The organism is Demequina mangrovi, from assembly GCF_000759715.1.
Taxonomy (GTDB): domain Bacteria; phylum Actinomycetota; class Actinomycetes; order Actinomycetales; family Demequinaceae; genus Demequina; species Demequina mangrovi.
Map to the genome: position 1 here is coordinate 1 of NZ_BBLU01000006.1, position 114,517 is coordinate 114,517.

General features: G+C 72.4%; 105 protein-coding genes and 1 pseudogene (1 of these 106 cut by a window edge). 76 read left to right on the forward strand and 30 right to left on the reverse strand.

What is annotated here, in order from left to right; all coding sequences use genetic code 11:
- From infB to TR42_RS06755, 18 genes are all read left to right on the forward strand, one after another.
- The coding region (infB, locus tag TR42_RS06670) for a translation initiation factor IF-2 (protein WP_042214274.1) at nt 1–2,002 on the forward strand (2,002 nt) is incomplete at its 5' end.
- Nucleotides 2,002–2,448: a 30S ribosome-binding factor RbfA gene (rbfA, locus tag TR42_RS06675; protein ID WP_042214275.1), complete on the forward strand. Its 447-nt coding sequence runs from the start codon at nt 2,002–2,004 to the stop codon at nt 2,446–2,448. The genes infB and rbfA, both read left to right, overlap by 1 nt.
- 3 nt (nt 2,449–2,451) lie before the next feature.
- A complete protein-coding gene (gene truB / locus TR42_RS06680) occupies nt 2,452–3,378 on the forward strand; it encodes a tRNA pseudouridine(55) synthase TruB (RefSeq protein WP_042214277.1) in 927 nt (308 codons plus the stop codon).
- A gap of 35 nt (nt 3,379–3,413) precedes the next feature.
- Nucleotides 3,414–4,388, forward strand: a complete 975-nt coding sequence (locus TR42_RS06685) for a bifunctional riboflavin kinase/FAD synthetase (RefSeq protein ID WP_042214279.1) — start codon at nt 3,414–3,416, stop codon at nt 4,386–4,388.
- Between the two features lie 93 nt (nt 4,389–4,481).
- Nucleotides 4,482–5,231: an amino acid ABC transporter ATP-binding protein gene (locus tag TR42_RS06690; protein WP_174435464.1), complete on the forward strand. Its 750-nt coding sequence runs from the start codon at nt 4,482–4,484 to the stop codon at nt 5,229–5,231.
- A gap of 62 nt (nt 5,232–5,293) precedes the next feature.
- Entirely contained in the window at nt 5,294–6,184 is an 891-nt protein-coding gene (locus TR42_RS06695; RefSeq protein ID WP_425305732.1) for a glutamate ABC transporter substrate-binding protein, read from the forward strand.
- Between the two features lie 57 nt (nt 6,185–6,241).
- Nucleotides 6,242–6,892, forward strand: coding sequence for an amino acid ABC transporter permease (locus TR42_RS06700; protein ID WP_042214284.1), 651 nt, complete (start codon nt 6,242–6,244; stop codon nt 6,890–6,892).
- A complete protein-coding gene (locus TR42_RS06705) occupies nt 6,889–7,959 on the forward strand; it encodes an amino acid ABC transporter permease (protein ID WP_074789394.1) in 1,071 nt (356 codons plus the stop codon). Before TR42_RS06700 ends, TR42_RS06705 begins: the two co-directional genes overlap by 4 nt.
- Nucleotides 7,960–8,081: 122 nt before the next feature.
- Entirely contained in the window at nt 8,082–8,351 is a 270-nt protein-coding gene (rpsO, locus tag TR42_RS06710) for a 30S ribosomal protein S15 (RefSeq protein WP_042214286.1), read from the forward strand.
- 417 nt (nt 8,352–8,768) lie between these two features.
- Nucleotides 8,769–10,982, forward strand: a complete 2,214-nt coding sequence (locus TR42_RS06715; RefSeq protein ID WP_042214287.1) for a polyribonucleotide nucleotidyltransferase — start codon at nt 8,769–8,771, stop codon at nt 10,980–10,982.
- 192 nt (nt 10,983–11,174) lie between these two features.
- On the forward strand, nt 11,175–12,494 hold the full coding sequence (locus tag TR42_RS06720) for a M16 family metallopeptidase (RefSeq protein ID WP_042214289.1): 1,320 nt from the start codon (nt 11,175–11,177) through the stop codon (nt 12,492–12,494).
- A 131-nt stretch (nt 12,495–12,625) separates the two neighbouring features.
- Nucleotides 12,626–13,861, forward strand: a complete 1,236-nt coding sequence (locus tag TR42_RS06725) for an efflux RND transporter periplasmic adaptor subunit (protein ID WP_081953227.1) — start codon at nt 12,626–12,628, stop codon at nt 13,859–13,861.
- A 40-nt stretch (nt 13,862–13,901) separates the two neighbouring features.
- Nucleotides 13,902–14,627 carry an ABC transporter ATP-binding protein gene (locus TR42_RS06730; RefSeq protein ID WP_042214291.1) on the forward strand — a complete coding sequence of 242 codons (726 nt, stop codon included), beginning with the start codon at nt 13,902–13,904 and terminating at the stop codon, nt 14,625–14,627.
- On the forward strand, nt 14,624–15,856 hold the full coding sequence (locus TR42_RS06735) for an ABC transporter permease (protein WP_042214293.1): 1,233 nt from the start codon (nt 14,624–14,626) through the stop codon (nt 15,854–15,856). The genes TR42_RS06730 and TR42_RS06735 overlap by 4 nt, the downstream gene beginning before the upstream one ends.
- A 35-nt stretch (nt 15,857–15,891) precedes the next feature.
- Entirely contained in the window at nt 15,892–16,851 is a 960-nt protein-coding gene (locus tag TR42_RS15015) for a hypothetical protein (RefSeq protein ID WP_161786629.1), read from the forward strand.
- Nucleotides 16,851–18,869: an efflux RND transporter periplasmic adaptor subunit gene (locus TR42_RS14235; protein ID WP_052405737.1), complete on the forward strand. Its 2,019-nt coding sequence runs from the start codon at nt 16,851–16,853 to the stop codon at nt 18,867–18,869. Before TR42_RS15015 ends, TR42_RS14235 begins: the two co-directional genes overlap by 1 nt.
- A 46-nt stretch (nt 18,870–18,915) precedes the next feature.
- Entirely contained in the window at nt 18,916–19,659 is a 744-nt protein-coding gene (dapB, locus tag TR42_RS06750; protein ID WP_042214296.1) for a 4-hydroxy-tetrahydrodipicolinate reductase, read from the forward strand.
- The gene (locus tag TR42_RS06755; protein ID WP_081953228.1) at nt 19,656–20,114 is read left to right on the forward strand and encodes a hypothetical protein; all 459 of its coding nucleotides are present in this window, start codon (nt 19,656–19,658) and stop codon (nt 20,112–20,114) included. Before dapB ends, TR42_RS06755 begins: the two co-directional genes overlap by 4 nt.
- A gap of 9 nt (nt 20,115–20,123) precedes the next feature.
- Here the strand turns inward: TR42_RS06755 and TR42_RS06760 are convergent, their stop codons facing one another.
- Nucleotides 20,124–20,606 (reverse strand): GNAT family N-acetyltransferase, encoded by a 483-nt coding sequence (locus TR42_RS06760; RefSeq protein ID WP_042214298.1) that lies wholly within the window; start codon nt 20,604–20,606, stop codon nt 20,124–20,126.
- Between the two features lie 37 nt (nt 20,607–20,643).
- On the opposite strand from TR42_RS06760, the gene TR42_RS06765 reads away from it, so the two are divergent.
- Nucleotides 20,644–21,405 (forward strand): ZIP family metal transporter, encoded by a 762-nt coding sequence (locus TR42_RS06765; protein ID WP_042214300.1) that lies wholly within the window; start codon nt 20,644–20,646, stop codon nt 21,403–21,405.
- Nucleotides 21,406–21,410: 5 nt separating this feature from the next.
- Here TR42_RS06765 and TR42_RS06770 read toward each other — a convergent pair whose 3' ends face one another.
- From TR42_RS06770 to TR42_RS06800, 7 genes are all read right to left on the reverse strand, one after another.
- The gene (locus tag TR42_RS06770) at nt 21,411–21,734 is read right to left on the reverse strand and encodes an AzlD domain-containing protein (protein ID WP_042214302.1); all 324 of its coding nucleotides are present in this window, start codon (nt 21,732–21,734) and stop codon (nt 21,411–21,413) included.
- Entirely contained in the window at nt 21,731–22,423 is a 693-nt protein-coding gene (locus tag TR42_RS06775; RefSeq protein WP_042214548.1) for an AzlC family ABC transporter permease, read from the reverse strand. Before TR42_RS06775 ends, TR42_RS06770 begins: the two co-directional genes overlap by 4 nt.
- Nucleotides 22,411–23,037 (reverse strand): GNAT family N-acetyltransferase, encoded by a 627-nt coding sequence (locus TR42_RS06780; RefSeq protein WP_052405738.1) that lies wholly within the window; start codon nt 23,035–23,037, stop codon nt 22,411–22,413. The genes TR42_RS06775 and TR42_RS06780 overlap by 13 nt, the downstream gene beginning before the upstream one ends.
- A gap of 52 nt (nt 23,038–23,089) precedes the next feature.
- Nucleotides 23,090–23,614, reverse strand: coding sequence for a dihydrofolate reductase (locus TR42_RS06785; protein WP_042214304.1), 525 nt, complete (start codon nt 23,612–23,614; stop codon nt 23,090–23,092).
- 8 nt (nt 23,615–23,622) lie between these two features.
- A complete protein-coding gene (locus tag TR42_RS06790) occupies nt 23,623–24,381 on the reverse strand; it encodes a thymidylate synthase (protein ID WP_236623393.1) in 759 nt (252 codons plus the stop codon).
- Nucleotides 24,382–24,488: 107 nt separating this feature from the next.
- On the reverse strand, nt 24,489–25,166 hold the full coding sequence (locus TR42_RS06795) for a GAP family protein (protein WP_042214306.1): 678 nt from the start codon (nt 25,164–25,166) through the stop codon (nt 24,489–24,491).
- Between the two features lies 1 nt (nt 25,167).
- A complete protein-coding gene (locus TR42_RS06800) occupies nt 25,168–26,799 on the reverse strand; it encodes a SulP family inorganic anion transporter (protein ID WP_201770786.1) in 1,632 nt (543 codons plus the stop codon).
- A gap of 178 nt (nt 26,800–26,977) precedes the next feature.
- Here TR42_RS06800 and TR42_RS06805 point away from each other — a divergent pair, with 178 nt between their 5' ends.
- The 6 genes from TR42_RS06805 to TR42_RS06830 all read left to right on the forward strand — a co-directional run bounded on the left by TR42_RS06805 (nt 26,978) and on the right by TR42_RS06830 (nt 36,987).
- Complete coding sequence (locus TR42_RS06805) at nt 26,978–28,846, forward strand: alkyl/aryl-sulfatase (protein ID WP_042214310.1); 1,869 nt, start codon at nt 26,978–26,980, stop codon at nt 28,844–28,846.
- A gap of 85 nt (nt 28,847–28,931) precedes the next feature.
- A complete protein-coding gene (locus TR42_RS06810; RefSeq protein ID WP_042214312.1) occupies nt 28,932–29,264 on the forward strand; it encodes a cupin domain-containing protein in 333 nt (110 codons plus the stop codon).
- A gap of 73 nt (nt 29,265–29,337) precedes the next feature.
- A complete protein-coding gene (gene dapA / locus TR42_RS06815; protein ID WP_042214314.1) occupies nt 29,338–30,231 on the forward strand; it encodes a 4-hydroxy-tetrahydrodipicolinate synthase in 894 nt (297 codons plus the stop codon).
- A 10-nt stretch (nt 30,232–30,241) separates the two neighbouring features.
- The gene (locus TR42_RS06820) at nt 30,242–31,924 is read left to right on the forward strand and encodes a ribonuclease J (protein WP_042214316.1); all 1,683 of its coding nucleotides are present in this window, start codon (nt 30,242–30,244) and stop codon (nt 31,922–31,924) included.
- A 123-nt stretch (nt 31,925–32,047) separates the two neighbouring features.
- Nucleotides 32,048–34,744, forward strand: coding sequence for an FtsK/SpoIIIE family DNA translocase (locus TR42_RS06825; RefSeq protein WP_081953231.1), 2,697 nt, complete (start codon nt 32,048–32,050; stop codon nt 34,742–34,744).
- Nucleotides 34,729–36,987 (forward strand): bifunctional diguanylate cyclase/phosphodiesterase, encoded by a 2,259-nt coding sequence (locus tag TR42_RS06830; RefSeq protein WP_042214318.1) that lies wholly within the window; start codon nt 34,729–34,731, stop codon nt 36,985–36,987. The genes TR42_RS06825 and TR42_RS06830 overlap by 16 nt, the downstream gene beginning before the upstream one ends.
- Nucleotides 36,988–37,020: 33 nt before the next feature.
- On the opposite strand, the gene TR42_RS06835 is transcribed toward TR42_RS06830, so the two are convergent.
- The 8 genes and pseudogenes from TR42_RS06835 to TR42_RS06865 all read right to left on the reverse strand — a co-directional run bounded on the left by TR42_RS06835 (nt 37,021) and on the right by TR42_RS06865 (nt 43,291).
- On the reverse strand, nt 37,021–37,809 hold the full coding sequence (locus TR42_RS06835) for an IclR family transcriptional regulator domain-containing protein (protein WP_042214319.1): 789 nt from the start codon (nt 37,807–37,809) through the stop codon (nt 37,021–37,023).
- 1 nt (nt 37,810) lies between these two features.
- Nucleotides 37,811–38,278: a hypothetical protein gene (locus tag TR42_RS06840; RefSeq protein WP_425305731.1), complete on the reverse strand. Its 468-nt coding sequence runs from the start codon at nt 38,276–38,278 to the stop codon at nt 37,811–37,813.
- Between the two features lie 9 nt (nt 38,279–38,287).
- Nucleotides 38,288–38,467: pseudogene (locus TR42_RS15430) on the reverse strand (TetR/AcrR family transcriptional regulator); the annotation flags it as partial.
- 46 nt (nt 38,468–38,513) lie between these two features.
- Nucleotides 38,514–39,482, reverse strand: a complete 969-nt coding sequence (locus TR42_RS06845; protein ID WP_042214323.1) for a phosphotriesterase family protein — start codon at nt 39,480–39,482, stop codon at nt 38,514–38,516.
- A gap of 17 nt (nt 39,483–39,499) precedes the next feature.
- The gene (locus tag TR42_RS06850; RefSeq protein ID WP_042214324.1) at nt 39,500–40,552 is read right to left on the reverse strand and encodes a DctP family TRAP transporter solute-binding subunit; all 1,053 of its coding nucleotides are present in this window, start codon (nt 40,550–40,552) and stop codon (nt 39,500–39,502) included.
- Nucleotides 40,553–40,590: 38 nt separating this feature from the next.
- Complete coding sequence (locus TR42_RS06855; RefSeq protein WP_042214326.1) at nt 40,591–41,454, reverse strand: shikimate dehydrogenase; 864 nt, start codon at nt 41,452–41,454, stop codon at nt 40,591–40,593.
- A complete protein-coding gene (locus TR42_RS06860; RefSeq protein ID WP_042214328.1) occupies nt 41,451–42,725 on the reverse strand; it encodes a TRAP transporter large permease in 1,275 nt (424 codons plus the stop codon). Before TR42_RS06860 ends, TR42_RS06855 begins: the two co-directional genes overlap by 4 nt.
- Nucleotides 42,722–43,291: a TRAP transporter small permease gene (locus TR42_RS06865; protein ID WP_052405742.1), complete on the reverse strand. Its 570-nt coding sequence runs from the start codon at nt 43,289–43,291 to the stop codon at nt 42,722–42,724. Before TR42_RS06865 ends, TR42_RS06860 begins: the two co-directional genes overlap by 4 nt.
- Nucleotides 43,292–43,422: 131 nt before the next feature.
- Between TR42_RS06865 and TR42_RS06870 the strand changes: the two genes are divergently transcribed.
- Nucleotides 43,423–45,210 carry a sugar phosphate isomerase/epimerase and 4-hydroxyphenylpyruvate domain-containing protein gene (locus tag TR42_RS06870; RefSeq protein ID WP_042214330.1) on the forward strand — a complete coding sequence of 596 codons (1,788 nt, stop codon included), beginning with the start codon at nt 43,423–43,425 and terminating at the stop codon, nt 45,208–45,210.
- A gap of 31 nt (nt 45,211–45,241) precedes the next feature.
- Here TR42_RS06870 and TR42_RS06875 read toward each other — a convergent pair whose 3' ends face one another.
- A complete protein-coding gene (locus TR42_RS06875; RefSeq protein ID WP_081953233.1) occupies nt 45,242–46,597 on the reverse strand; it encodes a CapA family protein in 1,356 nt (451 codons plus the stop codon).
- 83 nt (nt 46,598–46,680) lie between these two features.
- Between TR42_RS06875 and pgsA the strand changes: the two genes are divergently transcribed.
- The 11 genes from pgsA (at nt 46,681) to TR42_RS06930 (ending at nt 55,776) form a co-directional block, all read left to right on the forward strand.
- Nucleotides 46,681–47,250, forward strand: a complete 570-nt coding sequence (pgsA, locus tag TR42_RS06880; protein ID WP_201770787.1) for a CDP-diacylglycerol--glycerol-3-phosphate 3-phosphatidyltransferase — start codon at nt 46,681–46,683, stop codon at nt 47,248–47,250.
- The gene (locus TR42_RS06885) at nt 47,237–47,719 is read left to right on the forward strand and encodes a CinA family protein (protein WP_042214332.1); all 483 of its coding nucleotides are present in this window, start codon (nt 47,237–47,239) and stop codon (nt 47,717–47,719) included. The genes pgsA and TR42_RS06885 overlap by 14 nt, the downstream gene beginning before the upstream one ends.
- Nucleotides 47,720–47,807: 88 nt before the next feature.
- A complete protein-coding gene (locus TR42_RS06890; RefSeq protein ID WP_052405798.1) occupies nt 47,808–48,119 on the forward strand; it encodes a helix-turn-helix domain-containing protein in 312 nt (103 codons plus the stop codon).
- Nucleotides 48,120–48,123: 4 nt separating this feature from the next.
- Nucleotides 48,124–48,360, forward strand: coding sequence for a DUF3046 domain-containing protein (locus TR42_RS06895; RefSeq protein WP_042214335.1), 237 nt, complete (start codon nt 48,124–48,126; stop codon nt 48,358–48,360).
- 244 nt (nt 48,361–48,604) lie between these two features.
- Nucleotides 48,605–49,678: a recombinase RecA gene (gene recA, locus TR42_RS06900; RefSeq protein ID WP_042214337.1), complete on the forward strand. Its 1,074-nt coding sequence runs from the start codon at nt 48,605–48,607 to the stop codon at nt 49,676–49,678.
- Between the two features lie 3 nt (nt 49,679–49,681).
- Nucleotides 49,682–50,242 carry a regulatory protein RecX gene (locus TR42_RS06905; RefSeq protein ID WP_042214338.1) on the forward strand — a complete coding sequence of 187 codons (561 nt, stop codon included), beginning with the start codon at nt 49,682–49,684 and terminating at the stop codon, nt 50,240–50,242.
- Nucleotides 50,243–50,269: 27 nt separating this feature from the next.
- Nucleotides 50,270–51,730 carry a ribonuclease Y gene (rny, locus tag TR42_RS06910; RefSeq protein WP_042214340.1) on the forward strand — a complete coding sequence of 487 codons (1,461 nt, stop codon included), beginning with the start codon at nt 50,270–50,272 and terminating at the stop codon, nt 51,728–51,730.
- A gap of 3 nt (nt 51,731–51,733) precedes the next feature.
- On the forward strand, nt 51,734–53,242 hold the full coding sequence (gene miaB / locus TR42_RS06915) for a tRNA (N6-isopentenyl adenosine(37)-C2)-methylthiotransferase MiaB (RefSeq protein ID WP_042214342.1): 1,509 nt from the start codon (nt 51,734–51,736) through the stop codon (nt 53,240–53,242).
- Entirely contained in the window at nt 53,239–54,189 is a 951-nt protein-coding gene (gene miaA, locus TR42_RS06920) for a tRNA (adenosine(37)-N6)-dimethylallyltransferase MiaA (RefSeq protein ID WP_236623385.1), read from the forward strand. The genes miaB and miaA overlap by 4 nt, the downstream gene beginning before the upstream one ends.
- Nucleotides 54,190–54,309: 120 nt before the next feature.
- Complete coding sequence (gene dapF / locus TR42_RS06925; RefSeq protein ID WP_042214344.1) at nt 54,310–55,185, forward strand: diaminopimelate epimerase; 876 nt, start codon at nt 54,310–54,312, stop codon at nt 55,183–55,185.
- Entirely contained in the window at nt 55,186–55,776 is a 591-nt protein-coding gene (locus TR42_RS06930; RefSeq protein ID WP_042214346.1) for a YdeI/OmpD-associated family protein, read from the forward strand. It begins immediately after the preceding gene.
- A 7-nt stretch (nt 55,777–55,783) separates the two neighbouring features.
- Here TR42_RS06930 and TR42_RS06935 read toward each other — a convergent pair whose 3' ends face one another.
- Nucleotides 55,784–56,371, reverse strand: coding sequence for a class I SAM-dependent methyltransferase (locus TR42_RS06935; RefSeq protein WP_042214559.1), 588 nt, complete (start codon nt 56,369–56,371; stop codon nt 55,784–55,786).
- Nucleotides 56,372–56,446: 75 nt separating this feature from the next.
- Between TR42_RS06935 and hflX the strand changes: the two genes are divergently transcribed.
- A complete protein-coding gene (hflX, locus tag TR42_RS06940) occupies nt 56,447–57,973 on the forward strand; it encodes a GTPase HflX (RefSeq protein ID WP_042214348.1) in 1,527 nt (508 codons plus the stop codon).
- The gene (locus TR42_RS06945) at nt 57,970–59,883 is read left to right on the forward strand and encodes an ATP-dependent DNA helicase (protein WP_042214349.1); all 1,914 of its coding nucleotides are present in this window, start codon (nt 57,970–57,972) and stop codon (nt 59,881–59,883) included. The genes hflX and TR42_RS06945 overlap by 4 nt, the downstream gene beginning before the upstream one ends.
- 38 nt (nt 59,884–59,921) lie before the next feature.
- Here the strand turns inward: TR42_RS06945 and lexA are convergent, their stop codons facing one another.
- On the reverse strand, nt 59,922–60,659 hold the full coding sequence (gene lexA, locus TR42_RS06950; protein ID WP_052405744.1) for a transcriptional repressor LexA: 738 nt from the start codon (nt 60,657–60,659) through the stop codon (nt 59,922–59,924).
- A 177-nt stretch (nt 60,660–60,836) separates the two neighbouring features.
- On the opposite strand from lexA, the gene TR42_RS06955 reads away from it, so the two are divergent.
- Together TR42_RS06955 and nrdR are read left to right on the forward strand one after the other, a co-directional pair.
- A complete protein-coding gene (locus TR42_RS06955) occupies nt 60,837–61,151 on the forward strand; it encodes a LysM peptidoglycan-binding domain-containing protein (protein WP_052405746.1) in 315 nt (104 codons plus the stop codon).
- 79 nt (nt 61,152–61,230) lie between these two features.
- Complete coding sequence (gene nrdR, locus TR42_RS06960) at nt 61,231–61,716, forward strand: transcriptional regulator NrdR (RefSeq protein WP_042214351.1); 486 nt, start codon at nt 61,231–61,233, stop codon at nt 61,714–61,716.
- Here the strand turns inward: nrdR and TR42_RS14795 are convergent.
- On the reverse strand, nt 61,679–63,463 hold the full coding sequence (locus TR42_RS14795; protein ID WP_081953241.1) for a DEAD/DEAH box helicase: 1,785 nt from the start codon (nt 63,461–63,463) through the stop codon (nt 61,679–61,681). The genes nrdR and TR42_RS14795 overlap by 38 nt on opposite strands.
- Complete coding sequence (serA, locus tag TR42_RS15300) at nt 63,460–64,665, reverse strand: phosphoglycerate dehydrogenase (RefSeq protein WP_042214567.1); 1,206 nt, start codon at nt 64,663–64,665, stop codon at nt 63,460–63,462. The genes TR42_RS14795 and serA overlap by 4 nt, the downstream gene beginning before the upstream one ends.
- A gap of 96 nt (nt 64,666–64,761) precedes the next feature.
- On the opposite strand from serA, the gene TR42_RS15305 reads away from it, so the two are divergent.
- Complete coding sequence (locus TR42_RS15305) at nt 64,762–65,571, forward strand: zinc metalloprotease (protein ID WP_052405751.1); 810 nt, start codon at nt 64,762–64,764, stop codon at nt 65,569–65,571.
- Between the two features lie 16 nt (nt 65,572–65,587).
- Here the strand turns inward: TR42_RS15305 and TR42_RS06980 are convergent, their stop codons facing one another.
- Entirely contained in the window at nt 65,588–67,777 is a 2,190-nt protein-coding gene (locus TR42_RS06980) for a HelD family protein (protein ID WP_042214353.1), read from the reverse strand.
- Between the two features lie 155 nt (nt 67,778–67,932).
- On the opposite strand from TR42_RS06980, the gene TR42_RS06985 reads away from it, so the two are divergent.
- Nucleotides 67,933–68,856 carry a PAC2 family protein gene (locus TR42_RS06985; protein WP_052405800.1) on the forward strand — a complete coding sequence of 308 codons (924 nt, stop codon included), beginning with the start codon at nt 67,933–67,935 and terminating at the stop codon, nt 68,854–68,856.
- 144 nt (nt 68,857–69,000) lie between these two features.
- A complete protein-coding gene (locus TR42_RS06990; protein WP_042214354.1) occupies nt 69,001–69,204 on the forward strand; it encodes a cold-shock protein in 204 nt (67 codons plus the stop codon).
- A gap of 101 nt (nt 69,205–69,305) precedes the next feature.
- On the opposite strand, the gene TR42_RS06995 is transcribed toward TR42_RS06990, so the two are convergent.
- Nucleotides 69,306–70,085: a spermidine synthase gene (locus tag TR42_RS06995; protein ID WP_042214356.1), complete on the reverse strand. Its 780-nt coding sequence runs from the start codon at nt 70,083–70,085 to the stop codon at nt 69,306–69,308.
- An 83-nt stretch (nt 70,086–70,168) separates the two neighbouring features.
- On the opposite strand from TR42_RS06995, the gene TR42_RS07000 reads away from it, so the two are divergent.
- Nucleotides 70,169–70,546 carry an SCO2097 family morphological protein gene (locus tag TR42_RS07000; protein ID WP_042214571.1) on the forward strand — a complete coding sequence of 126 codons (378 nt, stop codon included), beginning with the start codon at nt 70,169–70,171 and terminating at the stop codon, nt 70,544–70,546.
- Between the two features lie 150 nt (nt 70,547–70,696).
- Here TR42_RS07000 and TR42_RS07005 read toward each other — a convergent pair whose 3' ends face one another.
- From TR42_RS07005 to TR42_RS07015, 3 genes are read right to left on the reverse strand one after another with little or no spacing between them, the layout of a single operon-like run.
- Nucleotides 70,697–72,859, reverse strand: coding sequence for a transglutaminase TgpA family protein (locus TR42_RS07005; RefSeq protein WP_042214357.1), 2,163 nt, complete (start codon nt 72,857–72,859; stop codon nt 70,697–70,699).
- A complete protein-coding gene (locus tag TR42_RS07010) occupies nt 72,856–74,112 on the reverse strand; it encodes a DUF58 domain-containing protein (RefSeq protein ID WP_042214359.1) in 1,257 nt (418 codons plus the stop codon). Before TR42_RS07010 ends, TR42_RS07005 begins: the two co-directional genes overlap by 4 nt.
- Nucleotides 74,109–75,104, reverse strand: coding sequence for an AAA family ATPase (locus TR42_RS07015; protein ID WP_042214361.1), 996 nt, complete (start codon nt 75,102–75,104; stop codon nt 74,109–74,111). Before TR42_RS07015 ends, TR42_RS07010 begins: the two co-directional genes overlap by 4 nt.
- A 243-nt stretch (nt 75,105–75,347) precedes the next feature.
- Between TR42_RS07015 and mraZ the strand changes: the two genes are divergently transcribed.
- The 21 genes from mraZ (at nt 75,348) to TR42_RS07120 (ending at nt 95,486) form a co-directional block, all read left to right on the forward strand.
- Nucleotides 75,348–75,776, forward strand: a complete 429-nt coding sequence (mraZ, locus tag TR42_RS07020) for a division/cell wall cluster transcriptional repressor MraZ (RefSeq protein WP_042214573.1) — start codon at nt 75,348–75,350, stop codon at nt 75,774–75,776.
- Between the two features lie 111 nt (nt 75,777–75,887).
- Nucleotides 75,888–76,883, forward strand: a complete 996-nt coding sequence (rsmH, locus tag TR42_RS07025) for a 16S rRNA (cytosine(1402)-N(4))-methyltransferase RsmH (protein WP_042214364.1) — start codon at nt 75,888–75,890, stop codon at nt 76,881–76,883.
- Nucleotides 76,880–77,269, forward strand: coding sequence for a cell division protein FtsL (gene ftsL, locus TR42_RS07030; protein ID WP_052405755.1), 390 nt, complete (start codon nt 76,880–76,882; stop codon nt 77,267–77,269). Before rsmH ends, ftsL begins: the two co-directional genes overlap by 4 nt.
- A 4-nt stretch (nt 77,270–77,273) precedes the next feature.
- A complete protein-coding gene (locus tag TR42_RS07035) occupies nt 77,274–79,064 on the forward strand; it encodes a peptidoglycan D,D-transpeptidase FtsI family protein (protein WP_042214366.1) in 1,791 nt (596 codons plus the stop codon).
- 2 nt (nt 79,065–79,066) lie between these two features.
- Nucleotides 79,067–80,605, forward strand: a complete 1,539-nt coding sequence (locus TR42_RS07040; protein WP_042214368.1) for a UDP-N-acetylmuramoyl-L-alanyl-D-glutamate--2,6-diaminopimelate ligase — start codon at nt 79,067–79,069, stop codon at nt 80,603–80,605.
- On the forward strand, nt 80,602–81,981 hold the full coding sequence (locus TR42_RS07045; protein WP_042214369.1) for a UDP-N-acetylmuramoyl-tripeptide--D-alanyl-D-alanine ligase: 1,380 nt from the start codon (nt 80,602–80,604) through the stop codon (nt 81,979–81,981). Before TR42_RS07040 ends, TR42_RS07045 begins: the two co-directional genes overlap by 4 nt.
- On the forward strand, nt 81,978–83,063 hold the full coding sequence (gene mraY, locus TR42_RS07050; RefSeq protein ID WP_042214371.1) for a phospho-N-acetylmuramoyl-pentapeptide-transferase: 1,086 nt from the start codon (nt 81,978–81,980) through the stop codon (nt 83,061–83,063). Before TR42_RS07045 ends, mraY begins: the two co-directional genes overlap by 4 nt.
- Nucleotides 83,060–84,436, forward strand: a complete 1,377-nt coding sequence (gene murD / locus TR42_RS07055; RefSeq protein ID WP_236623386.1) for a UDP-N-acetylmuramoyl-L-alanine--D-glutamate ligase — start codon at nt 83,060–83,062, stop codon at nt 84,434–84,436. Before mraY ends, murD begins: the two co-directional genes overlap by 4 nt.
- Nucleotides 84,437–84,444: 8 nt before the next feature.
- Nucleotides 84,445–85,641: an FtsW/RodA/SpoVE family cell cycle protein gene (locus TR42_RS07060; RefSeq protein ID WP_042214374.1), complete on the forward strand. Its 1,197-nt coding sequence runs from the start codon at nt 84,445–84,447 to the stop codon at nt 85,639–85,641.
- Complete coding sequence (locus TR42_RS07065) at nt 85,634–86,746, forward strand: UDP-N-acetylglucosamine--N-acetylmuramyl-(pentapeptide) pyrophosphoryl-undecaprenol N-acetylglucosamine transferase (RefSeq protein ID WP_042214376.1); 1,113 nt, start codon at nt 85,634–85,636, stop codon at nt 86,744–86,746. Before TR42_RS07060 ends, TR42_RS07065 begins: the two co-directional genes overlap by 8 nt.
- Nucleotides 86,743–88,101, forward strand: coding sequence for a UDP-N-acetylmuramate--L-alanine ligase (gene murC, locus TR42_RS07070; protein ID WP_042214377.1), 1,359 nt, complete (start codon nt 86,743–86,745; stop codon nt 88,099–88,101). The genes TR42_RS07065 and murC overlap by 4 nt, the downstream gene beginning before the upstream one ends.
- On the forward strand, nt 88,094–89,140 hold the full coding sequence (locus TR42_RS07075) for a cell division protein FtsQ/DivIB (protein ID WP_052405757.1): 1,047 nt from the start codon (nt 88,094–88,096) through the stop codon (nt 89,138–89,140). The genes murC and TR42_RS07075 overlap by 8 nt, the downstream gene beginning before the upstream one ends.
- A 157-nt stretch (nt 89,141–89,297) precedes the next feature.
- Entirely contained in the window at nt 89,298–90,461 is a 1,164-nt protein-coding gene (gene ftsZ, locus TR42_RS07080) for a cell division protein FtsZ (RefSeq protein WP_042214379.1), read from the forward strand.
- Nucleotides 90,462–90,467: 6 nt separating this feature from the next.
- Nucleotides 90,468–91,199 (forward strand): purine nucleoside phosphorylase YfiH/LACC1 family protein, encoded by a 732-nt coding sequence (locus tag TR42_RS07085; protein ID WP_042214381.1) that lies wholly within the window; start codon nt 90,468–90,470, stop codon nt 91,197–91,199.
- Between the two features lie 60 nt (nt 91,200–91,259).
- Complete coding sequence (locus TR42_RS07090) at nt 91,260–91,739, forward strand: cell division protein SepF (RefSeq protein ID WP_042214383.1); 480 nt, start codon at nt 91,260–91,262, stop codon at nt 91,737–91,739.
- Nucleotides 91,740–91,760: 21 nt separating this feature from the next.
- Complete coding sequence (locus TR42_RS07095) at nt 91,761–92,057, forward strand: YggT family protein (protein ID WP_042214385.1); 297 nt, start codon at nt 91,761–91,763, stop codon at nt 92,055–92,057.
- Between the two features lie 100 nt (nt 92,058–92,157).
- Complete coding sequence (locus tag TR42_RS15200) at nt 92,158–92,991, forward strand: DivIVA domain-containing protein (RefSeq protein ID WP_176564287.1); 834 nt, start codon at nt 92,158–92,160, stop codon at nt 92,989–92,991.
- 102 nt (nt 92,992–93,093) lie between these two features.
- Nucleotides 93,094–93,546 (forward strand): TraR/DksA family transcriptional regulator, encoded by a 453-nt coding sequence (locus tag TR42_RS07105; protein WP_042214388.1) that lies wholly within the window; start codon nt 93,094–93,096, stop codon nt 93,544–93,546.
- A complete protein-coding gene (lspA, locus tag TR42_RS07110) occupies nt 93,543–94,085 on the forward strand; it encodes a signal peptidase II (protein WP_042214389.1) in 543 nt (180 codons plus the stop codon). Before TR42_RS07105 ends, lspA begins: the two co-directional genes overlap by 4 nt.
- Entirely contained in the window at nt 94,078–94,995 is a 918-nt protein-coding gene (locus TR42_RS07115) for an RluA family pseudouridine synthase (protein WP_042214391.1), read from the forward strand. The genes lspA and TR42_RS07115 overlap by 8 nt, the downstream gene beginning before the upstream one ends.
- Entirely contained in the window at nt 94,995–95,486 is a 492-nt protein-coding gene (locus TR42_RS07120) for a GNAT family N-acetyltransferase (RefSeq protein ID WP_042214393.1), read from the forward strand. Before TR42_RS07115 ends, TR42_RS07120 begins: the two co-directional genes overlap by 1 nt.
- A gap of 125 nt (nt 95,487–95,611) precedes the next feature.
- Here TR42_RS07120 and TR42_RS07125 read toward each other — a convergent pair whose 3' ends face one another.
- Both TR42_RS07125 and hrpA read right to left on the reverse strand, forming a co-directional pair.
- Nucleotides 95,612–96,583: an alpha/beta hydrolase gene (locus tag TR42_RS07125; protein ID WP_052405759.1), complete on the reverse strand. Its 972-nt coding sequence runs from the start codon at nt 96,581–96,583 to the stop codon at nt 95,612–95,614.
- A gap of 10 nt (nt 96,584–96,593) precedes the next feature.
- Complete coding sequence (gene hrpA, locus TR42_RS07130) at nt 96,594–101,027, reverse strand: ATP-dependent RNA helicase HrpA (RefSeq protein WP_081953235.1); 4,434 nt, start codon at nt 101,025–101,027, stop codon at nt 96,594–96,596.
- Here hrpA and TR42_RS07135 point away from each other — a divergent pair.
- The 4 genes from TR42_RS07135 (at nt 101,026) to TR42_RS07150 (ending at nt 106,270) form a co-directional block, all read left to right on the forward strand.
- Nucleotides 101,026–101,700: a hypothetical protein gene (locus TR42_RS07135; protein WP_152570562.1), complete on the forward strand. Its 675-nt coding sequence runs from the start codon at nt 101,026–101,028 to the stop codon at nt 101,698–101,700. The genes hrpA and TR42_RS07135 overlap by 2 nt on opposite strands.
- 60 nt (nt 101,701–101,760) lie before the next feature.
- Nucleotides 101,761–105,303, forward strand: coding sequence for a DNA polymerase III subunit alpha (gene dnaE, locus TR42_RS07140; protein ID WP_042214396.1), 3,543 nt, complete (start codon nt 101,761–101,763; stop codon nt 105,301–105,303).
- Between the two features lie 197 nt (nt 105,304–105,500).
- Nucleotides 105,501–105,896, forward strand: coding sequence for a DUF4260 family protein (locus TR42_RS07145; protein ID WP_042214398.1), 396 nt, complete (start codon nt 105,501–105,503; stop codon nt 105,894–105,896).
- Entirely contained in the window at nt 105,893–106,270 is a 378-nt protein-coding gene (locus TR42_RS07150) for a VOC family protein (RefSeq protein ID WP_042214400.1), read from the forward strand. The genes TR42_RS07145 and TR42_RS07150 overlap by 4 nt, the downstream gene beginning before the upstream one ends.
- A 23-nt stretch (nt 106,271–106,293) precedes the next feature.
- Here the strand turns inward: TR42_RS07150 and TR42_RS07155 are convergent, their stop codons facing one another.
- Complete coding sequence (locus tag TR42_RS07155) at nt 106,294–106,854, reverse strand: hypothetical protein (RefSeq protein ID WP_042214402.1); 561 nt, start codon at nt 106,852–106,854, stop codon at nt 106,294–106,296.
- Between the two features lie 119 nt (nt 106,855–106,973).
- Here TR42_RS07155 and hisD point away from each other — a divergent pair, with 119 nt between their 5' ends.
- A complete protein-coding gene (gene hisD / locus TR42_RS07160) occupies nt 106,974–108,278 on the forward strand; it encodes a histidinol dehydrogenase (protein ID WP_042214404.1) in 1,305 nt (434 codons plus the stop codon).
- A gap of 12 nt (nt 108,279–108,290) precedes the next feature.
- On the opposite strand, the gene TR42_RS07165 is transcribed toward hisD, so the two are convergent.
- The gene (locus tag TR42_RS07165; RefSeq protein ID WP_042214406.1) at nt 108,291–110,519 is read right to left on the reverse strand and encodes a RecQ family ATP-dependent DNA helicase; all 2,229 of its coding nucleotides are present in this window, start codon (nt 110,517–110,519) and stop codon (nt 108,291–108,293) included.
- A 163-nt stretch (nt 110,520–110,682) separates the two neighbouring features.
- Between TR42_RS07165 and TR42_RS07170 the strand changes: the two genes are divergently transcribed.
- The 5 genes in view from TR42_RS07170 to hisH are tightly spaced (at most 49 nt apart) and all read left to right on the forward strand, a layout consistent with a single transcriptional unit that may run on beyond the window.
- The gene (locus tag TR42_RS07170; RefSeq protein ID WP_268871162.1) at nt 110,683–111,948 is read left to right on the forward strand and encodes an Nramp family divalent metal transporter; all 1,266 of its coding nucleotides are present in this window, start codon (nt 110,683–110,685) and stop codon (nt 111,946–111,948) included.
- Between the two features lie 49 nt (nt 111,949–111,997).
- A complete protein-coding gene (locus TR42_RS07175; protein ID WP_042214408.1) occupies nt 111,998–113,092 on the forward strand; it encodes a histidinol-phosphate transaminase in 1,095 nt (364 codons plus the stop codon).
- Nucleotides 113,089–113,688, forward strand: coding sequence for an imidazoleglycerol-phosphate dehydratase HisB (hisB, locus tag TR42_RS07180; RefSeq protein WP_042214409.1), 600 nt, complete (start codon nt 113,089–113,091; stop codon nt 113,686–113,688). The genes TR42_RS07175 and hisB overlap by 4 nt, the downstream gene beginning before the upstream one ends.
- The gene (locus TR42_RS07185; RefSeq protein WP_042214412.1) at nt 113,685–114,167 is read left to right on the forward strand and encodes a hypothetical protein; all 483 of its coding nucleotides are present in this window, start codon (nt 113,685–113,687) and stop codon (nt 114,165–114,167) included. The genes hisB and TR42_RS07185 overlap by 4 nt, the downstream gene beginning before the upstream one ends.
- A 30-nt stretch (nt 114,168–114,197) precedes the next feature.
- Nucleotides 114,198–114,517: the start of an imidazole glycerol phosphate synthase subunit HisH gene (gene hisH / locus TR42_RS07190; RefSeq protein WP_042214414.1), read on the forward strand. 337 nt of this gene lie beyond the right edge of the window; 320 of the gene's 657 nt are visible here — the first part of the coding sequence; the start codon lies at nt 114,198–114,200; the stop codon falls past the right edge of the window.

The following is a 114,517-nucleotide window of genomic DNA, read 5'->3' on the forward strand; positions in this document are numbered from 1 at the left end:
GGGTCGCCCCGGCGGCTTCGGCGGCCCCGGCGGCCGTCCGGCTCCCGGTGGCCGCGGCCGCGGTGGCGGCACCGCAGGTGCGTTCGGTCGTGCGGGTGGCAAGCCCGTGCGCGGCCGGAAGTCGAAGCGGGCGAAGCGGGCAGAGTACGAGCAGCAGCAGGCCCCCGCGATCGGCGGCGTGCAGATCCCTCGCGGTGACGGCTCGACCCCGATCCGCCTGCGCCGCGGCGCGACGCTGACGGACTTCGCCGAGAAGATCGACGTCAACCCCGCGTCGCTCGTCACCGTCCTGTTCCACCTGGGCGAGATGGCGACCGCGACGCAGTCGCTCGACGAGGACACCTTCGAGGCCCTCGGCTCCGAGCTGGGCTACGTCATCCAGATCGTGTCGCCCGAGGACGAGGACAAGGAGCTCCTCGAGGACTTCGGGCTCGACCTGGACGCCGAGCTCGCCGCGGAGACCGACGAGGACCTCGAGGCGCGCGCCCCGATCGTCACCGTCATGGGTCACGTCGACCACGGAAAGACCCGCCTGCTGGACTCGATCCGCAAGGCGGACGTCATCTCCGGCGAGGCCGGCGGCATCACCCAGCACATCGGTGCGTACCAGGTGCACACCACGCACGAGGGCAACGACCGCGCCATCACGTTCATCGACACCCCGGGTCACGAGGCGTTCACCGCCATGCGTGCCCGTGGTGCGCAGGTCACCGACATCGCGATCCTCGTGGTCGCGGCGGACGACGGCGTGATGCCCCAGACCATCGAGGCGCTCAACCACGCCCAGGCCGCCAACGTGCCGATCGTGGTCGCGGTGAACAAGGTGGACAAGGAGGGGGCCAACCCCGCCAAGATCCGCCAGCAGCTCACCGAGTACAACCTCGTGGCCGAGGAGTACGGCGGCGACACGATGTTCGTCGATGTCTCCGCGCTCCAGGGCAAGGGCATCGACAACCTCCTCGAGGCTGTGCTGCTCACCGCCGACGCGGGCCTCGACCTGCGTGCGAACCCGAACAAGGACGCCCGCGGTGTGGCCGTCGAGGCGCACCTCGACAAGGGCCGCGGCGCCGTGGCGACCGTCCTGGTCAACTCGGGCACCCTGCGCGTCGGCGACGCGATCGTCGCCGGCACCGCCTACGGCCGTGTCCGTGCGATGTTCGACGAGCACGACCAGCAGGTCGCCGAGGCGACCCCGGGTCGCCCGGTGCTGGTCATCGGCCTCACCTCGGTGCCCGGCGCCGGCGACACCTTCCTGGTGGCCGACGACGACCGCACCGCGCGTCAGATCGCGGAGAAGCGCGAGGCCGCGGAGCGTGCCGCTCAGCTCGCCAAGCGTCGCAAGCGCATCTCGCTCGAGGACTTCAACAAGGCCCTCGAGGAGGGCAAGGTCGAGACCCTCAACCTCATCATCAAGGGTGACGTCTCCGGTGCCGTCGAGGCGCTCGAGGACGCGCTGCTCCAGATCGACGTGGGCGACGAGGTCGACCTGCGCATCATCCACCGCGGTGTCGGTGCGGTGACGCAGAACGACGTCAACCTCGCGACGGTCGACAACGCGATCATCCTCGGCTTCAACGTGCGTCCTGCGGAGCGCGTCCAGGAGCTCGCGGACCGCGAGGGCGTGGACATGCGCTTCTACTCGGTCATCTACCGCGCGCTCGAGGATGTCGAGGCCTCGCTCAAGGGCATGCTCAAGCCCGAGTTCGAGGAGCGTCAGGTCGGCGGCGCCGAGATCATGGAGATCTTCCGCTCGTCGAAGTTCGGCAACATCGCGGGCTGCCTCGTGCGCAACGGTGTCATCCGCCGCAACGCCAAGGCCAAGGTCGTGCGCAACGGCGTGGTCATCGGCGAGCCGACCATCGAGACGCTGCGCCGCTTCAAGGACGACGCCACCGAGGTGCGCGACGGCTACGAGTGCGGTATCGGCCTCGGCAAGTTCAACGACATCCAGGTCGGCGACATCATCGAGACCTTCGAGATGGTCGAGATCCCGAGGGACTGATGGCTGACAAGGCGAGGGCTCTGAAGCTCGCGGGCACGATCAAGAAGATCGTCGCCCGCGCGCTCCAGACCGAGATCAAGGACCCCCGGCTGGAGTTCGTCACCATCACGGATGTGCGTGTGACGGGCGACCTCCAGCAGGCCTCGGTGTTCTACACCGTGCTGGGTGACGAGGCAGCACGCGAGGACGCAGCGAAGGGTTTGGCGAAGGCCAAGGGCCGTCTGCGCTCCCTCGTGGGCGCCGGCCTCGGCATCCGCCTCACGCCGACGCTCGAGTTCCACCTCGACGCGGTCCCCGAGACCGCGGCGTCGCTCGACCGTGCCCTCCACGAGGCGCACGTGCGGGACGAGGAGCTCAGGCGTCTGCGCGAGAACGCCCAGTACGCCGGCGAGGCGGACCCGTACCGCAAGCCGGAGGACGAGGCGTCCGACGAGGACGAGAGCTAGCTCATGGCACGGCGCGGCGGCCCCGAGCCGACGCCCGGCATCGTGGTGGTGGACAAGCCCCAGGGCTGGACGTCCCACGATGTGGTCGCGCGTGTCCGGCGTCTGGCCCACACCTCCAAGGTGGGCCACGCCGGCACGCTCGACCCCATGGCCACGGGTGTCTTAATTCTGGGAATCGGGCGCGCCACGAAGCTCCTGACGTACATCGTCGGGCACGATAAGGAGTATGAGGCGACCATTCGTCTCGGTCAGTCGACCGTGACCGACGATGCGGAGGGAGAGGTCACCGCGACCGTGGATGCGTCCACGATCGCGGACGGGGCCATCCGATCCGCCATCGCCGATCTCACGGGAGACATCCTCCAGCGGCCTAGCGCGGTGAGCGCGATCAAGGTCGACGGGAAGCGTGCATACGCACGCGTTCGTGGGGGAGAGGACGTCGAGCTCCCGGCGCGTCCCGTCACGGTGGCGGCCTTCGAGCTGCTCGCCGTACGGGGCGCCGCCGGGCTCGTCGACCTGGATGTGCGGGTCGAGGTCTCGTCCGGCACGTACGTCCGCGCTTTGGCACGCGACCTCGGCGCCGCGCTCGGCGTCGGCGGCCATCTCACCGCGCTGCGTCGCACCCGCGTGGGGCGCATCGGCCTCGACAGGGCCCGCACGCTCGAGGACCTCGGCGCGATCGTCGAGGGAGGCGAGGAGCTGCCGCGCGTGAGCCTCGCGGAGTCCGCGGCGGCGACCCTCCCGGTGCTGGACATCACGGACGCGCAGTCCGTCGCGCTCGGGCACGGGCAGTTCATCGACGCGCGTGTGGAAGGCCCCACGGTCGCGATCGCCCCCGGACCCCGCGCCGTCGCGATCGTCGAGCCCAAGGGCGGGCGCGCCAAGCCGACGGTGGTGTTCGAGCCCGCCGGCGCATCGTCCGGCTCCTGACGCCCGGCCCGCCCGGGTCGGGCACAATGTCCGTCATGCATGTGTGGCGCTCGCTCGCGGAGATCCCGGACCTCGGCCCCGCCGTGGTCACGCTCGGCAACTTCGACGGCGTGCACCGGGGGCACCAGGCGGTGCTGCGTGCGATGGTGGCCGATGCGCGCGAGCGCGGCCATGTCGCCCTCGCGATGACCTTCGACCCGCACCCCAAGGCGGTCCACGACCCCGCGCATCAGCCCGAGCTCATCACGGGGCTCGACGACCGCCTCGAGCGGCTCGCGGCGACGGGCCTCGACGGCGTGCTGGTCGTGCGTTACACGCTCGACTTCGCGCGCCAGACCCCCGAGGAGTTCGTGCGAGACTACCTGGTGGACGGCATGCGCGCCTCGTGCGTGGTGGTCGGACGCGACACGCGCTTCGGTCGCGGGAACGCCGGCGACGTCGAGACGATGCGGGCGCTCGGCCGCGAGCTGAGCTTCGAGGTCGACATCATCGACGACGCGTGCGCGGTGTCCGAGTCGGGCCGGCGCTGGTCCTCGACGTGGGTGCGCGAGCTGCTCGACGCGGGCGACCTGCCGGGCGCGAACGACGTGCTGGGCTGCGCGCATCGGCTCCGAGGCACGGTCATCCACGGCGACGCGCTCGGCCGCGAGATCGGCTTCCCGACGGCGAACCTGGACCACTCCGCGGGCATGATCCCGCGCCACGGGGTCTACGCCGCGTGGCTCACGGTGCTCGACGGCCGGGGAAACCCGCGCGCGCAGGCCCTCGCGGGGGAGCGCATGGCGGCGGCGGTGAGCCTCGGCATGAACTACACGGTCGGCGGCACGGACCTGCGTGTCGAGGCCTTCTGCATCGACCGCGACGGGCTCGACCTCTACGACGCGGAGGTGGCGCTCGATCTGGTCGAGTGGCGCCGGCCGATGCTCGACTTCGGCTCGCTCGACGCGCTCGTCGCGGCGCTCGGCGAGGACGTCGACTGGTGCCGCGAGGTGCTGACGGTTCGCACCTGATGTCCCGCGAGAGCGTGTTACCAGGCGATTAAGTCTCGGTCACGATCTCGTCGCTGCCGCGCCATGTCCGGAATCGCGGGCTATGGTCGGAAGATGCCAGCCTCAGACGACGCGCTCGTGGTGCTCGACAAGGTCAACAAGCACTTCGGCGAGCTGCACGTGCTCCAGGACATCGACCTCTCCGTCACGCGCGGCGAGGTGGTCATCGTCATCGGTCCCTCCGGGTCCGGCAAGTCCACGTTGTGCCGCGCGATCAACCGTCTCGAGACCATCGACACCGGCACCATCACCGTCGACGGCGAGGTGCTGCCGCAGGAGGGCAAGGCGCTCGCGCGGCTGCGCGCCGACGTCGGCATGGTGTTCCAGTCCTTCAACCTCTTCGCCCACAAGACCATCCTCGAGAACGTCACGCTCGGCCCCGTCAAGGTGAAGAAGGAGCCGAAGAAGCAGGCGGAGACCGAGGCGATGGCCCTGCTCGAGCGCGTCGGCGTCGCCAACCAGGCGCAGAAGTACCCCGCGCAGCTCTCGGGCGGTCAGCAGCAGCGCGTGGCCATCGCGCGCTCGCTCGCGATGAAGCCCAAGGTGATGCTCTTCGACGAGCCCACCAGCGCGCTCGACCCCGAGATGATCAACGAGGTCCTCGACGTCATGACCGACCTCGCGCACGAGGGCATGACCATGATCGTCGTCACCCACGAGATGGGCTTCGCGCGCAAGGCCGCGAACCGCGTGGTGTTCATGGCGGACGGACGCATCCAGGAGCAGGCCGAGCCGGAGCAGTTCTTCACCAACCCGCAGTCCGAGCGGGCGAAGGACTTCCTGTCGAAGATCCTGACGCACTAGAGGTTCCCCGAGGTTCCACAGTCAACGCCCTGGCAGGGGCGAGGGAGAGGAGAAGGACCATGATGATCCGGAGGAAGGCGGCGGCTGCCGCCCTCGGCGTGGCCGCGGCCGCGATGCTCGCGGCGTGCTCGTCCGATGAGGGCTCGGACACCGAGGACTCGATGGCGGGCGACGATGCGATGAGCGCAGGCGACTTCGCGGAGGGCTCGACCATGGCCGCGCTCGCCGAGGCGGGCAGCATCACCATCGGCACCAAGTTCGACCAGCCGCTGTTCGGGCTCAAGGGCCCTGACGGCAACCCGGAGGGCTTCGACGTCGAGATCGGCAAGATCATCGCCGCGGAGCTCGGCATCGACGAGGACGCGATCACGTGGACCGAGACGGTGTCCGCCAACCGCGAGGCCTACATCGAGGACGGCACCGTCGACATCGTCGTGGCGACCTACACGATCAACGACGACCGCAAGGAGCTCATCTCCTTCGCGGGCCCGTACTACAACGCGGGCCAGGCGCTCATGGTGCTGTCGGGCAACACCGACATCTCGAGCCCCGACGACCTCGCCGGCAAGACCGTCTGCTCGGTCACCGGCTCGACGCCGGCCGCCAACATCGAGGAGAACTACCCCGATGCGGAGCTCGCGCTGTTCGACGCGTACACCGACTGCCTCGACCCGCTGCGCAACGGCCAGGTCGACGTGGTGACCACGGACAACGTGATCCTCGCCGGCTACGTCGCCGAGTCCGACGGCGAGTTCGAGGTGGTGGGTGAGCCGTTCACCGAGGAGCCCTACGGCATCGGCCTGCTGCACGACGACGACGAGTTCCGCGACTGGATCAACGACGTGCTCGAGGAGATCTTCGAGGACGGCCGCTGGCTCGAGGCCTGGAACGCGACCGCGGGCACGGTCCTGCCGGAGCCCGAGGCCCCGGCCGTCGACCGCTACGAGAACTAGCGACACCGCCGTGCGGCCCGTCATCCGACGGGCCGCACGGCTCGTCCGGAGGAGAGCATGACCACGTTCATCGAGGAGTTCGGCGCCATCTGGGGCGGCTTCCTCGCGACGCTGTCGCTGACCGCGCTGTCAGGCGTCCTGTCGCTGGCCATCGGGACGCTGCTCGCGACGATGCGCGTGTCGCCCGTCGGACCGCTGCGGACCGTCGGCACGGCGTACGTGGAGATCGTCCGCAACACCCCGCTCACGCTCATCTTCTTCGGCTTCGTGTTCGTGCTGCCGACCCTCGGCATCGTCCCCGGGCTCGGCTTCCAGACGGCGCTGCTCGCCCTGACGCTCTACACGAGCGCCTTCGTGTGCGAGGCGCTGCGCTCGGGCGTCAACTCGGTGGGCATCGGGCAGGCGGAGGCGGCCCGCAGCATCGGCCTCACCTTCGGTCAGACGCTGTCGCAGGTGGTGCTGCCGCAGGCGTGGCGCACGGCCATCCCGCCGCTCATCTCGGTGCTGATCGCGCTCACCAAGAACACCTCCGTCGCCGCAGGATTCGCGTACATGGAGCTCGTCGCGGTCCAGCGCACGCTCATGACCAAGCATCCCCAGGACGGCCTGTTCATCTTCTTCGGGATCGCCGTCATGTACCTGGCCATCACCATCCCGCTCGGCATCCTCGCCTCGCGGGTCGAGAAGAAGGTGGCCTTCGCACGATGAGCGCATCGGTCCTCTACGACGCCCCCGGCCCCCGCGCGAAGCGGCTCGACCGGACCCTCAACTGGGTCTTCTCGCTCGCGCTGCTCGCCGTCGCGGGCTACATCGCCTACGCCTTCGCGCAGCGGGGGGTCTTCGACGACCGCTGGAAGATCCTCACCGACCCGCCCAAGAACCAGGAGGCGATCACCGTCTGGCGGGCGCTGGGGCGCGGTCTCGGCGCGACGCTGACCGCCGCGGCGATCGCGGCGCCCATCGCGATCGCGGCGGGCTCGGCGGTGGCCATCGTGCGCCGCGGCGTCACCAGCACGCTGACGCGCCGGGCGGGCACCGTGCTCGTCGAGTTCTCGCGCGGGCTGCCGGTCCTCATGCTGATGTTCCTCGCGAAACTCGTGTTCGGATGGTCGCCGCTGTGGTCGGTCGTCTTCGGCCTCGTGGTCTACAACGCGGCGGTGGTCGCGGAGATCCTGCGCGCCGGCCTGGCCGCGCTTCCCAAGGGACAGCGCGAGGCAGGGCTCAGCATCGGCCTGTCGACCATGCGCACCACGCTCCTCATCGAGCTCCCGCAGGCCGTGCGGATCATGCTGCCGGCGCTCATCAGCCAGATGGTGGTGCTCCTCAAGGACACCGCGCTGGGCTACATCGTCGCGTACGAGGAGCTGCTGCGCGTCATCAAGCTCAACCGCGACTACTTCGGCGAGAACGGGCGCTACACCATCCCGCTCTTCGTGGTCGGCGCGTCGATCTACATCCTCATCAACCTGCTCGTGTCGCGGCTGGCGACCTTCATCGAGCGGCGTCTGCGCGAGGGCGGCAGCCGCGGCAAGGGGATCGAGCCGCCCGAGATCGGGCCCACGGGCCCCATCCCGCAGTCGGGCGTCGGCGGGCCCGCCCGCGAAGAGGGCGCCGCGGCCGGCGACCCGGTGTTCGCGGCGGGCCGCCGTCCCGAGTCGCACCCGATCCCGCAGCGCCGCCCGGGCGACGCCGAGGAGGAGCGCCGCAGGGACGCGCTCAACTCCCGCGCGGAGATCGAGGCGAACAGGGGCCGCCGCGGCGGCGAGCGCTGGTAGCGGTCGCGGGAGGTCCGTCGCGTCCTGTATGCTTGATCGTCGCCGTAAGAACGGCCGCGGATCCCAGTGCACCGGAGAACAAGCCCGGTTGCGCCGCGCAACGAGACGAAAGAGAGATCACAGTGGCGCTCGACGCAGCAGTGAAGCAGTCCATCATGACCGAGTACGCGACCCACGAGGGCGACACCGGTTCCCCCGAGGTCCAGGTCGCTGTGCTCTCGCAGCGTATCAAGGACCTGACCGAGCACCTCAAGGAGCACAAGCACGACCACCACTCGCGTCGTGGCCTGCTCCTCCTGGTCGGCCGTCGTCGCAACCTGCTCAACTACCTCGCGAAGACGGACATCAACCGTTACCGCTCGCTCATCGAGCGTCTGGGCCTGCGCCGCTAAGCGCGCAGCCCCTCGAAGCGTCTGCCCGGCCGCTCCCTCCATTCCGAGGTCGCAGCGGCCGGGCTTTCGCGTACCCGGGCGGGGGACTCCCAATGCCAGATGTGCACGATGTGGCGCAGGGGACGTCGGGGACGACGGCATCGTCCGCAGGAGCAGTGCGCGCCGCAGGCGCCCCGGGGAATCGCCGCAGCGGTGCGCGCTCGCCGTGCATCGTGCGCCTCCGCTGATAGGATGCTTGCGGCCCGGTACGCCGGGCCACCCAACTCAACCTGGCAGGCCAGCCGGATGCTGATCCTCGGTGGTGATGGGCAGAACCTCCTCCCGGGGGAACCGTTCTGAGCATTTCGACTGACGATCAGTGACGCGGCGACAGCCGCATCCGCCTGCCTGCCACGAATAGGCAAGGAGCAACTCCTGATGGAGGGTCCTGAGATCCAGTTCGCCGAGGCCACGATCGACAACGGTCGCTTCGGCACCCGCACCGTCCGGTTCGAGACGGGACGTCTCGCCAAGCAGGCCGCCGGCTCCGCCGTCGCCTACCTCGACGGCGAGACGATGCTGCTGTCGGCCACCACGGCCGGCAAGTCCCCGCGTGACGGCTTCGACTTCTTCCCCCTGACCGTGGATGTCGAGGAGCGTCAGTACGCCGCCGGCAAGATCCCCGGCTCGTTCTTCCGCCGCGAGGGCCGTCCCACCACGGACGCCATCCTCACGTGCCGTCTGATCGACCGTCCGCTGCGCCCGTCCTTCGTGTCGGGTCTGCGCAACGAGATCCAGGTCGTCGTCGACGTCCTCGCGATCCACCCGGACGACCAGTACGACGTCATCGCGATCAACGCGGCGTCGATGTCGACCCAGCTCGCCGGCCTGCCCTTCTCGGGCCCCATCGGCGGCGTGCGCATCGCGCTCGTCGAGGGCCAGTGGGTGTGCTTCCCGCGCTGGTCCGAGATGGAGAACGCGGTCTTCAACATGGTCGTGGCCGGCCGCGTGGTGGGCGACGACGTCGCCATCATGATGGTCGAGGCCGAGGCGACCGAGAACGCCTTCGAGCTCGTCTCCGAGGGTGCGCAGGCGCCCACCGAGACCGTCGTGGCCGAGGGCCTCGAGGCCGCGAAGCCGTTCATCCGCGCGCTGTGCGAGGCGCAGGCCGACGTCGCCTCCAAGGCGGCCAAGGAGACCGCGGAGTTCCCGCGCTTCCTCGACTACCAGGACGACGTGTTCGCCGCCGTGGCGCCCGCGATCGAGGGCGACCTCGCCGAGGCGCTCCAGATCGCCGACAAGCAGACCCGCGAGAACCGTCTCGACGAGATCAAGGCCGGCGCGCTCGACCAGTTCTCGGGCCAGTTCGAGGGCCGCGAGAAGGAGATCTCCTCGGTGGTCCGCTCGGTCACCAAGCAGACCATCCGCCAGCGCATCCTCAAGGACGGCGTCCGCATCGACGGCCGCGGCCTCAAGGACATCCGTCCGCTGTCGGCCGAGGTCGCCGTGGTGCCCCGCGTGCACGGCTCCGCGATCTTCGAGCGCGGTGAGACCCAGATCATGGGCATCACCACGCTCAACATGCTCAAGATGGAGCAGCAGATCGACTCGTTCTCGCCCGAGACGCACAAGCGCTACATGCACCACTACAACTTCCCGCCCTTCTCCACGGGCGAGACCGGTCGCGTGGGCTCCCCGAAGCGCCGCGAGATCGGCCACGGCGCGCTCGCCGAGCGTGCCCTGGTGCCGGTGCTCCCGTCGCGCGAGGACTTCCCCTACGCGATCCGTCAGGTGTCGGAGGCGCTCGGCTCGAACGGCTCGACCTCGATGGGCTCGGTCTGCGCCTCGACGCTCGGCATGCTCAACGCCGGTGTGCCGCTGAAGGCCCCCGTCGCGGGCATCGCGATGGGCCTCGTGTCCGACACCGTCGACGGTGAGACCCGCTACGCGGCGCTCACGGACATCCTGGGCGCCGAGGACGCGTTCGGCGACATGGACTTCAAGGTCGCCGGTACCCGTGAGTTCGTCACCGCGATCCAGCTCGACACCAAGCTCGACGGCATCCCCGCCTCGGTCCTGGCCGGCGCGCTGTCGCAGGCGTACGACGCCCGCGTCCACATCCTGTCCGTGATGGAGCAGGCGATCTCCGAGCCCGACGAGATGAGCCCGCACGCCCCGCGCGTCATCGCGGTGCGCATCCCGGTCGACAAGATCGGCGAGGTCATCGGCCCCAAGGGCAAGATGATCAACCAGATCCAGGACGACACGGGCGCCGACATCTCCATCGAGGACGACGGCACCGTGTACATCGGCGCCACCGACGGTCCGTCGGCGGAGGCCGCGCGCGCCGCGATCAACGCGATCGCGAACCCGCACGTCCCCGAGGTCGGCGAGCGCTTCGTCGGCACCGTGGTCAAGACGGTCGCCTTCGGCGCGTTCATCTCGCTGAGCCCGGGCAAGGACGGTCTGCTGCACATCTCGCAGATCCGCAAGCTCGTGGGCGGCAAGCGCGTCGAGAACGTCGAGGACGTCCTGTCCGTGGGCCAGAAGATCCAGGTGGAGATCACCGAGGTCGACCCGCGCGGCAAGCTCTCGCTCGGCGTGGTCGAGGAGGCGGGCGCCGAGTCCGCCGAGGAGACCGTCGAGGCGTAAGCCTGGTCTGACGCAGTTCCGCTCGAAGGGCGGTCGGGGTGACCCGGCCGCCCTTCGGCGTCCCCACGGTCGATTCCCCATGACAGATGTGACGGGTGGGGCGCGGGGTCGCGCCGATGTCGCATCGCCATGCGCAGGTGCCGATCACATGTGTCACAAGCGTCATTGGGAATCGCGGATAGGCTCGCCCTCATGCCTCACATGCTTCCCCTCGTGCACGCCGGAGCGATCGGCTCCGACCTCACCATCGAGCAGGACCACGGCGCCGTGGTGCGCCGCTCGGTGCTGCCGGGAGGCGTGCGTGTGCTCACGGAGCAGATCCCCGGCATGCGCTCGGCGACGCTCGGCGCGTGGATCGGCGTGGGCTCGCGCGACGAGGCCCCCGAGCACGCGGGCTCGACCCACTTCCTCGAGCACCTGCTGTTCAAGGGCACCGCGCGCCGCAGCGCCCTCGACATCGCCGAGGAGTTCGACCGCGTGGGCGGCGAGTCCAACGCGCTCACGGGCAAGGAGTACACCTGCTACTACGCCCGGGTGATCGACACGGACCTGCCCATGGCGATCGACGTCATCCTCGACATGGTCACCGGCGCGCGCCTCGATCAGGCGGACTTCGACATGGAGCGCGGGGTGATCCTCGAGGAGCTCGCGATGAACGAGGACGACCCGGGCGACGTCATCCACGAGCGCTTCACCGAGGCGGTGCTGGGCGGCCACGTGCTCGGCCGGCCCATCGGCGGCACCCCGGAGATCATCAACGCCGTCACCCGCGACGCGGTCCGGGAGCACTACCGCGAGCACTACACGCCCGAGGGGCTCATCATCACGGCGGCCGGGGGAGTGGACCATGACGCCGTGTGCGCCATGGTGGCCGATGCGCTCACCCGCGGCGGCTGGGACCTCGCCCCCGGCATCGTGCCCGCGGGGCGGCGCGATCGCTTCGCGCCCGTCGAGGCGACCCTCGACCCCGAGGTGCGCATCACCCGTCACGAGCTCGAGCAGGCGCACGTGCTGCTCGGCACGCGCGGCTTCTCCGCGACCGACGAGCGCCGCAGCGTCCTCGCGGTCTACAACGCGATCCTCGGCGGCGGCATGAGCTCGCGACTGTTCCAGGAGATCCGTGAGAAGCGCGGCCTCACGTACTCCGTGTACTCGTTCGGTGCGCCGAGCACCGAGACCGGCGTCTTCGGCGTCTACGGCGCGTGCATCGCGTCGAAGGCAGACGAGGTCGAGCGGCTCATGGCCGTCGAGCTCGAGCGCATGGCCGACGGCATCACGGCGTCGGAGCTCGAGCGCGCCAAGGGGCAGATCGCGGGCTCGATGGTGCTCCGCCTCGAGGACTCGTACTCGCGCATGTCGCGCCTCGGCAAGGCCGAGCTGGTCTTCGGCGACCTGTGGTCCATCGCCGAGATGCTCGACGACGTCCACGCGGTCACGGTCGATCAGGTCCGCGCGCTCGCCGCGGACATCGCGTCGCGCGAGCGGGTCTCGGTGCGCGTCGGTCCCGCCTGAACCGGGCGAAACGCCCACAGATTCCCGCCCGGGGCGACTCCTTACGTTGCCCTTATCCCGCTCCCAGCGTTCTCCCAGAGTTCGTCCATACCTTCGCATGCGACAAGGCGTGACGATCGAACGGACGGACGATGCCCCAGAACTCTTCGAGGTGGAACCGAGCACGGACGTGGGTGGTCCCCACCGGCACGCTGCTCGCCGGCGCCGGCCTGGGGGCCGGAGCCATGGCGCTGTGGGGCTCGGCCGACGAGCCCGTGCAGGCCGACCGATCCATGGAGGCGGCCGGCCAGCAGACGGTGACGGTCGGGCTGGAGACGCTCGAGGAGTCGGTGTCCGCATCGGGCTCGCTGGTCGCGGTCACCACCGACAGCCTCGCCTTCGAGGCCTCCGGCACCGTGACCAAGGTCAAGGTCGAGGCCGGTGACCACGTCGAGGCCGGCGACGTCATCGCGCGGATCGACACGCTGCAGCTCACCGCCTCGCTGCGCTCCGCCGAGGCCGAGCTCGCGCAGGCCGAGGCCAAGCTCGCGAACCTCGAGGACGCCGACGACGGCTCCGATGCGAGCGAGGCGCAGATCGCCGCCGCCGAGGCGCAGGTCGAGGTGCTCGAGGAGAGCGTCGCGGACGCCGAGGAGGCGATGGACGACGCGAAGCTCGTCGCGGACATCTCCGGCCTCGTGACGTCGCAGCCCTACGAGGTGGGCGACGTGGTCTCCGGCGGCGGTTCGGCATCGTCCGGCATGGGCGGCGCGACCACGGCCGCGTCGACGTCCAGCTCGAGCGGGGTCACCATCGTCGGCCTCGACGAGTGGACCGTGTCCGTGAGCCTCTCGGAGGACGAGGTCTCCCAGGTCGAGGAGGGCGACCAGGTCACCTTCACGGCGGACGATGTCGACGGCGAGTTCTTCGGCATCGTCACGGACATCGCGAACCTCCCTACGACGACCGGCGGCAGCGCCACCTACGCGGTGGACCTCCAGGTCACCGGCGACGTCGAGGGCCTGTACGAGGGCACCTCGGTCACCGCCGAGATCATCACCCTGCGCCGCGTCGACGTCCTCGCGGTCCCGACCAACGCGATCACCACCGCGGACGGTGTCTCGACGGTGACCGTGGTCGACTCCGAGGGCGAGGAGACGGCGCGCGAGGTCACGCTCGGCGAGACCATCGGCAGCTACTCCGAGGTCACGGACGGGCTCGAGGAGGGCGAGGAGATCGTCGTCACCGTGATGGCCTCGGGCGGCACCGACTCCGAGACCTCCGAGGAGGGCTTCGGCCAGATGGGCGGCGGCTTCCCGACCGACGGCAGCTTCCCGGGCGGCGGCGAGATGCCGACCGGCGGCATGGGCGGGATGCCGGGCCAGTAGGCCCGGACGCGCCCCCGCACCGACGACCCGGAGGACCTGAATGACCGCCACCATCAGCCCGCTGCACGATCTCACCGCACCGGTGATCGAGCTCTCGGGCGCCCGCAAGACCTATCACACGGGAGACATCGAGTTCGAGGCCCTGCGGGGCATCGACTGCCGGATCTTCCCCGGCGAGTACGTCGCGATCGTCGGGCCCTCGGGCTCGGGCAAGTCGACGCTCATGAACATCCTCGGCTGCCTCGACGTGCTCACCAGCGGCAGCTACATCCTGGCCGGCGAGGACGTCTCGCACATGGACGAGGACGCGCTCGCCTCGGCGCGCAACCGGCGCATCGGCTTCGTGTTCCAGCAGTTCCACCTGCTGTCGAGTCTCACCGCGCTCGGCAACGTCGAGCTCCCGCTGGTGTACGCCGGCGTCGCCCCGGCGGAACGGCGCGAGCGGGCGATGCGCGCGCTCACCCGTGTGGGCCTCGGCGACAAGAGCCGCAACCACCCCGGCCAGCTCTCGGGAGGTCAGCAGCAGCGCGTCGCGATCGCCCGCGCGCTGGTGACCGAGCCGGCGATCGTGCTCGCGGACGAGCCGACCGGAAACCTCGACTCGCACTCGACGCGCGACGTGCTCGGCATGCTCGACGAGCTGCACGCCGAGGGCAGCACCATCGTGCTCATCACGCATGAGGCGGACGTCGCCGCCCGTGCGAGCACCGTCTACAACGTGACCGACGGGCAGTTCGTCGGCGCGGGAACGGAGATCGCCAAATGAGGCCCGGCGACCTGCTCGGCAGCTCGTGGCGAGCGATCCGCTCGCACAAGATGCGTTCGGCCCTGACGATGCTCGGCATCGTCGTCGGCATCGCGTCGGTGGTGCTCACCGTCGGCCTGGGCCTCGGCACCCAGAAGGACGTGAGCGAGGAGATCGCGGCGCTCGGCTCGGACCTCCTCATCGTGTCGCCCGGCTCGTCCACGGACGAGAGCGGCATGCGCGGAGGCTTCGGCAGCGGCACCACGCTCACCCGCGCCGACGCGGAGGCGCTCGCCTCGACGGTCGCGGTGCCCGATGCGATGGCGGTGGCGGCGGAGAAGACGGCGAGCGTCTCGCTCGAGTACGGCGAGAGCAACTGGACCACCACCGTGACGGGCACGTCGACCAGCTGGACCGAGGTGCGCTCCCGCGAGCTGCTCTACGGCAGCTTCTTCGACGAGGACGACCTCGACTCCTCCGCGAGCGTCATCGTGCTCGGCACCGAGACCGCCGAGGAGCTGTTCGGCTCGACGTACGTCGTGGGCCAGGAGCTCACGATCGACGACGAGTCCTACGAGGTGGTGGGCGTGCTGGCCGAGGCGGGATCCTCGGGCGACACCTCGCTCGACGACCTCGCGGTGGTCCCCATGACGACCATGGTCGACTCGCTCGACGATTCGGGCTCGAGCGAGTCGGTGGCGACCATCTACATCAAGGCGGCCTCGTCCGACCTGCTGAGCGCGGCGTCGCAGGAGGCGGAGGCGCTGCTCCTCAACCTCCACGGCCTCGCCTCGGCGGACGACGCGGACTTCACCATCGACGTCCAGGACTCGCTGCTCGACGCCGCGACCTCGGTCTACCAGAAGCTCACGGTGCTCCTCACCGGCATCGCGGCGCTCGCGCTGCTGGTCGGAGGCATCGGCGTGATGAACATCATGCTGGTCTCCGTCACGGAGCGGACCCGCGAGATCGGCCTCCGCAAGGCGCTCGGCGCGGCGCCGGCGAACATCCGCAACCAGTTCCTCATCGAGGCGATGATCCTCGGCCTCAGCGGCGGCGCGATCGGCGTCGCCATCGGCGTCGGGCTCGCGGTGGCGCTGCCTCCGGTGCTCGACTCCACCATCGTCATCTCGGGCCTGGCGCTCGTCGTCTCGGTGGTGGTCGCGGTGGGCATCGGCGCGGTGTTCGGCGTCTACCCCGCGGCGAGGGCGGCGAGGCTCGCCCCGATCGACGCCCTTCGCGACCAGTGATCGCCCTCAGCACAGAACGGAAGACACGAATGAACATGACGACCAACCGGAAGACCTTCATGGCTGCGATGTGCGGCGCCATGCTGCTCGCCGGGTGCTCGGCGGACGCCGCCGAGACCACCGAGTCGGCGGTGCCGGACGCCGGAGCCTCGGCCGAGGCCGGCGGCGCGGTGCTGGGCGAGGTGCCTCAGGACGGCGAGCGGGGCGACATGGGCGGCGGCGGGCTCACGGGCGAGATCGCCTACGTGACCGACGGCACGGCCCAGGTGCAGGACGGCTCCTCTCAGACCGCCGTGAACTACGACGCCGCGACCGACATCAGCATCGAGGTCGACATCGCGTTCGCCGACCTCGCGGTCGGAGAGTGCGTGGTCGCGACGCTGGGCGACGACGACGCGGCGACGGAGATCACCGTCTCCGAGGCGGAGGAGGACGGCACCTGCGCGTCCGATGCCGGCGGCTTCGGGGAACGCGGCGACGGCGACATGCCCGAGGGCATGGAGCGTCCCGACGACGGTGAGATGCCCACCGACATGCCCACCGCGATGCCCGACGGGGACATGCCCGAGGGCATGGAGCTGCCGGACGGCATGGAGGCGCCCGAGGGGATGGAGATGCCCGAGGGCGGCGAGGGTGGCTTCGCCTTCTCGACCCGCGTGGCGGGCACGCTGACCGCGATCGACGGCGACGTGCTCACCATCGAGACGACCGACGGCGACGAGACGGTCACCGCGGCCGGGGACGTCACCGTCACGACGATGCGGAGCGCCGACGCCGACGCCATCGAGGTCGGCCTGTGCATGACGGCGATCGGGGAGTCCGACGAGTCGGGCGGCTACTCCGCCACCGTGATCTCGCTCTTCACCGCGGGCGACGACGGCTGCGAGTCGTCGATGTTCGCCGGCCGCGGGATGGGCGGCGAGGGTGGCATGGGCGGCGCGCCCGCCGGCGGCGAGACCGCGGTCGACGAGCCGGCGCTCGAGAGCGAGGGCTGATGGCCACCGTAAGGCGCAGCGCGCGCCGCCGCTGGCTGCTCGTCGCGGCGCCGGTCGCCGTCGGCGGCGTGGTCGCCGGCTTCACGCTCACCGGCGCCTCGGCGTCCACGGCGGCGGGGTATCGCACCGCCACCGTGGGCACCGGCGACGTGACGCAGACCCTCACCGCGACGGGGTCGCTGTCCTCGGCGAGCCGCGCGGACCTGGCGTTCCAGGTCGAGGGCACGGTCGCCGAGGTGCTCGTGAGCGCGGGCGACGTGGTCGAGGCGGGCGACGTGCTCGCGACGCTCGACACCGGCGATCTCGAGGACGCGGTGTCGGAGGCCAAGGAGGCGCTCGCCGACGCGAAGGAGGCGCTCGCCGACGACCTCGAGGCGCAGAGCAGCGGGACCTCGTCGAGCACCACCACGTCCGCGTCGTACTCCTCGGGCGGCTCGACCGGCACCGTGACGGTGACGTCGGCGCTGTACGTCCCGGGCTCGACCGCGAGCACGGTCGCGGTCGCGGATCCCGCGGACGATGCGCCGGACCCCGCCGCGGAGGTCACGGACGCGGTCGCCGCGGCTCGGGCGGCGCTGGTCGCGGCCCAGGACGCGCTGCTCGCGCAGTACGACGTCGCGACCGCGCTGCTCGCCGAGGCCGAGACGGCCGCCGCGACCGCGCAGACGGTGTGCGCGGACTTCGCCGCATCCGGGGGCGCGGACGAGGCGTCGGACGACGCCTCCGCGGACTCCACCGACGGCGCTTCCGACGACTCCGCCGAAGATGCGGACGACGCCACGGATGACGCCGACGGCTCGGCCGATGCCGCCGCCGACCTCGCCGAGGCGCTCGAGGCGTGCCAGACGGCCACCGCGGATGCGCTCGAGGCGTCCCAGGACTCGATCGCCGCGCAGGCGACTCTCATGGAGCTCGCCCGTGCCGTCGACGCGGCCGTCGCCGCCCTGCAGGACGCGATCGCCGCATCGTCCACCGGGACCGATGGCGGCACGGGAACCGGCTCCGGCAGCGACGGCGCGGGCCCCGACGCCGGGACCGGCGGCGACGGCTCCGACGCGGGGACGGACGGGGGATCGACCGCGGGTCCGGGCGACGGCGGGTCCATGCCCGTCGACGGCGACACCGCGGCAGGCGACGACCAGTCGGGCGACACCATGGGCGACAGCGGCCTCGACGACTCGTCGGCGCAGAGCGGCATGAGCGGCGACGCGAGCGGGGACAGCTCCGACTCCGTCCCGAGCGCGGCCGACATCCTCGCGGACAAGGCGGAGATCACCGCGGCCAAGGCCGACCTCGCGGTCGCCCGGGCCCAGCTCGAGCACGCCGACCTCACCGCTCCCGTGGCGGGCACGATCATGGACGTCGGGATCGAGGCGGACGCCTCGGTGAGCGCGGGCGACACGTCGTCCGCGATCACGCTCGTCGCCGACAACTCCTACCTTGTCGAGCTCGCCATGAGCCTGACCGAGGCGCAGCTTCTCGCGGTCGGCCAGGATGCGGAGCTCACGCTCACGAGCACGGGCGAGGTGGTCGAGGGCACGGTGTCGAGCGTGAGCAACGTCAACACGGGCAACGACTACTCGCCGTCCTACGCGGTGACCATCGGCGTCCCCGATCCCGGCTTCGAGATCCGGATCGGTGCGGCCACGCGGCTGCAGATCACCGTGGCGGGCGCGTCCGGCGCGCTCGTGGTGCCCACCTCGGCCGTCGCGGACGCGGCGGGCGACGCGACGGTCCAGGTGATCGGGGCGGACGGCCTCGCGACGGCTGTCGCGGTCGAGATCGGCGCGATCGGCTCCGTCTACACGGAGGTGCTCTCCGGTCTCGAGAAGGGCGACGAGGTGGTGCTCGCCGACCTGGCGCTCGACGTCACCGGCGGCGATGAGGAGTCCTCCGAGAGCTCCGGCGGGCTGCTGTCCGGCATCGGCGGCGACGACGAGGAGACCGCGGGTCCGCAGCAGGGGCAGATGCCTGGCGGCGGGGGGCAGATGGGCGGCCCGCCCACCTTCAACGGCTGAACCGGCGGCGCATCGTCCACCCGGAGGCGCCCGGTACGCTCGACGCATGATCTCCGTCGCCGTGCTGGGCGCCTCCGGGCGCATGGGTTCCCATGTGATCGAGGCGGTGAACGGGGCCCCCGACCTCGAGCTCGCCGCCGCCGTCGACCATGACGGGTCGGTGGCCGACGCCGCCCGTGCGGGCGCGCAGGTCGCCGTCGACTTCACGGTGCCGAGCGCGACCGAGGCCAACGTCCACGCCCTCATCGACGCCGGGATCCACGCGGTGGTCGGCACCACCGGCTGGACCGAGGAGGCGCTGCTGCGCGTCGAGGAGCACCTCAAGGAGCGGCCGGAGCTGGGCGTGCTGATCGCGCCCAACTTCGCTCTCGGCGCGGTGCTGTCGATGCGCTTCGCGGCCGCCGCGGCGCGCTACTTCGAGTCCGTGGAGATCGTCGAGCTCCACCACCCCGACAAGGTCGACGCGCCGTCGGGGACCGCGACGCACACCGCGATGGGCATCGCCGCCGCCCGCGCCGCCGCCGGCATCGGCCCCTCGCCCGACGCCACCACGCATGATCCCGAGGGTGCGCGCGGCGCCGTCATCGAAGGCGTGCACGTGCACGCGGTGCGCCTGCGCGGGCTCGTCGCGCACGAGGAGATCCTGCTGGGCAACCCGGGGGAGCAGCTGACCATCCGCACCGACAGCTTCGACCGCGTGAGCTTCATGCCGGGCGTGCTGCTCGGCGTGCGCGAGGTCGCGAGGCACCCGGGCCTCACCGTCGGGCTCGACGGGTACATGGCGCTGTGAGCGTGATCCGGCGGCCGGCGTTCATGGCCGCGGTCGCCACGACGCTGCTCGCCGTCCTGCTGCTTGGCTTCGTCACCAACATCGCGATCGCGCTGCTGGGCTCGTCAGGCGTGATCGGGAAGCTGCTCGGCGTGCTGGTGCTCGTGATCCCCGCGATCGCGATCTGGTACCTCGTCCACGAGTGGCGGCTCGGCATCACGGTGCAGCGGATGTCGACGCGGCTCGAGTCCGAGGACCGGCTCCCGCGTCATGACGGCGCCCGCACCGCTGCGGGACGGCTGACCGAGGAGGCGGCGCTCGACGTGTACGAGGTCGCGCGGCGCGGCGTCGAGATCGCGCCGGAGGACTGGGCGGCGTGGTTCCACCTCGCCTTCGCGTACGACGAGGTCAAGGAGAAGGCCGAGGCGCGCAAGGCGCTGCGGCACGCCGCGGCGCTGTTCCGCGCGCAGCGCTGAGCGCGGTCTCTACAGTCCCGCGCGGTACATGATCTCGACGAGGTCGCCCTCGGGACCCTCGAGCGTGCGGCGCACGCCGCCCTCCGCGAGACCCGCGGACGTGAGGAACGCGATCCGCGCCTCGTCCCCCTCGAGGGCCCACGCGCGCACGTCCTCGCGGCCCTGGACGCGCAGCGTGTCGATGCATGCGGAGAGCAGCCGCGACGCGTGGCCCGCGCGACGGTGCTCGGGCGCGACCTCGAGCGCCATGATCTCGCCCGGCTGGAGCGCGGCGAAGCCCACCACGCGCGGACCGTCGCACGCGACGAACACCTTGTGCTCGCGCGACGGCGCCGCGACGATCGCGGCGGCCCAGCGCGCACGGACCTCGTCCTCGGGCAACGCGTCGACCGCGTCGCCCAGCCAGCCGCGCCACGCGGCGAGCTGGATCGCGGCGATGGCGTCCTCGTCGCCGGGGACGGCGGGGCGGGCGGAGACGTCGGCGTGGATCATGCGGACCAGCCTAGGGGCGTCCGGCTAGCGTGAAGGCATGGAGGTCCTCACCACCGCGCTGGCCGCGGGTCTCGGCATCGGCACGCTGCTGGTGGGCGCCGCGATCGCGCTGGTGTGGGACGTGCCGCGGCGCATCGTCGCCGCGGTGATGGCCTTCGGCGCCGGGATCATGCTCGCGACGCTCGCGCTCGAGCTGGTGGTCGAGGCCCGCGACGCGGGCGGCGTGTGGCCGGTGGTCCTGGGATTCGCCGGGGGAGCGGTGCTGTACGTCGGCGGCGACAGGCTGGTCCAGCGCCTGGTCGCGCGGCACGATGCGCGCGAGCGGGCCTCGCGCAACATCACCGCGCGCCGAGGCGGCGACGAGCCGGGCGGCGGGGGCGCCTTCGCGGTCGGCGCGTTGCTCGACGGGATCCCCGAGGCCGTCGTCATCGGGCTGTCCGTGGCGCTGAGCGGGTCCTTCCCCGTGGCGATCGTGGTCGCCATCGGGCTGAGCAACATCCCCGAGGGGCTCGCGGGCAGCGTCGCGATGCTCCGGAAGGGTCGCTCCCCGCGCCTGATCCTCGGGCTGTGGACGGTCATCACCGGGATCGCGATGGCGGCGGCCGTGCTCGGCGTCGCGGCGCTCGCCGACGCCCCGGTCAAGGTGCTCGCGGTCGTCGTGTCGGTGGCGGCAGGCGCGCTGCTCGCGATGGTCGCCAACGCGATGATCCCGGAGGCCTTCGAGGAGGACCACTGGGCGACCGGTCTCATCGCCGCCGCGGGCTTCCTCACGGCCTTCGTCATGGCCGAGCTGACGTAGGCGCCTCAGCCCCACCCGAGCGCGCGCAGCCCTGCGGCCACGCCGGCGGCGACCGCCACCACCACGATGAACGGCGCGCGCCGCCACAGCAGCACCGCGGCGACCGCGACCGCCGCGAGGCGAGCATCGATCACCAGCGTCCGCCCGGACGCGAACGTCTGCACCGCGACGAGCGCGGACAGCAGGGAGACGGTGACGAACGCCGCGATGCGGTGGACGCGAGGGTTCTCGAGCCAGGACTCCGGTACCGAGTGGCCCGCGAGCTTGGTGGCGAATGACAGGACCCCCGCCGCGACGATCGCGACCCACATCCAGGCGTAGGCGCTCATTCCGGCACCTCCTCGGCGCGCGGGTGGCCCCAGCCCGCGACGATCGCGACCGCGGCGGCCGCGAGCACCGGGACGCCCGCCGGGGTGATGGGGGTGAGCGCGAGCGCGAGCACGCACGAGGCGGCGGCGACCGCCTGCGCGCGGCGATGCGCCAGGCGCGGCCACACCAGCGCGAGGAACGCGGCGGCCGCGGCGGCGTCGAGACCCCAGTCCGCCGGATCGCCGATGCGTGAGCCGAGCAGCGCGCCCACGAGCGTGATCGCGTTCCAGCCGAGGAAGACGCCGATGCCCGTCCACCAGAAGCCGGTCCGCCGCGCGTCGGGATCCTCGGCGGGCTGGGCGAGGGCCACCGCCGTCGACTCGTCGATGGTGACCTGGGCGGCCGCCGCCCGCCGCCACCCGCGCATCGGCCTCATCACGGGCGCGAGCCCGACGCCGTAGAAGCCGTTGCGGAGCCCGAGGAAGGTCGAGGTCGCCACGGCCGAGAACGGGTGGCCGCCCGCGCCGATCACGCCGACGAAGGCGAACTGCGAGCCGCCCGAGAACACCAGCAGCGACAGCGCGCACGTCTGCCACACGTCGAGGCCCGCGGCGACGGACAGCGCCCCGAAGCTCAGCCCGTAGGCGCCGGTCGCGAGCGAGACGGACAGCGCCTGCTGACGCGTCGCGTCGAGGCTCACGCGGGCCACGCGCGCTCCGCGCCGTCGGCGTCGAAGGCCGCGGGCCGCGGCGTCGAGGCGAGCGGCCCGGACGCGAGCGCCTCGCGCGTCGCCCACCAGGTCACGCCGGGCTCCTTGGTGCCGCCGTCGAAGCACGCCTCGCCGCACGTCTCGCGCCGCGTGAAGCCCAGCCGCGCCGGCACCGCCGCGCTGCGCGCGTTCGACGCCGCGTGGGAGATGTCGACGATGGCCGCGCCGGCCAGCTCGAGCGCCACGCGCGCGAGCGCGGCCGAGGCCTCGGTCACCAGGCCGGCGCCCTGGTGCGCGGCGTCGATCCAGTAGCCGATCATCAGCCGCTCCGGGTCCGTGCCGACGTGGAAGCCGGTACCGCCCACCAGCGTCCCCGCGTGATCGAACATCCCGAGGACGAACTCGGTGCCGGCCTCGGCCTGCGCGTTCACGTCCTCGATCCACGCGCGCCGCTGCTCGACGCTCTGGGGCTCGAAGGCGATCCACTCCATGTAGCGCGCGAGGTGATCGATGTTGCGCGCGACGGTCGCGGCGAGCGCCTCCGCGTCCGCGGCCTCGTAGCGGCGCAGGACCAGGCGCTCGGTCTCGATGCGCGCAGGGACATGCCAGGTCATGGCGTTCATCCTGGCATCGAGGGCGGGGGCCACGGAACGGTCCCGCGGCACCTCAGTCCTGGCGGTGACCCTCGGCGGGGACGTAGGTGACGAAGCGGTACGTCAGCCCCGAGGCGGACGTCGCGGGCTCGGTGGAGGCCGCCACGGACCAGTCGTCGGCGGCGAGGTCGGGGGCGAACGTGTCGCCCGCGACCAGCGTGTCGATCTCGGTGATCTCGAGCGCGTCGGCATGCGCGAGCGCGTCGGCGAACAGGCCCGCGCCGCCGATCACCCAGGTGTCGGTCCCCGGCGAGAGCGTCGCGGCCGTCTCGAGGGCATCGTGCAGGGACGATGCCCCGGTCGCGCCGTCGGGAGCGTCGCCGGAGGTCACCACGATGTTGACGCGGCCCGGCAGGGGCCGGAAGCGGGGAGGCAGCGACTCCCAGGTGCGCCTGCCCATGATGACGGCGTGGCCGCGGGTGAGCGCCTGGAAGTGCGCGAGATCCTCGGGGAGGTGCCACGGCATCGTGCCGTCGAGCCCGATCACCGGGCGGTCGGCGAGGTCGCGCGCCTGGGCCCAGATCGCCTTGATCGCCACGGGCGCGCTCAGACCGCCACGGGCGCCTTGATGCCCGGGTGGTGCTGGTAGTTCTCGATGACCACGTCGTCGATGTCGTAGTCGAACAGCGAGTCCTTCTTCTCGAGCCGCAGCGTCGGGTACGGGAACGGGTCGCGCGAGAGCTGGCGCTCGACCTGCTCGAAGTGGTTCGAGTAGATGTGGCAGTCGCCGCCGGTCCAGACGAAGTCGCCCACCTCGAGCCCGGTCTCGGCCGCGATCATGTGGGTGAGCAGAGCGTAGGACGCGATGTTGAACGGCACGCCGAGGAACAGGTCCGCGCTGCGCTGGTAGAGCTGGCAGCTCAGCCTTCCGTCCGCGACGTAGAACTGGAACATCGCGTGGCACGGCGGCAGCGCCATCTCGTCCACGAGCGCGGGGTTCCAGGCGGTCACCATGTGGCGGCGCGAGTCGGGGTTGGAACGGATCGACTCGACGACGTTCGCGATCTGGTCGACGTGGCGGCCGTCCGGCGCGGGCCACGAACGCCACTGGTAGCCGTAGACCGGCCCGAGCTCGCCGTCCTCGTCCGCCCACTCGTCCCAGATGGTGATCCCGCGCTCCTGGAGCCAGCGCACGTTGGTCTCGCCGCGCAGGAACCACAGCAGCTCGCCGACCACGGAGCGCACGTGCACGCGCTTGGTGGTGATGAGCGGGAAGCCCTGCGAGAGGTCGTAGCGGATCTGACGGCCGAAGACCGAGACGGTGCCGGTGCCGGTCCGGTCACCCTTGGGGGTGCCGGTGGCCATCACGTCGCGCAGCAGGTCCTCGTACGGGGTGGGGATCGCGGTCACGGGGTCCAGCGTACGCGCGGGGTCGGACGAAGCGGCGGCGCCCTCGCCGGAGCAGGCCGGCGTCAGAGCTGCCCGAGCCCCTTGCCGAGCATCTCGACGCCGAGCACGAGCAGCAGCACCGCCATGATGAGCGCGTTGTTGGCTGCCAGCCATGCACGGAGCGTGTCGAGCGGACCGCGCATCCGCTCGGCGGCCGCCAGGTACGCGATGACGGGCACGGCGACCGTCGACGCGGCGAGCACGGTGAAGACGACGAGGGCCACGGCGGTGGTCCCGGTGGGCATGGTGTCGGTGGCACCCGCGCCGATCGAGATGCCCGCGCTCGCGCACAGCAGCAGGTTCTTGGGGTTGACGCCCGACATGAGGAAGCCGAAGGCGAGCGCTCGGGGCAGGGTGAAGCGGTCGATGGCGCCCATCCAGGAGGGCAGGGGCGCCTCCTCGCCGGCGGCGGGACGCGCACGCCACGAGCGTGCCGCGAGGAGCAGCAGCAGCGCACCCAGCGTCAGCTGCGCGATGCCCACCGCGGCGACGGACTCGCCCGTGCCCTCCGTGTACGACCCCGAGAGCGCGATGAACGCCGTCGTCGCGACGAGGATCCCCAGCACCCAGCCGAGCAGGAAGCCCACCCCGGTGACGCGCGCTTGCGGCGACAGCAGCATGAGGATCGCCGCGATGATGGGGATCGGGCTGATCGCCACTCCGACGGCCAGAGGCAGGACCCCTCCGATGACGGCACCCATGTCACTCCTCCCGTGCGCGCATGAGCGCGCGCAGCTCCTCGGCGCGGGCGTACCCGCGCTCCACGGATTCCAGGACCGTGCCCGTCTCCGCGATGACGTTCTGCGGTCCGAGCGCTTCGAGCGCCCCGGTGCGGTCGAGCAGCGCGCGCAGGCGGGGCTGCACCCCGCAGATCACGAGCCCGACTCCCGCACCGCGCATCTCCGCGGACCTCCGGCCCAGCATCTTGAGGAAGGTCGCGGAGGGCACGCCGAGCGACCCGCGCACCGAGACGACCAGCGCGGCATCCGTCGCACGCGTCGTGTCCGGCCAGTCCTCGTCGAGCGGCCCGACCTCGGCGAAGAAGCCGTGGCCCGAGTAATGCAGCACCGTGGTGCGGTGCGAGGGAAGCACGGCGGGCGCATCGTGCACCGTCCACCCGCCGCCCTCGCGTCGCACCTCGATCAGCGCGCCCGCGCGGCTGTTCTGCACCGCGGTGAGCATGATCGACAGCGCCGCGCCGATGAAGATCGCCTGCTGGAGCGGCAGCGCCGTGGTCGCCCCGAACGTCACGATCATCGCGGCGAGCGACGCGGTCGACGTGCGCGCGACCAGCCGGATGTCGGCCATGCGTCCCTCGACGATCTCGGCGCCGATGATGAGCATCAGCCCGCCGATGACGGCCATGGGGATCTCGCCCGCGAGCGGCCCGACCAGCAGCACGATGAGCCCGAGCGACAGCCCCGCGAAGATCCCCGACCACCGCGTCCGCGCGCCGGCGCTCGTCGCCACCCCGGTGCGCGACAGCGAACCGCCGGTCGGCAGCGCCCCGAAGAACCCGCCGGCGACGTTGGCCGCGCCCTGCGCCACGAAGTCCTTCGATGCATCGGCCTTCGACCCGTCGGGGTTGGCGACCGCCGCGCCGATGCCGGCGGCCTGCGCGAGTGCGACCAGCGCGACGGCGAGCGCGCCGGTGATGAGCGCCGGGAACGCCTCCAGGTCCGGCAGCGTGAACGGGGGGAGCGACCTCGGCACAGCCGCGATGTCCGCGACCGTCTCGACGTCGCGGGCGAACAGGAAGGCGACGATGCTCGCGACCACGAGCGCGACGAGCGTGGCCAGGGCGCGGAGCGACCGCACCCGCCTCGCGACGAACCACACCGCGACCGTGCCGACCGCGACCGCGACCGTGGGCCCGTCCCAGTCGCCCACATGGACGACCGCCTCCACGAGCCTGCCGACGGTGTTCGACGACGTCGGGGAGTAGCCCGTGGCATCGTTCACCACCCCCGCCAGGATCTGCACCGCGATGCCCGTGGTGAAGCCCGTCATCACCGCGGTCGAGACGAAGGCCATGACGGCGCCCATCCGCAGCAGTCCCATCGCGAGCATGACCAGCCCCACGAGCACGGTGAGCGTCGCGATCCCGCCGATGCCCCCCGGATCGAGCCCGGCGGCGGCCATGACGCTCTGCGACGTCAGCGCGATCGCGCTCGTCAGGGTGGTCACCATGAGGACGGTGCGGGCGAGCATCGAGCCGACGATGGTGGGCACCACCCCCGACCACAGGCCCAGGGGCGCGGCGAAGCCGCCGATGCTCGCGTAGGCCATGCCCTCGGGTATCGAGAACAGGCCCGTCACGAAGCCCGAGGACACGTCGCTCCACCTCGGCCGGGTGAAGCTCCGCTTCGTGTGCGCAGCGCTCGGCTGCCCACTGGCCATGCCTTCACGCTAGCCCGGTGCGAGGGACGATGCGCGGCGTGCGGGCTCCGGTTGCGCTGACAGATGCGCGGGTCGACGCTGGAACCGGGTCCCCTCGAAGCCGGAGGCTGCCATGCGCCAGAACGACCCCATCCCCGCGATCGAGGAGGCGCATCGCCACCACCTCGCGACGCTTCCGTTCGACGACGAGCGGGACTTCGAGGACGCCGACCGCGGCTTCCTCGGCACGCTCGCTGATCCGGTGATCCGTGACGACGACGGCAAGGTGGTCTGGGACGCGTCGACCTACGACTTCATCGAGGGCGAGGCGCCCACATCGGTGCACCCGAGCCTGTGGCGGCAGTCGACCCTCGCGGCCCGGCATGGGCTGTTCGAGGTGGTCGAGGGCCTCTACCAGGTGCGAGGTCTGGACCTCTCGGTGATGTCGCTCATCGAGGGCGACGCCGGCGTGATCGTGGTGGACCCGCTCATCTCCAAGGAGACCGCGGCAGCCGCGCTCGCGCTGTACCGCGAGCACCGGGGCGACCGACCGGTGACCGGCATGATCTACACGCACGCGCACCTCGACCACTTCGGCGGTGCGTTGGGCATCGTCAGCGCCGAGGAGGCTGCGGAGCGAGGGCTTCCCATCATCGTCCCCGAGGGGCTCGTCGGTCACGCCGTCGCGGAGAACGTGTACGCCGGCACCGCGATGGCCCGCCGCGCGGGCTACATGTACGGCGCTGCGCTCGCGCGCGGGCCGAAGGGTCAGGTGGGCGCCGGGCTCGGGCAGACCACCTCGACAGGCCACCCCGGCATCGTCGTCCCCACGCACGAGGTCACGGCGACGGGCGAGAAGGTCACGGTCGACGGCGTCGAGCTCGAGTTCCAGATGGCGCCGGGCACCGAGGCGCCCGCGGAGTTCCACTTCCTGGTCCCGCGCTACGCGGCGCTGTGCATGGCGGAGAACGTCACGCACAACCTCCACAACCTGCTCACGCTGCGCGGCGCGCTCGTGCGCGACCCGAACATCTGGGCGCACTACCTCACGGAGGCGATCCAGCTCTTCGGCGACCGCGCTGACGTCATGTTCGCCTCGCATCACTGGCCCACCTGGGGTCGCGAGCGGCTGGTCGAGTACATCGGTATTCAGCGGGACCTCTACAAGTACCTCCACGACCAGACCCTGCGCATGCTCAACAAGGGACTCACGGGCGCGGAGATCGCGGAGGAGATGACGCTGCCACCTGCGCTCGAGAAGGTGTGGGGCACGCACGGCTACTACGGCTCGGTGTCGCACAACGTCAAGGCGATCTATCAGCGGTACATGGGCTGGTTCGACGGCAACCCCGCGCGGTTGTGGCCGCACCCGCCGCAGGCTCTGGCGGAGCGCTACGTCGGCGCGATGGGGGGCGTCGACAGGGTGGTCGACCTCGCCCGCACCGCGTACGACGAGGGTGACCTGCGGTGGGCGGCGACCCTGCTCGACCATGCGGTGTTCGCGGCGCCGGACGATGCTGCGGCGCGCGAGCTGTACGCCGACACCCTCGAGCAGCTCGCCTACGGCTCGGAGAACGGCACGTGGCGCAGCTTCTTCCTGTCGGGCGCCACGGAGCTGCGGGAAGGCGCGTTCGGCACGCCGACGGCGACGGCCGCGCCGGATCTGGTCGCCCAGCTCAGCCCCGAGCAGATCTTCGACGCGATCGCGATCACCGTGGACGGGCCGAGTGCGTGGGACCTCGACCTCGCGCTCGACGTGGTGCTCACGGACCTCGGCCGGAGGTTCCACCTCACGCTCCGCCACGGGGTGCTCGTCGCCGCCGAGGGCTCGGCCCGCGACGTGCCGCTGACGCTCACGCTGACCAAGCCGCGCCTGCTTGCCGTGCTCGCGGGCGACCTCGCGTCGCCGGGCATCACCACCGATGGCGACCCGGTGGTGCTCGAGCGCCTGCTGGGCGTGCTCGATCCGGGGGATCCCGAATTCGAGATCGTCCTACCGTGACGGGCCGCGCATGCACCGCCGCCGGCGGTGCTGTCGCGGTCGCGGGGACGATGCGTTTGACTGGCCCGGAGGGAAGGAGCCGCGCATGGACGTGGAGAACCTCCGAAGCGTCGTGGAGGATCAGCTCGAGCTGGCCCGGGCGGAGTCCAGCGGACGTCACTCGGTCACCCTGATGGGCGACCGCGCGAGCGACCTCAGGCAGACGGTGATCGCGCTCGCGGCCGGGCATCGGCTGCACGATCACGAGAGCCCCGGCGAGGCCACGCTGCAGGTGATCAGCGGCGAGGTGGAGCTCAGCACCGCGACCGGCGCGGCGACGCTCGGCGAGGGCGATTACCTGGTGCTCCCTCCGGAGCGCCACGGCCTCGAGGCGGTCGCGGACTCCGCGGTGCTCCTCACCGTCGCGACGCGCGCCTGATGCCGGGGTGCGCTCGCGCCCGTCGCCGTCGGGTGACCGCGAGACACCCCTCGCGCGCGGTAGGTTGAGTGCCATGACTTCCTCCGCGCGCCCCTTCGGCACTGTGCTGACCGCGATGGTCACCCCGATGCACGAGGGAGGGGCGCTGGACCTCAAGGCGGCGCAGGATCTCGCACGCTACCTGGTCGCTCACGGCTCGGACGGGCTGGTCCTCTCGGGCACCACCGGCGAGGCCCCGACCACCCACGCGCCGGAGAAGGTCGACCTGCTCGTGGCGGTCCGCGAGGCGGTGGGCCCGGACGTCACGATCCTCACCGGCGCCGGCTCGAACGACACCGCGCACGCCGTGCGCATGGCCGAGCAGGGCGAGGAGGCGGGAGCCGACGGCATCCTCGCCCTCACGCCCTACTACTCCAAGCCCACCCAGGCGGGCGTGGTCGCGCACTTCCGCGCGATCCTGGGCGCGACCAGCCTGCCCGCGATGCTCTACGACATCCCCGGCCGCACGGCGCTCGCGATCTCGGACGAGTCCTACGACGCGCTCGCCGCCCACCCGCGCGTGGTCGCGGTCAAGGACGCCACGGGCGGCGTCGACGCGGCCAAGGAGCGCATCGAGCGCACCGGTCTCGCCTGGTACTCGGGCGACGACCCGCTCACCCTCGACTTCCTCCGGGCAGGCGCCGTCGGCGTCGTGTCCGTCTCGTCCCACGTGGTGGGACGGGAGATCGCGGCGATGATCGCCGCGCACGAGGCGGGCGACACGGCGCAGGCCGAGCGCCTCCACGAGTCCCTGCTTCCGGTGCACGCGGCCGTCTTCGGCGGCCCGGGCGCCATCAACGCGAAGTCCGCGCTGCACTGGCTCGGGGTCATCCCGGGCCGCGCGATGCGGCTTCCCCTGCTTCCCAACCCGCCGGCCGAGCACGATGCGCTGATCGAGAGCCTCGAGGCCGCCGGCATCCACCCCTGACGGAGACCGCATGACCTTCAACCCCGACCTGCTCCCGCCCCCGGCGCTCGAACCCGGCACCCTCCGGCTCGTCCCGCTCGGCGGCCTGGGCGAGGTGGGCCGCAACATGCACGTGCTCGAGCTCGACGGGCGCCTGCTCATCATCGACTGCGGCGTGCTCTTCCCCGAGGACCACCAGCCCGGCGTGGACCTCATCCTCCCCGACTTCTCGTACATCGAGGACCGTCTCGACGACGTCGAGGCGATCGTGCTCACGCACGGCCACGAGGACCACATCGGCGCCGTGCCCTACCTCCTGCGCATGCGCAGGGACATCCCCATCCTCGGCTCGCAGCTCACGCTCGCCTTCGTCGAGGCGAAGCTCCGCGAGCACCGGATCACCCCCGTGACCCTCGCGGTCAAGGAGGGCCAGCGCGAGAAGCTGGGCCTGTTCGACCTCGAGTTCCTCGCGGTCAACCACTCGATCCCGGACGCGCTCGCGGTCTTCGTGCGGACCTCCGCCGGCACCGTGCTCAACACCGGCGACTTCAAGATGGACCAGCTGCCGCTCGACGGCCGCATCACGGACCTGCGCGGCTTCGCGCGTCTCGGCGAGGAGGGCGTCGACCTCTTCCAGGTCGACTCGACCAACGCCGAGGTCCCCGGCTTCACCACCGCCGAGGTCGAGATCGGCCCCGTGCTGGACCGCCTCTTCATGCAGGCGACCGGGCGCATCGTGGTCGCCTCCTTCGCGAGCCATGTCCACCGCGTCCAGCAGGTGATCGACGCCGCGGAGGCGCATAGCCGCAGGGTCGCGTTCGTGGGCCGCTCGATGGTGCGCAACATGGGCATCGCCGCGGACATGGGCTACCTCCGCGTGCCCGACGGCATCCTCGTCGACCCGAAGAAGGCCGACGACATGCCCGGCGAGAAGGTCGTCTACATGTCGACCGGCTCGCAGGGCGAGCCGATGGCCGCGCTCAGCCGCATGGCGACCGGCGACCACAAGGTCACGGTGGGGGAGGGCGACCTCGTCATCCTCGCCTCGTCGCTCATCCCGGGCAACGAGAACGCGGTGTTCCGCGTCATCAACGGCCTCATGCGCCTCGGCGCCACGGTGGTCCACCAGGGCAGCGCGCGCGTCCACGTCTCGGGTCACGCGAGCGCGGGCGAGCTGCTCTACTGCTACAACGTGCTCCGTCCCAAGAACGTCATGCCGATCCACGGCGAGGTGCGCCACCTGCTCGCGAACGGGCACCTCGCGATCAAGACCGGCATCGCGCACGAGAACGTGATGTTCGCGGAGAACGGCACCGTGGTCGACCTCAAGGACGGCGTCGCGCGCGTCGTGGGCGCCGTCGAGGTGCACCACGTCTACGTCGACGGCTCGTCCGTGGGCGAGATCACCGACGCCGAGCTCAAGGACCGCCGGATCCTCTCGGAGGAGGGCTTCGTGTCCGTCTTCGCGGTGGTCGACTCGAGCAACGGCCGCGTGGTCTCCGGCCCCGAGGTCCACGCCCGCGGCCTCGCGGAGGACGACTCGGTCTTCGACGTCATCCTGCCCGACATCAAGAAGGCCATCGAGGACGCCGCCAAGGGCGGCTCGACCGACACGCACCAGCTCCAGCAGGTCGCGCGTCGCGTGCTCGGCCGCTTCGTCGGCACCAAGCTGCGCCGCCGTCCGATGATCATCCCGGTGGTCGTCGAGGCGTAGCCTCGCGCACGGTCGCGGCGACCTGACGCCGCCCCCGCATCGTCCCCTTCGGGTGGGGACGATGCGGGGAGCGCGCGGGGTGGCGACGCCGTGCCGTCGGCGCCCGCCGCTACCGTGTGTGCCATGGCACAGACGCGACAATCACGACCCGCGCCGAGGACGCAGCAGGCGAAGCGCTCCTCGTCGTCGAGCTCGCGCTCGACCGCGCAGGCCAAGCGCCGGCCCCCTGCACTTCTGCGCGGCATCGCCGCGATCGGACGCGGCACCTCGAACGCCCTCGGCTCGGGCGTGCGCAGCATCGGCCACGGCGCGCGCGACGTGCCGCCGGCCGTGCGCCGCGACGGCATCGCGATCACGCTCGTCATCCTCGCGATCCTCATCGCGGCGCGCGAGTGGTTCCAGCTGCCCAGCTGGGCCGGCACCGGCATCCACTGGGTGGTCGCGGGCCTGTTCGGCCTGCTCGCGTACGGTGTGCCGGTGGTGCTCGGCATCATCGCGGTGCGCCTCATGCGCGCTCCGCAGGAGGAGGGCACCAACCACCGCATCACGCTCGGCGCGCTGCTCCTCGCGATCATGGTGGACGGCATCATCCACATCGCGAAGGACCAGCCGGGCCCGACCGACGGCGCGCAGGGGCTCCAGGACGCCGGTGGCGTGCTCGGGTTCCTCATCGGCACGCCGCTGGCCATGCTCGTCACGGTGCCGCTCGCGATCGTGGTGCTCGTGCTCGTCGCGCTGCTCGCGGTGCTCATCATCTTCGGCGTCTCGATGCGCGAGGCGGCCGCCTGGGTGGGCGAGGTCGCGTCGAAGGTCCGCGCGGACCACGGGGACGGCGGCGAGAGCACGGACAGCGACGAGCTCGACCTGCCCGAGCATCGGACGCTCGAGCGCCCCGGCGACACCAAGGTCATCAAGCCGGCCAAGGGCCGCGCCAAGCGCATGCTCGACCGCGCGATCCACGGCGAGCAGCCGGCGGCGGAGGAGGACTCGCTCGACGCGTACGAGGCCGACGAGGCCTTCGCACAGGCGGCCTCGGTGGAGCGCACCGAGTTCGACGACATCATCGACCCGGACGGTGCCCACGCCCCGGCCACGGAGGTCATCTCGCCGTACGCGGTCGAGGAGGACGCGCCGTGGGGCGACCCCGAGCCCGCGCCCTGGGACCCGGAGCCCGAGCCCCAGCAGGCGCCGCAGGACGTCGCGACCCAGCTCATCGAGGTGCAGGAGGACGTGCACGCGCCCGAGGCGACGCACCTCGTCCCGGAGGGCGAGCAGGGGGTGCTGGAGAACTCGCTGCCCTACGTGCTGCCGTCGCTCGAGATCCTCGCCAAGGGCGCGCCGCACAAGGAGCGCTCCGCGGCCAACGACCGCGTGGTCGCCTCGCTCACCAACGTGCTCGAGCAGTTCGGCGTCGACGCGGAGGTCACCGGCTTCACGCGCGGACCGACGGTCACGCGCTACGAGGTCGAGCTCGGTGCGGGCGTCAAGGTCGAGAAGATCACCCAGCTGAGCAAGAACATCGCCTACGCGGTCGCGAGCGCCGACGTGCGCATCCTGTCGCCCATCCCGGGCAAGTCCGCGATCGGCATCGAGATCCCCAACGTCGACCGCGAGACGGTCGCGCTGGGCGACGTGCTGCGCTCGCAGGTCGCCGCGCGCAACGACCACCCCATGGCGATCGGCATCGGCAAGGACGTCGAGGGCGGCTACGTCATGGCGAACCTCGCGAAGATGCCCCACCTGCTGGTGGCGGGCGCCACGGGCGCCGGAAAGTCGTCGTTCGTCAACTCGATGATCACGTCGATCCTCATGCGCGCGACGCCCAACGAGGTCCGCATGGTCCTCGTCGACCCCAAGCGCGTCGAGCTCACCATCTACGAGGGCATCCCGCATCTCATCACCCCGATCATCACCGATCCGAAGAAGGCCGCGCAGGCCCTCGAGTGGGTGGTGAAGGAGATGGACATGCGCTACGACGACCTGGCGCTGTTCGGGTACAAGCACATCGACGACTTCAACAAGGGCGTCCGGGCCGGCAAGGTCAAGCCGCTGCCCGGCTCCGAGCGCAAGATCAAGACGTACCCGTACCTGCTCGTGATCGTCGACGAGCTCGCGGACCTCATGATGGTCGCGCCGCGCGACGTCGAGGAGTCGATCCAGCGCATCACGCAGCTCGCCCGTGCGGCGGGCATCCACCTGGTGCTCGCGACGCAGCGCCCGTCGGTCGACATCATCACCGGCACCATCAAGGCCAACGTGCCGTCCCGCCTCGCGTTCGCGACGTCCTCGCTCGCGGACTCCCGCGTGGTGCTCGACACCCCCGGCGCGGAGAAGCTCATCGGTCAGGGCGACGCGCTCTTCCTCCCGATGGGGGAGAGCAAGCCGATGCGTGCCCAGGGCTCGTGGGTGTCGGAGTCCGAGATCCACGCGGCGGTCGAGCACGCGAAGCGTCAAGCGGATCCCGAGTACCGCGAGGACGTGGTCCAGGCGACCACCACGGCCGGAGCCGTGGCGGAGGACATCGGCGACGACCTCGAGGACCTGCTCCAGGCCGCCGAGCTGGTGATCACGACGCAGCTGGGATCGACCTCGATGCTCCAGCGCAAGCTCAAGATGGGCTTCGCCAAGGCGGGCCGGCTCATGGATCTCCTCGAGACCCGGGAGATCGTCGGACCCTCCCAGGGGTCGAAGGCTCGTGACGTGTTGGTCACACCTGACGATCTTGCCTCGACTTTGGCTGTTCTCAGGGGTGATGGTGGCGCTACGGTTGGCTCCACCCCGACCCCTGAAGCTGAGGACGAGGAATGGGTGGAGTCGTAGAGCTCTTCGCGCAGCCGGCATTCGTCGCCGGAGTCGGCGCGCTCCTCGTCATGCTCGCGCTCTGCGCGTTCTACTTCTTCTGGCGGTCGGGACGCGAGCGCGCGGCGCGCGACAAGGCGCTCGCGCGCGAGCGGCGGCTGCGCCACCAGTTCGACGCGGTGATGACCTCGTCGCGCGACGGCGTGCTGCTGGTCACCGACGACGGCGAGGTCGCGCTGATCTCCGACATCGCCTGCTCGATCCTCGGCCTCAGCGCGGCCGATGCGACGGGCACCCCGCTCACCCGCCTGCCGGTGCGGGCGACCGACACGAGCATGCGCCCGCTGCTGGCGTCCGACGCCTTCGCGCCGACCGAGGACGGTCGCCCCCGGGTGATCGGCGTGCCCGGGCGGCGCGGCGCCGACGACATCCGCTGGCTCCATGTGCGCTCGCGCCGGGTCGTCGACCCGGGCGACGCCGGGCCCGTGCGGATCATCACCGTGATGGACACCACGGGCCTGCGCGAGGCGGCCGAGGCGCTCAGCCGGTCCGATGCGCAGTTCCGTCGCGCGATGGAGAACGCGCCGACCGGGATGGCGCTGGTCGATCTCGAGTGGCGGCTCATGGAGGTCAACCGCGCGTTCGCCGAGATGATGGGCTCGACGGTCGCCGCGCTCCGCGGGACGCCGTTCAGCGCGCTCTCGCACCCGCAGGACCTCCACGCCGAGCGTGATCAGCTGCAGCGGCTGTACGACGGCCATCAGAGCCACTTCTCGGTCGAGAAGCGCTATGTCAAGGGCGACGGCAACGTCGTCTGGGCGGTGCTCGAGGTCGGCCTCGTGCGGTACGCCGGCGGCGCGCCCGACCACTACGTGGTGCACGTGCGCGACACCACCGAGGTGCGCATGCGGTCCGAGCTCATGCAGCACCGCGCCATGCACGACCCGCTCACGGGCCTCGCGAACCGCAACCTCTTCCACGACGTGCTCGAGGAGCTGCTCGCGAAGCCGGACGCCGACACCCGCGTGGGCGTCATCGCGGTCGACCTCGACGGCTTCAAGGGTCTCAACGACCGCTTCGGGCACGCCGCGGGCGACGCCGCGCTCGTGCACGTCGCGGGCGTCCTCAGGGCCGCGACCGGCGGGCGCGGCACGGTCGCGCGCCTCGGCGGCGACGAGTTCGTCATCGCGGTCCAGGACCCCGACTGCTCGAAGGCCGTGGTCGAGATCGCCGCGGCGATCCACGAGGGCCTGCGCAAGCCGCTCGCGGTGAAGCGCCACCAGATCCAGCTGGCCGCGTCGCTCGGCATCGCGATGGCGGACGACGAGACCGTCGCCGGCGGGGGAGCGACGCTGCTCACCGCCGCCGATGCCGCGATGTACCGCGCCAAGGCCGCCGGCAAGAGCCGCACCGAGGTCTTCGAGCCGTCGATGCGCGTCTCCGACGACCACCACAGCGCGCTGGCCGCCGAGCTCGCGCGGGCGATCGAGCGCGGCGACCTGGTGCTGCATTACCAGCCGATCCTCGAGCTCGCCTCGCGCACCGTCGTGGGCTACGAGGCCCTCGTGCGCTGGCAGCACCCCACGCGGGGCCTCCTGCTGCCGGGCGCGTTCCTGCCGCTCATCAACGACCGCGGGCTCGCCGCGACGGCCGGAGCGGCGCTGGTCGAGCAGGCGGCGCAGTTCCTCGCGCGCACGCCGTCGGACTCGACCTGGGTGTCCCTCAACGTCTCGGCCGACCAGCTGGGCAACTCCGAGTTCGCGGACGGGGTCCTCGCGGCCATCGGGCGCCACCACCTCGCGCCGCAGCGCGTGGTCATCGAGCTGACGGAGGCGTCCCTCGTCGCCCCCAACACGCGGATCCGCCACGAGCTCACCGAGCTGCGCAACGCGGGCGTGCCGATCCTGCTCGACGACTTCGGCACCGGCGTCTCGCCGCTGTCGTACCTGCGCGACCTGCCCGTCTCGGGCGTCAAGCTCGACATGTCCTTCGTCGCGGGCATCCCCGAGGACCCCGCGGGCGCACGCGTCTCGCGGGCGCTGGGGGCGCTCGCTCGCGAGCTGGGCCTCGCGACCATCGCGGAGGGCATCGAGACCGAGGCGCAGGCCGAGTTCCTCGCGGACTGCGGCTGGCGCTACGGCCAGGGCTGGCTGTTCGGCGTCGCGCAGCCCGCCGCGACGGTGCTCGCGCAGCACCCGCTGACCGGGACCAGCATGATCGACCCGCGGCCGGCCGAGCCGGACGCGGTCTACGGCGAGCTCTAGCCTCGTCCGGGCGCCTCGGGCGCCTCGGGCGCTTCAGGCGCCGCGGGCGCCGCGGGCCGCGAGGTCGTCGGCGCGGAGGTCGTCCTCGATCTCCCGGGCCGTGGCGAGGAGACGCGCGGCGAGCGTCGCGGCGTCTCCGTGACCCGAGAGCGTGGTGACTCCGATCGCCGCCGCCACCCCGTGGAGGCCGTGCACGGGCACGGCGATCGACCGCAGCCCGTCCTCGACCTCGCCGTCCACCTCGCACCACCCCTGGCGGAGCGTCTCCCGCAGCGACTCCCGCAGCGCCACCGGGGCGGTGACGGTGCGCGTCGTGAGAGCCTCCAGCCCCGTCGCCTCGAGCCGCGCGTCCCACTCCTCCTCGGGCAGCTGCGCGAGCATCGCGCGTCCCATCGCGGAGGCGTGCGCCGGCAGCCTCGTGCCGAACGTGATCCGGGTGCTCACCAGCCGCGGGGCCGCGGTGCGCCCGACGTAGACGATCGAGGCGCGGTCGAGCACGGCCGCGGACACGGACTCCCCGAGCTCGTACGCGAGGGCCTCGAGGTGAGGTTGGGCGACGCGGGGCAGGCGCAGCGACGCGAGGTAGCCGACCCCGAGCTCGAGGACCAGCGGCGTCAGACGGTAGGCGCGCGCCTCGAAGTCCACGTATCCCTGCGCGACCAGCGCCGCGAGCAGCCGACGCGCCTCGTCCTCGCTCACCCCGGCCCGCGCCGCGACGTCGGCCGCGCCGAGAACCGGCGCATGCGCGTCGAACGCCCGGATCACCGCGAGCCCGTCCACGAGGTCCCGGGCGTCGCCGCCGGCGGCTCCCGCCGTCGTCACGTCAACCGTCCGCGGGGAGGGCGGGCGTGGAGCCGAGCCACGCGACCACCACGTCGCCGATGATCGCGCGATGGTGGTCCCGGAGCGCGGGGTCGAGCAGGTCGCGTCCGAAGAGGTGCCCGAACGTGTGCCGGTTGGCGACCTGGAAGAAGCAGTAGGAGCTGATGACCAGGTGGACGTCGAGGGCGTCGACGTCCGCGCGCACCAGCCCCTCGTCGCGGCCGCGCGCGAGGACCCCGTCGAGGATGCCGAGCGCGTCGCGGTTGAGCTCGCGGAGCGAGTCGAGCCGCGCGATGAAGCGCCCCTGGTGGATGTTCTCGATCGCGACGAGCCTGATGAAGTCGGAGTGGCCCAGGTGGTGGTCGTACGTGAGCTCGGCGAGCCTGCGCAGCGCCTCGAGCGGCGGGAGGTCGCCCGGGTGGAGGTTGCGCTCGGCCTCGCGGATGCCCAGGTAGGCGTGCTCGAGCACCGCGAGGTAGAGCTTCTCCTTCGAGCCGAAGTAGTAGTAGATCATCCGCTTGGTGGTGCGGGTGCGGGCCGCGATGTCGTCGACGCGGGTGCCGGCGTAGCCGGTCGCGGCGAACACGTCGGTGGCGACCGCGAGCAGCTCGGCGCGGGTGCGCTCCGCGTCGCGGATCTGCGCGGGGGACTCGGTCACGGCGTCAGCCTATCGATCGGGGCGCGAGGCGCCTGGGGTGCGCGGGTCATCGTCCCGCCAGGATCCGGCGGGGGTTGTCCACCTGCATCGTGCGCATCGTCGCGTCGTCGACGCCGGCGGCGCGCAGGCGCGGGACGATGCGCGTCGCGAGGTGGTCCATGCGCCAGTCCGGCGTCTCCCGGGCCCGCCACGACGGGGGAGTGACGCGCGAGAACACCGCGGCGTCGTGCGAGAGCACGATGCTCTCGGCGTAGCCGCGCTCGAGCAGCGCGAGCAGCGTGCGGACCCGCGCGTCGTCGGACTGGGTGTGCGCCATCCCGAAGCGGTCGAAGCCCAAGAACGAGCCCCGATCCGCGAGCATGCGCAGGTAGTCGAGGTCCTCGGAGTCGCCGGCGTGGCCGATGACCACCCGTCCGAGGTCGACGCCCCGCGCCGCGAGCGCCTCCTGCTGCGCGAGGCCGCCGCGGGTGGGCGCATGGGAATGGGTCATGATCGGGGCGCCGGTGCGGACGTGGGCCGCGGCGGCCGCGTCGAGCACGCGGGTGACGTCCGGGGTGAGACCCGGCTCGTCGCTCACGACCTTGATGACGGCCGCCCTCACGCCGGTGCCGGCGATCCCCTCCTCGAGGTCGCGCACGAAGAGCGCCTCGAGCGGGTCGGCGCCGCCCACCAGCCGTCCGGGGCCGTGGGTCCCGAAGAACGGCGGCAGGTCGCCCCGGACGTACCAGCCCGTCGCGACGACGATCGCGACCGGCGAGCGGGACGCGACGCGACGCACGCGCGCCACGTCGCGTCCCAGCCCAGGAACGGTGAGGTCGACCACGGTGCCCACGCCGAGCGCCGCGAGACGGGCGAACGTCGCCGTCGCCGCCTCGATCGCGGCCTCCTCGTCCCACTCGGGGTGGGGGAGGTCGCGCTCGAGCGCATCGTCGAGGACGAAGACGTGCTCGTGCATGAGCGTGACGCCCAGCTCGTCGCCCGCCACCGCCCCCGTCGCCGTGGGCACCGTGGTCATGCGGGGGTCCTGCGCGGTCAGCCGGCCGTGGCGCGCATCGCCTCGTACACGCTCAGCGAGTCGCCGGTGAACGTCTCCATGAAGAAGGCCTCGGCCTTCTCGGAGAAGGCCTCGCGGTCGACGTCGTCGACGACCTCCCACTCGTCACCGGCGCGCCACTCGTCGAGCACGACCTCCTCGTCGTCCGCCACGCACGTGGTGACCTCGGTCACCGCGGTCACGGTGGCGGCGCTCAGGGCCTCCTGCTGCTCGGCCGAGAGCTCGTCCCAGATGGGTCCGATGATGACGAGGTTGGTGTTGAGCTGGTGCGCGGACAGGCTGAGGTAGTCCTGCACCTCGGCGAAGTTCTGCGCGACGATGTTGGTGATCGGGTTCTCCTGGCCGTCCACCGTGCCGTTCTGGAGCGCGAGGTAGAGCTCCTCGTAGGCGACCTCGGTGGCCGTCGCGCCGAGCGCCTCCGCGTTGAGCAGGTACTGCGGCGAGCCCGGGAAGCGCATGCGGACGCCCTCAAGATCCTCGGGGGTGCGGATGGGTGCGTCGACGGTGGTGAAGTGGCGTGCGCCGGCGGACCAGGCGCCCAGCGTGGTCACGCCCGCGGCCTCGGCGAAGCCTTCGACCAGGACGCTCGAGTCCTCGCTCGCCATGAAGGTCGCGAGGTGGTCCGAGTCGTCGAATCCGAAGGCCGCGTCGAGGACGCTGATCGGCTCGTACACGGCGCCGAGCGCCGAGGCGCCCTGGATGTCCATGTCGATGTCCCCCGAGACCACCGACGCGATGCGGTCGGCGTCTCCGCCGAGCTGGCTCGCGGGGAAGATCTCGATGGTGAGGCCCACGTCGGCGGCCGCCACCTCATCGGCGATGACCTGGGCCCCGCAGCGGTGCTGGGGCTGCTCCTCCGTGTAGCTGTGGGCGAGCGTGATCTCGATCGCCTCGGTGCCGGTCTCGGCGGGCGCTCCCGAGTCGGAGGCCGCGGGCTCGTCCGAGTCCCCTCCCGAGCAGCCGGCCAGCAGCACCGCAGGTGCCGCCGCCATCGCGATCCACGTTGATCGCCATGCGTGTCGTGCGGTCATGGTTCTGTTCCTCTCCCTTTGCTCCCGCATCGCGGGTCTCATGCCGCCTCCTGGGCGACCAGATCCTCGAGATCGGCGAGCATCGCCCGCCGGTCCGCAGCCTCTCCGGTGAAGATCTCGAACGCGTCAGCCGCCTGGTGCATCGCCATGCCGGTGCCAGGCATGACGCGGCAGCCGCGGGCGCGCGCCGCGATGAGCAGCGCGGTCTCCACGGGGCGGTAGACGATGTCCGCGACGAACATGCGCGGGTCGAGCAGCGCGGGGTCGACCGCGGATCCCGGATGATCCGCCATCCCCAGCGGCGTCGCGTTGACGAGGCCGTCGGCGCTCGCGAGCAGCCGGGGCAGCTCCGGGGGAGCCGCGGCCCGCGCTCCCACCTGCGCCGCGAGCGCGGCGGCCCGGGCCTCGTCGGCGTCGACCACCGCGAGCGTGCCGACGCCGCGGTCGACGAGCGCGCGAGCGACCGCCGCGCCTGCGCCGCCCGCGCCGACGAGCACCACCTCGTCGCGGGCGGCGCCCGCGAGCGCATCGTCCATCGCGCGTCCGAATCCGGTGGCGTCGGTGTTGTGCCCGATCGCGCGGCCGTCCTCGAACACCACGGTGTTGACGGCGCCGACGGCCTCCGCGCTCGGGGCGAGCGCGTCGAGCAGCGGGATCACCCGCTGCTTCGCGGGGTGGGTGATGTTGAGCCCGTCGTAGCCGAGCCGGCGGGCGGCCACGATGAGCGGGCCCAGCCCGCCCTCGTCGACCTCGCGCGGAGAGACCTCGATGGTGCGGTAGACGTAGCCGATGCCGTGGCGCGCCCCCTCGCGCTCGTGGAGGGCGGGGGACAGCGACGGCGCGATGCCCGTGCCGATGAGCCCGACCAGCACGGTCGGACGGGGGGTCGTCGCGGCGGTCATAGTCCGAGCACCCCCGGCAGCCACAGCACCAGCGAGGGGAACAGGATGACCGTGAGGACGATCACGAGGAGCGGGACGATGAACGGCAGGGTGCCGCGGAAGACCTCGCCGATGCGCGTCCCCGACACGGCGGCGGTGACGAACAGCACGGTGCCGACGGGTGGCGTGAGCAGCCCGATCATGAGCGCGAGGATGAGCACCACGCCCATGACGATGGGATCCACGCCGTACTGGGCCGCGATGGGCAGGAGGATCGGCACGACGAGCACGAGGATCGCGGTGGCGTCGATCACGGTGCCCAGCAGCAGCATCATGAGCGCGGCGAGCACGAGGAACATCACGGGGCTCGAGGTGGTGGAGAGCGCGACCTCGGTGAGCATCTGGGGCAGCCGCTCGCGCGCGAGGATGTAGCCCAGCAGCGCCGCGGTCGAGACGATGAGCATGATCCCGGCGGTGGTGGTGACGGCCTCGGTGACGGCGGTGAGGAATCCGCGGAGGCTGAGCGAGCGCTGCAGCACCCCGACGATGATGATGAAGACCACGCCGACGGCCGCGGCCTCGGTCGGGGTGAAGAGCCCGCCGAGGATCCCGCCGAGGATGATGACGGGCGCGAGCATCGGCAGCAGCACGCCCTTGGCGGACTCGCGGAGCTCGGCGGCGTCGAACGCGCCCGTCTCGACGGTCTCGCGCCGCCGCACGAGGATGTAGACGACGATGCACAGCCCGACGGTGATGGCGAGCGCGGGTACCACGGAGGCCGCGAACAGCGCGCCGGTCGAGACCGCCGCGAGCCCCGCGAAGATCACGGCGGGGATGGACGGGGGCATCACGGGCGCCACGAGCGAGGACGAGGCGGAGACGCCCGTCGCGAAGCGCCGCGTGTAGCCGTGGCGGAGCATCGCGGGGATCTGCACCTTGCCCAGGGCGGCCGCATCGGCCACCGCCGAGCCGCTCATCCACGAGAACGCGAGCGACGTGCCGATCGAGACGTAGCCGAGGCCGCCGCGCACCCGGACGAGCAGCGCGAGGGCGAAGCGGAAGAAGCGCTCCGCGATGCCGGCGTGGTTCGCGAGCGTCCCGAGGAGCACGAAGAGCGGCACCGCGAGCAGGGGGAACGAGGCGGCGGCGTTGGTGACGTGGCGCAGCGACATCCCGGTGGACTGGCCGATGGTCGCCATGTAGACCAGCGACGGTCCGAGGAAGGCGAACGCCACGGGGACCCGGAGGTGGAGGAGCACCGCGATCGCGATGCCGAGGAGCGCGAGGGTCATGCGGTCGCCTCCCCGTCCTCGGCCACGGGCGTGACGGGACCGTCCGCGGTCTCGCGCAGCACCGGACCGAACAGGGCCACCTGGACCGCCGCGACGGCCGCGCGCACCGTGATGGAGATCGAGCCGAGCAGCACCGGCACGTAGACCCAGGACATCGGCAGCCGCAGCACGGGGGACTTGATGATCCCCTGCGTGGCGACCAGCGTCCACGCCTCGTGCATCAGCCCCGCGCCGGTGGCCGCGACCACGAGCATCGCGAACACCTGGACCCCGCGCACCACCATGGGGTGGGGGATCGCGTCGGCGATCTCGAGGGCGATGTGCCCGCGGGTTGACACGAGCAGCCCCGCGACGATGAAGGTGAGCCACATGAGGCTGAAGCGCGAGACCTCTCCCGTCCAGGCGATCTGGTCGATCGGGAGGTAGCGCTGGAGCGCCTGATGGAACACGAGCACCAGGATGGTGAGCAGCGCGATGCCGCCGACCGTGAGCTCGATGGCGCCGACGACGGCGCCGATCCGGCGTGCGATCGCGGCGATGCGGTCGCGTCGGGATGATGCGGTCACGAGACGTCCTTGTCTTGTGCAGGGCGCCGCGGGATCGGCGTCCAGGCATGAACGTACCGGTGGTTACATTGCGCCGCAAGGCCTGTGAGCACATCGTTATCTCGCGATGTACCGTCTGTTACATTGCGGGCATGCGGACATCGATCGCCACGGTGTGTCTCGCGGGCGGGCTCGTCGAGAAGCTGCACGCGTGCGCCGCGGCGGGCTTCGACGGCGTCGAGATCATGGACGCCGATCTCATCGCCGCGCACGAGTCGCCCGAGGAGATCCGCGCGCTGTGCGCGCGTCTCGGGCTCTCGATCGACATGTTCCAGCCGTTCCGCGATCTCGAGGGCGTCGACGAGCCGACCTTCGCCCGCAACCTCCGCCGGGCCGAGGCGAAGCTCGACGTGATGGAGCGGCTGGGCGCCGACCTCCTGCTCGTGTGCTCGAACGCCGGCACCGCGACCGTCGACGACGACGAGGTCGCGGCGCGCCAGCTCGCGGCGCTCGCGGACCTCGCCGCGCCGCGCGGGATCCGCCTCGCGTACGAGGCCCTCGCGTGGGGGCGCTACGTCGACGACCCGCTGCACGCGTACCGCATCGTCCGCCTGGCGGACCGCCCCAACCTCGGCACGTGCCTCGACAGCTTCCACGTCCTGTCGCGCGGCCACGATCCACGCGTGATCGAGGAGATCGACGGCGACGCGATCTTCTTCGTCCAGCTCTCCGACGCGCCCGCGCTCGACATGGACGTCCTGTCGTGGAGCAGGCATCACCGCCTGTTCCCCGGCGAGGGCGCGTTCCCGCTCACCGACTTCGTGTCGAGCCTGGTGCGCACGGGCTACGCGGGGCCGCTCTCGCTCGAGGTGTTCAACGACACGTTCCGCCAGACCGACGTGGTCCGCACGGCGGCGCATGCGCGGCGCTCGCTCACGTGGCTCGAGGACCGTGCCGCCGCTGCCGATGGGCGGTCCGAGGGCCGCATCGTCGGCCCCCAGCCGGCGCGCGGCGTCGACTTCGTCGAGATCGGCGGCGCGGATCTCGCGGAGGTCGAGCGGATCCTCGAGCAGCTGGGCTTCGCCTTCGCCGGGCGCCACCGCAGCAAGCCGGTGCGGCTGTGGACCGCCGGGGCCGCGCGGATCATCGTGAACGAGCAGCGGCGCGAGCGCGAGCCCGGGCTCACCGGCCTCGGCCTCACGGTGGACGATGCCGCGGCCGCCTTCGCGCGGGCGCGCGCGCTCGGCGCGCCGCAGGTGTACCGCCGCACGTACCTGGGGGAGCAGGACCTGCCGGCCGTGGCCGCGCCCGACGGCACCGAGGTGTTCTGGAGCGACCGTCCGGAGGAGGCCTCGTGGATCGGCGAGTTCGTCGGCGGGGTCGAGGCGCCCGGCGCGCTGAGCGGCGTGATCGACCACATCAACCTGGGCTACCGGTGGCACGAGTTCGACGAGGCGGTGCTCTTCGCGGGCGCGGTGCTGTCGCTCTCCACGGAGTCCGCCTCCGACGTGCCCGGCCCCGGCGGGCTGGTGCGCAGCCAGGTGATGAGGACGGAGGACGGGGTCCTGCGGGTCCCGATCAACCTCGCGCCGCCCACCGCGGCCGCTCCCGCCCGGCACGTCGCGATCCGCTGCGACGACGCGATCGCTGCCGCCCGTGCGGCGCGCGCCGCGGGGCTGCCGTTCCTGCCGATCCCCGACAACTACTACGACGACCTCGAGGCGCGCTTCGGCGACATGGTCGAGCCCGGTCTCCTGGCCGAGCTCCGCGAGCTGGGCCTCTTCTACGACCGCGAGGAGGACGGCGAGTTCCTGCACTTCTACGCGCCGGTCACCGGCGACGTGTTCGTCGAGGTGGTCGAGAGGCGCGGGGGCTACGACGGGTACGGCGCGTCGAACGCGCCGGTCCGGCTCGCGGCCCAGCGCCTCGCGCAGGCGTGACGCGCAGGCGTGACGCGCCGGACCTGACGGGTCAGGCGGACGGGGCGGGCCGCAGCAGCGCGTAGGCGTGCTGCGCGAGACCGGTGCGAGGCGCCGTGATCTCCGTCGCCTCGTCGCCGACCGCATCGCGCACCGCCGCGTGGCGCGTAGCGACCTCGGCCGCCGTCAGCGTGCCCGAGCCGTCGGCGATGTCCGCCAGCGCGTGCACGGTGTGACCGCCGCGCCGGTCCACCGTGGTCGCGATCCAGCCCGCGTCGACGCTCACGTCCCCGTCGGGCGTCACGGTGAACGTCGCGTCGAGCAGCACCCCGTTGGAGGTCGCCGCCGTGCAGCACGAGGCGTCCTGGTTGGAGAGCAGGTTGCCGAGGCCGAAGGCGGTCCACATGCCGTCGCCCGACGGGCCCCCGGGGAGCAGCTCGACGGGCTGCGGCACGTGCGCGTGGTGGCCGATGTAGAGGTCCACGAGCCCCGACTCGGCGATCTGCGTCGCGATCGAGCGCTGCGCGGCGCTCGGCTCGGTGCGGTACTCGACGCAGCAGTGGACCGAGGCGACCACCACGTCCGCGCCGTCGTCCCGCGCGCGCTGCGCGGCCTCGATGATCGGGCTCGCGTCGGCGGCGTCCGCGTCGAAGGTGTCGACCTCCCACGCCGCCGCCTCGGGCATGCCGTTGGTGCCGTACGACCAGCTCAGGTGCGCGACGCGGACCGTGCGGTCGCCGTCCTGCACCACGTAGTACGAGATCGCCTCGGACTCGTCCTCGGTCCGCGCGGTGCCGGCGTGCTGGAGCAGCTGGTCGTCGAAGGCCGCGAGGGTGGCCTCGACTCCGGCGGATCCCTTGTCGACGCTGTGGTTGGACGCGGTCGAGCAGCCGTCCCAGCCCATCGTGGCGAGATCGCGGACCAGCGCGCTCGGTGCGGAGAAGATCGGGTAGCCGGACGGACGCACGCCCTCGGGCGAGACCGGCACCTCGAGGTGGCAGATCGCGAGGTCGGCGCCCTGGAGGTAGGGGACCAGCCCGTCCATGAGCGCGGTGTAGTCGTAGCTGTCGTCGGTCTCCGCCGAGGCGTTGACCGGCGTGTGGGTGAGGATGTCGCCGCCCGCGACCAGCGAGAACGTCACGTCCTGCGCGACGGCCGCGATCGGCGTCGGCGAGGGAGCGGGGACGCTCTCCGTCGTCGCGGTCGCCGTCGGCTCGGGCGTCGCCGTGGCCGAGGGCGCGGCGGTGCCGGCCCCCTCCGCGGAGGCGGTCGGGGCGCCCGCATCGGTGCCGATGCCGGCGAGCCAGCCGAGCGACGCGCCGGCGATGAGGGCGGTCGCGGCCGCGAGCACGAGCGCGAACGAGGCTCTCGCCGGGCCCGCGGGAGCATGACGGGTCGGGCGGTGCATGCCTCGATTATCCCGCGCCTCGTCGGTTGCCCGGGACCACCGCGTCGCGCGCCTCATGCCCCGGACCGCATTAGGGTGTGTGCGTGACCTCCGCTGTTCCCAACGTGCTCACCGTCGCGCGTCTCGTCATGGTGCCCGTGGTGCTCGCGTTGCTGTTCATCGACGACGGCGCGGAGGGCGCCGCTCGCTGGTGGGCCCTCGCGCTGTTCATGATCGCGGCCGCGACCGACTTCTTCGACGGCTACCTCGCGCGTCGCTGGGGGGTGGTCAGCCCGTTCGGCAAGCTCGCGGATCCGATCGCGGACAAGGCGCTCGTGCTCGGCGTGCTGGGCATGCTGGTCCTCACCGACGGGATCCCGTGGTGGCCCGTCGTCATCATCGCCGCGCGCGAGCTGTGGGTCACCATCGGGCGTCTCCTGGTCGCCGCCGGCACCGTGATCCCCGCCTCGCCGGGCGGCAAGGCCAAGACGATGGCGCAGCTGCTCGCGATCTGGCTCTACCTGATCCCCGGCATGCCGGGCTGGGTCGACCAGGCCGCGTGGTGGGTGCTGCTCGTCGCGACCGCGCTCGCGCTCGTCACCGGCATCGACTACACGGTGAAGATCCTGCAGGCCGCGCGCGAGCAGCGCGCGGACGGCCATGCCGCGGCCTGACGGGCTCGTCGCGCTCCTGAACGCGCGAGGCGCGACCGTGGCGACCGCCGAGTCCGTCACCGGCGGCGCGGTGTGCGCCGCGCTGGTGTCGGTGCCGGGCGCGTCGAGCGTGGTGCGCGGAGGCATCGTCGCCTACACGGCCGCGATGAAGCAGGCGCTGCTGGGCGTCGATCCGGACCTCATCTCAGCCGAGGGGGTCGTGTCGGAGGCGGTGGCCGGGGCCATGGCGCGCGGAGTCCGCGAGGCGACGGGAGCCTCGTTCGGCGTCGCGACCACCGGGGTGGCAGGGCCCGACCCTCACGACGGCGTCCAGCCGGGACGCTTGTGCCTCGCCGTGAGCGCTCCGGACGGGACGTGGACGGGGACCGTGAGCCTCGCAGGCGATCGTGACGCGGTGCGCGCCGGCGCGGTCGACGCGGCGCTCGACGCGGTCGCGGCGCGCCTCGACGGAGATGCAACCCAGCTGTAACCGGGGTGCCACCGCCGCGGAACAACGCTGGGGTATGGTGCGTTGTGTCACCATGGACAAGGGCCGCATGACGTCGAGGGGAGAGCGCATGCCCGTGCTTCGCAACGAGATCGGCGAGGTGCTGCGAGACGCACGCCTCACGCAGGGCAAGACGCTGCGCGACATCTCCTCCGGCGCCCGTGTCTCCCTCGGATACCTCTCCGAGGTCGAGCGCGGTCAGAAGGAGGCGTCGTCGGAGCTGCTCGCCTCGATCTGCGATGCGCTGGACATGCCCATGTCGACCATCCTCCGCGAGGTGTCGGACCGCTTCGCCGCGGCCGAGTCGCTCGAGATCGTCCCCGTCATGCCGTCCATCCCGGACACGGTGCCCGAGCTCCTCAGCTCGATGCGCTCCCGCTAGGCGCGTGCGTCTCAGCGAGTTCTGGGATCTCGCCGACGCGGTGTTCGGGGAGTCCTACTCGCGCACCCTCGCGCGCGAGCTCTCCCTCGACGACTTCGACTCCCTCACGCCTGCGGCGGCGCTCGAGGCCGGGCGCCCGCCGCGCGACGTGTGGCACGCCTGGTGCGAGCAGATGAGCGTCCCGGTGCACCAGCGCGACGGCGGCGACGACCGCCGCATGGTCCCGCCGCCCCGCCGCTAGGGGCGTCGCGCCTGGTGCGGGCCTGGTGCCCGCCCGGCGCGCCGGAGCCGTCCGATCGCGTGGCGACACGCCGGGCGGCGTGTCGTTTCCCTTCGAACAGATGTTCGATATACCGTGGTCCCCAGGACGTCGCGAGGGCCCACGTTCCACCCGGAGACCGGCCGCTCGCGGCGGTGTCAGAGGGTCGACGTAACGTCGGACGCGACACGACGGCAGACCTGCCCCGGATGGATGCGAGGAAGACATGGCACAGGCACAGGACCGCGCGAAGGCGCTCGAGGCGGCGCTCGGGCAGATCGACCGCCAGTTCGGCAAGGGCTCGGCGATGCGGATGGGCGAGAAGACCGTCGTCCCCGTCGAGGCGATCCCCACCAGCGCCCTCGCGCTCGACATCGCGCTCGGCATCGGCGGCCTGCCGCGCGGCCGCATCGTCGAGATCTACGGCCCCGAGTCCTCCGGTAAGACCACGGTCGCGCTCCACGCGGTCGCGAACATGCAGAAGGCCGGCGGCACCGCGGCGTTCGTCGACGCGGAGCACGCGCTCGACCCCGAGTACGCCCGCAAGCTCGGCGTCGACGTCGACAACCTCATCGTGTCGCAGCCCGACACCGGTGAGCAGGCCCTCGAGATCGCGGACATCCTCGTGCGCTCGGGCGGCATCGACATCCTCGTCATCGACTCGGTCGCGGCGCTCGTGCCCAAGGCCGAGATCGAGGGCGAGATGGGCGACAGCCACGTCGGCCTCCAGGCCCGCCTCATGTCGCAGGCGCTGCGCAAGATCACCGGTGCGCTCAACACCACCGGCACCACCGCGATCTTCATCAACCAGCTCCGCGAGAAGATCGGCGTGTTCTTCGGCAGCCCCGAGACCACCACGGGTGGAAAGGCGCTGAAGTTCTACGCCTCCGTGCGCCTCGACGTGCGTCGCATCGAGACCCTCAAGGAGGGCACGGAGCCGGTCGGCAACCGCACCCGCGTCAAGGTCGTCAAGAACAAGATGGCGCCGCCGTTCAAGCAGGCCGAGTTCGACATCCTCTACGGCCAGGGCATCTCGCGCGAGGGCGGCATCATCGACCTCGGCGTCGAGCACGGCTTCGTGAAGAAGTCGGGGGCCTGGTACACGTACGAGGGCGACCAGCTCGGCCAGGGCAAGGAGAACGCCCGCAACTTCCTCAAGGACAACCCGCAGCTCGCGGACGAGATCGAGCGCAAGGTGAAGTCGAAGCTCGGCATCGGCGTCCCGGTCGGCGAGGAGAACCAGGACCTCGAGCCCGCCAAGCAGGCGCCGGCCGGCAAGAGGGGCAAGAGCGACGCCTGACGCATGAGCGAGACGTCCGACCGTCCCCGTGGGCGCCGTTACCGGCGCCCACGGGGCGAGTCTCCCGAGGACCTCGAGCCCATCACGGACCCCGAGAAGGCCCGGGAGATCGCGCTCGGCGTGCTGACCCGGGCCTCGCGCTCGGCCGCGCAGCTGCGCGAGAAGTTGATCTCGCGCCGGGTCGAGCCGGGGCTGGCAGACGAGATCGTCGCGCGCTACATCGAGGTGGGCCTGGTCGACGATGCCGGGCTCGCGGCGACCATCGTGCGCACCCGGCACTCCGAGCGAGGGCAGTCGCGCCGGGCCATCCGCATGGAGCTCGCGCGCAAGGGCTTCGAGCCCGATCACATCGACGGGGCGCTCGACCAGATCGACGACGAGGACGAGCGCGAGCGTGCCGGGGAGCTCGCGCGCCGGCGCTGGCAGCAGCTCGCCGCGCATCCGGTGGACGTCCGCACGCGACGCGTGGTCGCGATGCTCGGACGCAAGGGCTACCCGAGCTCGCTGGCATTCGCACTCGTGTCAGACTTGCGACGTGCCGATGATGAGGATGGCGGATGCTGACACGCCCGCACGAAGGAGGAGCAGGGGATGCCCCAGTCGCTGATCATCCTGCTGCTTCTGGGCTCGAGCCTCATCGCCCTGCTGCTCGTGCTCTTCGCCCGCCGCGAGGCGGCCGCCGAGCGTGAGGCGGCGCGCAACGAGGCCGCGATGGTGCGCGAGGAGGCGCAGGCCAGGCTCGCCGAGGTGAAGCGCCGCGAGGAGAACTCGCTGGCGCGTGAGAAGGACGTCGCCGGCGATCAGCGCACCGCTCAGCAGTACGCGCGCGCGCTCGACGAGCGCGCCGCCGTGGTCGCCCGCGACGAGAAGCGGCTCGCGCAGACCCGCGGCCGTCTCGAGGACGAGCGCACCGCGGCGCTGGCCGCCGTGGCCAAGACCACCGTCGACGAGGCCCGCACCGAGCTCACGGAGGCGCTGCTCGAACGCGCGCGCGCGGCGGCGGCCGTCGAGCTCCGACGCCTCGAGAAGCGCACGCAGGCGAACGCGGAGGAGCGGGCGCGGGCGATCCTCGTCGAGGCGATGCAGCGCCAGGCCGCGGCCTCGTCCTCCGAGCACTCGACCACGTGGATCGACCTGCCGAGCGAGGAGATGAAGGGCCGCATCATCGGTCGCGAGGGCCGCAACATCCGGGCCTTCGAGGCGCTCACCGGCGTCACCGTCGTGGTCGAGGAGGGCGTGAACGCGGTGCAGCTGTCCTGCTTCGACCCGGACCGCCGCGAGATCGCCGAGGTGACGCTCGCGGCGCTCGTCGAGGACGGTCGCATCCAGCCTCAGCGCGTCGAGGCCGAGTACACGCGCGCCGTCGCCGGTGCGGTGCAGCGCCATCGTGCCGCGGGCCTGGACGCGCTCACCGCCGCCGGGGTCTCCGGAGTCGCGACCGAGGTGGTCGACACGCTCGGACGGCTGCGGCTGCGGACCTCGTACGGCCAGAACGTGCTCGCTCACCTCGTCGAGGCGTCGCAGATCGCGGCGGACATCGCCGCCGCCGTCGGCGCGGACGTCGAGGTCGCACGTCGCGGCGCGCTGCTCCACGACGTCGGCAAGGCCTTCTCGCATGAGCAGAAGGGCACGCACGCGGGGCTCGGCGCGCGTTTCGCCGCCGAGCACGGCGAGGAGCCGGCGGTGGTCAACGCGATCGCCGCGCACCACGACGACGTTCCCGCGGAGACCATCGAGGCCGTGATCGTGCAGGTCGCCGACGCCGTCTCGGCCTCCCGTCCGGGCGCGCGTCGGGAGGACATCGACGCGTACCTCAAGCGCATGGAGAACCTTGAGAGGCTCGTGCTCGAGCACCACGGCGTGACACGCGTGCTCGCGATGGCCGCAGGACGCGAGGTCAGGGTGGTCGTCGAGCCTGACGAGATCGACGACGCGGGGACCCAGGCGCTGGCGCGTACAATTGCGGAGCACATCACCCAGGACTTCACCTTCCCCGGAGAGATCAAGGTGACCGTGATCCGCGAGCTACGTGCGGACGCCGTCGCCGGATAGAGCATGACCGACACCACCCTCGCACCCACGTACGTCGTCCGGACGCTCGGGTGTCAGATGAACGTGCACGACTCGGAGCACATGGCCGGCCTCCTCGAGGGCGCCGGCTACACGGCCGCGCCGGAGGGCGCCGAGGTCGCCGACGTCGTCGTCATCAACACCTGCGCCGTCCGCGAGAACGCCGCCACCCGCCTCTACGGCAACCTGGGCCAGCTTGCCTCCGTCAAGGCGCAGCGTCCCGGCATGCAGATCGCCGTCGGCGGCTGCCTCGCGCAGAAGGACCGGGGGGAGATCGTCAACCGCGCGCCGTGGGTCGACGTCGTCTTCGGCACGCACAACATCGATGTGCTCCCGGTCCTCCTCGAGCGTGCGCGCCACAACGCCGCCGCCGAGGTCGAGATCGAGGAGTCCCTCAAGGTCTTCCCGTCGACGCTGCCGTCGCGCCGCGACGCCATCGCCTCCGGCTGGGTGTCGATCTCCGTCGGCTGCAACAACACCTGCACGTTCTGCATCGTCCCGTCGCTGCGCGGCAAGGAGCGCGACCGCCGGCCCGGCGAGATCCTCGCCGAGGTCGAGGCGCTCGTCTCGCAGGGCGCCGTCGAGGTCACGCTGCTCGGCCAGAACGTCAACTCCTACGGGGTCGAGTTCGGGGACAGGGGAGCGTTCGCCAAGCTGCTCCGGGCATGCGGCGAGATCGAGGGCCTCGAGCGCGTGCGCTTCACGTCGCCCCACCCGGCCGCGTTCACCGACGACGTGATCGAGGCCATGGCCGCCACGCCGAACGTCATGCCCAGCCTCCACATGCCGCTCCAGTCGGGCTCGGACCGCGTGCTGCGGGCGATGCGTCGCTCGTACCGCTCGGAGCGCTTCCTCGGCATCATCGACCGCGTGCGGGCCGCGATGCCCGACGCGGCCATCACCACCGACATCATCGTCGGCTTCCCCGGCGAGACCGAGGAGGACTTCCAGGAGACGCTGCGGGTGGTCGAGGCCTCGCGCTTCACGTCCGCCTTCACCTTCCAGTACTCGCCGCGCCCCGGCACCCCTGCCTACGAGCTCGAGCCGCTGCCCAAGAAGGTGGTGCAGGAGCGCTTCGAGCGTCTCCTCGCGCTCCAGGAGCGGATCACGCTCGAGGACTCGCAGGCGCTGGTGGGCCGCGAGCTCGACCTGCTGGTGCTCGACGCCGCGGGCCGCAAGGACGGCGAGTCCGCGCGTATGTCGGGCCGCGAGCCCGGCAACCGGCTGGTCCACTTCGCGGTGCCCGGCGGCGCCGAGGTGCCGCGCCCCGGCGACATCGTCACGGTGACGGTGACCCACGGCGCGCCGCACCACCTCATCGCCGACTCCGGCGTCGAGGGCGGGACCTACTCCGTGCGGCGCACGCGCGCCGGCGACGCGTGGGACGCGGCGCAGGGCGGCGACCACGATCACGGCGGCGACTCGTGCGGCACGGGCGGCGGTGCGCCCGCCGGGCCGGTCTCGCTCGGCCTCCCCTCGCTGCGTCGCGCGTGAGCCCCGTGCCAGCGGACGATGCGCCGGCGATCGTCGCGGTCGTCGGCGCCACCGCGACCGGCAAGTCGGCGCTGAGCCTCGCGCTCGCCGAGCGGCTGGACGGCGAGGTGGTCAACGCCGACTCGATGCAGTTCTACCGCGGCATGGACATCGGCACCGCGAAGCTCCCGGTCGCCGAGCGCCGCGGGATCCCGCATCACCAGCTCGACATGCTCGACGTCCACGAGGACGCCTCGGTCGCGCGCTTCCAGGCGGACGCGCGCGCGGACATCGCCGCGATCCACGCACGCGGCCGCCGCGCGATCGTGGTGGGCGGCTCGGGGCTGTACCTGCGCGCCCTGCTCGACGTCTTCGAGTTCCCCGGCACGGACCCCGCGCTGCGCGCGAGCCTCGAGGCTCGCGCCGAGGAGGAGGGTCCGGGAGCGCTCCACCGCGAGCTCGCCGCGCTCGACCCGGAGGCCGCGGCCAAGATCCCGCCGCAGAACGTCAAGCGGCTCGTCCGTGCGCTCGAGATCATCGCGCTCACGGGCTCGACCCAGAGCTCGCTGCCGCGGCACGAGTACGCGGCGCCCGCGGTGACCCTCGCACTCGACCTGCCGTACGAGCTTCTCGATCCTCGCATCGACGCACGCGTCGAGACGATGTGGGAGGAGGGCCTGGTGGACGAGGTCCGCACGCTCGACGCGCGCGGCCTGCGCGAAGGCGTGACCGCACGGCGCGCCGTCGGCTACGCCGAGACGCTGCGGCACCTCGACGGCGAGCTCGACGCCGCCGCGACCCGCGCGCTCATCGCGCAGCACACGCGCCGGCTCGCCAGGAAGCAGGCGCAGTGGTTCCGCCCCGACCCGCGCGTGCGCTGGATCGACGCGCCCCGCGACCACGGCGACATCGCGCGGGCGGCCGCCGACGCCGCGTCCGTGGTGGCCGAGGCGGACGCGGGCGCCTAGCGCGCGAGCGACCGACAGTCCGGGTGCGGACCGGAGCGGAGCTACCAGGGGCGACCCGGTCCAGCGGCCGCGGCCGGCGGGGTGGGAGCCGTCGTGCCGGCCCCTCCCTAGACTTGACCCATGACAGCGCTCGCCTTCACCAAGGGACACGGCACGGAGAACGACTTCGTGCTGCTCTTCGACCCGCACGGGCAGGTCGACCTCGACCCGGGGCTGGTGCGCTACCTGTGCGACCGCCGCGCGGGCATCGGCGGCGACGGCGTGATCCGCGCGGTCCGTGCGGGCGGGCTCGAGGCGGGCGCGGGGCTCGCCCCCGCGACCTGGTTCATGGACTACTGGAACGCCGACGGGACGACGTCGGAGATGTGCGGCAACGGCGCGCGCGTGTTCGGCGCCTTCCTCGAGGCCGAGGCGGGCGAGGAGCTCGGCGGGGGCACGGAGTTCGCGACGCGCGGCGGCCCGCGGACCGTGAGGTCCCTGGGCGGCGGACGCTACGCGATCGGGATGGGCGCCTACCGCGTCGGCGACGCGACCGACGGCTTCGACTCCGAGGTCGCGGCGCGCGGGCTCGAGCCGGTGCGCCCCGCGCTGAGCGTCGACATGGGCAACCCGCATCACGTGGTCGCGCTGGCGGACGTCGGGGAGCTCGCGGCCCTCGACCTCACCGAGGCGCCCGAGGTGCGTCCCGTGCCGCCGCACGGCACCAACGTCGAGTTCGCGGTCGCCCTCGGATACGAGGAGCGCGACGGCGAGACGCGCGGGCGCGTGCGGATGCGGGTCCACGAGCGAGGTTCGGGGGAGACGCGCTCATGCGGGACCGGCGCGTGCGCGGTCGCGCTCGCGATGCGGACCTGGGCCGGCGTCGGGGCTCCCGACGTCTGGGACGTCGAGGTTCCCGGCGGCGAGGTGACCGTGCGCATCGTCGGCGGCACGACCGTCCTCGAGGGCCCCGCGGTGCTGGTCGCGACCGGGACCGTGGAGACCCCGGCGGGCTGAATGATCCCCGTCGAGGCCGGCGAGGACGGCGTCCCGCGGGTCCATCCCGAGGACGCCGAGGAATGGCGCCGCTGGCTCGTCGAGCATCACGCGACCGCGTCGGGCGTGTGGGTGGTGCTGTGGCGCCGCGCGTCGGGGCGCGAGGGCCTGACCTACGAGGACCTGGTCCGTCAGGCCTTGTGCTTCGGCTGGATCGACGCGGTCACCAAGCGGCTCGACGAGTTCCGCACGCTCCAGTACTGCGCGCCGCGCAAGCGCGGCTCGGGATGGGCGCGCACCAACAAGGCGCGCATCGTCGAGCTCGAGCGGGAGGGGCTGATGGCGCCCGCGGGCGCGGCGGTGATCGCGGCGGCCAAGAGCGACGGCTCGTGGACGGTGCTGGACTCCGTCGAGGCGCTCGAGGTGCCCGAGGACCTGGCGGAGGCGTTCGCCGCGCATCCGGGCGCGCGCGAGACGTGGGAGGCCTTCCCGGTCTCGGCGCGCAAGCAGGGCCTCCAGTGGGTGGCCTTCGCGAAGCGTCCGGAGACGCGGGCGCGCCGCTGCGCGGCGATCGCGGACGGTGCGGCGCGCGGCGAGCGCGTGCCGTCCTGAGGCGGCGTCAGGCGGAGACGCGGAGCACGCGGAAGCCCTTGGAGCTGCCGACCTTCTCGATCGCGCCCCAGCCCTGCGCGGCGATCCACCTCGCGAGCGAGTCCGCGCCGAGGTTCTTCTGGACCACCAGGTAGGCCTCGCCGCCGGGGGCGAGGCGCGGCAGCCACGTCGCGAGCAGGGCGTGCAGGGCGTCCTTGCCGATCCGGATGGGCGGGTTGGACCAGATGGTGTCGAAGGTCGCGTCCGCGGGGACCGCGTCGGGGAGCGAGGCGTCGACGGCGACCCCGAGCCGGGTCGCGTTGCGGCGCAGCAGGTCGAGCGCCCGCTCGTTGACGTCGACGGCCGTGACGGACGAGGCGCCGCGCAGGGCCGCCTCGAGCGCGATCGGGCCCCAGCCGCAGCCGATGTCGAGCACCCGGCCGCGCGGCTCGGGCACCGTACGCAGCAGCACCTGGGTGCCGAGGTCCACGTGACCGGGGGAGAAGATCCCCGGCGCCGTCTCGACCTCGACCTCGCGGCCCGCGAGCGTCGCGCGGATGGTCCGGCGCTCGTCGGCGGAGGCGGGCTGCGCGGTGAAGTAGTGGTCCTCGGTCACGACGTCGAGGGTATCGCCCGGGGCATCGTCCACGCGCTCCGCGCGGTCGGAGCGGGGTGAGACAATGGTGCACGTATGAGCGACACAGCAGCAGACGACCGCGAGGACCTCGCGCAGCCCGCCCCCGACCAGAACGCCTCGAGCCGCGCCGATGCGGTGATCGACCGCGTCCTCTCGCGCGCCGGCACGGCGGTGGCCGAGGGCGGCACCTTCTCCACCGACTACGACGGCGATCAGCTCGACCGTGAGGAGCGCGCCGCGCTCCGACGCGTCGCCAACCTGTCGACCGAGCTCGAGGACATCACCGAGGTCGAGTACCGCCAGCTGCGCCTCGAGAAGGTCGTGCTCGTCGGCCAGTGGTCGCACGGCACCTCCGAGGACGCCGAGATCTCGCTGCGCGAGCTCGCGGCCCTCGCGGAGACGGCCGGCTCGGAGGTCCTCGACGGCGTGCTGCAGCGCAGGCCGCACCCGGACCCCGCCACCTACATCGGCAAGGGCAAGGCGCTGGAGGTCCGCGACGTCGTGGCCGCCGTGGGCGCCGACACCGTCATCGTCAACGACGACCTCGCGCCCAGCCAGCGCCGCGCGCTCGAGGACGTCGTCAAGGTCAAGGTCATCGACCGCACCGCGCTGATCCTCGACATCTTCGCGCAGCACGCGAAGTCCAGGGAGGGCAAGGCGCAGGTCGAGCTCGCGCAGCTCGAGTACCTGCTCCCGCGCCTGCGCGGCTGGGGCGAGTCGATGTCCCGCCAGGCCGGTGGCCAGGTGGGAGGCGCCGGCGCGGGCATGGGATCCCGCGGACCCGGTGAGACCAAGATCGAGCTGGACCGCCGGCGCATCCACACGCGCATGGCGCAGCTGCGCCGCGACATCAAGGCGATGGAGCCCGCACGCGCAGTGCGCCGCGAGCGCCGCCTGGGCCTGCCCAACGTCGCGATCGTCGGCTACACCAACGCCGGCAAGTCCTCGCTGCTCAACCGCGTCACCGGCGCGGGCGTGCTCGTGGAGAACGCGCTGTTCGCGACCCTCGACCCCACGGTGCGCCGCTCGCAGACGCCCGACGGACGCGAGTTCACCGTCTCCGACACGGTCGGCTTCGTGCGCGACCTGCCGCACCAGCTGGTCGCCGCGTTCGCCTCGACGCTCGAGGAGGTCGCGCACGCGGACCTCATGCTCCACGTGGTCGACGCGTCGCACCCCGATCCCGAGAGCCAGATCCGCGCGGTGCGCGAGGTGCTGGCGGACGTGCCCGGCGCGGACCAGGTCAAGGAGGTGCTGGTCCTCAACAAGGCCGACATCGCCGACCCCGAGACGCTCATGCGCCTGCGCGGCCGCCGCGAGATCACCATCGAGGTGTCCGCGCTCACGGGCGAGGGCATCGAGGAGCTCATGGACCTCATCGGGCGCGAGCTGCCGCGCCCGGAGGTCACCGTCGACGTGGTGGTGCCGTACACGCGCGGCGACCTCGTGAGCGAGGTCCATCGCCACGGCGAGGTGCTCGCGCAGTCGCATGTGGCCGAGGGCACGCACCTCACCGCGCTCGTCGACGCGGGCCTCGCCGCCCGCCTCGAGGAGGCCGGCGTCGCCTCGGCGTCCCTGTGACCTCGCACGACGCGGACGCGCTGCTCGAGCGCGCCGTCGGGGCGCTCGGAGGCGAGCCGCGCGAGGGTCAGCTCGAGATGGCCCGCGCCGTCACCGACGCGCTCGGCGGCGACGCGCATGCGCTCATCCAGGCGGGGACGGGCACGGGCAAGTCGCTCGGCTACCTCGTGCCCGCGGTCGCGCACGCGGTCCGGACCGGGAGCCGCGTGGTCGTGTCGACCGCGACCCTCGCGCTCCAGCGGCAGATCTTCACCAAGGACCTCCCGCTGGTGGCGGAGGCGCTCGCGCCGGAGCTCGGCGAGCGCGCACGGATCGCGCTGTTCAAGGGCCGCGGCAACTACCTGTGCGTCCACAAGATGGCCGGCGGCTACCCCGAGCCCGAGGACGACATGCTCCCGATCGGGCCCACCAGCGAGATCGGCCGCGAGGTCGTGAGGCTCAACGAGTGGGCGGACACCACCGACACCGGCGACAGGGACGACCTCGTCCCCGGGGTGAGCGGCCGCGCGTGGGCGCAGGTCTCGGTGTCGGGGCGCGAGTGCCTCGAGTCGAAGTGCCCCGTGCTCGAGCAGTGCTTCTCGCAGCGCTCGCGCGAGGAGGCCGCGAAGGCCCACGTGGTGGTGACCAACCACGCGGTGCTCGGCGTCCAGGCGACCAGCCACGACTTGCTCGGCGAGCACGACGTGCTGATCGTCGACGAGGCGCACGAGCTGGTGAGCCGCATCACGTCCTCGGCCACCCACGAGCTCACGGTGTCGATGGTCGATCGCGCCGCGCGCCACACCCGGCGGTGCGGCTTCGCCACCGAGGACCTCGACCGCGCCGCGCGCCACCTCGACGGCGCGCTGGGCGACTGCGAGCCCGGGAGGCTGCGTCTGGGGCTGCCCGAGGCGCTCGCGATGGCGGTCGCGGAGGTCCGCGCGGCCGCGCGGCGGTGCATGTCCGAGCTGCAGAAGAAGTCGGAGGAGGCGGGCGCCGCGGGCAAGGTGGCGGGCGCGTCGCTCGGCGAGGTGGTCGACGTGTGCGAGGACCTCCAGGGCGAGCACGGCTTTCAGGTGATCTGGCTCGCGCCGCGCGACGGCGACTACGACTCGCAGGTGGCCGAGCGCATCCTCGCGGCGCCGCTCGACGTCGCGGGCCTCATCCGCGAGAAGCTGCTCGACGAGAAGGCATCGGTCATGACATCGGCCACGCTCGCGCTCGGCGGCGACTTCGGCGCGATCTCGCGCCACCTCGGGGTCGACCACGCCGTCACGCTCGAGGCGGGCAGCCCGTTCGACTACCCCCGCCAGGGGATCCTCTACGTCGCGAAGCACCTGCCCAAGCCGGGCATGGGCGGGATCTCCGAGGAGGCGCTCGACGAGCTCGCGGCGCTCATCGAGGCCGCCGGCGGACGCACGCTCGGGCTGTTCTCCTCGCACAAGGCGGCGCAGATGGCGACCGAGGCGATGCGAGAGCGGCTCGACATGCCGGTGCTCTACCAGCTCGACGATCAGCTAACGACGCTCGTCCAGCGCTTCAAGGACGACGAGCCGACGTGCCTCTTCGGCTCCACGTCGCTGTGGCAGGGCATCGACGTGCCTGGCCGCACCGCGAGCCTCGTGGTGATCGACCGCATCCCGTTCCCGCGTCCCGACGAGCCCGTCGCGCAGGCCCGCACCGAGGCTGTCGCGAAGTCCGGCGGCAACGGCTTCATGGCCGTGAGCGCGACGCACGCGGCGCTGCTCCTCGCGCAGGGCGCGGGCCGCCTCATCCGCGCGAGCGGCGACAGGGGCGTGGTGGCGGTGCTCGACCCGCGGCTCGCGACGGCGCGGTACGGCGGCTTCCTCACGCGGTCGATGCCCGACCTGTGGCCCACCACGGACCGCGAGGTCGCGCTCGGGGCGCTGCGGAGGCTCACGGCCTCCTGACGGCCGGGCGACGCCGGACGGTGCCCGGACGCCGTCCGTCAGACGCGGCGCAGCACCGACACGACCTTGCCCATGATGCGGGCGTGCGTGCCGTCGATCGGCGTGTACGCGGGGTTGTGCGGCATGAGCCAGACCTGGCCGTCCTTGCGTCGGAAGGTCTTCACGGTCGCCTCGTCGTCGAGCAGCGCGGCGACGATGTCGCCGTTGTCGCAGCTGTTCTGGCGGCGCACCACCACCCAGTCGCCGTCGCAGATCGCGGCGTCGATCATCGAGTCGCCGGAGACCTGGAGCATGAACAGCTCGCCGTCGCCGGTGAGCTGGCGCGGCAGCGCGAAGGTGTCCTCGACCTCCTGCTCGGCGAGGATCGGGCCACCGGCCGCGATGCGCCCGACGAGCGGAACGATCGAGAGGTCGTCCGGCAGCTGCGCGCCGGGAGGCGCCGCCGGCACCGGGGGAGCCTCGACGGCGGCGGGGGGCTCCTCGCCCGGAAGCACCACCTCGATGGCGCGCGGACGATGCGGATCGCGCCGGAGCACACCCTTGGCCTCGAGCGCGGTGAGCTGGTGCTTCACCGAGGAGGGCGACGTGAGCCCGACGGCGTCGCCGATCTCGCGCATCGACGGCGGGTAGCCGCGCTCGAGCACGGTCGCGCGGATGAAGTCGACGACGGCGCGCTGACGCGCGGTGAGCCCGGTCGCCGGGTCGTGCAGCTCGTGCACCGTCGCGCCCTGGTCGCCTCCGCCGGTGCCGGCCTCGGTCGAGCCGTCGTGCCTCATCGCTGTCTCCCGCCGTCCGCGTTGTCAGACCCCGGTGGTCCTCTTGTCTCATGACGCTAGGGCAAAGCGGCGTCGAGATCAAACATATGTTCGACCGTGTCTTGTCAGCGTCGGACCCGAGTGCTAGAACTAGAACATACGTTCGATAGAACAGGTGTTCGAATCGAGGAGGCAGAGATGGGCATCTACGCACCGCAGACCGCAGAGGCGCGAGCGCGACGCACCCGCACGGGACGGGCAGGCGCGATCGCGCTGCTGCTCGCCGCCGCGGCGATCATCGGCCCTCAGGCCTTCGCGTCGGACGGCCCGGGCGAGCCCGTGGCGGTCAACTCGTACATGGTGGCAGCAGGGGAGACGCTGTGGGACATCGCCGCGTCGCTCACACCCGACGGCGATGACGTGCGTGACACCATCGCGCAGATCCAGCACCTCAACGCCATGTCGGGCACCTCGCTCGCCGCCGGCGAGCAGATCTACCTGCCCGTCCAGTAGGGGCGGCGCGCCGCAGCGGCGGCTCGCGGGCGTACCCCCGAGATTGGGTGCGTCGCCGGGTTCATGGGACGATGACCCCATGCACTGCCCGTTCTGCCGCAACGGCGACTCCCGCGTCATCGACTCCCGGACCGCAGACGACGGCTCGTCGATCCGCAGGCGACGCGAATGCCCGGCGTGCGGCAAGCGCTTCACCACGGTCGAGACCGCGAGCCTCTCCGTCCTCAAGCGCAACGGCGTCACGGAGGCCTTCAGCCGCGACAAGATCGTGTCGGGCGTGAAGAAGGCGTGCCAGGGGCGTCCGGTGAGCGACGACGACCTCGCGCTCCTCGCACAGAAGGTCGAGGAGGCGATCCGCGCGAACGGCCAGGCCGAGATCAACGCTCTCGAGATCGGCCTCGCCATCCTGCCGCCGCTGCGCGAGCTCGACGAGATCGCGTACCTCCGCTTCGCGAGCGTCTACCAGGCCTTCGACACCCTCGAGGACTTCGAGGCCGCGATCGCCCGGCTTCGCGCCGAGGATGCGGTCAGCGACCGCCCTTCGGCTTCCTCGGCTTCCGAGTAGAGCTGTCGTACGAGCCCTTCCCGCTCTTCGGCCCACCCTTCGTGGACTTGCCGTAGGGCTTGTCGGAGCGCCCGGAGGACTTGCCTCCGCGGTCGGACCGGTCGCTCGAGTAGCCACCCTTGCCGGAGCGGCTCGTCGAGTAGCCGCCCTTCGAGTAGCCGCTCTTGGAGTAGCCGCCCCTCGACTGGCGGTCGTCGCGGCGCGCGGGACGCTCGTCGAGCTGCGCCTCGCGCTCGTTCAGGCCGCGCTCGCGTGCGGCTAGAGCGGCCTCGCGCTCGGCGAGGCTGGCCTCCATGCGCGCCATCCGCTCCTCCATGCGCTGCGTGGCGGCGATCATCTCGTCGGCGCGGTCGTCACGACGCGGGGGACGCTCGTCCCGATCGCGGCGAGCCGGACGGTCGTCGCGGTCCCACTTGCGGGCCGGGCGGTCCTCCCAGCGGCGCTCCGTGCGCTGACGGTCGCCGCGGGACGGGCGGTCGCCTCGTCCGGGACGCTCGTACCGGCCCCGACGCTCCGGGCGCTGCGGCCGCGGCTCGCGGACGGGCTGCCACGACGGCTCACGCGCGCCGGTGAGCTCCTCGAGCATCGCGAGCGACTCGTCGTCCTCGCCGCGCACCTTGCGGAACGTGACGTCGACGCCGGCGCGCTCGAGCATGCGGTCCGTCGAGCGGCGCTGGTGGGGGAGCACCAGCGTGACGACGAGGCCCTCCTCGCCGGCACGCGCGGTCCGGCCCGAGCGGTGCGTGTAGTCCTTGTGATCGGCGGGCGGGTCGATCTGCATCACGAGGTCGACGTGGTCGACGTGGATGCCGCGCGCTGCGACGTCGGTCGCGACGAGCACGGGGACGTCGCCCGCGCGGAACGCGCTGATCGCGAAGTTGCGCTCGGCCTGCGAGCGGTCGCCGTGGATCGCGAGGGCGAGCACGCCCGCCTCGCGCATCTCGTCGGCGATCCGCTCGGTCGCGAGCTTGGTGCGCACGAACACGATGGTGCGGCCCTCGCGCGCGGCGATGCGGGTCGCGATCTGGTACTTCGCGTTCGGCGGGACGTTGAGGACCACGTGGCGCATGGTCGCGGGCTGGTCGTCGCCGTCGGTGACGTCGTGCGTGACCGGGTTGTGCATGTACTGCTTCACCAGGCGGTCGACGTCGCCGTCGAGGGTCGCGGAGAACAGCAGGCGCTGGCCGCCCTCGGGCACGCCGGCGAGGATCTCCGTGATCTCGTCCATGAAGCCCATCTCGGCCATGTGGTCGGCCTCGTCCATGACGATGAGCTCGAGCTCGGAGAGATCGGCGTGACCGTTGCGCACCAGGTCCGCCATGCGGCCCGGCGTCGCGACCACGAGGTGCACGCCGCGCTCGAGCGCCTGGATCTGCTTCGACATCGACAGTCCGCCCGCGACGAGCTTGAGCGACACGTGCATCGCGTGCGCGTAGGGCTCGAGCGCGTCGGAGACCTGCATGCCGAGCTCGCGCGTCGGCACGAGCACGATCGCGCGAGGGCGGCGCTTCTCCGGACGGGGTCCTTCGGCCAGGCGAACGATGGCGGGCAGGCCGAAGCCGAGCGTCTTTCCGGATCCCGTGCGGGCCTTGCCCAGCACGTCCTTGCCGGCCAGGGCGTCGGAGATGGTCGCGGCCTGGATGGGGAAGGCCGTGACGATGTCGTGGCGCGCCAGGGCGTCGACCAGAGGATCGGGCAGCCCGAGCTCGGCGAAGGAGACGGCGTCGGGGGAATCGGTGGTGTTTATGAGAGAACTCGCAGTCGTACGGTGCCGGGCATGCTCGACAGTGCCTGGACGGCGTCCTCGTCGAGGCCGGACGCGACGTCCGTCACCACGTAGCCGAGCTCGCCGCGGGTGCCGAGGAGCTGGGCGTCGATGTTGACGTTGTGGGCCGCGAAGACCTGGTTGACGGCGGCGAGGACGCCGGGGATGTTCTCGTGCAGGTGGGCGACGCGGTGCGAGCCCTGGACCTGGTCGAGCGAGAGGTTGGGAAGGTTCACGCTGAGCGACGTGGACGCGTGGAACACGTAGTCGCGCAGGCGTGTCGCGACGAAGATGCCGATGTCGCGCTGCGCCTCCTCGGTCGACCCGCCGATGTGCGGGGTGAGGATGACGTTGGGCATGTTCTGCAGCGGCGACTCGAAGGGGTCGCCGGTCTTCTTGGGCTCCTCGGGGAACACGTCGATGGCGGCGCCGCCGATCGCTCCCGACTCGAGCCCCGCCTTGAGGGAGTCGAGGTCGACGATGAAGCCGCGGGACAGGTTGAGGAAGACGGCGCCGTCCTTCATGGCTGCGAACTGCTCGGGTCCGAAGAAGCCGCGGTTGCCGCTGCGGCCGTCGACGTGGAGGGTCACCACGTCGGCCTCGGAGAGCAGCGCGTTGAGGCTCGGCATCGGCGTGGCGTTGCCGAGCGCGAGCTTCTCGGCGCTGTCGTAGAAGATGACGTTCATGCCGAGGGCCTCGGCGATGACGGACAGCTGCGAGCCGATGTTGCCGTAGCCGACGATGCCGAGCGTGCGGCCGCGGATCTCGTGGGCGCCCGTGGCGGACTTCGACCACACGCCCTCGTGGAGGCTGCGGTTGTGCGCGGGCAGGCGGCGCACCAGCGAGATCATCTCGGACACGGCCATCTCGACCACGGAGCGGGTGTTCGAGAAGGGCGCGTTGAAGGCCGCGATGCCGTGGCGCGCCGCGGCGGCCAGGTCGATCTGGTTGGTGCCGATAGAGAAGGCGCCGACCGCGATGAGGTCGGGACACGCCTCGATCACACGCTCCGTCAGCTGCGTCTTCGAGCGGATGCCGAGCAGCTGGACGCCCTGGAGGGCCGAGATGAGCTCGTCCTCGTCCATGGCTCCGCCATGGTTGACGACGTCGATGCCGGCGGCCTCGAGGATCTCGGTGGCCTTGACGGAGAGGTTCTCTAGAAGGAGTGCGCGCACGGGCGCTATCGTCTCGCACTTCCGGCCCTTCTCCAACTCGGGAGATGCCTCGGACGACGCTCGTTCCCGACGGGCGCTCACCCGGGCGCGTGGCACAGTGGCGTCATGAGACAGGCGGGCCGCTATCTGATCGTCGCGCTGCTCGCCGTGGCCCTCTTCGCGGCGGGTGCGTGGTGGCGCGGCGTGACGTGGTCGGACGTGCGTCACTGGGGGACCCCGCGCAACGCGATCGAGTCCGAGGGTCAGACGGTGCGGATCCCCGTCGCCGAGGGTGCCGAGGAGCGCCTGCTGCCCGAGGTCGAGGTCGCCACGGTCGGCGCGTACGACCTGCTCTTCCGCGACGGCGGGCCTGACGGCGGGCCGGTGCGGTACGACCCGTGCCGCCCGGTCGGCTACGTCATCGCACCGGACGGCATGCCCGAGGGCTTCGAGGACACGGTGCACGAGGCGGTCGCGTCGATCTCCGCCACGACGGGGCTGCTGTTCGCGTACGAGGGCCGCACCGACGAGCCCGCCAGCTTCGACCGGCCCCTGGTGCAGGAGCGCTACGGCGACCGCTTCGTGCCCGTGCTCATCGGGTTCCAGACCGAGGCGGAGAACCCCGACCTCGCGGGCACCGTGACGGGGCTCGGCGGGTCGAGCGCGGTGCCCGGCGCGTACGGCGACGCGAAGTACCTCCGCGCGGGCGTGGTGATCCTCGACGCGGAGGACGTGGCCCGGATCCTCGAGGACGGCGACGGCGAGGACCTCGCGCGCGCCGTCGTCGCGCACGAGCTCGGCCACGTGGTGGGCCTCGCGCATGTGGGCGACACCGAGGAGCTCATGCACGAGTCGAACCTGCGGCTCATCGACTGGGGCCCGGGAGACCTCGCGGGGCTCGCGCTCGTGGGGGCCGGGGAGTGCGAGCCGGGCTGAGCGCCCGGCCCGCCGGCTACGCCTCCTGCAGCACCAGCCCGTCGGGCAGCGGCGACGTGTGCACCACCTCGAGCCTGCGCGTGGGTCGCGTGAGCGCCACGTAGAGGTCTCCGGGGCGCTCGGCGATCTCCGCGGGCTCGACCACCACGGCGACGTCGAACTCGAGGCCCTTCGACTCACGCGCCGTGTACAGCTCGACGGTCGCGGGCAGCGCCGAGCGCAGCGCCCCGTGCAGACGCGGCGGCGCGATCACCGCGACGAGCCCGCCGTCGCCCTCGGCGAAGGCGCGCTCATGGGAGGCCGCGACGCGCACCGCCGTGGCGACCGCATCGTCCGCGCGTACCGCGGCCGCGGCGTCGTCGAGCTCGCGCGCGGCGCGCAGCTCGCTCACCGGCAGGCGCGCCGCCTTGGCGAAGGCCTGGGCCGCATCGGCCACCGCCGCGGGGATGCGGTACGAGATGGTGAGCTCGCGCAGCTCCCAGCCGGCCTGGAACAGCGGGTCCATGGTCTCCGGCCACCAGTGCGTGCCGGCCACCGAGGTCGTCTGCGCGACGTCGCCGACGATCGTGAAGGAGCGCGTGGGGCAGCGGCGGACCAGCATCCGCCACGCCATGGGGCTGAGCTCCTGAGCCTCGTCGACCACCACGTGGCCGTAGGTCCACGTGCGGTCGCCGCGCGCGCGCTCGGCCACCGACAGGCGCGCGGTGCCGCCCTTCATGCGCGCCGCGAGCGCCTCGGCGGTGACCATGCCGCCGTCGCCGAAGGTCTCGAGCACGTCCTTCGCGTACTGGAGCTCCTCCGCGGACGGCTCGTCGGAGCGCCGGTTGCGCCCGCCGGGCAGATCGCCGAGCAGCTCCGCGGCCTCGTCCAGCAGCGGGACGTCCGCCTCGGTGAAGGGGGCCGCGGACGGGCGCAGCAGCAGGTCCCGCTCGTCCTGCGGCAGCATGCGCGCCGCGTGGTCGAGCAGGTGGGGCTTGGAGAAGAGGTCGCGCAGCAGCTGCTCCGGCGTGATGGGGAGCCAGCACAGGTTGATCGCGATGCGGATGTTGCGGTCGTCGCGCACGTCGCGCTCGAGCTCGATGCGGTCCTCGTCGGAGTAGACCTCGAGCTGCTCGACCAGCTGCTTGGTGAGCCGGCCGATCATGTCCTTCGCGAACAGCGCGCGCGCCTCGTTGTGGGGGCGGCCGTCGCGGCGGGCGCGCCCCTGGGCGTCCTTGACGTCGGAGCGCTTGATCACCACGGTGCGGCCGTCGATGCGGATCTGCTTGTCGGCGCGGGGCACGCGCTGGCGCTCGCGGACTGCGGCCTTCACCACGTCCGTCATGAGCGTGCGGCCCTTGATCTCGGCGGACGCGTCGGGCTCGACCGCGGTGACCGTGATGCCGGGGACCAGGCCCGCGAGGGTGGTGGAGACGGCACCCGTCTCGCCGAGCGAGGGGAGGACGTGGTCGATGTACCGCAGGAAGGTCTTCGACGGGCCGATGAGGAGCACGCCGCGCGACTCGAGCTGCTCGCGGTGGTGGTAGAGCAGGAACGCGGCGCGGTGGAGCGCCACGGCGGTCTTGCCGGAGCCCGGTCCGCCCTGCACCACGAGCGCGCCGGCCATGGGGGCGCGGATGACGGCGTCCTGCTCGGCCTGGATGGTGGCGACGATGTCGCCCATCCGCCCGGTGCGGCGCGCGCCGAGCGCGGCGAGCAGCGCGCCTTCGCCGGCGAGCGCCGTGTCCGCGCCCATCTCGCGGAGCGCGTCGACGTCGAGCACATCGTCCTCGACCGCGGTGACGCGACGACCCAGGGTGGTGAGGTGACGGCGGTTCACCACCTCGCCGGGGTTGGCGGCCGTCGCGGAGTAGAAGGCCCGCGCCGCGGGCGCGCGCCAGTCGGTGAGCAGCGGGACGTGCTCGGCGTCGGACAGGCCGATGCGGCCGACGTAGAAGCGCTCGCCGTCGCGCAGGTCGAGGCGTCCGAAGCACAGACGGTCCTCGACGGCGTCGAGCTGCGAGATGCGGTCCTCGTAGAGCGTCGCGAAGGCGTCGCGCTCGGAGCGGTTCTGCGGGGAGCCCGAGGGCCCCTCCTTACGGATCGCCGCGAGCCTGTCGTCGGCCTCGTCCCTGAGCTCGTCGAGCCTCGAGTACAGGCCGTCCACGACCTCCTGCTCGGGCGCCAGCCCGCTCCGCTCCGCCGTCAGTCCACGCTCGTTCGCCATCGGCATACCCTCCGCACACCCTGTGTTGACTTCAGCAGGGCAGTCCCTCATTATCGCGCGTCTTCGGCGTCTCCGAAAGCACCGGGGGCCCGCATGTTTTCGCGGAGCGCGAGAACCTCGCCCTCGGAGCCGCAGCGGTGGAAGGATGGATGATCATGGAACGACCTCTCATCACGTGGGACCCGGACGGCGTGAAGGCCTGGGGCGAGGCCGCGCCCGAGCACGGGGCGGCGCTGCTGCACTCCCTGCGCGGATTCATCGACGCGGGGCGCGCGGGCGCGCTCGTCGCGGACCACATCATGGAGACGTGCGACCCGGTGCGCGTCGCGACCTTCGACATCGACCAGCTGCTCGACTACCGGTCGCGACGTCCCGAGATGACCTTCTCGGTGAACCAGTGGACGTCCTACGACGAGCCGCACCTCGCGCTCGACCTGGTCCGCGACCAGGAGGGCACGCCGTTCCTGCTGCTCCACGGCTTCGAGCCGGACATCCAGTGGGAGCGGTACATCGCGGCGGTCCGCGACCTCGTCGAGCGGCTGGGCGTGGGGCTCACCCTGGGCTCGCACGGCATCCCCATGGCGGTCCCGCACACGCGCGAGCTCACCGCGACCATCCACGGCACCGATCCCGATCTGCTGCCCGACACGCCGACGATGTTCGGCACCGTGACCGTGCCGGCATCCGCGCAGAACCTCCTCGAGTACCGCTTCGGCCAGTGGGGGCTGCCGGCCGTCAACGTGGCGGTGCACGTCCCGCACTACCTCGCGCAGTCGTCGTATCCGCAGGCCGCGCAGCGGGCGCTCGAGGGCCTCGAGGACCTCTCCGGACTGGACCTCGACCCGGGCGCGCTCGACGAGCCGGCGGGTCGCGCGAGCGAGGAGATCGAGCGTCAGCTGGCCGAGAGCGAGGAGGTCCAGGCGCTGGTAGAGGCCCTGGAGAACCAGTACGACGCCTTCTACGAGGCCCGCGGTCAGGGGCTCCCGCTCGAGGGCGGGCTGCCCTCCGCGGACGAGATCGCCGCGGAATTCGAGAAGTTCCTCGCGCAGGAGCGCAGGGATCCCCCCACTGCGCCTTGATTTCTGACACACTGGCCGCGGTTGCAAGAACGTAGTGTGCAAGAACCTGTCTCACCGGGGTGGGGACGCGGCATTGCGGCGACAAGGCGTGGCACGGTGCGGCGCCTTCCCGTCACCCGGGCACGAAGGTTAGGAAAGACAGGCATGGCACAGGGCTCTGTGAAGTGGTTCAACGCGGAGAAGGGCTACGGCTTCATCGCGCAGGACGGCGGCGGCGCGGACGTGTTCGTCCACTACTCGGCGATCGAGACCGACGGCTACCGTTCGCTCGAGGAGGCGCAGCGCGTCGAGTTCGAGGTCACCAATGGTCCGAAGGGCCCCCAGGCGGAGCAGGTTCGCCCGCTCTGATCCGACCGGGATCCGTCGCACGAAGGCCGTCGCCCTCCGGGGCGGCGGCCTTCGTCGTCCCCGGGACGATGCGGGGGCGGCGGGCGGCGGGCGGCGGGCGCTCAGCCGGCCCAGGCGGTCGACACGCCGGTGGGCAGCGGCGCCGAGGCCGCGTAGCGCCGCAGCGCGTCGAGATCGAGCCTGTCGTCCACCGGGCCCGCGATGACGACGTTGCCGCGCCGCTTGCCCTTGAGCACCGCGTGCTCGCCGATCGCGACGATCTCGCCGAGCGCGGCGCGCGCGGCCGCCGCATCGTCCCGCGCGGTGCGCCCGCCCGGACGGGTGCCCACGTTCGCGAGCACGAGGCCGCGGGGGCGCAGGGTGCGCGCCGCATGGCCCCACCATTCGGGCGAGGCGAGCGCGGCCGGCGTGGAATCGCCCGCGAAGGCGTCCCTCACCACGAGGTCGAGGCTCGCGTCCCGGCGCGTCGCGACGGCGTCGAACCCGTCCTGCGCGCGGATCCGCAGCCGCGGCGCTCGCGGCAGGTCCCACCACGTGCGCACCAGCTCGGGGAGCGTCGCGTCGACGTCGACCGCGATGTGGCCCGAGTCAGGGAAGCGGTGCGCGAGGTGGCGGGGGAACGCGCAGGCGGCGGCGCCGACGTGCAGCGCGAGCATGCGCGACGGCGGGTCCCACGCGGCCACCGCCGCCGACAGGTGGCGCATGTACTCGAAGGCGAGCTGGTCGGGGTCGGAGTCGAGCGGAGAGCTGGGAACCCCGTTGACCCACAGGAACGTTGTCCCATCGGGCTCGTCGCGGAGCTCTGCGACGCCGGTCGCGATGGCGAACTCGACGCCTCGCTCCACGTCGGGGGCGACTCGACCGGTTCGCTGGCGGGGCATGAGCCCCACCCTAGAGGCTCGTCTGGTACGCACGACCGGCGACCGATAGACTTGACACCACGGTGCACTGGAAGGAGGGCGCGATGCCGCTGTCGGAATACGAGCAGCGCGTGCTCGAGCAGCTCGAGAGAGACCTCGGCTCGGACGTCAAGCTCGGCTCGGCGATGGCGCGCGCGTCGCGTCGTCGGGGCCGCTACGTCTGGGCGGGTGTCGGCGTGGTCGCCGGCCTCGGGATCGTGGTCACGGGCGCCGTCACCCAGCTGGTGATCGTCGGAGTCGCGGGCTTCGCAGTCATGCTCGCCGCGGCGATCTGGGCGCTGCTCGCGCCGCGGTCGACCGTCGCAGCCTCGGGTCCCCGTCCCGCGACCGGGTCGCAGACGGGCCGCCGCAAGGCGGACAAGGGCTTCATGGCCCGCATGGAGGAGCGCTTCGAGCGTCGTCGCGAGCAGGGCGATATCTAGTTTCTGCAGTTCCTCATCGGGGGACTGCGTTGCGCAGAATGGACCGTGGCGGAGGCCACGGTCCATTCGCATGGAGGCGCGCGTCGCCTGGGTGAAGCCGTCGCCTGGCCGCGATCGGGCGGTGCTGACGGCTGATCGCGCGGCGGCTGCTCAGGAGCGGGCGCGGGCGTGCGCCGCCCGGTCGGCCTCCTTGGCGGCCTCGACCACCGTGTCCGCCCACGCGGCCAGCGCGGCGGGTGCGGCGTCCGTGCCGCGCGGCGAGTAGCGGTGGTCCTCGACCGCCGCACGAAGCGAGCCGAGCGCCTCGCGCGCCTCGTCGCCCAGCTCGGGGCCCTCGCCGACGATCCATGCCTCGGTCTCCGCAGGCGTGAGCGACGGATCTCCCGCGCGCTCACCCAGACCGCGCCGCAGCGCAGCCCAGGCGTCCTCCGGGTCCTCGACCTCGTCCGCACGCGCGCGGCGCCGCAGCCAGATCGCCGCACCGGCCGCGACCGCGAGGAGCCCGGCGCCCCCCGCCGCGAGCCACGGGAACCCCGCCTGCTCCTCGGCGGTGCCGCCCGAGGTCTCGTCGGGCTGGTCGACCTGCGGCTGACGGTCGGGGAGCACGGTCGAGCGCGCGTTGGGCTCCTGGAACGGGAACGCCTGGCTGTCCGTCTGCTCCACCGACGCGTACTCCGGACGCAGGCCGGTCTGGACCGCAGGCGTCGGCTCGAACCGCACCCATCCGTGCCCGGGGAAGTACAGCTCGGGCCACGCGTGCGCGTCGCGACCGCGCACCACGTAGCGCTCGCCGTCCTCGACCCCGCCGAGGAAGCCGACCGCCATGCGCGCGGGGATGTCGAGCGTGCGGGCCATCACGACCATGGCGGTCGCGAACTGGACGCAGTAGCCGCGGCGCTCCTCGAGGAACGTCGACACCGCATCGTCCCCCGTCGGGGTGACGTCCGTGTCGTACGTGAAGCGCGGCCCGCGGAGGTACTCCTGGAGCATCCGGGCGGCCTCGTAGCGGTCGGCCGCACCCGTGGTCTGCGCCTCCGCCACGGCGCGGACGGACGCGATGTCGATGCGCTCGTTGAGCTCGAGGTAGCGGTCGGGGACGCGGTCGTCGCCGCCCTCGTCGATCAGCGCGTCGGCGGCGCGCAGCGCCTCCTCCGTGGTGAAGTCGCTCGCCATCCGCACGGTGTAGCTGAGGCCCTGCGTGCCCTCGGGCCGGTCGACCACGATCTCGTCCGTCGAGCTGTCGTACCGCCACTCGACGCCGGCGACCAGCGTGCGCGGCGCGGACGGCACGGGGACCCGCGTCTCGGCGAGCGCGCCGATCGAGACCGACACCGTCGTGGGGGAGTCGAGGACGGAGGACGGGACCTGCTCGGACCACAGGATGCCGTTGGCCGGGACCGTGGCGCCCTCGGGGTCGCGGTCCCAGCGGGTGCCGTCGAAGAAGCTGAAGGAGTAGGCGCGGAGCACGTCGACCCGGCCGCCCGTCGACGAGTACGCCAGCACGGGCTCCGAGGAGCGGGACGTGAGCGAGTCCCGCAGGTCGATCTCGAGGTCGAGGCGGGAGGCCCCGCCGAGCGATGCGGGCAGCGTGAGCCGGGGGATCTGGCCCCAGCCGGGGCCGCCGATCGCCAGGGGCGCCGCCGCGAGCCCGATCGCGACGGTGGCCGCGATCGCGGCGGCCGCGATGCCGGCCGGCGCGGGTGCGGCGCCTTCGCGGGCGCGCGCATGCCAGGTGCCGTGCTCGCCGCGTCTCGACAGGGCCACCACCGCGAGCCACGCCGCGAGCGCGCCCGCGAGCGCGAGCGTCGGGATGCGGCGCTCGAGCGTGAGCGCCGGGAGCCACGGCACCAGCAGGATGAATCCGGCCGAGGCGGCGAAGCCCGCGCCCACGGCCATGGCGTCGACGACGACCAGCAGCGCGACCGCGCCCGCCACGATGGTGCCGGCGAGCGCGGGGACCACGGCGGCGGGCGCGACCGTGACCTCGGCGTAGGCGATCGCGTCCCGGAGCACCACGAGCGCGGCGGCGGGCGTCCCGGGACCGGGGATCCATCGGGTGCCGCCGTCGTCCGCCGGGATGTACGTGACGGTGAGGAGCCACGTCCCGGCGAGCGCGCCGGCCACCGTGGGGAGGAACGGGCGCGCGGTCGCGAGGCGAGCGAGCGTGATGACCGCCGCGGTCGCGGCGAGGATCGCCGCGACCGGCCACAGCCAGGCGCCGAAGGAGACGAGCCCCGACAGGCCCGCGAGCCCGAGCCCGACCGCGACGGCCATGAGCGGGGTCGCCAGCAGCCGCCACCGTCCCGCGCTCATGTCGCGCCCTCCGCGAGCAGCCGTGCCCAGGCGTCGGTCAGCGGCTCGGGCTCGAGCGAGAGGACCGCGCACCAGCCGGCGGCCCGCAGCGCGGTGACGGTGTGCTCGCCGCGCGCCCGTGCGGCGAGCGACGTGCGGACGAGCACCCAGGCGCGCCCGTCGTCGCCGAGCGGCGAGAGCGCGCGAAGCGCGGCGGTCCCCAGCGGCTCGATCACCGCGACCACCACGTCGCGCCTGTCATGCCCCACGAGCCCGATGCTCGTCATGAGCGCCTTGTCCGCCTCGGCATGCGTATCGCTGGGCTCGAGATCGAGGGTCGCGTCGAGCAGCGTGGCGCGCGCCGCCTCGGCGGCGCGCCCGTGCGTGTCCTGCACGCTCGTGAGCGCGGAGCCGGCGATGAGCCGCACGGGATGGCCCGCCTCGACCACCGACAGCGCGACCGACGCGGCGGCGGTGATCGCCCATTCGAGCCCCGGCTGCGACGGCGCGATGCCCAGCAGGATCGTCGCCGCGGTGCGGCCCTGCTGCTCCTCGGAACGGACCACGAGCGTGCCGCGCCGTGCGGACGAGGCCCAATGGACCCGCCGCAGGTCGTCGCCGTCGCGGTAGTCGCGCAGGGCCACATCGTCCGCCGCAGGGATCCGCGCGCCCGCATGCGCCCGGTCGGCCGCCCCCATGAGCTCCCCGGCGCTCGCGGCGAGGTCCACGACCGCCGGCCAGACCGCGACCAGCCCCGACCCGCCGACGGGCTGGTCGGTCCACGCCAGGCCGAACGGGTCGGCCGCGCGCACGAGCGCGGGGCCGAGCGCCCACCGTCCCCGGCGCGTGGGCTCGAGGCGGTACCGCAGCTCGATCCCGGTCGAGCGCCGCGCGATCGAGGCGCGCGTCGTCGCTCCTCCGGTGAGCTCCGCCGCCGCCTGCTCGCGGATGCGCAGGCGCCGCGCGATCCCGGAGCGGGTCTCGACGCGGACGACCACCTCGGCGGGGCTGCCCGCGCTCAGCGTCGGCGGGGTCACCTCGCGCGACAGGCGCATCACATGGGAGCGCGTCGCCAGCACCTGGGCGCCGATCACCGCGGCGGCGACCGCCACCGCCGTGACGACGGTGCCCGCGATGAGCACGAGCGGCGCCGAGGCGAAGCCGACTCCGACGACGAGCAGCACCGCCCCGCCCACGGCGAGCCCGACCCCGCGCGGGAGCACCGCGGTCTGCGCCCCGTCGTTCCGCGGCGTCGGCGTCGGGCGGCCGCTCATCCTCGCGCGAGCGGCTCGGGGGAGCGCGCCGCCGGCACCGCGACCTGGGCGATCACGTCCTCGATCACGGCCTCGGCCGTGCGGTTCGCGCCGCGCGCCTGCGCGGACGGGATCACCCGGTGCGCGAGGACCGGCACCGCGAGCGCCTTGACGTCGTCGGGCAGCACGTGGTCGCGGCCGTGCATCGCGGCGCGCGCCTTCGCTGCCGCGAGCAGCTGGAGCGACGACCGCGGCGACGCGCCGAGCCGGAGCTCCGCGGTCGCGCGCGTGGCCCGGACCACGTCGACCAGGTACTGCTTGACGGCCGGGGCGCCGTAGATGCCGCGGACCGTCGCGATCGCGCGCTCGAGGTCCGCCGCGGTCGCCACCGGGTGGACGTCGGCGAGCGGGTCGTGGCCGTCGTGCGCGTCGAGCATCGCGACCTCGTCGGCGCTGGTGGGGTAGCCGACCGCGATGCGCGTCATGAACCGGTCGCGCTGCGCCTCGGGCAGGGGATAGGTCCCCTCCATGTCGATCGGGTTCTGGGTCGCGATCACCAGGAACGGCGCCGGCAACGCGCGGGTCTCGCCGTCGACGGTGACGGAGCGCTCCTGCATCGACTCGAGCAGCGCCGCCTGGGTCTTGGGCGAGGCGCGGTTGATCTCGTCCGCCACCACGATGTTCGCGAACACGGGTCCCGGGCGGAACTCGAAGCGGTGCTCGTCGCTCCGGAAGACGCTCACGCCGGTGACGTCGGACGGGAGCAGGTCCGGCGTGAACTGGATCCGGCCCACGCTCGCGTCGAGAGCCCGGCCCAGCGCGCGGGCGAGCGTCGTCTTCCCGACGCCGGGGACGTCCTCCAGCAGCAGGTGGCCCTCCGCGAGGACGGTGGCGAGCGTGGCGTCGACCGCATCGTCGAGCCCCGACAGCACCGTGTCGAGCTGTGCGCGCACCTCCTGCGCCAGCCGCGCGACGTCGGCGAGCTGCTGAGCGGACGGGACGGTCGTCGTCATGGGTTCCCCTCTCCCTAGTGCTGAGCCTAATTGAGCCGCGAGGCGTTTGGGTGTGACAAATCCCTCCACCATCCTCCACGCGATTTACCAGGTCTTATATAGGAATCTAGAAGAAATTCGCGCCACCTCCCGAGATTTGTGGAGAGAAGTGGAGTAAAGTGGGGGACACGGGAGTGACGGGGAGCCGCTTGAGGGGAGGGGCGCATGTCGGACACCGCGACGATGGGCCTCGGACCCACGGGCGTGTTCCTCGGCACGTTCACGCCGCGCCTCGACGACAAGGGGCGGCTGATCCTTCCCGCGAAGTTCCGCGGCCGGCTCGCGTCAGGGCTGGTCGCAACCCGCGGTCTCGACCGCTGCGTCTTCCTCTTCCCTCTGGACGAGTTCGCGCTCATCCACGACCGGCTGCGCCGCGCGCCGCTCGAGAACAAGCAGGCACGTGACTACCTGCGCAGCTTCCTCGGGCATGCGAGCGACGACATCCCCGACAAGCAGGGCCGGATCCTGCTGTCGCAGCCGCTGCGCCGCTACGCGGGGCTCGAGCGCGAGGTCGCCGTGGTGGGGATGGGATCACGCGTCGAGGTGTGGGACGCGGAGAAGTGGGAGCAGTACCTCGAGGCCGGCGAGGACGCGTACGCGGAGACGGCGGCCGAGATCTTCGACGACATGTAGGAGCACGTGCCCCGTGGCCTCCTCCCGGATCGCTCTGGCGGACTTCCCCCCGCCAGAGGAGCTCGGAGGGAGACCACGAGGCACGAGCACAGCCCAGGGACGGGAGGGACGATGCAGGAGCAGGGCGACGCGGCATCGCGGCACACGCCGGTGATGCTCGACCGGTGCATCGACCTCCTCGCGCCCGCGCTCGACCACGACGGCGCCGTCGCGATCGACGGCACCCTCGGCATGGGCGGCCACACCGAGGGCATCCTCGAGCGCTGCCCGAAGGCCCGCGTGGTCGGCATCGACCGCGACCCGCAGGCGATCGCGCTCGCGTCCCAGCGGCTCGCGCGCTTCGGCGACCGTTTCATCGCCCACCACGCCGAGTACGACGACATCGCCGGCGCGCTCGCGGCCGCCGGCGCGACGCACGCCGACGGCATCCTGCTCGACCTCGGTGTGAGCTCGCTCCAGATCGACGATGCGGAGCGAGGCTTCTCGTACGCCCAGGACGCGCCGCTCGACATGCGGATGAACCCCGAGGACCCGGTGTCTGCGGCCGACCTGCTGCGCGACGCGGACGAGCGCGAGCTCACCCGCATCCTCCGCGAGTACGGCGAGGAGCGCTTCGCGTCGAAGATCGCGCGCTCGATCGTGCGGCGCCGCGAGACCGCGCCGATCACGCGCTCGGCCGAGCTCGTCGACCTCGTGCGCGCCTGCATCCCCGCGGCGACCCGCTCGCCCGGCGGAGGCAACCCCGCGAAGCGCACCTTCCAGGGCCTGCGCATCGCCGTCAACCGCGAGCTCGAGGTGCTCGAGCGTGCGATCCCCGCGGCCATCGAGGGCGTCGGCGTCGGCGGCCGGGTGGTCGTGGAGTCGTACCACTCGCTCGAGGACCGCATCGTCAAGCGTGCCTTCGCCTCGGGCGCCGAGTCGCAGGCGCCCCCCGGGCTGCCGATCATCCCCGAGGCCGATCAGCCGTACCTGCGCCTCCTCACGCGCGGCGCCGAGAAGGCGTCGGCCGAGGAGGCCGAGTCCAACCCCCGGTCGAAGCCGGTCCGCCTCCGTGCGGCCGAGCGGCTCCGCCCCACCCCGCCCGAGCGCCTGAGGAGGAACGCATGAGCGCCGCCCTGCGTCAGCAGCGTCAGTCCGCCGCTCCGCGCACCGGGACGGCGACGCGGCCGCGGCTGAGCCCGGTCGCGATGCCGGAGACCAACCGGCCGCTCGCGCTGTTCGCGTGGCTGTGCGGCGGCATCGTCATCCTCGCGCTGGGCGCGGTGCTCCTCATCAACACCACGATGGCCGAGGGTGCCGAGACCCGTCGCTCGCTCCGGATCGAGATCGCGGACCTCCACCAGCAGCAGGCGGCGCTGCTCGAGACGCTCGACGCGAACGCGGCTCCCGAGAGCCTCGCCGCCCGCGCCGGCGCGCTCGGCATGGCGCCCGCGACGGCGCTGGGCTTCATGTCACTATCGGATGGCATCGTGCTCGAGACCGGGAAGAAGTAGACGCATGCCCTCCTCCCGCGCTCCGCGACTCGCGGATCCGCGGCTCCGCCAGCGCATCATCGCGCTGGCGCTGCTCGCGGTCCTCGTGGTGTTCGCCGGCAGGCTCGTCATGGTGCAGGCGGTCAACTCCAAGGCGATCGCCGCCGACGCGCTCCAGCAGCGGCTCGTGACGTCCGAGATCACGGTGCCGCGTGCGGACATCGTCGACCGCGACGGCGTGGTCCTCGCCACCTCGGTCGAGCGCTACAACGTGGGCGTCAACCAGCAGAAGATCCTGACGTTCACGCGGACCGAGGACGGCCAGGTGGTGGCCGAGGGCCCCGCGGGAGCGGCCGAGATCCTCGCGCCGATCCTCGACATGGACGCCGACGAGCTCGGCGCGCTCATGGTCGGCGACAGCACGTTCCGCTACCTGGTCAAGGACATCTCGCCCGAGACCTGGGAGCTCATCGCCGCGGAGAAGATCGTCGGCATCGAGCCCGAGAAGGTCGAGAAGCGGATCTACCCCAACGGCGCCCTCGCGGGCAACGTCGTCGGGTTCATGGGCGGCACGGCGGAGGGCACCGGCACCACGGGGCTCACCGGCGTCGAGGCCGCATACCAGGACGAGCTCGAGGGCACCCCCGGCGAGCGCACGTACGAGAAGGACAACACCGGCGCGTACATGATCCCGACCGGGGTCCAGGAGGAGACGGCCGCGGTCCCCGGCCAGGACGTGGTGCTGTCGATCGACCGCGACATCCAGTGGTACGCCCAGGAGCGCGCCCAGGAGGCGATGGCGGAGACCGGGGCGAGCCAGGCGACCGTCGTGGTCCAGGACACGACCACCGGCGAGATCCTCGCGCTCGTGGACTCCGACAGCGTCGATCCGAACGATCCGGCCGCCTCGGACAGCGACGACCGCGGCGCGCGCTCGGTGTCGACGGTGTTCGAGCCGGGCTCGACCGCGAAGGTCATCACCATGGCCGCCGCGCTCGAGGAGGGCGTCGCGACCCCGCTGACACGCTTCACCGCGCCGTACCGGTACACGACGAAGAACGACCAGACGTTCACCGACTCCCACGACTACGGCGAGCAGAAGCTCACGCTCGCGGGCATCCTCGCGGTCTCCTCCAACACCGGCACGGTGCAGGTGGGCGAGATGCTCACCGCGGAGCAGCGCTGGGAGTACCTCGACAAGTTCGGCTTCGGGCAGACCACGGGCGTGGGCCTGCTCGCGGAGTCGCCCGGCATCCTGCACGACTGGGAGGACTGGGACGGCCGCACCACATGGGCGGTCACGTTCGGTCAGGGCGTCGCCGTCACCGCGCTGCAGACCACGCAGGTCTACTCGATCGTCGCCAACGGCGGGCTCAAGATCCAGCCGACGGTGGTCAAGGGCTTCCGGGACGCGGACGGCACCTTCACCGAGGTGGAGACCGCCGAGCCCGAGCGCGTGATCTCCGAGTCGACCGCCACGCAGCTCATGACGATGCTCGAGGACGTGACCCAGTCGGGCGGCACCGGCGTGCTCGCGAAGATCGACGGCTACCGCGTCGCCGGCAAGACCGGAACGGCCCAGGCCACCGGCGCGGACGGCCGCCTGACCTCCTACGTGGCGTCCTTCGTCGGCATCGCACCCGCCGACGACCCGCGTATCGTCGTGTCCGTCATCCTTCGGGATCCGAAGACCGAGATCTGGGGCGGCACCACGGCCGCCCCGGTGTTCAAGGATGTGGCAACGTTCGCGCTCCAGTCGCTGCGGGTGCCGCCGTCCACCTCGGACCCCGTGCTGTACCCGACCACCTGGGAGTGAGAATGCCGGACCTCGCGATGCGCCCGAACCGCGTCGCCGGCGCCCTGCTGACCGCCATCGAGGCGCGCGTCGGCGGCGACCTGCACGGACCCGATGCGCGCGTCACCGGAGCGACCGTGGACTCGCGCGGCGTCGAGCCGGGCGACCTGTTCTGCGCGCTGCCCGGAGAGAACGTGCACGGTGCGCGCTTCGCCGCCCAGGCCGTCGAGAACGGCGCCGCCGCGATCCTCACGGACCTCGCGGGCGCCGACGAGTGCCGCGCCACGGGTGTGCCCGTGCTCGTCTCGACGCATGCGCGCCGCTCCGCCGCGCTCGCCGCCGCCGAGATCTACGGCGATCCGTCGCGCGACTTCCCGCTGATCGGGCTCACCGGCACCAACGGCAAGACCACCACCGCGTTCCTCACCGAGGGCGCGCTGCGCTCGGTGCATGCCAAGGTCGGTCTGCTCGGGACGGTCGAGATGCGCATCGGCGACGAGGCGGCGCCCGCCGCCCGCACCACCACCGAGGCGCCGATGCTCCAGGGCCTGCTCGCCCGCATGCGCGAGGCCGGGGTCACCGCGGCCGTGGCCGAGGCATCGTCCCAGGCCATCGCGCTCGAGCGCGTCACCGCGACCCGTTTCGCCGTGGTCCTGTTCACCAACCTCTCGCACGAGCACCTCGACTTCCACCACACCATGGAGGAGTACTTCGAGGAGAAGGCCCGCATCTTCACGCCGGAGTTCGCCGAGCGCGCGGTGGTGCTGGTCGACGACGAGTGGGGACGGCGCCTGGTCGACGAGGTCTTCGTGCCGGTCGAGACCGTCGCGACCCGGCCCGGCACGCCGTGGGCCGACTGGAACGCGATCGACGCGGTGCCGACCGACCGCGGCGGCATGCGCTTCGTGCTCGTCGCTCCCGACCGCTCGCGTCACGACGTCGAGATCCCGCTGCCCGGGCTCATCAACGTCTCCAACGCGACCGGTGCGATCGTCGCGGCGCACGCGGTCGGCGTGCCGCTCGAGGACGCGATCCGCGGCGTCGAGACGGCGCGTGCGGTCCCCGGCCGCACCGAGATCGTCACCACGCGCGACGCGGAGACCCCGATGACGGTGGTCGACTACGCGCACACGCCCGACGGGATCGCGAGCGTGCTCGACGCGATGCGCCTCGTGACGCCGGGGCGCATCTTCATCGTCTTCGGCTGCGACGGGCTGCGCGACGACTCCAAGCGCCCGGGGCTCGGCACCGCGGCCGCCACGCACGCGGACGTCGTCATCGTCACCGACGAGAACCCCCGCACCGAGCCGCCCGAGCACATCCGGGCGCGCATCCTCGAGGGCGTCGACGCCCAGCGGCCCGGCCGCCGCGACGTGCTCGAGGTCTTCCCGCGCGCCGAGGCCATCGCGGCCGCGGTCCGGCTCGCCGGGCCCGAGGACACCATCATCGCCACCGGCAAGGGGCACGAGACCACACAGGAGATCGACGGAGTGCATCACCCGTACACGGACGCCGGGGCGTTCCTCGAGGCGCTGGCCCGATCGCGCGAGGAGCGCGCGTGAGGCCGGTCACGGCGCAGTGGGTCGCGAACGCGGTGGGCGGAACGCTCGCCGCCGACGTCGACGCCATGGTGCTCGGCGTCGACAAGGACTCGCGCGCGGTCCGGCCCGGCTGGCTCTACGTCGCCTTCATCGGCGAGCGCGTCGACGGCCACGACTTCGTGCCGCAGGCGATCGAGGCCGGCGCCGCGCTGTGCCTCGTGTCCGAGCCCGTCGACGCCCCGCACGTGCTCGTCGCGGACGTCCAGGCCGCGCTCGGCGACCTGGCGCGCGCCTACCTCGCGCTGCTGCGCGCCGAGAGCGGGATCACGGTCATCGGGATCACCGGCTCCAACGGCAAGACCACCACCAAGGACCTCCTCGCGCAGGCGCTTCCCGACGTGGTCGCGCCGGTCGGCAGCTTCAACAACGAGATCGGGATGCCGCTCACGGTGCTGCGCGCCGACGCCTCGACGCGCTTCCTCGTGCTCGAGATGGGCGCGAGCGGCCTCGGCCACATCGACTACCTCACCTCGATCGCGCCTCTCGACATCGCGGTGGTCCTCACCGTCGGCACGGCGCACATGGGGGAGTACGCCTCGCCGGACGATGTCGCGGTCGCCAAGAGCGAGATCGTGCGCGGGCTGGTGCCCGGCGGCGTCGCGATCGTCAACGGGGACGATGCCCGGGTCGCGCCGATGGCCGCGCTCGCCGAGCGCGCGCTCGTCTTCGGCAACGGGCACGGCGACCTCGCCGCGCGCGGCGTGGTGACCGAGCGCGGACGAGCCTCGCTCGAGGTCGCGCTGGCGGGCGACTCCGGGACGGTGCTGCCGCGCCGCACGCTGTCGCTCGTGGGAGAGCACCACGTCACCAACGCCCTCGCCGCGCTGGGCGTGTGCCTCGAATGCGGCCTCGATCCCGAGGACGCCTGGGAGCGGGTCGCCGCCGCGGGCCCCGTGTCGGCGCACCGCATGGCCGTCACCGAGCGCCCCGACGGCGTCACCGTGATCGACGACGCGTACAACGCCTCGATCGAGTCCGTGCGGGCCGCGCTGCGCGCCCTCAAGCTCGTCGCCGACGGCGGGCGCACCTTCGCGGTGCTGGGCGAGATCCGTGAGCTCGGCGACGCGTCGGTGACCATCCACGATCAGATCGGCACCGAGGTGGTGCGCCTCCGGATCGACCGCACCGTCATCGTGGGCGAGGGCGCCCGTCCGGCCTTCGTCGCCGCGGTGCGCGAGGGCTCGTGGGGCGACGAGGCGGCCTACGTCGATACAATCGGCGAGGCGCGCGCGCTCCTCGAGGATGCGCTCGCACCAGGGGACACCGTCCTCGTCAAGGCCTCGCACGGCTCCGGCCTGTGGGAGCTCGCAGACCAGCTCGTGGGAGGAGCCCGATGAAGGCGGTGGTGTTCGCGGCAGGGCTCGGAGTCCTGCTCTCGCTGGCGCTGACCCCGGTGCTGATCCGCTACCTCACTCAGCGTCAGCTCGGACAGTTCATCCGCGAGGACGGCCCCGCGAGCCACCACGTCAAGCGCGGCACGCCTCAGATGGGCGGCCTCGTCATCATCCTCTCGACCGTGGTCGCCTGGCTCGCAGGCAACCTGCTCGTGGGACGCGCGCCGAGCGCCTCGTCCATGCTCGTCGTGTTCCTCATGGTCGGGCTCGGCTTCGTGGGCTTCCTCGACGACGCGATCAAGATCTCGAGGGAGAGATCCCTCGGTCTCAAGGCACGGTGGAAGTTCCTGGGGCAGGGCGTGGTGGGCATCACGTTCGGCGTCCTCGCGCTGCAGTTCCCCAACGACCAGGACGTGACGCCGGCGGACACCGCGATCTCGTTCCTTCGCGACACGAACATCGACCTCGCGATCTGGGGGCCGACCATCGGCCTCATCCTCTTCGTCATCTGGTCGAACCTGCTCATCACCGCGTGGTCGAACGCCGTGAACCTCACCGACGGCCTCGACGGCCTCGCCTCGGGCACGGCGGTGATCTTCTTCGCCGCCTACGTGCTCATCGGCGTGTGGCAGATCAACCAGACGTGCGGCGTCACCGACGCGGGAGGCACCTGCTACGAGGTTCGCGACCCGTGGGACCTCGCGATCCTCGCCGGCGCGATCGCCGGCGCGTGCCTCGGCTTCCTGTGGTGGAACACGAGCCCTGCGAAGATCTTCATGGGAGACACCGGATCGCTCGCCATCGGCGGCGCGATCGCGGGCATGACCATGGTGACCCGCACCGAGCTGCTCGGCGTGGTCGTCGGCGGCCTGTTCGTGCTCGAGGTCGCGAGCGCGGTGCTCCAGATCGGCTACTTCAAGATGTCCGGCGGCAAACGCCTGTTCAAGATGGCGCCCATCCACCATCACTTCGAGCTCATGGGCTGGGGTGAGGTGACCATCGTGGTGCGCTTCTGGATCATCGCCGCGATGTTCACCGGCCTGGGCATCGGCATCTTCTACGCGGAGTGGGTGGCATCGCTGTGACGGAGCCGACGACCCTCGAGGGCCGTCGCGTCCTCATCCTCGGCACGGGCGTCGCGGGGACCTCCGCCGCCGAGGTGACGCGCGAGCTCGGCGGCACGCCCGTGACCGTCGACGCGAACGGCACCGCGGACCACCGCGACGTCGCCGAGGTCGACCTCTCGACCGTCGACGTGGTGATGGCGTCCCCGGGCTTCGCCCCGCACTCCGGCGCGGTGCGCGCGTGCGAGGACGCCGGCCTCGAGATCTGGTCGGAGATGGAGTTCGCGTGGCGCGTGCGCCGCCCGGGCATCCCGTGGGTCATGGTCACCGGCACCAACGGCAAGACCACCACCACGCAGATGGTCGGCGCGATCGCGAAGGCGGGCGGGCTCGACGTGCGCGTGTGCGGCAACATGGGCATCCCCGTGATCCACGCCGCGCGCGAGGAGTCCGATCTGGTGGCCGTCGAGATCGCGAGCCTCCAGCTCCACTTCGCGCACACCATCTCCCCGCATGCCGCGGTGTGCCTCAACGCCGACGACGACCACACCGACTGGCACGGCAGCCTCGAGGCCTACCGCGCCGACAAGGCGAAGGTCTTCCAGCACGTGCAGGTCGCGTGCGTGTACCCGGCGGCCGACGCGCGCGTCGAGGCGATGGTCGCGGACGCCGACGTGGTCGAGGGGGCGCGCGCCGTGGGCGTGACGCTCGGCTCGCCCGGGCCCAGCCAGCTGGGCGTGGTCGAGGGGCTGCTGGTCGACCGCGCGTTCGTGCCCGACCGCCATCGCCAGGCCGCGGAGATCGGCGAGATCGACGACCTCGCGCACCTCGTCGCCGGCGACGTCCCGCCGTACCTCGTGGTGAACGCCCTCGCCGCCGCGGCGCTGTGCCGCGCGGTCGGGGTCGCGCCCGAGGCGGTGCGCGACGGGCTGCGCACGTTCCGCCTGGACCAGCATCGGACCGCGTGGGTCCGCGATCTCGACGAGGTCGCGTACGTCGACGACTCGAAGGCGACCAACGCGCACGCGGTGCAGGCGGCCTTCGGCGGCCGACGCGAGCGGTCCGTGGTGTGGATCGCGGGCGGGCTCGCGAAGGGTCAGGAGTTCTCGGGGCTCGTCGAGGAGATCGCGGACCGCGTGAGGGCGGCCGTGCTCATCGGCGTCGACCAGGAGCCGCTGCGCGACGCCCTCGCGACACACGCGCCCGATATACCCGTCCTGGCCGTTCCACCGGGGGAGGATGTGATGCAGCGGGCGGTCGATGCGGCCCGCGGGCTCGCGGAGGCGGGGGACACGGTCCTCCTGTCACCTGCCTGCGCATCGATGGATCAGTTCCGCAGCTACGCGGACCGAGGAGAGGCGTTCACCAGAGCGGTGGAGGCATTGGACCGCTAGGAGGTGACATGACGGCGACTGCCGCCAGGCCGGAGAGCGCCGTCACCGCATGGCGCTCGCCCCTCACCTCGTACTACCTGCTCGCGTTCGCGACCGGGATCCTGCTCATCGTCGGGCTCGCGGTCGTGCTGTCGAGCTCCTCGGTCGCGTCGATCCGGACGGGCAGCAGCGCGTACACCGGGTTCCTCACGCAGGTCGTCGCGCTCGTCGTGGGCCTCGCGGCGCTCACCGTCGGCTCACGCCTGCCGGTGAAGTTCTGGAAGCGCATCGCGCCGTGGGTCCTGTACGGCTCGATGGCGCTGCTCGGCGTGGTCCTCGCGACGGGCTACGCGGTCGGCGGCAACAAGGCATGGATCCGCATCGCGGGCTTCAGCCTGCAGCCGTCCGAGATCGCGAAGCTCGGTCTCGCGCTCTACCTCGGCGTGGTGCTGTCGCGGTTCCGCAAGCGGCTCACCAACCCGAAGGACATCATGGTCCCCGGCGGCATCATGGCGATCGTCGTCATCGGCCTGGTGCTCGCGGGCAAGGACATGGGAACCGCGATGATCCTCATGGTGGTCGTCGGCGTCGCCTTCTGGGTCGCGGGCGTGCCCGCGCGGTTCTTCGGCCTCGCGGGGCTGCTGCTCGCCGTCGGACTGTTCCTCCTCGTGCTCGACGCCGACTCGCGCGTGGCCCGCATCACCGACTGGGCCAACGGCGACTCGAGCTGGCAGCAGCTGCACGGCACGTGGGCGCTCGCGTCGGGCGGGCTGTGGGGCCTGGGCCCCGGCATGAGCCGCGAGAAGTGGGGCTGGCTGCCCGCGTCCGACAACGACTACATCTTCGCGATCATCGGCGAGGAGTTCGGGCTCTTCGGCACGCTCGTCATCCTGGGCGCGTACGCCATGATCCTCATCGCCGTCACCCGCATCGTCCTGCGCAGCACCGACCTGTTCGTGCAGATCGCGGGCGCCGCGATCGGCGCCTGGATCGTGGTCCAGGCCTGCGTCAACATCGCCGTCGTCCTCGAGCTCGCGCCCGTCACGGGCGTGCCGCTCCCGCTCGTCTCCTCCGGAGGATCGTCCCTCATCATGTCCCTCGCCGCCGTCGGTGTGCTCATGTCCTTCGCCCGGAACGAGCCGGGCGCGCCCGAGGCGCTCGCCGCGCGCACCTCGGTGGTGCGCCGCTCGCTCGCCGTGCTCTCCCCGAGGCGGCGCCGTGGCTAGCCTCCTGCTCGCCGGCGGGGGCACCGCCGGCCACGTCAACCCCCTGCTCGCCTGCAGCGCGGCGCTGCTCGAGCGCGGTCACGACGTCACCGCGGTCGGCACCGCCGACGGGCTCGAGGCGGACCTCGTGCCGCGCGCGGGCCTCGACCTCATCGCGATCGAGAAGGTGCCCTTCCCGCGTCGGCCGGACGGCGCCGCGCTGCGCTTCCCGTCGCGCCTGCGCGCCGCGGTCAAGGCGAGCGAGGCCGCGATCGACCAGGTGAAGGCCGATGCGGTGGTCGGCTTCGGCGGCTACGTCTCGACGCCCGTGTACCTGGCCGCGCGGCGCCGCGGGCTGCCCATCATCGTGCACGAGGCGAACGCCAAGCCCGGCATCGCTAACAAGCTCGGTGCGCGCCTCACCACTCATGTCGCCGTGACGTTCCCCGGCACGCCGCTGCGCCACGCGCAGGTGACGGGGCTGCCGCTGCGCCCGGAGCTCGAGTCCCTCGCGGCGCGGCTGCGCGATCCCGAGGGGCGCGCCGAGGCCGGTCGCGTCGCGAAGGCCCAGCGAGGCTGGCCCGAGGACGCGCCCGTGCTGCTGGTGTTCGGCGGCTCGCTCGGCGCCGCGAGCCTCAACGCCGCGCTCGCGCCGGCGGTCGGGACGCTCGTGTCGCGCGGCATCCACGTCATCCACCTCACCGGCAAGGGCAAGACCGAGGAGGCGTACCGCGCCCAGGCCGAGCTGCCGTCCGCGCAGCGCGGCATGTACGCCGTGTCCGAGTACGCCCACGACATGGCCGCGGCGTTCGCTGCCGCCGATGCGGTGGTGTGCCGCTCGGGCGCCGCGACGGTGTGCGAGATCGGCGCGCTCGGTCTCCCCGCCCTCTACGTGCCGCTTCCGCACGGCAACGGCGAGCAGGCGCTCAACGCCTCCGCCGCCGTCGAGGCGGGCGCGGCGCTGTTGGTGCGCGACGACGCCCTCACGCCCGCGGGCCTCGTGCTGCACGCCGAGCGGATGCTGCTCGACCCCGACGAGGGGCCGCGCATGCGCGAGGCGACCCGCGGCATCGGTATCGCCGACGGCGCCGCGCGGCTGTCCGACATGATCGAGGGTGCGCTGTGACGGACCGGATCCACTTCATCGGCGTCGGCGGCTCGGGCATGTCCGCAGTCGCGCGCCTCATCGCGGCTCGCGGCTTCGACGTGAGCGGCACCAACCTCACCGAGACCGCGTACTTCTCCGCGCTCCGCGACGCCGGGATGGACGTGCGGCTCGGCCACGATGCGGCGATCGTCGACGGCGCGGCCGCGGTGGTCGTGTCCACGGCGGTGCGCGAGACCAACGTCGAGCTGGCCCGCGCCCGCGAGCTCGGGATCCCGGTGTGGCACCGCTCGGAGGGGCTGGTGCGTGCGCTCGAGGGCCAGCGCCTCGTCGCGGTCGCGGGCTCGCACGGGAAGACCACCACCTCGGCGATGGTCGCTCATTCGCTTCACCGCAGCGGGATCGACGCCGGCTTCGCCGTCGGCGCGCGCGTGTTCGGCATCGAGGGCGCGGTGGCCGGCGGCTACGCCGGCACCGCCGACATCTCGGTGCTCGAGGCGGACGAGTCGGACGGCTCGTTCCTGCGCTACCGCCCCGAGGTCGCCATCCTGCTCAACATCGAGCCCGACCACCTCGACCATCACGGCACCGTGGAGAACCTGCACCGCGCCTTCGCCGACTTCGCGGCGCAGTCGCGCACCGTCGTCGCGTGCATCGACGACGAGGTGGTGCGCGGGCTCGCGGACCGGGCGCGCGCGGCGGGGACCCGGGTGCTCACCTACGGCGCTGCTCCCGACGCGGATGCGGTGGTCGGCCCCGACACGGTGACGCGGGACGGTCGCGCGTATCCGCTCGCCGTCTCGGCGCCGGGGCAGCACAACCGGCTCAACGCGACCGCGGCGTGGCTCGCGGCCGTGGAGATGGGCGCGGATCCCGAGGAGGCGATCGCGGCCTTCGCCACGTTCGCGGGAACCGGCCGCCGCTACCAGCGCCGCGGCGAGGCCGCAGGCGTCACCGTGATCGACGACTACGCGCATCACCCCACCGAGGTGGCCGCGCTCATGCGCGCCGCGCGCGACGCGGGCGTGGGGCGCATCGTCGTGCTGTTCCAGCCCGCGCTCTTCACGCGCACGAAGGAGCACGCGGAGAGCTTCGGCCGGGCGCTCTCGGTGCCCGACGCCGCGGTGGTCCTCGCGCCGGTGTTCGGCGACCGCGAGGACCCGATCCCCGGGGTGAGCTCCGCCTCGATCGCCGAGCATGCGCGCATGCCCGAGGGCTCCACCCTCACGCTCGCGGCGGACCTGGAGGAGGCGGCGCGCCTCGCGGCGGACGCGGCACGGCCGGGCGACACCGTCTTCACGGTCGGCTCGGGCACCGTCACCCTCGCCGCCGACTGGATCCTCGCGCGCCTCGCCGAACGGGGCACGGATGGCTGAGGTCCGCCGTCCGCCGCGCCCGACCGCGCGGCGGGAGGGTCCGCCGGCACCCGCGGTGCCGCAGCGTCCGCGCTCGGGCGCCGTCGCGACCGGGTCGCGGCCGACGTCCGGCTCCGTGCGGGTCGAGGCGGAGTCGGAGGAGGTCGCGCGCCCGTGGCGACGCGAGCCGGCTCGGGCACGCGCCACGCGCCCAGCGGAGGCTCCGGACCGGGCCTCCCAGGGGCGCGTGGGCGGTGCGCTCCGGCGCGGTGCCGCGCGGGGCACCAGCGCGGCCTCCGACCAGCTGGGCAACGTCACCCACCGGCTGCAGACGCGCCTCAAGGAGCGCGCCGCCGCGCAGCGGCGCCTCTCGGCGCTCGTCTGGGCGCGTCGTGCGGGCTACGTGGCGATCGCGGCGCTCCTGGGATGGGTGGTCCTCGCCTCGCCGGTGCTCGCGCTGGACCCCACCCAGGTGGAGGTGACGGGTTACGGCACGGTCGTGGACGCCGAGGACGTCGCCGCGGTGGTGGCGACGCACGAGGGGCAGTCGCTCGCCACGCTCGCGTCCTCGGGTCTCGCGGACGAGCTGCGCGAGGTGCCGGGCGTGCGCGACGCGACCGTCGAACGCGTGTGGCCGCGGGGCCTCGTCATCGAGCTCACCTCGCGCGAGCCCGTGGCCGCCGTGCCGAACGAGGACGGCGGCTTCGACCTGCTCGACGCCGAGGCGACGCGCGTCGGACGCTCGAAGAAGACGCCCGAGAACCTGCCCGTGGTCGAGGTACCCGTGGGCGAGGAGAACCAGCGCATCCTCGACGCCGTGCTCGCGGTGATGAACGAGATGCCCGTGAAGCTGCGCGACCGGGTCCGGGACGTCAGCGCGACCACCGAGGACACGGTGACCTTCGTGCTGCGCAACGGTCCCGAGGTCAAGTGGGGGAGCGCCGAGGACTCGCCGCTCAAGGCGAAGGTGCTCGAGGTGCTGCTCGCCTCCGAGGAGGCCAAGGGCGCCGTCGAGATCGATGTCTCCGCGCCGACGCTGCCGACCGTCTCCGACGCCTGAGCGGCGCGTGCGGGAGGCGCCGCGGCCGTGCCGATAATTCTTCTGACACGCGCGTGTCCTGAGTCCGATTCGACCGGTCCGCCCGTACCTTCGACCTTGAACGACTTGACATAACTATAACTCTCAACTAGAGGGTTAAGGTTGAAGGGACAGGCACATGGCCGCACCGCAGAACTACATCACGCACATCAAGGTCGTCGGCGTGGGCGGCGGCGGCGTGAACGCCGTGAACCGCATGATCGACGTCGGCCTCAAGGGCGCCGAGTTCATCGCGATCAACACCGATGCTCAGGCGCTCCTCATGTCGGACGCCGACGTCAAGCTCGACATCGGCCGGGAGCTCACGCGCGGCCTCGGCGCCGGCGCCGACCCCGAGGTGGGCAAGAAGGCCGCGGAGGACCACGAGGACGAGATCGCGGACGCGCTGCGCGGCGCGGACATGGTCTTCGTCACCGCCGGCGAGGGCGGCGGCACCGGCACGGGCGGCGCGCCCGTGGTCGCGCGGATCGCACGCTCGCTCGGCGCCCTCACCGTCGGCGTGGTGACCCGCCCGTTCGGCTTCGAGGGCCGCCGCCGCGCGGACCAGGCCGAGAACGGCATCGCGATGCTGCGCGACGAGGTCGACACCCTCATCGTCATCCCCAACGACCGCCTGCTCGACATCTCGGACGCCCAGCTGAGCGTCCTCGGCGCGTTCGCCGCGGCGGACCAGGTGCTCCAGGGCGGCGTCCAGGGCATCACGGACCTCATCACCACGCCCGGACTCATCAACGTCGACTTCAACGACGTCAAGTCCGTCATGCAGGGCGCGGGCACCGCGCTCATGGGCGTCGCCAACGCTCGCGGCGAGACCCGTGCGCTCGAGGCCGCCGAGGGTGCGATCGCGTCGCCGCTGCTCGAGGCCTCGATCGAGGGCGCGCACGGCGTGCTGCTGTCGATCTCGGGCGGCTCGAACCTCGGCATCAAGGAGGTCGAGACCGCGGCCCGCCTGGTGCGCGAGGCGGCGCACCCCGAGGCGAACATCATCTTCGGAACGGTCATCGACGACTCGCTCGGCGACGAGCTGCGGATCACCGTGATCGCCGCGGGCTTCGACGGCGGCGCCCCGACGCACCGCGCCCACGTGGGCGCGCTCGGCTCGATCGAGTCGGCGCCGGCGCCCAAGGCCGAGGAGCTCGAGCCCATCGACGCCCCCGTCGAGGCCGAGACCCTGCCCGCCGCGCCCGTCGCTGTCGAGCCGGCGCCGCCGACCGATGCGATCCCGACCACGCCCGCACGTCCCGCCGCGGACGCGCTCGACGTCCCCGAGTTCCTCCGGTAGCAGAGGGTGCTCGACGCGGGGCTGCCGGTCCGCGCGTTCTTCACCGCCCGCGCGGGCGGCTCGTCGGACGCGCCGTACGGCACCCTCAACCTCGCCTCCCATGTGGGTGACGACCCGGAGGCGGTCGCACGCAACCGTGCGGCCGTCTCCGTGGACGCGGGCGCGCCCGTGTCCTTCCTCGCGGCCGAGCACGGGATCCGCGTGGGCGTCGTCACCCGGCCGGGCGAGGAGCCGCCGCCGGCCGACGTGCTCGTCACGCGCACGCCGGGGGTCGCCCTCGGGGCGATCGCGGCGGACTGCCTGCCGGTCCTCATGCACGACGCCGTCACCGGCGCCGTCGCCGCCGTGCACGCGGGGCGCGAGGGCGTGAGGCGCGGGGCGGTCGATGCCGCGGTGGCGGCGCTCCTCGACATGCGCGAGCCCGCGGACCGCCGCCGCCGGGAGGGCTTCTCCGCGAGCATCGGCCCCGCGATCTGCGGGCGGTGCTACGAGGTGCCGGAGGACATGCGCGACGACGTCGCCTCGCGTCATCCCACCGCGCGCTCCGCCACCCGCACGGGCACCGCGGCGCTCGACCTGCCGCGCGCGGTCGAGACGCGTCTGGGGGAGCTGGGCTTCACCTCGGTGGTGCGCCACCGGGTGTGCACCTACGAGGACGAGCGCTACTTCTCGCACCGTCGCGACGGCGTCACCGGGAGGCACGCCGGGGTGATCGTCTGCGGCGTGTCGGTCCGCTGACAAGGGCGGCGCCGGCCCTACCGTGAAACCGACGAACCGCACCACGACCAGGGGGTCAAGATGAGCGCACTGCGCAAGGCGATCCAGTACCTCGGCTTCGATGTCAACGAGCACGAGGAGTACGACTACGCCGAGCCCGAGCTCGCGCCGGTGACCCATCTGCACGACGTCTCCGAGGTCAAGCAGGCGCAGTCGCACAAGTCCGCGTCGGCGAAGCAGCCGCGCGCGCAGCGCGACGCGGAGCCTGCGGCCCCGGTCCAGGACCTGCGCCGCATCCAGACCATCAAGCCGCGCTCGTACAACGACGCGCGCCTCATCGGCGAGGCCTTCCGTCAGGGCGTGCCCGTCATCATGAACCTCACCGAGATGACCGACGCGGACGCCAAGCGCCTCGTCGACTTCTCCGCGGGCCTGTCCTTCGGCCTCCACGGCTCGATCGAGCGCGTCACCACCTCGGTGTTCCTGCTCTCGCCCGCGCACGTGGAGATCGGCATCGACGAGGAGCCCCAGCAGGACCAGGCCTTTTACAACCAGGCCTGAGCCACGCGCTAGGCTCTCGGGGTGGCACTCATCCTCAACGCGCTGGTCTTCCTGCTGTTCCTCTTCATGCTGGCGCTGTTCGCCCGCATCGTCATCAGCTTCGTCATGGTCTTCGCCCGTGACTGGCACCCCACGGGCGCCGCGCTGGTGGCCGTCGAGGGCGTGCTGACGGTGACCGACCCCCCGATCAAGGCCGTGCGGCGCGTGGTGCCGCCGCTGACGCTCGGCCAGGTGCGCATCGATCTTGCGTTCCTCATCGTGTTCATCGGCGTCTCGATCCTGCAGCAGGTGCTGAGCGCCTGGGCGCACGGGTTCTGACGCCTGCTCTCAAGTGCGTGCCGATACCGATGTCGGTACAGTGACGAAATACCCGTTCGGCCGGGACACCGGCCCTGATCAGGCAGAGGTGGAAGTCGACATGGCATTGCTCACCGCCGAGGACGTTCTCAACAAGGCCTTCTCCAAGACCAAGTACCGCGAGGGCTTCGACCAGGACGAGGTCGACGACTTCCTCGACGAGGTCGCTGCCACCATCTCCCAGCTGACCGCCGAGCGCGACGAGCTCGCGGCGAAGGTCGAGTCCGGCGGCGGCGTCGCCGCGGCCGCGCCCACGCCCGAGCCGAGCACGGACGCGGGCCTGCTCCAGGCCGCCACCGACCCCAACCCGCCGACGCCGACCGGCATGCTCGCGATGGCGCAGAAGCTCCACGACGAGTACGTGGCAGCGGGCGAGGAGGAGAAGGAGCGCCTCGTCGAGGAGGGCAAGGCCAAGGCCGAGTCCATCGTCGAGCGTGCCGAGACCGACGCGACGGCCCGCATGGAGGAGCTCAACGCCGAGCGCTCGCTCCTCGAGACCAAGATCGACGACCTGCGCCGCTTCGAGCGCGACTACCGCGCCCGCCTCAAGAGCTACCTCAGCAACCTGCTCGGCGACCTCGACCACGCGGAGGGCACCACGCCCGCCCCCGTGGCGAGCTATGTCGGCGAGGAGCTGCTCGACGAGACCGAGGGCGACTCCGAGCCGGAGGCCGCCGCGGACGAGGACTTCGCCGGCGAGGAGGAGGCCGAGACCGACGCTCCTGCCGAGGACGACGAGGCTCCCGAGCAGCCGCAGGGCTTCGCGCCCGTGACCGGCATGACCCCCAAGGTCGCCGAGGCTCCGTACCAGCCGCAGTCCACGCAGTTCGGCACGCCGTACACGCCGCAGAACCCGTGGAACCCGACGCCGGAGGGCGGCGAGGAGCAGCGCTGACGCAATCGGACAAAGCGGGGCGCCGCGCCGAAAGGCGCGGCGCTTTGCTATGTCGCCCGCGGGGGACTACCCTCCTTTCACCAGGCAGAGACGAGGACGATCATGAGCAGCACCGATGTGACCATCGTGGTGGTGGACCCGGCCGAGCTGAAGCCGGCCGATGCCAAGCAGCTTCCCGTGCGCGAGGGGGACGATGCCTGGAAGATCTCCGACCTCCGGCAGATCGTCGAGGTGCTCAACGCTGACGTCGAGCGGCTCGTCGCGGAGCTGGGTGTCACCGAGCACGAGCTCGACGACCTTCTGCACACGTCCGAGGGTGCGGGCGACGACCAGGCGGACGCCGGGTCGACCGCGCTCGAGCGCGAGCAGGAGATGTCGATCGTCAACAACACCCGCGACATGCTCGAGCAGAGCGTCGACGCGCTGCGCCGCATCAAGACGGGCCGCTACGGCGCCTGCCAGTCGTGCGGCCAGGGCATCGGCCGGGCGCGCCTCATGGCGTTCCCCCGTGCGAACCTGTGCGTGGCCTGCAAGCAGCGCGAGGAGCGCCGTTGACCTGGAGGCCCGCGTTCTGGCTCGTCGCCGCGGGGGTGGTGGTCGCCGACCAGGCGACCAAGCAGTGGGCGCTGCACGCCCTCGAACCGGGTGACAAGCACCAGATCCTCGGCGACTGGCTGTCGATCCAGCTGGTCTACAACTCGGGTGCGGCGTTCAGCCTCGGGCACCAGTCGACGTGGCTGCTCACCATCGTCGCGGTGCTCGTGACCGCCGCGATCGTCTACTACGCGCGCCGCGCGCAGGCGACCTGGGCCGCGATCCTCTTCGGCGTCGCGCTCGGCGGTGCGATCGGCAACCTCGTCGACCGCCTGTTCCGGCAGCCGTCCTTCGGCCAGGGGCACGTGGTCGACATGATCAACTACGGCGACCACTTCATCGGCAACGTCGCGGACATCGCCATCGTGGGCGCCGCGATCGTGATCGTGGGCGCGGGACTGTTCTCGAAGCAGGTGATCGAGCCCGCCGACGGCGACGATGCGGCGGACGCGTCCGACGCGCCGTCGGAGCAGCACGACACGACGGACGAGCGTGGCTGACACCCGCTACCTCCCGGTCCCCGACGCGCTGGTCGGGGAGAGGGCCGATGCGGCGCTCGCGCGCATGCTCGGGATGTCCCGCACCAAGGTCGCGGACATCCTCGACGGCGGGAACGTGCTGCTCGACGGCCGGACGGTGGCACGCTCCGACCGTCTCGCGGACGGCATCCTCGCGGTGGACATCCCCGACGAGCGCCCGGCGGCGCCCGAGCCGGAGATCCCCGGCGGGCTCGAGATCGCCTACGAGGACGACGACATCATCGTGGTGGACAAGCCGATCGGCGTCGCCGCGCATCCCTCGCCGGGCTGGACCGGGCCGTCGGTGGTGGGGGGCCTCGCATCCGCGGGCTACCGCCTCTCGACCATGGGCCCGCCCGAGCGGCAGGGCATCGTCCACCGCCTCGACGTCGGCACCTCGGGCCTCATGGTCGTCGCGCGCTCCGACGCGGCGTACCCGGTGCTCAAGCGCGCCTTCAAGGAGCGCACGGTCGAGAAGATCTACCATGCCGTCGCGCAGGGCCATCTCGACCCCACCGCGGGCACCATCGACGCGCCCATCGGCCGCCACCCGAGCTCCGACTGGAAGTTCGCCGTGGTCGAGGGCGGGAAGCCGTCGGTCACGCACTACGAGGTGCTCGAGATGTTCCCGAGCGCCTCGCTGCTCGAGATCCACCTGGAGACGGGCCGCACGCACCAGATCCGCGTGCACATGGCCGCGATGCGGCACCCGCTCGCCGGCGACCTCACCTACGGCGCGGACCCCACGCTCGCGAAGCGGCTCGGACTGACGCGCCAGTGGCTCCACGCGCACGAGCTCGCCTTCGAGCACCCCGTGCGCGGAGGAGAGGTGCGCGTCACCTCGCACTATCCCGAGGACCTGGCCTCCGCGCTCGCGAAGCTCCGCGGCTGATGCGGGTCGAGACGGTGCGCACCTCGGCGCAGCTCGAGGACGCCATGCGCGTGCGCTTCGCGGTCTTCGTCGACGAGCAGGGCGTGAACCCCGACATGGAGCGCGACGCGCAGGACGACGACCCCCGCACGGCGCACGTGGTCGCCTACGCGGCCGATGGTGCCGTGCTGGGCACGGGCCGGCTGCTCGCGCCCCACACGGACGAGTTCCACGCCGATCACGGCGCGATGGACCCCGCGAACCCGCACATCGGCCGCCTCGCGGTGACGGCCCAGGCGCGCGGCACCGGGGCGGGCCGCGCGCTCATGGAGGCGCTCGAGGTCGAGGCGCTTGTGCGTCACGGCGTCGACGGGAGGGTCCGCGTCGAGCTCAGCGCGCAGGACCAGGCGATGCCCTTCTACGCGCGGCTCGGGTACGTCGCGCACGGCGAGGGCTACCTCGACGAGGGCATCCCGCACCACGACGCCTACAAGGACGTCACCGCGCCCTGACCCGGTCCCGCCGACCTGTCGCCGCGGCGCCGCCACCCGGCCCCCGCCCCCGGAAGTGGTAGGAGAGTGTCGGTTTCCAGCGATCGCTGCCTCGCAGCGGTAGGTGACGGTCGCCTCCGCGCGTGTCAGCCCTCGAGCGGGCCGTCGAGGAAGGCGAGGCTCGCCGCAGCGATCTGCTCGCGGGCCTCGTCGTCGGTGACGGTCGGCTCGCCATCGCCCGGCTGGTCGCCGTACGCGCCGAACTGCGCGTGCGAGCCGCCCTCGACCACCCAGTAGAGGGCGTCGTCCGGCAGGTCGGCGCGCGAGGCCTCGATGTCCGCCGGCGTCGCGAGCCCGTCCTCGGAACCGGAGACCGACAGCACCGCGCCTTCGTAGGAGGTCATGTCGCCGGCCGGGTAGGAGCCGTACAGGAGCAGACCCGCGGGACCGGACTGGTCGGTCGGATACTCGGTGTCCGCTTCGATCGCGGCGACGGTGCCGCCGAGGGAGTGGCCTCCGACCACCCAGGTGCCGGCCTCCAGCACGGTCGCCTTCGCCTGCTCGAATCCTCCCATCGCGAGGAAGGCGATCCCGAGCGGCTGCTTGGTGACGACCACGGGGTGGCCCGCCTCGACGAGCGGACGGAGCACCGCGGCGTACGCCCGAGGGTCGACGCGGGCGCCGGGCTGGAAGGCGAGGGCCACGCCGCTCGTCTCGCCGGTGGGGCGCATGACGATCTGCGTCGCGCTCTCGGTGACCGACACGGCGCCGTCGGACTTCATCGCCGAGAGCGCGGGCTCGGTGGCCGTGAAGGGCTTGAGCCACGCGATCAGCGCCACCCACGCGAGGGTGGCGAAGATGCCCAGGACGCGCAGGCCGAGCAGCGCGGCTCCTCCCGCACGCCTCGCGCGACGCCACCGCCACAGCGTGATCGCCGCGAGGAGCACGGTGACCGCGAGCATGACGGCATAGGCCGGGTGGCCGTGCACCACGGCGCCCCAGGCGAGGGTCGCCAGCACCACTGCGACCACGAGTGCGAGGGCGGCGACTCCGCGGATGGTCCACGCCTCCCACGCGGGGGAGGTGCGGGGCGCATCGGGCGAGGCGGGTTCGGTCATGCCTGGAACGCTAGCCGATCGCGGCGAGCGCCTTGCGGATGCGCTGCTCGCTCACGGGCCCGTCGGTGCCGAGCCGCTGCGCGAACAGCGACACGCGGAGCTCTTCGATCATCCAGCGCACGCCGTCGAGGGCCGCCGCGGTCTCCGGCGCCATGCGCCCCTTGGCGTGAGCCGCGCGCACGGTGTCGTAGGCCTCGGTGACCTGGGCGATCTGCCACGCGAGCTGGGCGTCCTTCTGCGGGTCCGCCTGCGCCTTCTCCAGACGATGCGCGCCCGCCTTGAGGTAGCGCGCGAGGTGCGGGAGCCGATCCGCGGGCGTGGTGCGCACGAAGCCGTCGCCCACGAGCGCCGCGGACTGCTCGCGCAGCTCCTGGAGGGTGGCCAGCAGCGCGAGCGACGTCGCACCGCGGACCGCGACGTCGAGCTCACGTGCCGCGGTCAGCGCGGCGGCGCACTGGCGCGCGACGTCGAGCACGGCGTCCTCGAGCCGGTCCTTGACCTGGGTGCGGAGCGCCTCGTACGCGACGCGGTCGCGCACCTGTCCCGCCTCGGGCGCCAGCGAGGTGACGGCCGCGAGCTGGAGGTCGTCCACCAGCGCCTCGGTGGAGCGGTACGGCGACGCGCCGAGCGCGAGCGACTCGGCGGGAGTCCAGCGGGTGGTGACCCGCTTGACCGGCAGCGCGAGCTCGGCGAGCAGCAGGCGGCGGACGCCGCGGGCGTGGGCGGCGTCGCGCTCGGTCGCGTCGGCGAGCACCCGGAGCGCCGCGCGCACGCCGTCCTTGCGCTCCTCGACGATGGCCGGGTAGCCGCGTGCCACCACACCATGCACGGTGCCCTCGACCTCGTCGGGCAGCGCGTCGAGCGCGGGCCACGCGGTGAGCGGGTCGACCTCGGCGACGGCGGCGCTGGCGGGGCGCGCGGACGATGCGGGGGTCCCGCCGGGGGCGGACGCGACGGGATGCGGGGAGGCGGCCGGAGCATCGTCCCTCCGACCCTTGCCGCGCGTCGCGGCGTCCGCGGCGCGCTGGACGGCCGTGCGGACCGCGGCCTCCGCCTGCGGGGCGAGCCGACGCTGAAGGTGGACGAGGTCGTGCGACTCGTCGAGGATGCGCTGGCCGCGCCCGCCCGGCTCGACCACGCGGAAGGTCATGCGGAGGTGGCCGGGAAGGCGCTCGTCGAGGCCGTCCCACGCGTCCTCGGGGATCTCCACGTCGCGCAGGTCGCGCACGGCCCGGGTGAAGGCCTCGCGGAAGGGCTCGGCCATGTCGCCGGCGCGCGCGACGTCCACCCAGGCGGGCACGTGAGCGGCCAGCCAGGCGACGATGTCCCGCGCGGCGTCGGGGGCGGGCACCAGGAGCCGGCGGACGGGCTTGGGCAGCGCGCGGACGGTCGCGGTCACCAGCTCGGGGAGCATGCCCGGCACCAGCCAGTCGAAGCCGGCCTCGACCACGCGCGAGAGCACGCCCACGGGGATGTGCACCGTGACGCCGTCGGCGGCCGTGCCCGGCTCGAACTGATAGGTGAGCGGCAGCTCGAGGTCGAGCTGGGGCCAGCGCTCGGGGAACTGGGACGGGTCGACGGCCGCGTGCTCGGGGACCAGCTCGTCGAGCGTGAGCGTGAGCAGCTCGGGGTCCTCGCGGCGCGCGCCCTGCCACCAGCGGTCGAAGTGCCGTGCGGAGACGATCGACTCGGGCAGGCGCGCGTCGTAGAACGCGAACAGCGTCTCCTCGTCGGCGATGACGCCGCGCGTGCGCGAGCGCGCCTCGACCTCCGCCGCCTCCTCGAGCACCCGCTGGTTGCGGCGCCAGAAGCCGTGGTGCGTGGTCCATTCGCCCTGGACCAGGGCGTGACGGATGAAGAGGTCGCGCGCGTCCTCGCTGTTCACCTTGGCCCACAGCACGGGCCGGTCGGCGACGATGGGCACGCCGTAGAGCAGCACCTTCTCCGTCGCCATCGCGGCGCCGCGCTTGGAGCTCCAGTGCGGCTCGCTGTAGGTCCGCTTCGCGAGGTCACCCGCGAGCTCCTCCGCCCACGCGGGATCGATGCGGGCGACGTCGCGCGCCCAGAGCCGCGAGGTCTCCACGAGCTCCGCGGCCATGACGAACTCCGGCGGCTTCTTCGACAGCGGCGACCCGGGGTTGATCGCGAAGCGGATGCCGCGCGCGCCGATGAACTCGTTCGACGCGCGCTTGCGGGCCTTGCGCATCTCCTTCGCGCGCGCCTCGCCCTTGAGGTGGGAGAACGAGCTCGCCTTGAGTTGGAGCACGTCCTGCGCGCCCACCTGCGACAGGAGGCCCGCGAGGATGCTGCGGTGGATGCCGTCGTCGTCCCAGACGTGCCGCAGCGCGCCGGTGCCCTCCGCATCGTCCACAGGGGACGGCTTCCTGTACGCCATCTCGATGTCGATCGCCTTGGCCGCGTCGCGCAGCTGCTGGACCAGGTCCTGCCACTCGCGGACACGGAGGAAGTTGAGGTATTCGGACTTGCACAGGCGCCGGAACTGGTTGCCCGAGAGGGCGTGCTGACGCTCGCGGACGTGCTCCCACAGGTTGAGGTAGGACAGCAGGTCGGAGGAGGGGTCCGCGAAGCGGCGGTGGAGGAGGTCGGCCTCCTCGCGCTTCTCGGTGGGACGCTCGCGCGGGTCCTGGATGCTCAGCGCGGCGGCGATGACGGCGACCTCGCGCGCGACACCGTGGCGCGCGCCTTCGACGATCATCCGGGCCTGACGCGGGTCGATCGGCAGGCGGGCCAGCTTGCGGCCGGTCTCGGTGAGGGAGGTGCGACCCTCGCGGACGCTGATCGCGCCCAGCTCGGACAGGAGCTGCACGCCGTCGCGGATCGCGCGCGTGTCCGGCGGCTCGACGAACGGGAACCGTGCCATGTCGTCCGGGCCCTCGACCACGCCGACCGAGATCATCTGCAGCAGCACGCTCGCGAGCGAAGTCCTCAGTATCTCCGGTTCGGTGAAGGGGGGTCGGGCGTCGAAGTCCTCCTCCGAGTACAGGCGGATCGCGATGCCGTCGGCGAGACGGCCCGCGCGGCCGGAGCGCTGGCGCGCGCTGGCCTGGGAGATCGGCTCGATGGGGAGGCGCTGCACCTTGGTGGCCTTCGAGTAGCGCGAGATGCGCGCGGTGCCGGGGTCCACCACGTAGTGGATGCCGGGCACCGTGAGGGAGGTCTCGGCGACGTTGGTCGCGAGCACGATGCGCCGGGACGTGTGGCGCTCGAAGACGCGGTGCTGATCGGCCGCGCTGAGGCGGCTGTAGAGCGGCAGGATCTCGACGCGGCGCGGGTGCCGCGGGTTCCGCGCGCGGTCGCCCAGATGCGCCTCGAGCCCGTCGGCGGCGTCGCGGATCTCACGCTCGCCCGAGAGGAACACGAGGATGTCGCCGTCGCCCCACGTCATGAGCTCGTCGCATGCGTCGACGATGCCCGTGACGAGGTCCTTCTCGTCGCCCTTGGTCGCGCCCTCGAGCGGGCGGTAGAGGATCTCGACGGGGAACGTGCGGCCCGTGACCTCGACCACGGGGGCCTCACGAGGGTCGCGCTCGCGGTCCTCGCCGGCGTCGGCATCGTCCGCATCGTCCATCACCGGCTCGCGCGCCGGGAGGGGACCGCCGGCCGCGAAGTGGCGGGCGAAGCGTTCGGAGTCGATGGTCGCCGAGGTGATGATCACCTTGAGGTCGGGGCGCCGCGGCAGCAGGTTGGTGAGGTAGCCGAGCAGGAAGTCGATGTTGAGGCTGCGCTCGTGGGCCTCGTCGATGATGAGGGTGTCGTACGCGAGCAGGTCGGGGTCGCGCTGGATCTGGGCGAGCAGGATGCCGTCCGTCATCACCTTGACGAGCGTCGAGTCGGAGCTCTGGTCGGTGAAGCGCACCTGGTAGCCGACGAGCCCGCCGAGCTCCGTGCCCAGCTCCTCCGCGATGCGGTCCGCGACCGAGCGCGCGGCGATGCGGCGGGGCTGCGTGTGGCCGATCTGCCCGGCGCGCCCGCGGCCGAGCTCGAGGCAGATCTTGGGCAGCTGGGTGGTCTTGCCCGAGCCGGTCTCGCCGGCGACGATCACCACCTGGTGGTCGCGGATCGCGGCGGCGATCTCGTCGCGGCGCGCGCTCACCGGCAGCTGCTCGGGGTACGCGATCGTGGGCACCTCGACGGCGGCGCGCTTGGCGGCGGCAGCCTCGAGCGCACGGCGGCTCACCTGGGGACGATGCGAGGCCTGGCCGGGCGCGCCCGCGCGCCGTGCATCGTCCCGGCGCTGTCCGCCGCGTCCGCGCCGGTTCCGCCGGGGCCTGGTGTCCTCGCTCACCGGGACATTGTTCCAGTCCTCGCGCACGCGTGATTCCTGCGTGTGGTGGCGAGGCCCTGGTGGGCGGTCGGGGCGCGGCGTAGCGTCGACGTGGCGCGGGTACGGATCCCGCCATGGCGTCCCGGGGGGCGGGGTCATGGGAGCTCACAGTTCTCTGCTGGTGCGCGCGGCTGTCGTCGTCGGCGCGGTCATCGCGCTCGCGGCCTGCGCCGCGGCATCGTCGGACGATGCGTCGGTGACGGGCTCTCCACCGGGGGCCTCGGCATCGGCGGTGGTGGCCGTCGCGGAGGAGTCGCCCACCGCGGCCGCCACGGCATCGGCCGCGGACGAGGAGCTCACCGCGTCGCCGTCGCCCTCGGCCGCGCCGTCGGAGACGGCCACCGAGAACCCGGGCGGAGGCGAGGCGAGCTTCCTCGACATCGAGGGGGAGTGGTGCCCGTCCGTGGCGGACAGCCCCGAGGAGTGCTTCACCGTCGACCTCCCCATGGTCGGCGGCCCGGACGGCGCGTACGTGTACCTGCGTGAGCTCATGGAAGAGGACCCGCGCGCGCTGACCGACGCGGACTACGACCTGCCTCCCGACATGGGCGAGTGCTGGGCGGGGAACGCATCGTCCTATCCTCCCGAGGGTGGCACGACGCTCTGGTACTGCCCGGCGAACGCCGTGGCCGGCATGGAGCCCATCGACGATCCCGAGCCGTTCTTCGCCTCGTACGGGTACGACGGCGACATCCCGGACCATCGCGACCGGGACCGCCTCTACGTCGCGCAGGACTTCACGCCCTATCCCTTCCTTCGGGCGGACGGCTGATTCCCCGGACACCGCGACACGCGGTGGGCGGTGTCGGTCGCCGCGCCTAGAATCATCGCCATGCCGGGTAAGGATTTCGTTCATCTCCACGTCCACACCGAGTACTCGATGCTGGACGGCGCGGCGAAGATCGGCGACCTCTTCAGCGAGGCCGAGCGCCTCGGTCAGCGGGCCATCGCCACCACGGACCACGGCTACCTCTTCGGCGCCTACGAGTTCTGGAACAAGGCGCAGGCCACCGGCGTCAAGCCGATCATCGGCCTCGAGGCGTACCTCACGCCCGGCACCGCGCGCGGCGACCGCACGCGCGTGCGCTGGGGCGACCGCGGCCAGGAGTCGGACGACGTCAGCTCGGGCGGCGCGTACACGCACGCGACCATGTGGGCGCGCGACACCGCAGGCATGCACAACCTCTTCCGCCTCGCGTCGTACGCGTCGCTCGAGGGGCACTTCTACAAGGCGCGCATGGACCGCGACCTGCTGCAGCGCTTCTCCAAGGGCATCATCGCGACCACGGGCTGCCCGTCGGGCGAGGTGCAGACGCGCCTGCGCCTGGGCCAGTACGACGAGGCGCTCAAGGCGGCCGCGGAGTTCCAGGACATCTTCGGCAAGGACTCGTACTACGTCGAGCTCATGGACCACGGGCTCGACATCGAGAAGCGGGTCTTCGAGGATCTGCTGCGCATCTCCAAGGCGATCGGCGCCCCGCTCGTCGCCACCAACGACCTCCACTACACCAAGAAGGAGGACTCGACGGCGCACGAGGCGCTCCTGTGCGTGCAGTCGGGTTCGACGCTGAACGAGCCGACCTACGACCAGGGCGGCAAGCGCTTCGCGTTCTCGGGCGACGGCTACTACGTCAAGTCCACCGAGGAGATGTGGGACATCTGGGGCGACTACCCCGAGGCGCTCCACAACACCGTCGCGATCGCCGAGCAGTGCGAGGTCTCGTTCGACACCAAGGCCGACTACATGCCGGTCTTCGACTGCCCGCCGGGCGAGGACGAGCACTCGTGGTTCGTCAAGGAGGTCCAGAAGGGCCTGCACGAGCGCTTCGGCCCCGAGATCCCCGCGCACGTCCAGGAGCGCGCGAACTTCGAGATCGAGGTCATCGCGGGCAAGGGCTACCCGGGCTACTTCCTCGTGGTCGCCGACTTCATCCAGTGGTCCAAGGACAACGGCATCCGCGTGGGTCCGGGCCGAGGCTCGGGTGCGGGCTCGATGGCCGCGTACGCGATGAAGATCACCGACATCGACCCGATCGTCCACCAGCTCTACTTCGAGCGCTTCCTCAACCCGGAGCGCGAGTCCAAGCCCGACTTCGACATCGACTTCGACGAGCGCAGGCGCGGCGAGGTCATCCAGTACGTCACGGAGAAGTACGGCCAGGAGCGCGTCTCCATGATCGTCACGTACGGCACCATCAAGGCCAAGCAGGCGCTCAAGGACTCGACGCGCGTGCTCGGCAAGCCGTTCTCGCTGGGCGAGCAGCTCACCAAGGCCTACCCCGAGGCGATCATGGGCAAGGACATGCCGCTCAGCGGCGTGACCGATGCCGAGCACCCCCGCCACTACGAGGGCGAGGACTTCCGCGCGCTGCTCGCGCAGGACCCCGACGCGAGCCAGGTCTTCGAGCTCGCGCAGGGCCTCGAGGGCCTGAAGCGCCAGTGGGGCGTCCACGCGGCCGGCGTCATCATGTCCTCGGACCCGCTGATCGACATCATCCCGATCATGCGGCGCGAGCAGGACGGCGCGGTCATCACGCAGTTCGACTACCCGACGTGCGAGACGCTCGGCCTGGTCAAGATGGACTTCCTGGGCCTGCGCAACCTCACCATTCTCGACGACGCGCTCGAGAACATCGTCGACAACGGCAAGGAGCCGCTGGTCCTCGAGGACCTCGAGCTCGCCGACGACGGCACGTTCGACCTGCTCGCGCGCGGCGACACGCTCGGCGTGTTCCAGCTCGACGGCAACGCGATGCGCCAGCTGCTGCGCCAGATGAAGCCCGACAGCTTCGAGGACATCTCCGCGGTGCTCGCGCTCTACCGCCCCGGCCCGATGGGCATGAACTCCCACACCAACTACGCGGAGCGCAAGAACGGCCGCCAGGAGATCGTGCCCATCCACCCCGAGCTCGACGAGCCGCTCAAGGAGGTGCTGGGCATCACCTACGGCCTCATCGTCTACCAGGAGCAGGTCCAGCGCATCGCGCAGATCGTCGCCGGGTACACGCTGGGCGCGGCGGATCTGCTCCGCCGAGCGATGGGTAAGAAGAAGAAGGAGATCCTCGACAAGGAGTTCGAGCCCTTCAAGAACGGCGCGCTCGAGCGCGGCTTCTCGATCGAGGCGATCAACGCGCTCTGGGAGACGATGCTCCCGTTCGCCGACTACGCGTTCAACAAGGCGCACACCGCGGCCTACGGCGTGCTCTCGTTCTGGACCGCGTACCTCAAGGCGCACTACCCGACCGAGTTCATGGCGGCGCTGCTCACCTCGGTGGGCACCGACAAGGACAAGTCCGCGCTGTACCTCGCCGAGTGCCGCCGCATGGGCATCACGGTGCTGCCGCCGGACGTCAACGAGTCCAAGGGCACGTTCGCGGCCGTCGGCGGCGACGTCCGCTTCGGTCTCACCGCGGTCCGCAACGTCGGCGCCAACGTGGTGGCGGAGATCGTCAAGGCGCGCCAGGAGAAGGGCGCGTACACCTCGTTCGCGGACTTCCTCGACAAGGTGCCGGCGTCGGTGTGCAACAAGCGCACCATCGACTCCCTGATCAAGTCCGGCGCCTTCGACTCGATGGGCTACTCCCGTCGCTCGCTCAACGCGGTGCACGAGCAGGCCATCGACTCCGTCGTGGGCGTGAAGCGCCAGGAGGCGACCGGCCAGTTCGACCTCTTCGCCGACGTCGAGGACCTGGGCGGGGGAGTGACCGTCGAGGTGCCCACGCTCGACGAGTGGGACAAGAAGACCAAGCTCAACCTCGAGCGCGACATGCTCGGCCTGTACGTCTCCGACCACCCGCTGTCGGGGCTGGATCACGTCATCCGCTCCGAGGCCTCGCACCAGATCCTCAACGCGACGCCGACCAACGGCGTCCAGGAGGGCGCGCAGATCACGCTCGCGGGCCTGGTGACGCGCGTCGACCGCCGCATCGCGAAGTCGGGCAACCCCTACGCGATCGTCACGCTCGAGGACATGACGGGCGAGACCGAGGTCTCGTTCTTCGCCAAGACCTACGAGACCTTCGCGCGCGACCTCGCGGACGATGCGGTGCTCGCCATCAAGGTGCGCTGCCGCGAGCGCGGCGACGGCGGTCTCCAGTTCTCCGCGGTCGACGTGAAGATCCCGAACCTCAACGTGCAGGACACGTCGCCGGTCGCGATCACCGTGCCCGCGACCCGCGTGACGCCGCCGCTCGTCGAGCAGGTCAAGGGCATCCTCCGCTCGCACCCCGGTGCGATCGAGGTGCGCATGGTGCTCACCAGCCCCGACAAGTCGCTCACGATGCGCCTGGGCGACGAGTTCCGCGTCGCGCGGTCCTCGGCGCTGTACGGCGATCTCAAGGCGGCGCTCGGCCCCAACTGCCTCCAGGGGGCGTAGGCCCGCGCCCGCCCGGCGCCGCCCGGCTCGCCCGGTCTCGCTGCCCCGTCACCTCCCACTTCACCCGGCCGTCTCCCTTCCGACCCCCGAATGGGGCGCTCAGCGTCGGTTCCAGGAGCTCGGTGCCTCCCATGGGGCATCGGTGGTCGCTCGCGCGGGGGTAGGCAAGCCGCGTGCGTGCATGCGACGGTGGAGGCATGACACCGGTCACCTGGCAGCGCGCCGAGTCGGTCGCGCTCGCGGCCGCGTTCGCGCTGGCCGGACCGGTCGCGTTCGGCTACGCGTGGTGGTGGCCGCTCGTGCTGTTCCTCGCGTTCGATCTCAGCGCGCTCGGCTACGTCGGCGGCACGCGCGCGGGCGCGACGCTCTACAACGCGGGTCACAACTACATCGGCCCCGTGCTCGCGGCCGGCGCCTTCGCGCTGACCTCGGCCGATGCGCTGATGATCCTCGCGCTCGCGTGGGGGTTCCACGTCGCCGTCGACCGGGGGCTCGGCTACGGGCTCAAACTGCCGGACGACTTCCAGCACACGCACCTCGGGTGGATCGGCAGGGCGCGCACGCCGGCCGGGGAGCACGCGGAGGGCGCGTGACCGGGCACGCGATCGTCGCCTTCGTGCCCGCCCGCGATCCGGACCGGGCGCTGGCGTTCTACACGGGCGTCCTCGGGCTGCGGTTCGTGCGCGACGACGGCTTCGCGCTCGTGTGCGAGTCCGGCGGGACGATGGTGCGCATCGTCACCCCTGCCGACTTCGTGCCGCAGCCCTTCACGCTGCTGGGATGGGAGGTCGCCGACCTCGACGCCGAGATCGCCCGCCTCATCGCGGCGGGAGTGACCTTCGAGGACTTCGGGCTGACCGAGGACGGCATCGCGTGGACAGCACCCAACGGCGATCGTGTCGCCTGGTTCCGCGACACCGAAGGCAACCTGGTCTCGTTGTCGGCGCACGCCGAGCCTCTCGGCTGAGAACGGCCGCTGCGTATGTGGTTTCAGGCGCCGGTGTCGCCGCCGCCCGGCTCGGCCAGGTGTGCGGCGTAGAGCCTCCCGAGAGCGCGTCGCCGCCACCGGATCGCAGGGACGAAGGCCGCCAGGCCGATCGCCGGATAGAACACCGCGGAGAAGATCGCGAACCCGATGTCCTGCGGGCCGCCGTCCGGCGGGGCGAAGCCGAAGAACAGGAGCATGACCCCGAGAGCGATGAGCGCCACGCCGTAGCCGATGCCGAGGCACGACAGCGAACGCTTCCACCACGGGATCTCGCGCAGCAGCTCGCGCCGCAGGGGACTCTTCCGGTCGAGACGCGCCTCGGTCTCGAGGCCCTCCCGATCGGTCTCCATGCGAGCGAGCTCCGCCGCGATGTGCCGATCGATCGGCCCGGCGTCCAGCCCCTGGTCCGCGAGCGCGGCGCGCACCGCGACCAGCCGCTCGAGGCGGTGAAGCGTGCGGAGCGAGAACTCTCCGGACCAGGCACGCGCCAGGAGCGCGATGATCGGGGCGCTGACCGCGGCGATCGCGGTCACCACCAGCTGCCAGATGCTGAAGGTGTCCACCGCTCCTCACCGTACGTCACGGCGCTGTACGTCGTGCTGCGCTGGGGTGGTGGGCCGGATCAGCGCCGGCCCGTCGCCGACGCGGCATCGTCGCGACCACCCCGCACTAGAGTGAGGACGTGCTTTCCAGGATCGATCTTCGCGACCAGGACCTCAGCGCGCGCGAGCTGCTCGACGTGGTGCCCCGCGCCGACGTCAACGTGGGCGACGCGCTCGAGGTCGTCGAGCCCATCATCGAGGACGTGCGCGTCCGCGGCGCCGAGGCGCTGCGCGAGCTCGGCGAGCGCTTCGACCGGGTGGTGCCGGAGCATCTGCGCGTCCCGGAGGAGGCCCTCACCGAGGCGCTCGCGACGCTCGACCCGGCGGTGCGCGACGGTCTCGAGGAGGCCATCGACCGCGTGGGCCGCTTCCACCGCGCCACGGTCCCGCCGCCCGTCGACGTCGAGCTCGCTCCGGGCGCCGTCGTGTCGCAGCGCTGGGTTCCCGTCGGCAGGGTCGGGCTCTACGTGCCCGGCGGTCTCGCGGTCTACCCGAGCTCGGTGGTGATGAACGTGGTGACCGCGCAGGCGGCCGGCGTGCCGTCGATCGCGGTGACGAGCCCGCCTCAGCGCGAGTTCGGCGGTCTGCCGCACCCGACCATCCTCGCGGCGTGCGCGCTGCTCGGGGTCACCGAGGTCTACGCCGTCGGAGGCGCGCAGGCGATCGCGATGCTCGCGCACGGCGTCGAGGACCTGTGCGATCCCGTCGACGTCATCACCGGCCCGGGCAACGTCTACGTCGCGGCCGCGAAGCGGGCCGTCAACGGGCTCGTGGGCATCGACTCCGAGGCGGGTCCCACCGAGATCGCGGTGATCGCTGACAGCACCGCGACCCCGCGGTGGGTCGCGGCGGACCTGCTCAGCCAGGCGGAGCACGACCCGATGGCGGGCTCCGTGCTCATCACCGACTCGCCCGAGCTCGCCGAGGCCGTCGAGCGCGAGCTGGGCGACCTGGCCGATGCGACCAAGCACCTCGCGCGCACCAAGGAGGCCCTCACCGGTCGTCAGAGCGCGGTGATCCTCACCTCGGGCATCGACCAGTCGATCGCGGTCGCCGATGCGTACGGCGCCGAGCACCTCGAGATCCACACCGCCGCGCCGCGCGCGGTCGCGGCGCGCATCCGCAACGCCGGTGCGATCTTCGTCGGCGAGCACTCGCCGGTGCCGCTCGGCGACTACCTCGCGGGCTCCAACCACGTGCTGCCGACGGGCGGCACGGCGCGCTTCGCCTCGGGCCTCGGGGTGACGGCCTTCCTCAAGGCGGTGTCCTTCATCGACTACAGCGCCGAGGCGCTGGCGCAGGTCGGGGAGAAGGTCGTCGCGCTCGCGGAGGCCGAGGACCTGCCGGCGCACGGCGAGGCGATCAAGGCGCGCCTCACCGACTGACGGGCCCCGGCGTCAGCGCACGCCGAGGACGAAGGGATGGACGGCCTCCGCGCCGGCCCGCCGCAGCAACCGCGACGCGACGGTGAGGGTCCAGCCCGAGTCGGTCGAGTCGTCCACGAGCAGCACGCGGCGCCGCTCGAGCGCCTCGGCGCCGCTGTCGAGCGCGAGGCGCTTCACCACGCCGCCGAGGCGGATCGCGGAGTTCACGTCGTGGCGGTCGGGTGCCTCGCGCTCTGCCACCGGTCCGATCGCGCCGAGCAGCGGGACGCCCAGCCAACGCGCGAGCCCGCCCGCGAGATGCTCGACCAGTACCGGCCGCGTGCTGGAGCGCACCACCACGACGCCGTCGAGCATCGTGCGCCGCTCCTCGGGCTCTGAGGCGTCGGTCCAGATCTCGTCCCAGTCCTGCAGCACGCGGACCGCCGCGGTGCGCAGCGGGACGGGCGTCTCGCCGTCCAGCGGCCGGCCCTCGCCGTCGCGGGCCTCGAGCAGCTCGCGCAGCGGCACCGACCAGCCGAGGCCGTCGAGCCTCGCGACCGCGCGCCCCGCGGCGGCCTGCTCGGCCGGAGCGATGCGTCCACGCAGGTCCAGCCCGAGCGCCGACAGGCCCGTGGGCCATTGGCGTCGCGCGACGATCTCGACACCCACGCGATCGAGACCTGACTGCGCGGACGCGACGGCCTCGGCGGTGGGCGCCGCCGGCAGCGTCACGCCGCCGCACGCGTCGCAGCGTCCGCACTGCCAGCCGTCCTCGAGCTCCGGATCGTCGAGCACCCGCCGGAGGAAGGCCATGCGGCACGCGTCGGCATCCTCGGGCGAGAGGCGCTGGTACGCGAGCATCGTCGCCTCCTCGGAGCGGCGCGCGGCCGCGACGCGTGCGTAGCGCTCGGCGTCGTAGCTCCAGGCCTCGCCGGTCGCGATCCAGCCGCCCTGGACGCGGCGCACGGCGCCGTCGACGTCGAGCACCTTGAGCATCGCCTCGAGCCGCGAGCGCCGCAGGTCCACGCGCGTCTCGAGCGCCGGCACGGACGTCGGCGCGTCGGGGGAGAGCGCGGCCAGCGTCGCGCGCACGGTCTCCTCGGGCGGGAAGGCCTGCGAGCCGAACCACTCCCAGATCGCGCGGTCCTCCTTGCCGGGGAGCAGCGCGACGACGGCCCGCTCGACCCCGCGGCCTGCGCGACCGACCTGCTGGTAGTACGCGATCGGGGACGAGGGCGCGCCGAGGTGCACCACGAAGGCGAGGTCGGGCTTGTCGAAGCCCATCCCGAGCGCCGAGGTCGCGACGAGCGCCTTGACGCGGTTGTCCTTGAGGTCCTGCTCGAGGCGCTCGCGCTCGGCAGGATCGGTCTGTCCCGTGTAGGACGCCACCTCGAGCCCGGCGGTGCGCAGCTGGGAGGCGACCTCCTCCGCCGCGGACACCGTGAGGCAGTAGACGATGCCCGAGCCGTCGAGCGCGCCCAGCGACGACGCGAGCCACGCGACCCGCGCGGCGGGGTCCGGGAGGTCGAGCACGGCGAGATGCAGCGACTCGCGATCGAGGGGCCCGCGCAGGACCAGGACCTCCGCCGCCGCATCGTCCCCGGCCGCGCTCAGCCGCCCGGTCACGCTCAGCTGCTCCGCCACGTCGGCGGTCACGCGCGCGTTGGCCGTCGCGGTGGTCGCCAGCACCGGGATGCCGCCGGGAAGGTCGGCGAGGAGCGTGCGGATGCGGCGGTAGTCCGGCCGGAAGTCGTGCCCCCAGTCGGAGATGCAGTGCGCCTCGTCGATCACCACGAGGCCGGCGTCCGCGGCCAGCCGGGGCAGCACCTCGTCACGGAAGGCCGGGTTGTTGAGGCGCTCCGGCGAGCACAGCAGCACGTCGATCTCGCCGCGGGCGATCGCGGCGTGGATCTCGTCCCACTCGGTGACGTTCGCCGAGTTCACCGTCGCCGCGCGGATGCCCGCGCGGGCGGCGGCCGCGATCTGGTCGCGCATGAGCGCGAGCAGGGGAGAGACGATGACGGTCGGCCCGGAGCCGCGCTCGCGCAGCAGCCGGGTCGCGACGAAGTAGACCGCGGACTTGCCCCACCCGGTGCGCTGCACCACGAGGGCCCGCTGACGGCGCGAGACGAGCGCGTCGATCGCGGTCCACTGGTCCTCGCGCAGGGCGACGTCCTCGCGTCCCACCAGGGCGCGGAGCGCGGCCTCGGCGCTGTCGCGGAGGGACGATGCGGGGACGGCGGGCGCGGGGGACGGGACCATCCCCCGATGGTAGGGCGGGGGACCGACACGCTCGACAAGGCGCCGGACCTCCGAGCGGGACCGACGGCACGCCGCGCTCGCGGCGTGCGCGTCAAGAAAGTTCGGTTAACCTAACTTCCTGACGTCGCGCCGCGAGGGAGCGGCGAGGAGAGGAGCGTGCCGGGTGTCGCACACGTTGGTCGAGCGCAACCGCGAGGAGGCCGAGCGCTCGCGCGGCCCGGTGCGCCGCATCGTCACCCTGCTCGGTCCCGCGTTCGTCGCCGCCGTGGCCTACGTCGACCCCGGAAACGTCGCCGCCAACCTCACCGCGGGCGCGGAGTACGGGTACCTGCTCGTGTGGGTGCTCGTCATGTCGAACCTCATGGCCGTGCTCATCCAGTACACCTCGGCGAAGCTGGGCCTGGTGACGGGGCACTCGATGCCCGAGCTCCTGCGCCGCCGGCTGGGGCGACGCGGTCGCCTCGCGTACTGGGGCCAGGCCGAGATCGTCGCCGCGATGACGGACCTCGCCGAGGTGATCGGCGGAGCCCTCGCGCTGTACCTGCTCTTCGACGTCCCGCTGGTGCTGGGAGGCCTCATCGTAGGGCTCGTGTCCCTCGGGCTGCTCGCGGTGCAGTCGCGACGCGGGCAGCGTCACTTCGAGTTCGTGATCATGGGCCTGCTCGCGATCATCGCGGTCGGCTTCATGGCGGGGCTGCTCGTCTCCGACACGCAGTGGGGCGAGGCGGCCGGCGGCCTGGTGCCGCGCTTCGACGGCGCGCCGACGGTGCTGCTCGCGGCGTCGATGCTCGGCGCGACGGTGATGCCCCATGTGATCTACCTCCACAGCTCGCTCTCGCGCGACCGCCACGGCGTCGGTCACGACAAGCCGCGGCTCGCGCGGCTCCTCCACGCCACCAAGTGGGACGTGGCGATCTCGCTCGTCATCGCAGGCTCGGTCAACATCGGCATGCTGCTGCTCGCCGCCGGAAGCCTCCGCGGGGTCGCCGGGACCGACTCGATCGAGGGCGCCCACGCCGCGATCGGGGCCGCGCTGGGGCCCGTCGTCGCGGCCGTGTTCGCGGTCGGCCTGCTGGCCTCGGGCCTCGCGTCGACGTCGGTCGGCTGCTACGCGGGCGCCGCGATCATGGGCGGGCTGCTGCACCGCCGCATCCCGGTGTGGGTGCGCCGCTCGATCACGCTGATCCCGGCGCTGGTGCTCCTGGGCGTCGGCGCGAACCCGACGTGGGCGCTCGTGATCTCGCAGGTGGTGCTGAGCCTCGGCATCCCGTTCGCGGTGATCCCGCTGGTGCGGCTGACCTCCGATCGCACGCTCATGGGGGAGCACGTCAACTCGCGTGCCACCCAGGTGGCGGCGTGGACCGTCGTGGCGCTCATCGTCGCCCTCAACGCCGCGCTGCTGATCCTCACGTTCGCCGGTCAGATCTAGGGGCGATGCCCGTCGCGGGTCGAGCCGGGCGGCTCACTAGACTGCCCTCATGACCTTGCCGATCCGCCCCGACCTGGCCGGGCTCGAGCCGTACGGCGCGCCCCAGCTCGAGGTCGCCGCGCGCCTCAACGTCAACGAGAACCCGTACGCGCCTCCCAACTCCGTGGTGGACGCGATCGCGTCCGCGGTGCGCAAGGCCGCCGAGGGTCTCAACCGCTACCCGGATCGCGACTTCCTGGGCCTGCGCCAGGACCTCGCGACGTACCTCGCGGCGGAGAGCCACGTCGACTTCCTCGAGCCGCGGAACATCTGGGCCGCGAACGGCTCCAACGAGGTGATGCTGCACCTGCACCAGGCCTTCGGCGGACCGGGCCGCAAGGTGCTGAGCTTCGCGCCGACGTACTCGATGTACCCCGAGTACGCGCGCGACACCCTCACCGACTTCGTCACGCTGCCCCGGCGCGAGGACTTCTCGATCGACATCGAGGCGGCTGCGGCCGCGATCGAGGAGACGCAGCCGGTCATGGTGATCGTCGCGAGCCCCAACAACCCCACCGGCACCGCGCTGCCTCCCGAGCACGTGAGCGCGCTCGTCGAGGCGGCGGACCGGGTCCCCGGCGGCTGCCTCGTGGTGATCGACGAGGCCTACGCCGAGTTCCGCCGACGCGGAGTGCCGAGCGCGGCCACGCTCATCCCCGAGCACCCGAACCTGGCCGTGAGCCGGACGATGTCGAAGGCCTTCGCGCTCGCGGGCGGACGCCTCGGCTACCTCGTCGCGCACGAGCCCGTCATCGACGCGCTCCGCGTGGTGCGGCTGCCGTACCACCTCAGCGCCGTGACGCAGGCGACGGCCCGCGCGGCCCTCGCGCACCACCGCGAGCTCCAGGCTCAGGTCGACGAGATCCGGGCCGAGCGCGACGACACCGTCGCGTGGCTGCGCGAGCAGGGCTACACGGTCGCCGACTCGGACGCGAACTTCGCGCTGTTCGGTCCCTTCGAGGATCGTGAGAAGGTTTTCCAGGGGATGCTCGCGCGCGGGGTGCTGATCCGCGTCACGGGTCCCGAGGGTTGGCTGCGCGTGTCGATCGGCACGCCGCAGGAGATGGCGCTCTTCCGCAGCGCCCTGTTGGAGGTCACCGCATGAGCCGTACCGGTCGCGTCGAGCGCACCACGAGCGAGTCGAGCGTTCTGGTCGAGCTGGATCTCGACGGCGCGGGCCGCACCGAGATCAGCACCGGGGTCCCGTTCTACGACCACATGCTGACCGCGCTCGGCAAGCACTCGCTCATGGACCTGCGCGTCCAGGCGACGGGCGACGTCCACATCGACTCGCACCACACCGTCGAGGACGTCGCGATCTGCATCGGCGAGGCGCTCAAGCAGGCGCTCGGCGACAAGGCGGGCATCTCGCGCTTCGGCGACGCCCTCGTGCCGCTCGACGAGTCGCTCGCGCAGTGCGTGGTCGACGTGTCCGGCCGCCCCTACTTCGTGCACACCGGCGAGCCCGTGGGTCAGGCCACGCACCTCATCGGCGGCAACTTCGCGGGCTCGCTCACCGGGCACGCGCTCGAGTCGATCGCGCACCACGCGGGCATCTGCGTGCACATGCGCGTGCTTGCGGGCCGCGACCCCCACCACATCGTGGAGGCGCAGTTCAAGGCGCTCGCCCGCGCGCTCCGCTTCGCGGTCGCCAAGGACGAGCGCGTCCAGGGCATCCCCTCGACCAAGGGCGCCCTGTGACGGCTGGCCAGGACCAGCCGGGGGCCGGGGCCGCGGTCGCCATCGTCCTCACCCCGATCCCGCGGGCCAGGTTCGTCGCGGCGCTGTGCGGCCTCCACAAGGTCGCCGGCACGGTGCTCGAGACCAGCGGCGGGCCCATCGTGGTGCTGGACGATGCGGCGGTCGAGGCCGCCGAGCAGGCGGCCCGGACGCTGTCGGGCTTCCTCAAGGGGGCGCCGTTCCTCCTCGCGCTCGCGCGCGACGGCGAGGTGCAGGTCCAGGAGTGGAGGGCCGGCACCATCGCGAGCCGTCCCGCGCCCGGCCTCGCGCTCGCGGAGTCGCCCGGCGTGGTGACCACGCTGCTCACCGGCGCGCAGACCATCGACCAGGTGGCCGAGACCCACGAGGACAAGGTCCACGACACCCGCATGAACCGCTTCTCCGCGTACCGCGAGCTGCTCAAGGAGACCAAGGCGCTGCGCCGCGAGCAGAAGGGCTGAGCCGCCCCTGCGGCTCACTAGACTGACCAGGTGACCTCACCTCTCGTCTGCGTCTTCGACTACGGCTTCGGCAACGTCCGCTCCGCGACCCGCGCGCTCGAGCACGTGGGCGCCCGCGTGGTCCTCACGAGCGACCGCACCGTCGCCGAGAACGCCGAGGGCCTCGTAGTGCCCGGCGTGGGCGCGTTCGAGGCGGTCATGACGGGCCTCAAGGAGGCGCGCGGCGATCAGATCGTCGGGCGGCGCCTGTCCGGGGGCCGTCCCGTCCTGGGCATCTGCGTCGGCATGCAGGTGATGTTCGAGCGGGGCGTCGAGCACGGCGTCGAGTCCGAGGGGCTCGACCAGTGGCC

Excerpts from the sequence above, each read along its gene's own strand:
- TR42_RS06695 (WP_425305732.1), top strand. The coding sequence starts at position 5,294 with ATGATCCGGAGGAAGGCGGCGGCTGCCGCCCTCGGCGTGGCCGCGGCC.
- TR42_RS06825 (WP_081953231.1), top strand. The coding sequence starts at position 32,048 with ATGGCACAGACGCGACAATCACGACCCGCGCCGAGGACGCAGCAGGCG.
- TR42_RS06700 (WP_042214284.1), top strand. The coding sequence starts at position 6,242 with ATGACCACGTTCATCGAGGAGTTCGGCGCCATCTGGGGCGGCTTCCTC.
- TR42_RS07125 (WP_052405759.1), bottom strand. The coding sequence starts at position 96,583 with ATGACCGAACCCGCCTCGCCCGATGCGCCCCGCACCTCCCCCGCGTGG.
- TR42_RS07015 (WP_042214361.1), bottom strand. The coding sequence starts at position 75,104 with ATGACGACGACCGTCCCGTCCGCTCAGCAGCTCGCCGACGTCGCGCGG.
- dapA (WP_042214314.1), top strand. The coding sequence starts at position 29,338 with ATGACTTCCTCCGCGCGCCCCTTCGGCACTGTGCTGACCGCGATGGTC.
- TR42_RS06690 (WP_174435464.1), top strand. The coding sequence starts at position 4,482 with ATGCCAGCCTCAGACGACGCGCTCGTGGTGCTCGACAAGGTCAACAAG.
- lexA (WP_052405744.1), bottom strand. The coding sequence starts at position 60,659 with ATGAGGCACGACGGCTCGACCGAGGCCGGCACCGGCGGAGGCGACCAG.
- truB (WP_042214277.1), top strand. The coding sequence starts at position 2,452 with ATGGCACGGCGCGGCGGCCCCGAGCCGACGCCCGGCATCGTGGTGGTG.
- miaB (WP_042214342.1), top strand. The coding sequence starts at position 51,734 with ATGACCGACACCACCCTCGCACCCACGTACGTCGTCCGGACGCTCGGG.
- nrdR (WP_042214351.1), top strand. The coding sequence starts at position 61,231 with ATGCACTGCCCGTTCTGCCGCAACGGCGACTCCCGCGTCATCGACTCC.
- TR42_RS06780 (WP_052405738.1), bottom strand. The coding sequence starts at position 23,037 with ATGACCTGGCATGTCCCTGCGCGCATCGAGACCGAGCGCCTGGTCCTG.
- TR42_RS15015 (WP_161786629.1), top strand. The coding sequence starts at position 15,892 with ATGACGACCAACCGGAAGACCTTCATGGCTGCGATGTGCGGCGCCATG.
- TR42_RS07135 (WP_152570562.1), top strand. The coding sequence starts at position 101,026 with ATGGGAGCTCACAGTTCTCTGCTGGTGCGCGCGGCTGTCGTCGTCGGC.
- ftsZ (WP_042214379.1), top strand. The coding sequence starts at position 89,298 with ATGGCCGCACCGCAGAACTACATCACGCACATCAAGGTCGTCGGCGTG.
- TR42_RS15305 (WP_052405751.1), top strand. The coding sequence starts at position 64,762 with ATGAGACAGGCGGGCCGCTATCTGATCGTCGCGCTGCTCGCCGTGGCC.
- TR42_RS07090 (WP_042214383.1), top strand. The coding sequence starts at position 91,260 with ATGAGCGCACTGCGCAAGGCGATCCAGTACCTCGGCTTCGATGTCAAC.
- TR42_RS07175 (WP_042214408.1), top strand. The coding sequence starts at position 111,998 with ATGACCTTGCCGATCCGCCCCGACCTGGCCGGGCTCGAGCCGTACGGC.
- TR42_RS07005 (WP_042214357.1), bottom strand. The coding sequence starts at position 72,859 with ATGAGCGCGGGACGGTGGCGGCTGCTGGCGACCCCGCTCATGGCCGTC.
- hisB (WP_042214409.1), top strand. The coding sequence starts at position 113,089 with ATGAGCCGTACCGGTCGCGTCGAGCGCACCACGAGCGAGTCGAGCGTT.
- TR42_RS07165 (WP_042214406.1), bottom strand. The coding sequence starts at position 110,519 with ATGGTCCCGTCCCCCGCGCCCGCCGTCCCCGCATCGTCCCTCCGCGAC.
- TR42_RS06725 (WP_081953227.1), top strand. The coding sequence starts at position 12,626 with ATGCCCCAGAACTCTTCGAGGTGGAACCGAGCACGGACGTGGGTGGTC.
- TR42_RS06855 (WP_042214326.1), bottom strand. The coding sequence starts at position 41,454 with ATGACCGCCGCGACGACCCCCCGTCCGACCGTGCTGGTCGGGCTCATC.
- TR42_RS06985 (WP_052405800.1), top strand. The coding sequence starts at position 67,933 with ATGGAACGACCTCTCATCACGTGGGACCCGGACGGCGTGAAGGCCTGG.
- rsmH (WP_042214364.1), top strand. The coding sequence starts at position 75,888 with ATGCAGGAGCAGGGCGACGCGGCATCGCGGCACACGCCGGTGATGCTC.
- ftsL (WP_052405755.1), top strand. The coding sequence starts at position 76,880 with ATGAGCGCCGCCCTGCGTCAGCAGCGTCAGTCCGCCGCTCCGCGCACC.
- TR42_RS06685 (WP_042214279.1), top strand. The coding sequence starts at position 3,414 with ATGCATGTGTGGCGCTCGCTCGCGGAGATCCCGGACCTCGGCCCCGCC.
- TR42_RS06885 (WP_042214332.1), top strand. The coding sequence starts at position 47,237 with ATGCCGCGGCCTGACGGGCTCGTCGCGCTCCTGAACGCGCGAGGCGCG.
- TR42_RS06890 (WP_052405798.1), top strand. The coding sequence starts at position 47,808 with ATGCCCGTGCTTCGCAACGAGATCGGCGAGGTGCTGCGAGACGCACGC.
- TR42_RS06720 (WP_042214289.1), top strand. The coding sequence starts at position 11,175 with ATGCCTCACATGCTTCCCCTCGTGCACGCCGGAGCGATCGGCTCCGAC.
- TR42_RS07060 (WP_042214374.1), top strand. The coding sequence starts at position 84,445 with ATGACGGCGACTGCCGCCAGGCCGGAGAGCGCCGTCACCGCATGGCGC.
- TR42_RS06810 (WP_042214312.1), top strand. The coding sequence starts at position 28,932 with ATGGACGTGGAGAACCTCCGAAGCGTCGTGGAGGATCAGCTCGAGCTG.
- TR42_RS06795 (WP_042214306.1), bottom strand. The coding sequence starts at position 25,166 with ATGGGTGCCGTCATCGGAGGGGTCCTGCCTCTGGCCGTCGGAGTGGCG.
- TR42_RS07035 (WP_042214366.1), top strand. The coding sequence starts at position 77,274 with ATGCCCTCCTCCCGCGCTCCGCGACTCGCGGATCCGCGGCTCCGCCAG.
- TR42_RS06805 (WP_042214310.1), top strand. The coding sequence starts at position 26,978 with ATGCGCCAGAACGACCCCATCCCCGCGATCGAGGAGGCGCATCGCCAC.
- TR42_RS06765 (WP_042214300.1), top strand. The coding sequence starts at position 20,644 with ATGGAGGTCCTCACCACCGCGCTGGCCGCGGGTCTCGGCATCGGCACG.
- TR42_RS07000 (WP_042214571.1), top strand. The coding sequence starts at position 70,169 with ATGCCGCTGTCGGAATACGAGCAGCGCGTGCTCGAGCAGCTCGAGAGA.
- TR42_RS06770 (WP_042214302.1), bottom strand. The coding sequence starts at position 21,734 with ATGAGCGCCTACGCCTGGATGTGGGTCGCGATCGTCGCGGCGGGGGTC.
- TR42_RS06845 (WP_042214323.1), bottom strand. The coding sequence starts at position 39,482 with ATGACCACGGTGCCCACGGCGACGGGGGCGGTGGCGGGCGACGAGCTG.
- TR42_RS06870 (WP_042214330.1), top strand. The coding sequence starts at position 43,423 with ATGCGGACATCGATCGCCACGGTGTGTCTCGCGGGCGGGCTCGTCGAG.
- TR42_RS06790 (WP_236623393.1), bottom strand. The coding sequence starts at position 24,381 with ATGGCCACCGGCACCCCCAAGGGTGACCGGACCGGCACCGGCACCGTC.
- mraY (WP_042214371.1), top strand. The coding sequence starts at position 81,978 with ATGAAGGCGGTGGTGTTCGCGGCAGGGCTCGGAGTCCTGCTCTCGCTG.
- TR42_RS06760 (WP_042214298.1), bottom strand. The coding sequence starts at position 20,606 with ATGATCCACGCCGACGTCTCCGCCCGCCCCGCCGTCCCCGGCGACGAG.
- TR42_RS06955 (WP_052405746.1), top strand. The coding sequence starts at position 60,837 with ATGGGCATCTACGCACCGCAGACCGCAGAGGCGCGAGCGCGACGCACC.
- TR42_RS06850 (WP_042214324.1), bottom strand. The coding sequence starts at position 40,552 with ATGACCGCACGACACGCATGGCGATCAACGTGGATCGCGATGGCGGCG.
- rbfA (WP_042214275.1), top strand. The coding sequence starts at position 2,002 with ATGGCTGACAAGGCGAGGGCTCTGAAGCTCGCGGGCACGATCAAGAAG.
- TR42_RS07105 (WP_042214388.1), top strand. The coding sequence starts at position 93,094 with ATGAGCAGCACCGATGTGACCATCGTGGTGGTGGACCCGGCCGAGCTG.
- TR42_RS06980 (WP_042214353.1), bottom strand. The coding sequence starts at position 67,777 with ATGGCGAACGAGCGTGGACTGACGGCGGAGCGGAGCGGGCTGGCGCCC.
- TR42_RS06715 (WP_042214287.1), top strand. The coding sequence starts at position 8,769 with ATGGAGGGTCCTGAGATCCAGTTCGCCGAGGCCACGATCGACAACGGT.
- TR42_RS06930 (WP_042214346.1), top strand. The coding sequence starts at position 55,186 with ATGATCCCCGTCGAGGCCGGCGAGGACGGCGTCCCGCGGGTCCATCCC.
- TR42_RS06995 (WP_042214356.1), bottom strand. The coding sequence starts at position 70,085 with ATGCCCCGCCAGCGAACCGGTCGAGTCGCCCCCGACGTGGAGCGAGGC.
- recA (WP_042214337.1), top strand. The coding sequence starts at position 48,605 with ATGGCACAGGCACAGGACCGCGCGAAGGCGCTCGAGGCGGCGCTCGGG.
- TR42_RS15200 (WP_176564287.1), top strand. The coding sequence starts at position 92,158 with ATGGCATTGCTCACCGCCGAGGACGTTCTCAACAAGGCCTTCTCCAAG.
- dapB (WP_042214296.1), top strand. The coding sequence starts at position 18,916 with ATGATCTCCGTCGCCGTGCTGGGCGCCTCCGGGCGCATGGGTTCCCAT.
- TR42_RS06820 (WP_042214316.1), top strand. The coding sequence starts at position 30,242 with ATGACCTTCAACCCCGACCTGCTCCCGCCCCCGGCGCTCGAACCCGGC.
- TR42_RS06905 (WP_042214338.1), top strand. The coding sequence starts at position 49,682 with ATGAGCGAGACGTCCGACCGTCCCCGTGGGCGCCGTTACCGGCGCCCA.
- TR42_RS14235 (WP_052405737.1), top strand. The coding sequence starts at position 16,851 with ATGGCCACCGTAAGGCGCAGCGCGCGCCGCCGCTGGCTGCTCGTCGCG.
- TR42_RS07145 (WP_042214398.1), top strand. The coding sequence starts at position 105,501 with ATGACACCGGTCACCTGGCAGCGCGCCGAGTCGGTCGCGCTCGCGGCC.
- TR42_RS06705 (WP_074789394.1), top strand. The coding sequence starts at position 6,889 with ATGAGCGCATCGGTCCTCTACGACGCCCCCGGCCCCCGCGCGAAGCGG.
- TR42_RS06860 (WP_042214328.1), bottom strand. The coding sequence starts at position 42,725 with ATGACCCTCGCGCTCCTCGGCATCGCGATCGCGGTGCTCCTCCACCTC.
- hrpA (WP_081953235.1), bottom strand. The coding sequence starts at position 101,027 with ATGACCCCGCCCCCCGGGACGCCATGGCGGGATCCGTACCCGCGCCAC.
- TR42_RS07120 (WP_042214393.1), top strand. The coding sequence starts at position 94,995 with ATGCGGGTCGAGACGGTGCGCACCTCGGCGCAGCTCGAGGACGCCATG.
- TR42_RS07010 (WP_042214359.1), bottom strand. The coding sequence starts at position 74,112 with ATGAGCGGCCGCCCGACGCCGACGCCGCGGAACGACGGGGCGCAGACC.
- TR42_RS06875 (WP_081953233.1), bottom strand. The coding sequence starts at position 46,597 with ATGCACCGCCCGACCCGTCATGCTCCCGCGGGCCCGGCGAGAGCCTCG.
- TR42_RS06730 (WP_042214291.1), top strand. The coding sequence starts at position 13,902 with ATGACCGCCACCATCAGCCCGCTGCACGATCTCACCGCACCGGTGATC.
- TR42_RS06830 (WP_042214318.1), top strand. The coding sequence starts at position 34,729 with ATGGGTGGAGTCGTAGAGCTCTTCGCGCAGCCGGCATTCGTCGCCGGA.
- TR42_RS06735 (WP_042214293.1), top strand. The coding sequence starts at position 14,624 with ATGAGGCCCGGCGACCTGCTCGGCAGCTCGTGGCGAGCGATCCGCTCG.
- hflX (WP_042214348.1), top strand. The coding sequence starts at position 56,447 with ATGAGCGACACAGCAGCAGACGACCGCGAGGACCTCGCGCAGCCCGCC.
- dapF (WP_042214344.1), top strand. The coding sequence starts at position 54,310 with ATGACAGCGCTCGCCTTCACCAAGGGACACGGCACGGAGAACGACTTC.
- dnaE (WP_042214396.1), top strand. The coding sequence starts at position 101,761 with ATGCCGGGTAAGGATTTCGTTCATCTCCACGTCCACACCGAGTACTCG.
- TR42_RS06990 (WP_042214354.1), top strand. The coding sequence starts at position 69,001 with ATGGCACAGGGCTCTGTGAAGTGGTTCAACGCGGAGAAGGGCTACGGC.
- TR42_RS07075 (WP_052405757.1), top strand. The coding sequence starts at position 88,094 with ATGGCTGAGGTCCGCCGTCCGCCGCGCCCGACCGCGCGGCGGGAGGGT.
- TR42_RS07040 (WP_042214368.1), top strand. The coding sequence starts at position 79,067 with ATGCCGGACCTCGCGATGCGCCCGAACCGCGTCGCCGGCGCCCTGCTG.
- rny (WP_042214340.1), top strand. The coding sequence starts at position 50,270 with ATGCCCCAGTCGCTGATCATCCTGCTGCTTCTGGGCTCGAGCCTCATC.